Below are 115343 nucleotides of genomic sequence, written 5' to 3'. Positions count from 1 at the left end.
GACTCGGTTGGATATCCTGAGCATTCATCGAGTTGGAAACATCCAGAACGAAAATTGTGCTGCTTACATTTTGTTGTACACTAATTTCTTCTTTCCCGCCCAAAAGGTCAATAATCGAAAATATCAGAAATAGAAATCCGAGTAAATATAAAACTGGAAATAGCTTTGCAAAGCCAGATGTTTTCTCGAACAACACATCTTGGAATCTATTTTCTGCGAAAAGGTTTCTTTTGCGGTTTTTCCAACGAATATAATGAATGATGAAGTAACCAATGACAGGCAACAACAGAAGCAACAACAGATACCAGTAATTTCCTAAATACCAATTCATCAGTTTAATTCAAAATTTTAAAAATTACCCATCTCAACAACGCATCCAACAATAGAATTCCTAAAGCTATCCAAAGAAAAATTCTGAAATATTCTTCATAATTATACAATTTCGAAGTTTTCACTTCTGACTTTTCCAATTGATTAATCTCATCATAAACATTCTGAAGACTACTGTTGGAAGTCGCACGAAAATATTTTCCACCAGTCAACTGCGCAATATCCATCAATGTATTTTCATCAATCTGAGTTTTGGTTTCCGTGAAGACCAATTCACCGAAAATATTGGTCGCTGTGGGCATTGCTGCATATCCATTGCTCCCAATTCCAACCGTATAAACTTTGATACTGTTATTTTTTGCCAGTTCTGCAGCGATTTGTGGTGGCATCGCATTCAAAACAGTATTCACACCATCGGTCATCAAAATGATGATTTTACTTTTGGCTTTACTTTTTTTCAAATGATTGACAGCAACAGAAAGTCCTTCTCCAATTGCTGTTCCTGGTTGTAATTCGAGAGGATTAAGTTGATTTAATTCATCAATAACCACTTGGTGATCGGTTGTCAAAGGAACTTTGGTGTAAGCTTCTCCCGAATATGCGACCAAACCAATTCTGTCATTTTCTCTTTTATTAACGAAATCAATTGCGATTTTTTTCAACGCTGTTAATCTGTCTGGGTCAAGGTCTTTCGCCAACATACTGAGTGAAACGTCCACTGAAAGCATAATATCAATTCCCTTGGACTCGTCTCTATCCTGAGAAATTGTATAAGTTCTCGGTCTTGTCAAAGCAATAATCAAAGCGGTAAGAATGAAATATTTCGAAATCTTCAGAAAAGTCATTACCAGCGAAATGTTTCCGCTCGGCTGCATATTCTTCACCGAAGGCACAACAATTCCTCTACTCTTTTTCTTGCCCGAATCCAATATCAATAATGGAATGAACAAAATAAAAAGCAGTAAAAACCACGGACTGTAAAACTCGAAATTCACGGATTAATTATAAATGATTAATGATGATTGATAAATGATTTTATTAAACTTTTCTTATTTTAGTTTTCGTATTTTCAATTGGTCTTTATCCGTAAGCTCCGCCTGAGAGGCATTACGAAGATTTTCTGCTTCTATATCTTTTGTAGATCGTTTTACAAAATCCCGGATTGCCGTAAAATCTTTTGACATCAGTTCCTTTGTGGGAATTGTTTTTGCAAATTTCACCAAGTCTGCACGTAAAAATATGTCTTCTACCACCTTTTCATTCTGCTGAGAGATTGCATTGTTATTTTTCATATACTCTATCAGATCATCCGTAAGCAAGACATCGGCAGGAATCTGGTATTGTTTTACGATGAAAGTTCTCATAATATCAATCAACTCAATATAGAAAGAGCGGAAATTTTCGTTTTCGATATAATTTTTCTTTCTCAGCCTTTCCAGATCTTTCAATGTTTGATTGGTGGTAACAATGGGAGTGGATTTTCGTTTTCTGCCATACTTTATAATCCCAATTATCAGAACAATAATCGCAATAATAATCAAAGCTAAAAGAACATAAAATTTGTAAAGATCCCAGTAATCCTGGACATTCAGTTCCACTTCTTTGTTCTTCATAATATCATTGATCTGATCACCTTTTTTTGCGGTATTGATGACCTCAACTTCGTACGGAATCGTCTTCATTATTTTTCCTCCTACCTTCACTTCCAATTCCGGAATTGTAAATTTTCCTTCTTCAAAAACAGCGAACTTTACCGAGCGTAGATAGATATCTTTTTCCTTGGCAATACTGTCATTAACCATTTCGAAGTGAAAAGGCAATAATTCATTTCTTGGCGCAATCTGCACATCCTTACCATCCAAATCCAAAATCTGAATTTTGAAAACCGCCACTTCTCCCAATGCCAGAGTCGTTTTGTCTAAATTAGAAGACAAGGTTTGTGAAAATCCTAATGAAAAAAAGAATATAAAAAACGAAAAAAATATTTTGAAAAATCTGTTAGACATTTATATAATTGACAGTGTTGGTTTATAGTAAAATCACTTTTTACTTCTTACTTTCTAAAATATTGATAAAGCAACTTGCTGTAATCTTCAGAGGTATTAATATCTAAAAAATGGGCCGAAGAACTTTCAAATTCTTCTTTAATCTGACGCATTTTTTGTTTTTGTTGTTCTGCAAAATCATAACGCCATCTTGCGCTGGAAGTATTGGCCCAGATCTGTTTACCTGTTTCTGCATCACGGAAAAGCGCATAACCAATGTCCGGAATTTCCATATCCTTATCATCAAAAACACGAAGGCCGAGCAACTGGTGCTTTCTTGCAGTTACATTCAAAATTTTCTGGTCAAAGTCATCCTCAAAATCAGAAAAAACAAAAACGAAAGATTTCCTTTTGAAAACGCTCATCATATAATTAAATGCCGCATTAAGATCCGATTTTGCTGGAACATAATCCGCAGTCAGAATATTGCTGATAATCGACAGAACGTGTTTTCTGCCTTTTTGTGGCGGAACAACTTTCAGAACTTTGTCTGCGTACAAAATTAATCCGACTTTATCATTATTTCCTGACGCCGAAAAACCGAGAGAAGCACAAATTTCTGCAACATATTCTCTTTTCAATTGGTTTTTGGTTCCATAATCCATGGATGCGGAAACATCAACAACCAAAATCATTGTCAGCTCTCGTTCCTCCTCCATTACTTTTACGAATGGTTCTCGGAAACGTGCCGTCTTGTTCCAGTCGATTCGACGTGTATCGTCTCCGAATTGATATTGGCGGACTTCTGAAAACGTCATTCCCTGACCTTTGAAAGCGCTGTGATATTGTCCCATTAGCGATGCTTCCGTTTTCTTTCGAGTCCGGATTTCTATTTGCTTTACTTTTTTGACAATGTCTTTTATCTGCATAAATCAATTGATAATTGTCGGTTGTGTGTTGATAGTTTTCAGACATCGAAGTTTTCCGACAACTGACAACCATCAACTAACAACCAGTTTAGGGCGCTTGTATTTTCCCTAAAATTTTATTGACGATATCATCCTGAGAAACTTCCTCCGCTTCAGCTTCGAAGCTCAATCCGATTCTGTGTCTCAAAACATCTTTTGCAATTTCTTTCACATCTTCCGGAATCACAAATGCTCTTCCTTTGATGAACGCATAAGCTCTGGACGCAATTGCCAAGTTGATACTTGCTCTAGGCGAGGCTCCAAAACTGATGTAATTTTTTATATCAGACAATCCATACTTTTCAGGGTAACGGGTTGCGAAAACCATATCCAGAATATATTTTTCGATTTTCTCATCCAGGTAAATCTGGTTGATGATTTTCTTTGCTTCCACAATCTGATCTAAACTAATAACCTGGCGGATTTGCGGAATATCTTGCGTAGAAATCATCCGCATCACTTTTCTCTCATCTTCAAATTCCGGATAATCGATTTTACACTTAAGCATAAAACGATCCGTTTGCGCTTCCGGTAGAAGATAAGTTCCTTCTTGGTCGATTGGGTTTTGTGTAGCTAAAACTAAGAAAGGTTTTGGCAAAGGCATTGTCTCGTCTCCTATTGTCACTTGCTTTTCTTGCATCACTTCCAGCAAAGCCGACTGAACTTTAGCAGGAGCTCTGTTAATCTCATCAGCTAAAACAAAATTAGCGAAAACGGGACCTTTCTTGATGGAAAAATCGTTGTCTTTGACATTATAAATCATCGTTCCCACAAGATCCGCAGGCAACAGATCCGGCGTAAACTGGATTCTTGAAAACTGTCCGTGAACCGCTTCTGCCAAGGTTTTTATTGCAAGTGTCTTTGCTAAACCAGGTACGCCTTCTAGGAGAACATGTCCATTTCCCAAAAGTCCTATCAATAGACGGTCTATCATATATTCCTGACCGATAATAGCGCGGTTTATTTCTTGTTTTAGAATATTAAAAAAGTAATTCTGTTCTTTTACTTTCTCTGTAAGCTGTCTGATATCTTCTGCTTGATTCAATTCTGACATAGTTAATCTTAATAATTGGTAAATTTCTTATAAAAACCTGCAATGGCAAACACAACAACTGCTAATCTTGCGTTAAATATTTGTTAAAAGAAAAAGCTAATTGTTACAATGTTTTAGTGAAACCGGATTATTTGCCGTTTATTAATAATTAATCTAACTTTGATATAAATAATACATACTAAAAAATGAATTATCATTTTGCCAATCACAGACAAATCAGAAAAAATCTGCTGCACATTTTACAAAATACATCAGAAAAAGATCTCCTCACCATCCCGGATGGCTACAACAATAATATCTACTGGAATATTGCCCATTGCGTGGCAACACAGCAATTATTGTGTTATTATCTTAGTGGAAATCAGTTCCGCATTGATAAATATTGGATTGAGACCTACAAAAAAGGAACTTTTGCCAATGTAGATGTGAAATCTTCCGAAATGGAGGATCTGGCTTTTCTACTAATAGAAACATCCAAAATTCTGATGAAGGATTTTGATAATGATTTTTTTCCGGATTATACACCCTACTCCACTAGTTTTGGGATTGATCTGAAAAATATTCAGGATGCGATTATTTTCAATAATATGCACGAAAGCCTGCATTACGGCTATATTCTTTCTCAGAAAAGAGCTTTGATCGGGGAAGGATTGAGCAGTTTATAAATGATGAATTTTATAAGTGATAAATGATTTCTTTTAATCTTCGATTTCTTTTTCCGATTGTAATTTTAGGATTGTTATCATTTTCAAAATCAGAGAATGAACGATTCAAGTATTATAAGCCAATCGGCAAACCTCAAGAAATTGAAGTATTTTATCTGACTTGGGAAGACTCCAATTTGCCCAATTTCATCAAAACATCAGACTACAAAAAATTCGTGGACAAAGCGGAATTGATAAATTACTGTTTCTACCTAGATTCCAAAGATCCTGAAAAAAGGAAATTCAAAATCCCTCTTAATACAGATAAACTTATCAAAAAAATTCCCTTGAAACTGAAAGGTAAACTATTTAAAACCAATCAGTTTGACAGCACCTTCCCAACTCCACTTTTTGAAGACCTCCGAAAAACCGGCGATTTAAAATTCAAAACGGAGAATGATGAATTTTTGGTTTTTGTTTTGGATTAAGAACTAAACCACATAGTCACATAGATTTTATAAAATTGATTATGATATAATATAATTTCTATTTTGACTTTAAGAAAATCTTATTTTTCCTAGATGACTATGTGGTTTCCATAATTTCATTGTCATAATAAGTTCAAACTAGAACTTTACAATTTTCTTAAGATAAAACTAAAATCAAAAACCTTACTTTTGCAAAACAAAATCTCATTAATGAATCAAGAGAAAAAAGACGATTTTATTTTCGGGTTAAGGCCTGTATTGGAAGCTATTGAAGCAGGAAAAACTATTGACAAAATATTTGTCCAGAATGCCTTACAAGGCGAAATTTATATCGAGCTGAAACAGCTTCTGGCAAAACATAATATCCGTCCCAATTATGTTCCTGTAGAGAAACTGAACCGTTTTACTAGGAAAAATCACCAAGGTGTGGTTGCCTTTATTTCAGATGTTCCTTTTCATAAAATCGAAGATGTTTTGCCGCAACTTTTCGAGGAAGGAAAAACGCCTTTTATCCTGGTTCTTGACCGTCTGACCGATGTGAGAAACTTCGGTGCAATCTGCAGAACTGCCGAATGTGTGGGCGTTCACGCTGTTGTAATTCCGGAAAAAGGAGCTGCACCGATTAATTCTGATGCTATTAAAACGTCGGCAGGAGCAATTTATAACATCAAAATCTGCAAAGAAAAAAATCTGGCTCACACGGTAGATTTCCTTCAGCAAAGTGGCGTATCCGTTTTTGCAGCAACAGAAAAGGCGCAGAAATTGATTTATGACGTCGATTTTAAAGAACCTTGTGCCGTTGTAATGGGAAATGAAGAAACCGGAATTTCTAAAGAAGTACTTCATCACGCAGATGAAAAAATAAAACTTCCTATAGAAGGTAAAACACAGTCTCTGAACGTCTCTGTAGCGTGTGGTGCTATTCTTTATGAAGCTGTGAGACAAAAAACAGTTGTTGGTTGATAGTTTTTAGTTTATAGAAATTAGCTTATCAATTATCATTCATCAAACATCATTAATTATTAAATATCGATTATGAAAAAATTAACAGCGCTTGCGCTTATCGCAATAACACTAACTGCCTGTAAAAAGGAAACGAAAACCATAACAAGAGTAGATCCTAAAACAGGAAAAACTGAAACGGTGACAGTAGAAGTTTCGCCAGAAGAAGCTGCAAAACCAAAGGCTATTACAGACAGCAGCGGCATTTATAAACAAAAATTTATCCTGGAAAAAGGCACAACTTATCCATTGGTTTCTTACCAAAGAGAAATCCAGTCTTTTACATCACCGGACGGAAAAACGATGAACGGAACCAATGAAACGACAGATGAAATGTCTGTAACCGTGAATGACTTTAAGGATAATCTATACGACCTAACCCTTAACCTGATCGGGAAAAGAATGTCCAGTTCGGCTAACGGGAAAACAGTGGTGATCGATACGAAACAAGCTGCTCCAAAAGAAGAAGGTCTTAAAATGAATTATCTGGTGAGCAAAGGTCTGGCAGGAAATAAGCTGAACGTAAAAATGGATGCTTACGGAAACATTAAATCTGTGACAGGATTTGAGTCCGTTCACAATAATCTGAGAAAAGCAGTTGCGGGAACAATCAAAGATAAAAAGCAGCAGGACGCACTGATTGAAAACTTCAAAGCTGGTTTTAATGAGGCGATGATGAAAGAACAACTGACTAAAAACCTAAAGCTTTTTCCTGCAAAAGGGGCAAAAATCGGAGAAAAATGGACCACTTCTGAGGATATTGACCCGAGCGGAAAATTGAAACAAACTTTGACTTTCAAGTTGGTAAAAGTTGAAGACGGAAAAGCAGAAATCGATGTAAAAGGTACAATTCCGTCAAAATCTGACAAGCAATCCAAAGACGGAATGACACATACAATGAGTATGGGCGGTTCTGAAAGCGGAAAAATCATCATCGATGAAAATACAGGTTGGCTTCTGAACCAAAATCTTTCTGTTAAAACCAATCAGAAAGAAAGTCTATCCGACGGTAAGCAAACCCAAAGTATGACCAAAAACTCTACAACTTCTATAATAATTAATCCGTCTTATAAATAAAATCAGGAAATGAAATACATTTTCGAATTCATATTAGCAACCATCATCATATTCTTCGTTTGGAATATTTTGAAACGATTGTTTTTCAATTCGTTTTATAAAAATTTTCCAAATTTCAAACCGGGAAATCATCAAAGTCAGAATCCTAAAACAGATTCTAAAAAAATGCCGAATCAGAAAATAAAATGGGATGCGGAAACGGTGGATTATGAAGAAGTGAAGGAAGAGAAAAAATCCTAGTTAAAATCTTAATTAAAATAAACGTAAAACCTTTCAGATTATGAAGTCTGAAAGGTTTTTTTATTATTAAATTTGGAAATTAAAATTTACAACCAATTTACAATTGTTTTTATTAGAAAGCATTGATTTTTGAATTCAATAAAAAAGTTTAATATATAACATCTGAATATGTTCAAAAATAAGAAGAATCTAATTTTTATCTTGGCGAGTTTCGTCATTTTTATTTTGTTGGCAGTTGTTTACGCAAACCCTGTCATATCAGGAAAACGCCTGATGCAACACGACATTGTGTTCTACAAAGGCGGTGCGGAAGAACTCTTGCAATACCGCGCCAATAACGACAAAGAAACTTACTGGAGCGATGCGATGTTTGGCGGAATGCCAACTTACCAAACCGGAGCACAATTCCGTGGCGACGTCATCAAGAAAATCGATGATTTGTTCTTGTTTCTTCCAAAACCAGCGAATTATTTATTCTTATTATTTGCAGGATTTTTCTTTTTGGGATTAGTCGCTGTCAAAAACTGGAAATACGCTTTGCTAGGCGCAACTTTTTTCGGATTATCGACTTATTTTTACATTATTATTGCCGCTGGACACAATGGAAAAGTACATACGATTGCTTACTTTGCACCACTTTTAGCGGGGATTATCCTGGTATATTTCAGGAAAAAATATATTCTCGGATTTATTGTTACCGCGCTTTTCGCAGGTTTACAGATTTGCGCGAATCACCCTCAGATGACTTATTATCTGTTCCTGGGATTAGGATTCTTATTCCTGTCAGAACTCATCAGAGCCATCAAAGGAAAAATCGAATGGAAACATTTTCTGATTTCTACTGGAATTGTTGGCTTCGCAGTCATAATCGGTGTTGGAATGAATTCCCAGAGAATTATGGCCAATGCCGAATATGTGAAAGAAACCGTACGTGGAAAACAAATCCTGAATACAGGTTCCCACACCGCGGGAAAATCAGGAATGGACAAAGAAAGCATCACGATGTGGAGCTACGGAAAATTGGAAACGCTTAACTTGTTCATTCCGCGATTGATGGGTGGTGGAAGTCAGGAAGAAGGTTCTGACAAAATAATGGCACACATCCAAGAACTGGCTCAGGAAAATATCAAATCCCAGCAAGAATATGATATGATGGTGAAAGGTTTCGGTAGTCCGACTTATTGGGGCGACCAGCCAAGCACGTCGGGGCCGGCTTATCAGGGAGCTGTGGTGTGTTTTCTCGCCATTCTTGGATTTTTCTTTGCCAGAAAAAAATATAGATACTGGATTCTGGCTGCATCAATTCTGACCATTTTCTTAGCCTGGGGAAGTAATTTTGCGCTACTGACAGATTTCTTTATCGATTATGTCCCGATGTACAATAAGTTCCGTGCGCCATCTTCGATTTTGGTAGTCGTGGAATTTCTATTCCCTTTGATTGCAATTCTTGGACTTTATCAATTTTTTACCAGTGAAAAACTGACTGAAGAACACAAGAAAAAAACATTGTTATATGTTTCCGGAACAGTCTTAGGAATCACACTTATCCTGACACTTTTCGGAAAAGGTATTTTAGGCTTTTACACCGCTAATGAAAAGACATATCTTCCGCCATATATTCTGGATTATCTGGTAGATGAGCGTTACAAAATGTTTCAGAGCGATGCTATTAAAGCATTCTTCTATGTTCTGATTACGGCAGCAGCTTTATTCTTCGCACTAAAGAAAAAAATCAATATCAATATCGCTTTATTAATTATTGGTTTTGTGAGTTTATTTGATCTTTGGACGGTTAACAGAAGATATCTGAACGATGATAATTTTGTAGATAAAACCTTCGCAGACAATCCTTTCCAGACAGAAAATTCGGAATATCTAATGAGCAAAGCTGGAAATGACGCCTTCGTCCAAAGTCTTTTACAACAGACCGAAGTGAATAAAGCGTTACAAACCATTGCTGAAAAAGACAGAGACCATTATAGGATTTTTAACAACGTATTATCGACGTTTAGCGAAACCAACACTTCTTTTTTCAAATCATCAATCGGTGGTTATCACGCGGTGAAACTGAGAAGATATGATGACCTTATCAACAAATATTTCTCTACAACCGACCAAGTAAAAACCGTCAGAATCCTGAATATGCTGAACACCAAATATTTCATTGTCGGTGACCAGCAAAAACCACAAATCACGCCAAATCCAGAAGCGAATGGCAATGCTTGGTTTGTTTCTGATATCAAATTCGTGAATAATCCTAACGAGGAATTGAACGAAACTGGAAATGTTGACACCAAAAATATTGCTGTGATTTCAAAAGATGATAAAGCTTATTTTAACGGAAAAAATCTGGTAAAAGATTCAACTGCTTATTTGGATTTGAAAACTTATCAACCCAACGAATTATCTTTTGAATCGGCTTCTAAAACACCTCAACTGGCTGTGTTTTCAGAGATTTATTATCCTCACGGTTGGAATGTTTATTTGGATGGAAACAAAGTGGATTATATCAAAGCTAACTATTTATTGAGAGCACTTTATGTTCCAGCCGGAAAACATAAAATTGAAATGAAATTTGAGCCAGCTGTTATTGAAAAAGGGAAACTATTCTCAATGATAAGTTTTGGATTATTTATTTTATTAAGTTTGATTGGAGGTTATTTTCTGTTTAAGAATTCTAGAAAGTCTGAAATTGCAAAGTCATAATTTAGAAAAAAAATAAAAAAAAAGCAACTCAATTTCGAGTTGCTTTTTGCTTTTTATAGTTAGCCAATTCTTTTATTCACAAAAATCTGGTAAGCCAGGTAAATGAGCGGCAAAGACATAATTCCCAGATAAGGTGCATTTTGTATGGCAAACTCCGGGTAAATGGCAACAGCATAAACCAACCCGAAAAAAGCACCACCAAGATGCGCTGCGTGACCAATATTATCATTCATCCTCGGATTCAGCATCATATAAACAGAATAGCCAAAATATAAAGCTCCGAAAAGATAACCAGGCAGAAAATTGACTTCAATTTCTTTTGGAGCCAATGCTACTGCTGCGAACAAAACACCGGAAACACCGCCACTTGCTCCAATTGCAGAATAGAACGGAACATTTTTATAGACATACAGACAGAATAAATTCCCTAAAACAATAGATGCCAGATAAATGATGAGAAAACCGCTGACACCAAAACCCACGATCGCAATGGGTGCAAAGAAATAAAGCGTAAGCATATTGAAAAACAAGTGCATAAAGTCTGCGTGCAGAAAACCTGCAGAAATAAGCCTGATGTACTCCTTTCTTCTTTGGATAGCTCCGACTTCGAATTTATATTTCTGAAACAACTCGGGTTTCTGAAAACCAATGTAACTCGTGATACAGGTAATCGCTATAACGATGATTAATATCGTATTCATTTTATTATTGTGTGCTAATTAAGTTTTAATTTAGTTGACCTCTTCATCAAAAAGACTGCCAATGGTTCCGCCTTCCTCATCCACCTCATCTTCACTTTTTTCCTCATGTTCAGGTTCTTCTTCCATCATTTCCGGTGGTTCCGGAATGGTGATATTGATAGTTTTTACTTTATCTTTTGTGAGCTGATTTCCTATCGCTTTGATACCTTTTACCGCAATGAATTCGTCCAAATCAACCGTTTCTGGATCTTTTTGCTTGTCTTTGATCTTTGGAAATACAATTTCAGCAATAGCGCCTGAATGGGTTGTTACAAACTCTAAGAAGGACTTGGGATGGTCATTCGTAAAAAACGACTGTACGTTGGAAGTAGCTTCCAGCAGAAACCTTTTAACGAAATACTTATCTTTTTCACCATCAAAATAAATGCAGGTAATTGGCTGTTCCGGATTCCATTTTTCCAGAATCAGATAATCATCATCGAAACGGTTCATCAAATCGAACGAAACCAGTTTAGCTTCACCTTGGGAATTGATGGTGAGAATTTTATCATCGCCTTTGAAATTTCCGAGCAAGCTTCCCCTTCCGTCGGCATTCAGCCGCCTTACCGAATCATCGAACCAGATTTTCCGCGGTGCAAGTGTAGATACGCCTTCTTCCTTCAGATCTACCTTTTTCACAGCATATTTTGTCACCAAATTCCCTTTGGAATCCCTTCCTTTTATGGCAAGATCGGAAAAATCAATATCTATTTTATTTTTTCTCACTCTTGCATTAGGCTTTAGCAAAACGGAAACAATTTCCGCTTCACCGTTAGGATTGGCTGTAAAATACAGCATTTCTGATCCTTTCTTATCGGAAGCCAGCTTATAATCTGTGTTTCTTGTAACGCCGGTTACGGAAAAGCGCTTCATATAATAAGGACCTTCTCTTCCTTCCCGGTAGATCATATTGTAAACCGTACGTTTGTCATTCTTTTTCCAGACTGCAACGTGTACAATATTTTTGCCAATAAATGTCTTGGGCTCCACTTTCACCACTTTCATTGTTCCGTCTTTCTGGAAGGTGATGATATCATCAATATCCGAACAGTCGAACAGATATTCGTCTTTTTTGAGTGAAGTTCCTATGAAGCCTTCTTCCCTATTGACATAGAATTTTTCATTTGCAACGGCAACTTTGGTAGCATCGATTGTATCAAAAATTCTGATTTCAGTTTTACGTTCTTTTCCTTTACCATATTTTTTCTGAATATTGGTATAATAATCTATGGCATATGTAATCAAATTAGCAAGATGATGCTTCACCTGCTCGATCTTGCCTTCCAAAGCCAGAATATTCTCCTTAAACTTATCCAGATCGAATCTCGAAATTCTTTTAATTCTTATTTCTGTAAGCCTAACTATATCTTCTTCTGTAACAGATCTCAACAGATGTTTCGTGTGTGGTTTCAAACCTTCGTCGATGGTCCTGATGACCTCATCCCAGGATTTGACTTCCTCGATATCGTGATAAATACGGTTTTCTATAAAAATCCTTTCCAGTGAAGAAAAATGCCAGCTTTCCTGCAGTTCGTGCAACTCTATTTCCAACTCTTTCTTTAGTAAAGAAACCGTGTGATCCGTATTGTGTTTCAAAATATCAGAAACTGAAAGAAACATTGGCTTATCGCCGACGATTACACAAGCGTTGGGTGAAATCGGGACTTCACAATCTGTAAATGCATACAACGCATCTATGGTTTTGTCTGGAGAAACATCGGGATGGAGATGAATATTAATTTCTACAACATCAGAAGTATTATCCTCGATTTTTTTAATCTTGATTTTCCCTCTTTCATTGGCTTTCAGAATACTGTCTATCAGATCACTTGTATTCTTGGAAAAAGGTAGTTCGGTAATGGTTAATGTATGTTTGTCTTTCTGCGAAATCCTTGCTCTTGCTCGGATTTTACCTCCTCTTTTCCCGTCATTATAAGCAGAAACATCCAGCATTCCCGCAGTTAAAAAATCCGGAAAGAGTTCAAACGTTTTCCCTTTCAAATAAAGAATGGATGCAGTAATAAGCTCATTAAAGTTATGAGGCATTATTTTGGTAGACAGACCGACACCAATTCCTTCTACACCCTGTGCGAGCAACAGCGGAAACTTAACCGGAAGATCAATGGGTTCATTGTTTCTGCCGTCATAGGATTTTGTCCAATGCGTAGTTTTCGGGTTGAAAACTACTTCTAAAGCAAAAGGTGTGAGCCTTGCCTCAATATATCTTGCAGCCGCTGCAGAATCTCCTGTATATATATTTCCCCAGTTTCCCTGCGTGTCTATAAGAAGTTCCTTTTGTCCAATCTGAACCATTGCATCTGTGATGGAAGCATCCCCGTGAGGGTGATATTTCATTGTATTCCCTACAATATTTGCAACTTTATTATAACGCCCGTCTTCCAACTCCCGCATAGAATGCATGATTCTTCTCTGAACCGGCTTGAAGCCGTCATAAATGGATGGAATTGCCCTGTCTAGAATGACATAAGATGCATAATCCAGAAACCAGTCTTTATATAAACCGGAAACTTTTTTGAGGCTTTCTTCGTGATGCGTACTTTCTTCCATTAATCTTTATTATCTTCTTGATAAATTTTCTTTATTGCTTCTAACAACTTTATTTAGTGAGGATATCAAATCTTTCAGTTCATTTTTACGCAGATAAGTGACATCATATTTCAACACAATCACCTTGTTTTTTTTACTTGAGACATAGATATATAATCTTTTAAAAATATAAAAATTGATTACATTATATTTTAACAATTTGTATTTAGGAAATTCATCCTTCTTGTTTTCCTTAAAAAATATATAACGAATGTGATTATTTCTAAAATTGAGCGTTTCGCCATCACTATCGTACTCAAAAATAGGTTTTCCAAACATATAAAGAAGCAGATAAAGCAACAGCGGAATAACCACTAGAATCCAAGCTTTTTTTCCTAAAACATCAAACTTATTGATTTCTAGAACAAACCCAATCAAACCTAGTATAAAAATAATCCCAACTAAGGAATAGATAAAACTATATAAAGGTTTTCTACTTCTGTTACTTAATCTCATCCTTTTGGCGTCTCTGTGTTTCTGTGTTTCTGTGTTTTTGTGTTGTGTTTATTTTATTTGAACTAATTATCTAGCTCCCTAATTATTTCTTTTCTGTCTATGTCAGTTTCTTCCACCACCAGATTATCAAGGATAAACAATTGACGGTCTGGTGTATTTTTTCCCATGTAGAACTCTAGTATCTGATCTATTGTAAGATCTTTTCCTACAACCACAGGTTCCAATCTGATATCTTTTCCTATAAAATTCTTAAATTCATCCGGAGAGATCTCTCCTAATCCTTTGAACCTTGTGATTTCCGGATTTTTCCCCAAGTCATTCAGCGCTTTCAGTCTTTCCTGATCTGAATAACAATACCTAGTTTCCTTTTTATTTCTTACACGGAAAAGCGGCGTCTGCAAAATATACAAATGGCCGTTCTTGATAAGATCTGGGAAAAATTGCAAAAAGAAGGTAATCATAAGCAATCGGATGTGCATCCCGTCCACATCTGCATCTGTAGCTATAATAACGTGATTATATCTTAAATCCTCAAGACTTTCTTCGATATTGAGCGCAGCCTGAAGAAGATTAAATTCTTCATTTTCGTAAACCACTTTTTTTGTCAGTCCGTAGCAGTTCAGTGGTTTTCCCTTCAGAGAAAAAACAGCCTGAGTTTCCACATCCCTGGATTTAGTTATGGATCCTGATGCCGAATCTCCTTCGGTAATAAAAATCATCGTTTCCGATTTTCTAGCCGCTTTTTGATCATTGTAATGCTGTCTGCAATCTCTCAGCTTTTTGTTATGAAGTGATACTTTCTTTGCTCTTTCCCTAGCCAGTTTCTGGATGCCGGACAGTTCTTTTCTTTCTCTTTCGGAAATGATAATTTTTTTAAGAATCGCTTCTGCAGTTTCTGGGTTTTTATGAAGAAAATTATCCAGCTTATTTTTCAGAAAATCTATGATAAATGTTCTTACAGTAATGCCTCCTGGTTCAATCTCATTGGATCCGAGCTTTGTTTTGGTCTGAGATTCGAAAACAGGTTCTATAACCTTGATGGAAACTGCTGCAATGATTGATTTCCGGATGTCTGCTGCCTCAAAATTCTTATTATAAAATTCCCTGATTGTTTTTACGAATGCTTCCCGAAAAGCATTAAGATGTGTTCCGCCCTGTGTAGTATTTTGTCCGTTTACAAATGAAAAGTAGGTTTCTGTCTGTGACTTGTCCGAGTGTGTGATAGCAACTTCAATGTCTTCCTCTTTTAGATGTACGATGGGATAAAGAATATCACTTTCCAATTCTTCTTCCAAAAGATCTTTCAGTCCGTTTTCCGAAAAAAACTTTTCTCCATTGAAAACAATCGTTAATCCAGGATTGAGATAAGCATAGTTGCGGAGCATGCGTTCCACATATTCTTTTCTGAATTTGAAGTTGAGAAAAATCTCGCTATCAGGAATAAAACTGATTTCGGTTCCGTTTCTGTCGGAAGAATCTGTCTCTGGATAATTTTCTTTGATGACACCTCTGGAAAATTCGGCCATTTTCATACGACCGTCTCTTACAGATTTTACTCTGAAAAAATCGGACAGTGCATTCACCGCTTTAGTACCGACTCCGTTAAGACCTACCGATTTTTTAAACGCTTTACTGTCATACTTCCCGCCGGTATTCATTTTGGAAACCGCATCTACAACTTTCCCCAAAGGAATCCCTCGCCCGAAATCACGGATGGAAACTTTCCCGTCATCCATTTTGATTTCAATCCGTTTTCCGGCCTTCATCACAAACTCATCAATAGAGTTGTCTATAATTTCTTTGAGAAGAATATAAATCCCATCATCTGCAGAAGAACCGTCTCCCAATTTTCCGATATACATACCGGGACGCAAGCGTATATGTTCTTGCCAGTCAAGCGTTCGGATATTGTCTTCGGAATAATTTACAGGATTGATTTCACTCATAATTGCTGAATTTCTATAACGTCTAAGCCTTTAAAAATCGGTAACTCACAAATTTAGCGAAATGAAATTTAATCTGAAAATTTTGATAATATTTTTTAGTTGTTATTTACTTAAAAACAAAAAAGCCAGAACGATGTCTGACTTTAAAAATTTATTATTAATTGGAATCAATTACCGTCAATGAGATCTCCCAGTTTCCCCAAAATACTTCCTTCTTCTCTTCTTGTGCCGCTGCCATACTGAAGAATTTTTCCGGCAAGACGGCTGATTGGCAGAGTTTGTACCCAAACCTTGCCAGGTCCTCTTAGCTCTGCAAAAAATAGACCCTCACCTCCGAACAGCGTATTTTTAATACCTCCTACAAACTGGATATCATAAGAAACTGACTGCGTAAACGCAACAATGCAACCAGTATCAATCTTAAGAATTTCTCCCGGCATCAGCTCTTTTTCCATCACATAACCGCCGCTGTGCACAAAACACATTCCGTCTCCTTCCAGCTTTTGCATAATGAAACCTTCCCCTCCGAAAAGTCCGGTTCCCAATTTTCTCTGAAACTCGATTCCGATAGAAACACCTTTTGCAGCACAAAGGAAACTATCTTTCTGACAAATGATTTTTTCTCCAAATTCGGACAGGTTGAGAGGAATAATTTTCCCCGTGTAAGGTGCAGCAAAAGAAACCTGTCTTTTCTGAGAAGAAGTATTGGTAAATACCGTCATAAAAAGACTTTATCCTGTAAGCATTCTTTTTCCGGCTGTGAAAAGTTTATTCATAAACCCGGAATTACTTCCATCTCCGAAAAGTGTTTCCATTTGGATTCCCTCATTCATCATCATAAAACTGCCCGGTTCTGCAATGACTGCTTCCTGTGGATCCAGTTCAATCTCTACACACTGAAGTTCTTCTCCGTAGATTTTATAATCTATTTCGTGATTTCTCATTTATTTTATTTTTAAGAATTAGTTTTCCTAAAGCTTAAAACGTTACAAAAAAAGCTTCCTGTTTCGGAAGCTTAGTTTTATTTTTTGATGAGTTTTTTGGAGATTACATTTTTGTCCGAATAAACATTAATGATATACTCGCCGTTAGGAAGATCTTTGATGTTGATTTCCTGAGATTTTACTTCTTTCACAATTTTTCCGGTCATATCAAAAACTCTTACATTGTCTATATTTTTGATTCCTGAAATCTTAACGAATTCAGTTGCAGGATTCGGGAAAACCCTGAGCGACAAAGCAGGAGATTCTGAGATTGCCATACCTGAGTTATCTTTTATTTCAATATCATCAATTCCCATATAGAAAATATCCTCGCAATCATAATGTCTGAAGACTAGCTTAACATTTTGTCCTGCATAAGATGAAATATCAATGTTGATAACTTTAGCTACATCAACATATCCTGCATCAAAGGTTTCTTCGAAAACAGGTGTTTCCGATCCGGTGAAAACAGAATTTGCAGGAATTACATAAACCGCATAATGTTCCTCAAACAAATCCGCATCGCCCGCTGCCGCTTTGAAAGACAAATTAAGAGAATTAGAATTCGGAAGTGTAATGGAAGGGCTTTCCAAAAGGTTATCCGGAGTAAAAGCCGCAAGATACCAGGAAAATGAAACAGCAAGATTACCCGTGAAATTTGGGAGCTCATTCAGCTCGGCATTCAGGATTTCCCAAGATTCACCATCACCGTCTTTATCGTAAACTTTCCAAAGCGCAACGGATGCATCATTCTCAAAATCTTCTTTAAAAACACTTGTCTGAGCATTACTAAATATAGCCGTTCCTAAAACAGAAGCAAAAAGTAATTTTTTAATCATAATCCTTTATTTTTTAATCTTCGCTAAAATACAAATAAAAAACTCCCGACAAATCGGGAGCTGTAACTATATTATATCATCTATGAATTATACATTGAATCTGAAGTGCATCACATCACCATCTTTTACGATATATTCTTTTCCTTCCACTCTCATTTTTCCAGCTTCTTTCACTTTAGATTCTGAACCATAGTTCACAAAATCCTCATAACCAATAACTTCCGCACGGATAAATCCTTTTTCGAAATCCGTATGGATTACACCAGCCGCTTGTGGCGCAGTCCAGCCCTGCCCAATAGTCCAGGCTCTTACTTCCTTTACGCCAGCGGTAAAATAAGTTTGCAGCTTTAGAAGATCGTAAGCTTTTCTGATCAATCGGTTTACACCCGGCTCTTCCAGACCAAGCTCATCCAGAAACATCTCTCTTTCTTCGAAGGTTTCCAGCTCGTTGATATCTGCTTCTATCTGAGCTGCCAGAACTACAACTTCCGCTCCTTCATTTTTTGCCATTTCCTCGATTTTCGCGATCCAGTCGTTTCCGTTTTTAATAGAGTTTTCATCTACATTACAAACGTAAAGAACAGGTTTATTTGTGAGCAATTGGACTTCTCCAATAATTGATTTTGTGAAATCGTCCATAGGAAATTCTCTAGCGTTTTTTCCATCTTCTACAAATTTCTGAAGATTCTGAAGTGTTTCGTAAGTCAGGATATCTTCTTTTTTTCCAGATTTGATAAACTTTTTCGCTTTTTCTACAGCTTTGCCAATAGTTTCAAGATCTTTAAGCTGAAGTTCTATATCAATGATTTCTTTGTCCCTCATTGGATCTACAGAACCTTCTACGTGTACGATATTTCCGTTATCAAAACATCTCAAAACGTGAATAATCGCCTCACACTCGCGGATATTCGCCAGAAACTGATTTCCTAGACCTTCTCCTTTACTGGCACCTTTTACCAAACCGGCAATATCCACAATTTCTACCACTGCTGGCAATACTCTTTCCGGATTTACAAGTTTTTCTAACTCGAACAATCTTTTGTCCGGAACGGAAACTGTTCCCAAGTTAGGTTCAATAGTACAAAACGGATAGTTTGCAGACTGTGCCTTGGCGTTGCTAAGACAGTTAAAAAGAGTTGATTTTCCTACATTTGGAAGACCTACGATTCCACATTTCATAACGAAATTTTTATTTTATTTATTAATGTTATGCAAGCTTTTCGGCTCGACCATCTAAAAAGCAATATTTAATTTTTTTTAATGCTAAAATTTCAAATCATTAACACTGATTTTCAGAGTGCGCAAAGATACTGATTTTGTTTTGGAAATTTTGTTTTTTGTTTCTATTGGATGTAAGACAAGTTTTATATTTTTGCGTAAGCTTCCAACGTTGCGAAGCTGTGTGAGGGCGAAGGCAATTGTCGGAGCTCTTTTTATAAAAACTTCGGAAGTTTTTATTAAAAAGCGACTTGCCAAAGACCGACCCGAAGTTTGCGAAATGATGGCGCGAGCGAAGCGAGCGCCAGAGATGAGCAACTGAGGGACACACCCCAATAATAACGATCCAATGAGCAGAAAAAAACGTGAATTCCAGTCTTCTGAACTTCTTAGTTCTTTTGCAAAAATATACGGTTTCGAAGATAAATTAAAAGCTTTCGAAATCAAAGATTTTTTGGAAAATTACCTTTCTGAGGATCTTTTTTCCGAGATAGAAACGGTGAATCTGAAAGAAAAAGTTTTGGTTTTGCGCATAAAATCGCCACTGCTGAAAAATGATTTCAGAATGAGAAAATCCTTTTTCCTGAAGAAGTTCCGAGAAGTTTTAAAAGACGAATCGCTGATTAATGATTTGCTGATTTTGTAGCAATTTCTTCAATCATTTTTTTACTTTTTTCATCCAGCCTGGATCTGAGAGGAAAGAAAAAACGGAATGGGTTTCTGATAAAGTATCTGAAAATCTCTCTGAAAATTTCTTTAGCCTCATTAATCTCTACTTTTCTTGACCTGAAAGCCAACAGCATAGATAATCCGAAACTGACTGCAAAGTTGAAAAATCCGATAACAAAAACGGTCACAAACGATATCCAAAATGTATATGAGCTCACTACAAAATCTTTTCCGTAAAGTCCCAAAGCAAAGTTACCGGCTGCAAAGGTTATATGGCGTATATCCAGATCAAGCCCCAGAAAAAGACCGATTGGAGCAGTTGCTCCGAGAAAAACACCAAACCAGAAATTGGAAATGATACCTGCCCAGTTTTTGGAATAATAAATAGACAATTGCTTGGCAAATCGTGGTCCAAAAAAATAATTAATCGATGGGTTTTTAGCAATTCTTTTAGGAATCTGATAAAAAACCGAATTATTACTTATATTACCAGAAATAACGCCAGAAATAAAGAGAAAAACACCAGCTATACAGGCATGCAAAATAGCTTTTGACTGAAAGGGATCTAAATCATGTAACAATTTTGTTGACTTTTCGAAGGCAAAATTCTGTTTAAAAAGTATTTCGAGTCCATATATCATTGCTAATGCGACAGGGAAAGACATCAACACATTTCCAATAAACGCAATAAACTGCGATCTGAAAAGCTGCGAAACAACATGCGCAAATTCTGTATAAGTATTTGTGCTATCACCTTCCGAGAGCACCTTCGCCATTGTGGCTGCGGTCATAGCAGGTTGTTTGGTTGCTAGGGTAAAATGCATCAAATAGATCATCACAAATCCCATCGCATAATTCATGGAAAACAAAAATGCGTGGGCAAAATCACTGGTTGGGATATAGCTGTAAAGCATTTTCAAAATACATAAAGCTCCGACAATAACGCCACCCCCAGAAGCTTTCCAGAACATCTTCATATAAGCTTTGAAAGTAGAAGTGATGTAATGCGTACCGGTTTCCGCCGTATGATTGGTTATGAGATGCGACATCAGACGGGTGCTGTCCGAAACCAAATCCCGAAGATTGTTCTTATGAGATTTATATCTGAGTATATTAAAAAAAAGCTGCTTAGAATTAATCAGGTAATCTTTTTCTGTATCTACCACAAAAAGCTTAATCGTATCTGCCATTCTTTGGAGCTGTTGCCTGATTTTCAGTAATGACTGATTGGTCTTGCTGGAAATCCCATATTTTGAAGAATTTTTAAATGCAATATTTATAAATTCCAAACACTGATCTAGATAAACTTTCGTTTGTTTATACAAGATATCCGTTGAGGTCATCTGGAAATCAGGATTATCTTTAAACTCAGAATTAAGTACATCCAACTCGTTCTGAAGCGCAAGGAAGGGATTATCGAAATTGCGATATTCTGGAGCCATTTTCATCACTTCTACATCCAGAGCATTGCCTATCACACGCCAAGCAAGAATATTGACTGAGAAGAGAAGCTCTTTCTTAACTTTAGTATTTCTAATAAAATCATCGATTTTAAGCAATCTAAATAACTCATCCATTTTATCCTCCGGTGAATTCTGAAAGAAGCTCAGATCCTTTTTTGGCGTCACCAAAACGTTATCTACAAGATACCAGACCGTTTTTTCATTTTCAATGGGAGGAAGAACTTTATTAAGCAATCTTTTTTTAAACTCCGGGAAAAAAGCATTTTCAGAAAGGATATCGGCTTCTGTAAGAGAAAGATTAAATGACCTGTCTTTAAAGATATTTCTCAGGTATGTCGTCAGATTATTAGTGATGGTTTTATTATCCTTCAGATAAGCCGTAAAAACACCCAAGTCTTCTTTTTTAAGACTTGTAATAATTTCTGACAAAGGATCCAAAGACAACGTCTCATTTTCTTCTGCAAAATACTTTTTCAGAATTGTACTGAAAGTGTCTTTTTTAAATAATCTGATTCCCATATTACTTACAAAAATAATTATTTCAGAACAATATTATTCATCTGCCGCATAATCCAACTATGTTTTTTTCTAAGATAGGCACTTGGATTTTTCGGGTCATACTTTTTTGGATTGGGTAATACCGCAGCAATCCAAGCGGCCTCGCTCTTGTTTAGATCTTTTGCAGGCTTGTTGAAGTAATATTGAGAGGCTGCTTCTACTCCGAAAACACCTTGTCCCATTTCAATAGAATTGAGATACCGCTCCAAAATAACGTCTTTTCCCCATATTTTCTCTATTATGAAAGTATAAACAGCCTCCAGCCCTTTGCGAAACCAGCTTCTACCCTGCCAAAGAAATATATTCTTTGCCGTTTGTTGGGAAATGGTGCTTCCACCTCTTACCACCTTTCCTTTTTTGTCATTTTTCTTCATCGCTTTTTCAATAGCTTTATAGTCAAAACCATTGTGGATGAAAAAAGTTTGATCTTCTGAAGCAATTACAGCTTTTTTTACATTGTTGCCCATCTCATCATAGCTGATGTAGTCACGGTGTAACTTTCCATATTTTATCAGACCACCTAATTGTGTCCAAGTAATTGGGGGATTAAAAAAGATGCCGTAAATGATAAAGATAATATTAGCTATTATTAAAATAAAAAACAGTTTTTTGATCAACTTCCACATGGGTTAAAGAAATATTCAGCGAAAATAAGACAATTATTTTTTTCCTGTCTGCTGAAATTGAAAACTTGAAAGATAAATTTCTTGATTTTAGAATTTCTGAGATTACCTTGGTATGATACCAATCATTGCAGGACCTAGCGATTTTTGAAAGCAAATCGTAATCAATAGAACTAAATTAATTTTTTCAGATTGTTTGCATACAATCAAAAAAAACTCACAACCAAAATGATTGTGAGTTTAAGTGAGCGCGTCAGGATTCGAACCTGAGACCGTCTGCTTAGAAGGCAGATGCTCTATCCAGCTGAGCTACGCACCCATTTGTAATTTTGAGAAAATTACTAAAACTTGTCGGGGCGGCAGGATTCGAACCTGCGACCTCCTGGTCCCAAACCAGGCGCGATGACCGGACTACGCTACGCCCCGTAGATTTTCTTTGCGGAGGGTAAGGGATTCGAACCCTTGCGACCCTTTCGGGTCGACAGTTTAGCAAACTGCTCCATTAACCACTCTGGCAACCCTCCTTGCAATATTTTAAAGATCGTTTGTTCCTCAATTGCGAGTGCAAATATAGAACAGTTTTCGTTATCTCCCAAATTTTTTTCTTCATTTTTTTTCATATTTTTGAAACAAAATAATCTGTAAACACCCACCACTATGCGTAATTCATTATATCTCACAGCCTTAGGAATCGTTATGATATCTTGTGGAACACAACAAAAAACTGCAAAAAATAAAAACATCGCTATTCCAAATGCACCAAAACCTATTTTAACAGATAAAAAACCACAAATAAAAGAGGACGAAGGAGAATATTACAAAGTAAACATTGCAGACATCAGCAAGAATGATAACACAATTAGTTTCGGTTCTATTGTAAGTGCTAATCCTGCTGGCTACAAAATATCAAAAAGCTATTTTCCTGCGATAGGACAAAATTTTCGTCAGCGATACGTGATTTTACACTACACAGTTCTCAATGATGAGAAATCCATCACAACATTAACACAGCAATCTGTTAGTGCGCATTATCTTGTAAGCACGCTTCCTGATAAAGAAATCTATCAAATTGTGGACGAAAATAAAAGAGCGTACCACGCAGGAATCAGCAATTGGAGAAAAGACCAGAACCTGAACGACACTTCAATTGGAATTGAAATTGTAAATCTTGGCTACACAATGGATTCTTTGAACAACCGTGTTTTTTATCCTTATCCGGAAGAACAATTCAGGAAAGTGGCAGCTTTGGTAAAAGATATTGTGACGCGATATAATATCCCGCCAACTAATATTCTCGCGCATTCTGATATTGCGCCAACCAGAAAACAAGATCCAGGTCCGCTTTTTCCTTGGAAGAGATTGTACGATGAATATCAAGTCGGGATGTGGTATGATGAAACAGCAAAACAAACTTTCCTCAATCAAATCTTAACAACCAACGCTATTGCTTTACAATACAACAATCCGGAATTTGTTTCTAAAATCCAGCAACAATTGGTTCAGTTTGGATATGCATTGTCCGTAAATGGTGTTTGGGATAAAACGACGAAACAAACGATTGAGGCTTTCCAATTCCACTTTAGACCATCTAATTACAATGGAATTTTAGATGCGGAAACCTGGGCAATTTTGCAGGCTTTGATTCAGAAATATCCGCAAAAATGATAGGAAACAAAAACCCTCGAAAAGTAAATTCAGAGGGTTTTTTTAGGATTAATTTTGGTTTTGTGTGGCAATCGCAGCCCGACTTGAGCGGAGCTCTTTTTCCGAAAAGCAGTGTAGGAAAAAAGCGGGAGCGGAAGGCGGATAAGCTGCCCAAAAAATTTTATTTACTTAACAAAAGAGAAACCCATTCTTCTCTCTGGATTTTCCTTTCAAGCTTTAGATTTTGTTCTGTGCAAACTTCCAAAATATCATCCACATCGAAGAAACAAAGTCCAGACAACAGCAATTTTCCGCCATCTTCCAAAACGGAAACATACGTCGGAATGTCGGAAATCAAGATATTTCGGTTGATGTTAGCTAAGATAATTTCGAATTTTTCTTTTCCAAGATTATCTGCAGTTCCTAGTTCAATATCTAATTCTACATTGTTTCTTTCTGCATTTTCTTTGGAGTTTTCTACAGACCATTCGTCAATATCGATAGCCACAGTTCTACCCGCTCCTTTTTGTTTTGCAAAAATCGCTAAAACCGAAGTTCCGCAACCCATATCCAGCACTTTTTTGTTCTCCAAATCCATATCCAGCATCTGCTGAATCATCAAGTGCGTGGTCGGATGATGTCCTGTCCCGAAAGACATTTTTGGCTGAATCACAATCTCGTGCATTTGAGGATTCGGTTCGTGGAATTCTGCTCGGATAAGGACTTTATCTTCAACATTGATTGGTGAAAAATTCTTTTCCCATTCCTCGTTCCAGTTGATATTCGGCATTTCTTCGTACGAATATTGGATTTTCACATTGTCATTTTGAAAAAGCGGAATATTCTTTAATTCATTTTCATTGAAAATATCTTTCTGAATGTAGCCCAAAACACCGTCATATTCTTCGGTAAAGCTGTCAAAACCGATTTCTATCAGTTCTGCCATCAATATATCGTTCCAGGGTTGTAAAGGATTTATTTTAAAATTGAATTCTAAGTAAGCTGCCATTGTATAATTTTTTGCAAATTTAATTGATTTAGAATCTATTTATACTTATTTTGAGAAATTAACCACATAGGTACATAGTTTATCTAAAAATAAACAGACCAAATAGTTTTTCTATATGCCTATGTGATTGAAATTTTAATTCATTTTAATCTGATAAGTAAATCCTAGATGAAACCATCTTCCCGGCATCGGAACCAGATTAGATTCTGTGTATTTGGTATTTGTAAGGTTATTGATTAAGACATAAAAATTAAGGTCTTTGATTCGGAAATTAAGTTGTTCATCCAAAACATTATAACTGCCAAGATTCACACGTTCAGAGTATTTATAAATCAACTGATTGCTGAAAAATTTTAGGAATCTCAAATCCAATTGAGCAACAAATTGGTGTTTCAGATTCTGCAAAGAGAAACGGGAATATTTCATTTCATCTCTGTATTTATTATCCAGATAGGTATAAGCCAAACGGTAGTTCAGGAACGCAAATGGCTTATGTCTGAACTCAGTTTCAAAACCTTTCAGATCTATTTTTGCAATATTTACAGCTTTCCAAGGATCCGATGAAATTTCTTTTTGCCAGTCTATTCCATTGGTTGTGTTTCTCATAAACCCACTGATTTTCGCCAATATATTTTGATTCTGAAAACGATAGCCCAGCTCGGAAGAAACTGCATTTTCCGGAACCAGACCAGGATTTCCTTTTTCTGCTGGACTGTTGTAATACAGATCTGTAAACGTCGGGATTCTGAAACCTTTTGATATCGCACCGAAAATCTTGTGATTTTGATTAAAAATATAGCCCAAATCTACACCTGGATAGAAAAAATTACCACCCAAATAATTAGCCCAGCTTGCCCCTGGATTAACTTCCAGCTTCTGATCGAAAAATTTGACTTGATGCTCAAAAAACACCTGTGTCACATCTCTTTTTCTCTCACCAAGATTACTGCTGGTCAAAAATTCTTTTCTGTAATCTATTCCTACACTTGTGATTCCTATAGGTGATTCGTAGGAAGCATTTACAGTTCCTCCTACATTGTTCCCGATGTGCATATTTCTGTAGAATGAGGGATTCTCACGCTTAAGAAGATACATATCCTGACCTCTTCTCCAATAAACACTAGAATTAACCGAAAGATTACTGAATTTCTGCTCATATTGCAAACTTACAACGGAAGACTGCATTTCCTCATATTGATTGGTGTATGCTGGTGACGCGTAGAAACCGTTTGCTCCAAATTTCTTCTCAGAAAAACCTGCTTGCAAACCGATACTTCCGTTGCTAATCTTTAGTTTGTTCTGATAAAAATAATTCTGTATTTTATAATCTGTATTATATCTGTAACCGTCTGAAGCGCCACTGCTTACCTGGAAAAGATTCGTAAATTTTTCTGTCCCAAATGTCCCAGATGCCGACAAATCATAGGTTTTGAAATCACCGCCTTGCGCTTTCACCGTTACCTGTTCTTGTGAAGATGTTTTGGTAATGATATTAATAACACCCGCAAAAACATTTTGCCCATATAACTTTGCAGATGAACCTTTGATAATCTCTATGCGTTCCACTGCCGAAATATCAAACGGAATATTAAATGTATTATGTCCCGTTTGTGAATCATTCATTCGCACGCCATTTATCAAAACCAAAACCTGCTCAAAAGAACTTCCTCTGATCCCGATATCACTCTGCACACCATTGGAACCGCGTCTCCTGATATCCAAACCAGAATAAAACTGGAGTAATTCATCAATACTTGTTGCCGGACTTTTCTCGATTTGCTTTTTGGTGATAACGGTAACATTTTCATTCACATCATTATGCGAAACCGACAAAAAACGACCTTGGAGATCTACTCTTTCTATATTATTTTCCTGATTCTGCGCCATTGCATTAATTGACAAAACGCAAATTGACAAAGCTGTAATAGTTCTTTTCATATATAATTTTTATTATTTTGAAAGGTCAAAATTACTCAACCCTTTCAGATAATCGGGCGCAAATATAGAGATTAGCCAGATTCTCCATCTATAATTCTAATAAAAATTGAGTAGTAACAAGCCTCAACTACCTCTGAAGTACCTGTAACAGGTTATTTTGAGGTTAAACAAGTGCCTCCGACTCGTTGCTTAAGTGTCTAAGGATACTTGATGAAGTGGTCTCCGTTACTTGCATCAATACCTAAGACAAGTTCTGAACCACCCCTTTCAAGAATATAAACAATACAATATCAAACAATTAAAACCAACAAATCCCTAGGGATAACCTGTTAATAGAAACCGAAAATACCAAAGACAAAGCTCCGTAGGAGCGACCTGTCATTCACATAACATCAGTTCGCTCCTACGGAGCTCTATTCTAATCGACATCAACCTCTATTAACATTATGTTCCTACGGAACTAATTGAAAATGTCAACAAACATTTCACATTATCATCACCACTTTTGCGACTTAGAACCATCTCAAAAATCAATTCGTTTTAGTGCCTTTGCGATTAAAAACCGCTCCTTCATTTAATCCAAAATCTTATCGTGATTCGGTTTTATTTTCCTTAATTTTGTTGGTCTTATTTTTTACAATGGCTACAACTACTGAAATCGATATCAAAAAATATATTTTCGTTAAAAACGCACATCTTAACAACCTGAAACACATAGACGTTCTGATTCCAAAGAACAAACTGATTGTGATTACGGGTGTCTCTGGAAGTGGTAAATCGTCACTCGCTTTTGATACGATTTATGCCGAAGGACAAAGAAGATATGTGGAAAGTTTGAGTTCCTACGCGCGTCAGTTTTTGGGTAAATTAGAAAAACCGAAAATCGATGATATCAAAGGTCTAGCACCTTCTATTGCGATTCAGCAGAAAGTGATCTCGTCCAACCCAAGATCTACGGTAGGCACATCAACAGAAATCTACGATTACCTGAAACTTTTTTTCGCCAGAGTCGGAAGGACCTATTCGCCTGTTTCGGGTGAAGAAGTCAAAAAAGACAGCGTAACCGATGTGATTAACTTCATCCGGGATTCTAAAAAAGATTCTACGTTTTTATTGTTAACGCCTTTAACATTCGAAGTTAAAACTTTTGCTGAATTACTGAAAACCCTTAAGGTTTCAGGATTCACAAGGTTGGAAGTTAACGGAAATTTGGCGGGAATCGAGGATTTGGAAAGCTTCGGATTCACGCCGGAAAAAGATATGACAATCAATCTCGGGATTGACAGATTCAGTTATGAGGAAGATGAGAATTTCTTACAACGTTTAGCGGATTCTATCCAAATGGCTTTCTACGAAGGTCACGGCTATTGTTCACTTAAAAATACAGATACGGGGAAAATCCGTGAATTCTCCAATAAATTTGAATTAGACGGAATCGTTTTCAATGAACCAAATGTCCATTATTTCAGTTTCAACAATCCTTATGGCGCTTGTCCGACTTGCGAAGGTTACGGAAAAGTGATTGGAATTGATGAAGATTTGGTAATCCCAAACAAAAATCTGTCGCTTCACGAGGATGCAGTCGCTTCCTGGAAAGGCGAAAGTATGAGCGAATGGAAAAAGGATTTCATCAAAAAAGCCAAAGACTTCCCTATTCATAAACCTTATCACCAGTTAACCAAAGAGCAGAAGCAATACCTGTGGAGAGGTGACAAAACAAGAAATTTTCCAAGCATTGATAATTTCTTTAAAATGCTGGAAGAAAATCTTTATAAAATCCAGTATCGTGTGATGCTTTCACGTTATCGCGGCAAGACTATTTGCCCAACCTGTGAAGGTCTCAGATTACGAGAAGAAACCAGCTGGGTAAAAATTGACGGACACAATATTCAATCATTCATAGAATTACCTTTGGACGAATTGCTTCCACTAATCAAATCTTTAAAACTCAACGACCACGACAGAGAAATCGCCAAACGACTGACTTACGAAATCGAAACGAGATTAGAATTCCTGACGAAAGTTGGTCTCGGATATTTGACTTTGAACCGAACTTCGAACACGCTTTCCGGTGGAGAAAGTCAGAGAATCAATCTGGCAACAAGTTTAGGAAGTTCACTGGTTGGTTCTATATATATTTTGGATGAGCCAAGTATTGGTCTGCATTCCCGAGATACAGAAAATCTGATTGGTGTTTTAAAACAACTCCGAGACCTTGGAAATACCGTGATTGTTGTAGAGCACGATGAAGATGTGATGCGAGAAGCAGATTATGTCATCGATATTGGTCCGGAAGCGGGTTATCTTGGCGGAGATTTGGTTTTCAGTGGCGATTATAAAGAGATGCTGAAAGCAGATACTTTGACTGCAAAATATCTGAATGGCGATTTGAAAATCGAAGTTCCTACAAAACGAAGAAAAACAAAAGAATTTATTGAGATAAAAGGCGCTCGTCAAAATAACTTGAAGAATGTTGATGTCAATGTTCCTTTGGAATGTCTGACGGTGATTACAGGTGTTTCCGGAAGTGGAAAATCGACTTTGATGAAAGAAGTGATGACAAATGCAATTCAGATTCAGCTCGGAATGGGTGGAAAGAAAGCGGATTATGATTCCGTGACTTTCCCTTCAAGATTGATTCAGAATATCGAATTGATTGACCAAAATCCTATTGGAAAATCATCCCGTTCCAATCCTGTCACATATCTGAAAGCTTATGACGACATTCGAGACCTTTTTGCCAAACAAAAATCGGCAAAAGTCCAAGGTCTGAAACCAAAACATTTTTCTTTCAATGTGGATGGTGGAAGATGTGACGAATGCAAAGGTGACGGTGTGATTACCGTTTCGATGCAGTTTATGGCAGATATTGAGCTGGAATGTGAACATTGTCACGGAACGCGTTTCAAAAAAGAAATCCTCGAAATCAAATACGACGAAAAAAACATTTCCGACATCCTTCATATGACGGTTGACGAAGCGTTGGAATTCTTCAAAGAAAATCACGAAGAAAAAATCGCGACAAAACTAAAACCTTTGCAGGATGTTGGTTTAGGTTATCTTCAGTTGGGTCAATCCTCTTCTACTCTTTCGGGTGGCGAAGCGCAGAGAGTGAAATTGGCATCTTTCCTTGTGAAAGGTGTAACTACTGAAAAAACCTTGTTTGTATTTGATGAACCTTCAACAGGTTTGCATTTCCACGATATTCAAAAATTACTGAAATCCCTTCAGGCATTGATAGAATTAGGACATTCTGTTGTGGTGATTGAACATCAGCCGGATATTATCAAATGCGCCGACCACATCATCGACGTTGGTCCAAACGCAGGAAAATACGGCGGCGAAATTGTTTTCACAGGAACACCGGAAGATTTGGTTAAAGAGAAAAAGTCTTTTACTGGGAAGTATATTAAGGAGAAGTTGAATTAAAAAAAACATAGGATAATTATAAAACCAAAGTCGAAAAGCTTTGGTTTTTTGTTTTTGTTAATCATTCTAAATGTTTAATAAATAATGTTAAGTGATTAAAATTTGTTTGGGAGGTTTCTATATTTTAGTAAAAAATTAAAACCCAATGAAACTTAAATTTATTATTCTAACAATTCTCATTATTCAATTTTCAAATGCACAAATAAAAAATTCAGGCTTTGAAAGTTCAACAAATAATATTCCTGATAATTGGACGATAAAAAAATTAGAATCATATGCTTTTAAAATCGATGAAAATCAGAAATATCAAGGAAAAAAATCTTTTCAAATAATAGGAAACTCTAATGACACTAAAACATTTCAGTCTTTTTATCAAAAAATTCCCATTGAAGAAAAAGGTGTAAGAAAAATTGAAATATTTGCCTACATAAAATCTGAAGACGTTAATGGAAAAGTTAACATTTGGGGGCAAGTTTTGGACAAAGATGGCAACAAAATCAAATCTGCAACCACTAATACTCAGCAATTCCCTGTAATTATAAATAATGATTGGATAAAATACAGATTGCAGCTCAACGTTGATGAGAACGCAAAAAGTTTAAAAATCGGAGGACTATTAGCTGGTGCTGGAACAGTTTGGTTTGATGATTTTGAAATTAGAAGCATTGATATTGCCAACAAAGAACCCTCAAAAATTGCCTCTGATTACATAGAAGATTTTAAAAATCTGATAAAAACAAAATCAATCTTCCGGGACAAAATTGATTGGAACATTGTCGATGACAACATTAAAAAATTATCCCAAGGAGCAGAAACCATTAGTGATACAAAACCAGCAATAGAGTATATGATGAACACTTTAAAAGGTTCGGGAGATATTCATTCCTTCATTGTATCAAAAAAAAGCACAGATGAGAAAAAAATAAAAAATCTTAAGGGAATAGAACCGGAATCCAAAATAATCGATGGTAAAATCGGATATATAATGATTCCTGGATTCGCCACTTCAAATACTGAAGTCGGAAACCAGTTTGCATCAAAAATCAATGAAATGATAAAAAACCTGGATTCTGAAAACAAAACCGATGGTTGGATTGTTGACCTCAGAACTAATACTGGCGGAAGTATTTATCCTATGATCCTTGGATTAGAAAGTCTCATCGGAGATGGAACGCTGGGATATTTTGTAACTAAAGAAAAAAATATTCCGTGGATATTGGAAAACGGAAAATTTGGCAAAAATGAAATAACTCAACCATATAAATTAAAAAATTCTAATTCAAAAATTGCGATTTTGGTTGGAAAAAAGACAATCAGTGCTGGTGAGGCAACTGCGATTTCTTTCATTGGAAAACAAAATGTAAAACTTATTGGACAACCAACCGGCGGTTTTACATCAGCTAACTCCACTTTTCCTTTGAGTGATGGTAGATCTCTTGCTTTAGCAACATCTTTTGAAATGGACAGAACTGGGAAAGAATATCGTGAAAAAATAAATCCAGATATTTTGGTAGAACCAAGTTCAGAGAAAGATTTAGAAATAGAAATAGCAAAGAACTGGATTTTGGAATAATTACTTTGTGATTTATCCACAAAAAAATGTGGATAACGTTAAAACTTTAACATTGAGTTTACAAATGGTATTGTTTTTCTTTCTAAATTTACAATAGAGCTTTAGGAAATGAACACAAAATTTGCTTTTGACCCAATCGGAATTACTCAAATTAAATTTGGTATAAAAATTTAAGGATAGCATCGTCGGCTGTCCTTTTTTGTTGTTGTCTAACTAAAAAAATGAGATGTTTTTATCTACTGAACCGGCTTCTAAAGAGTCGGTTCTTTTATTTCACAAAGGCTTCGACTCCGCTCAGCCTGACAGTTGGCTGATAATTCTACAAAAAAATATTTAGTATTAGAAATATCACACTGAGCGGAGTCGAAGTGTTTATAATAAAAAAGACTGTCTCTTTCGAAACAGTCTCTCTTTTCATTTTTCAGAATTTATTATTTAGCAGCATTCACATTGATACCAATTTCGATGTCTTTGCTAATCATCCATTCAGCCGGGTCAGTTTCATCAGTCCCGAATTTGATTCCCCAATCTGCTCTATTTACAGTAAATTTAGCTTCAATACTAGCTTTATCTTCAGCAACAGTTACTTTTGCAGGGAAAGAAACGTTAAGCGTTTTTCCTAGCAAAGTCAGGTTTCCGCTTACAGTTTTATTAGCACCGGCCACCGCATCTTTGGGAAGTTCACCAGCCAAATCAGCTACAGCAGTGATTTTGAAATCAGAAGTTGGCTGTTTCTCAACATTAAAAAAGTCAGCATTTTTAAGGTGCGCTTCCAAGTCAGCTGGTTTTTTATCTGCTTCAGTTACAGACGCAGGATCCACTTTCAAAGTTGTCATATCGATTACGAAATCTCCAGAAGTTACCGCATTATTTTCAACTGTAATTTCTCCAGACTTCAAGTTAAGCGTTCCCCATCTTGGCGCAAAACCTCCTTTGTGAAAAGCTTTCCAATCTACTTTTGATGTAGCCAAGTCTGCCTTGTAAACTTCACCAGTTTTTGCCGCAACTTCCTGCGCATCTTTAACTGTTTCTTTTTTGTCGTTACAAGCTGTAAACATCAAAGCAGCCCCTGCTAATGCTAATACTGTTAATTTTTTCATAGATAATATTTTAAATTAAAATTCTTTTTCTTGCAGCAAAAATAAGACCTTTAATTCTGAAGTTATATTGATGTACATCAAGAAACGTTTTTAACCACAAAGCACAAAGTTTTTCACAAGGTTCACAAGTTAAATAGTTGTGTTCTTAGTGAGCACTTTGTGTCTTTGTGGTTAAACTCTATTCAAATTCTTTGAAAACACCCAAGCCAAACAACGCAAAGTCATAAACCGCAGGGTCTACAGAATTGTATTTTCTAAGAATTGAATCCAACTCTTCAACCGCTTTCCAATCATTTTGTTTTCGTTTCAGAATTCCTAATTTGCGGGAGATATTGGCGGTATGAACATCTAAAGGAATTGATAAAAATCTTGGATCAATCTTTTCCCAAATTCCAAAATCAACGCCTTTTTTATCTTTCCGAACCATCCAACGCAGAAACATAATCAATCGTTTGGAAGCCGAATTTTTGTAAGGCGAACTCACGTGTTTCTGGCCACGATGGACTTCCGAAATAAAATGATTTCTGAAACGCTCGATAGAATGTGAGAAATTAACTTCGTTTTCGTTAATTAGAAAAGCATCTTCCAGACTATCAAACTGAGAATAAATTTGGCGAAAATTCTTGAGAAAGAAAATAAAATCTTCGTGATTGAATGTTCTGTGAATGGCTTTTTGTGGAATTCTATTTAAGTCAGAATCTGTAAAATTCATGATGAAATCGTACGGTGAATTTCCCATTAATTCCATCATTTTGTTGGCATCATTGATAATCGATTTTCGATTTCCCCAAGCGACACTTGCAGACAAAAATCCGGCAATCTCAATGTCTTGTTTCAAAGAAAAACGATGCGGAATCTGGATTGGATCATCGGTAATAAAATCTGGAGAATTATAGAGTTCTGCCTTTTCATTCAGCAAATCGAAGATGTCTTTTTCTTTCAAAATCATTGGTCAAAAATACGAATTGTTTTTATCGTCAAAGCGCAAGAATTTTAATTACAGAAAAGTAAAAAGTCGCAAAGTTCTCATTGAAAACATTTGCGACTTAAATTTTATAAACCACATAGAAACATAGTTTTTGTACGCCCAAGTTAAAATAGTTTCAATTCTATTTTAATTTAAAAACGATTAATTTCTATGTGTCTATGTGGTTAGATTACTTTATTTAAAAACTATCTCCCAATCACTTCCGTAATTGGTTTTCCGATGGCACCGCTTGGAAATTCGATATGAAGTAAAGCGGAGATTGTTGGCGCAATGTCCGTCATATAATAATCGCCGTTGCTCTCACCGTGTTTGATTCCCCAACCCATAAAAATCAACGGAATATGAGAATCGTAAGAATTCCAAACGCTGTGCGTGGTTCCTTTTTTGGCGTAACTTGGTAACATCCCGTCGTGAGAAATGATTTGAATATCCCCACTTCTCTGCCAGTTATAACCATTAATGACCCTGGATTTTATCGGTTCTGGAATCGCTGATGAACCAATCTTTTTCAAATCTACGGCGTACAAAACTCTAGGGTCTTTGTTCAGTTGATCGATGATGGTTGTTTTGATGGCTTCTTCATCCAGATTTTTTTCTTTAATCAAATTTTGATTCAGGTAGATTTGGTAATTGTCGATTCCGAGAATCAATTTGGAATTGGCATATTTTTTCTCCAATTCACCGCCGAGATTCTTCTCCATTCCTTCGTCAAAGAAACCACCTAATATTTTGTTGGCTCTCAAAAAGCCTTCTGCATTGGCGCCACCGTGATCTGCGGATAGAAAAACCAAATAATTATTCTTTCCTACTTTCTCATCCAACTTATTGAAAAATGTTGCCAGATCTCTGTCCAGTCTGATGTAAGTATCTTCCACCTCAATCGAGTTGGGTCCGTAAGAATGTCCTACATAATCTGTTGATGCCAAATTAATTGCAAGAAAATCAGTCTCAGCTCCTTTTCCTAAGGCATAATTGTCTAAAGCCGATTCAGCAAATTTCAAAGTTAATGTATTTCCGAAAGGTGTTGTTCTGATGACGCCTTTTTTTGTGGCATAATCAGACAATAGATTTTTGTAAGGAAAAACAGGTTGTTTTGCCGTTCCCACAGGATATTCCCATTCTACATTATCAGCCGTACTTTCTGTATATTGATTAATCGGCAAAACAGTTTCCCATCCGTTTGCCAATAGTTTTTCAGGATTTTTCTGCTCATTAAAGTTTTTGACCCAACCTGGCAAATCATTCATATAATATGAACTTGTGATAAAATTTCCAGTAGCATCATCAAACCAAAATGCACCAGTAGGATTATGACCTGCCGGTAGAATAGAAGCGCGGTCTTTCAAAGAAACGCCTACGACTTTTGATTTGAAATTACTTGCAATTCTCAATTGGTCTGTAACGGTTGTTGACCAAAGATTTTTTGGAGAATGACTTCCTATCTTTCTATTATCTGTACCCACCGGATTAACACTTTCGTCCGTGGTACAATAGACATTTTTTCCGGTTTCTTTGTCCGTCCAGTCATTACCGGCAATACCGTGGATAGAAGGCACCGAACCTGTATAAATGGAAGTATGACCAATCGCTGTAACGGTAGGTATGTAAGGAATATGGACATTATTGAGAGAATAACCTTCGCCCAAAAGTCTCTGAAATCCGCCTTTCCCAAATTTCTTTTCGAATCTGTAAAGATAATCCCAGCGCATCTGGTCTACAATTAATCCTACAACTAATTTTGGTCTTTCTCCTGAATTTAATTTTGTTTTCTGCGCATTTACATTTCCAAATGTAGCCACGGCTAAAACGAAAATCTGAATTTTTCTGAACATTGAATCACTTTTTATTGAGTCCAAATTTACGGCTTTCAAAAGTTTTGAGATGTGAAATTTTATTAAAGTTTGCCTGAGAATTAAAAACTAAATCATTCTAAAAAATTAAATCTAGAGATCTCAGGCACATAAGAACATAGATTCCGAAATTATGATACATTTAATAATTATGAATAGAAAAAAAACGATTTTAATATGATGTTCTGGATTTTTTTGTTAATCAAAAGGAAAAATTGCCCTTCGTAATCATAAATTAAATCTATAAGCTAATCGCTAATAGCCAATTACTTTATTAGACTTAAACTGGAAGTTTTTAAATTCCGTAAATACTACCAAAATTTTCTAGGTTGACAGAAAATAAAAAATCGTCCTGTTTTCACAAGACGATTGTTTATTTAGATCGATTTTTTCTTAAAATTTCAAATCGCCATTTACCTCACGCACCGCTTTTGCAGCTTCGGCAAATTTTGCTTTTTCTTCTTCAGTCAAAGTAATGTTAACGATTTTTTCAACACCGTTTTTACCGATGATTGCAGGAACGCCAAGACAGATATCGCTTTCGCCGTACTCACCATCTAACATTAATGAGCAAGGAATCATTTTTTTCTGGTCGCAAAGAATCGATTGAACCATTACAGAAACTGCTGCTCCTGGCGCATACCAAGCCGAAGTTCCTAATAATTTGGTCAATGTCGCTCCGCCAACTTTAGTTTCTTCTATGACATAAGCTTTTTTCTCTTCGCTCAAAAATTCTGAAACTGGTACACCATTTCTCGTAGCTTTGCTGAATAAAGGCAACATTCCTGTGTCAGAGTGCGCAGCGATAACCATTCCGTCTACATCAGAAATTGGCGCTTCCAAAGCTTCTGCTAATCTGTATTTGAATCTCGCGGAATCCAAAGCACCACCCATACCGATAATTCTTTCTTTTGGAAGACCAGAGGTTTTATGCACCAGATAAGCCATTGTATCCATCGGGTTAGATACCACAATGATGATGACATCTGGAGAATGTTTTACTAAATTTTCAGTTACTTCTTTTACAATACCAGCGTTGATGCCGATTAATTCTTCCCTCGTCATTCCTGGTTTTCTTGGAATTCCGGAAGTGATTACCGCTACTTTTGAACCAGCTGTTTTGGAATAATCCCCTGTGGTTCCGGTGATTTTCGTATCGAATCCATTGAGAGAAGCTGTCTGCATAAGATCCATTGCTTTTCCTTCTGCAAAACCCTCTTTGATATCTACCAAAACAACTTCTGAGGCGAAGTCTTTCATTGCAATGTACTCGGCGCAGCTTGCTCCCACTGCTCCAGCTCCAACTACGGTTACTTTCATAATATTAATGTATTTTTTATTAGTTTAAAATTTTATTCTGTCTTGTTCGTAAATATAATAAACTTAATTATTTTGTGAATCATCTTAAGTTTGATTTTTGTCATATTATCCTATTATTAATTCTTGAAGATATGATATATTTTATTCAACTAAGACAATAGTAGGGCTAAAATGTGATTGATATTTTGTAAATTTGCTTAGAAAAAAATTAAAAATATGTCAGAAAACAACATTAAATCTATTGCGGTTCTGACTTCTGGAGGCGATGCGCCAGGGATGAATGCCGCACTTAGAGCAGTTGTAAGAACAGCGAATCATTTTAATATAGACTGCTACGGCATCCGCGAAGGATATAATGGTCTGATTGCAGGTGATGTTACCAAAATGGGACCTCGTTCCGTAAAAAATATAATCAACCAAGGAGGAACCATTCTTAAGTCTGCCCGTTCCAAAGAGTTTATGACGTACGAAGGAAGAAAAAAAGCCTTTGAACAGTGTCAGAAATTAGGTATCGACGCATTAGTATGTATCGGTGGAGACGGAAGTTTCACTGGTGCAAAAGTATTCAATGAAGAATTCGGCATCAAGGTTATCGGTGTACCGGGAACGATTGATAATGACATCTTCGGGACAGATAACACGATTGGATACGACACAGCGCTTAACACAGCAATGGACGCGATCGACAAAATCCGTGATACTGCAACATCCCATAACAGAGTTTTCTTTGTAGAAGTAATGGGACGTGATGCAGGATTCATCGCCCTAAACAGCGGTATTGCAACCGGCGCATTGGACATTTTGATCCCTGAAAGAAAAGACAGTATGGACGATCTTTTCAGCACATTCAGAATGGCAGAAAAAGTGGGTAAATCGTCCAGCATCGTAGTGGTAGCTGAAGGTGAAGAACTGGGCAGCATCTATGATCTTGCGAAAGCAACCAAAGAAGAATTTCCAAATTATGATATCAGAGTAACCATTTTGGGTCATATCCAGAGAGGTGGCTCGCCTAGCTGTGCAGACCGAGTGCTTGCCAGCAACCTTGGATATGGAGCAGTAATAGGATTAATGGAAGGAAAAAATAAAGTAATGGTTGGTATGCAATCTAATAAAATCACATACACGCCGATAGAGGAAGCCATCAAAAAACATAACGAAATCGATAAGAACCTGCTTCAGATTGCAGAAATTCTTGCAATGTAATCCTTAAAACAAATAAAATAACAAAACCTTAATTTTTTTAATAATATGTCAACAATTAAAGTAGGAATCAACGGATTCGGGAGAATCGGACGTTTAGTTTTCAGAGCTATGGCCGAAAGAAGCAACATCGAAGTTGTAGGGATTAATGACCTTATCGATGCGGAATATATGGCTTATATGCTAAAATACGATTCGGTACACGGATCGTTTAAGGGTGAAGTGTCAGTACAAGGCAACAACCTTGTAGTTAACGGAAAAACCATCCGTGTAACAGCGGAAAAAGATCCGAATAATCTAAAATGGAACGAAATTGGTGCAGAATATATCGTAGAATCTACAGGTTTATTCCTTTCAAAAGATTCTGCTCAGGCTCACATCAACGCTGGTGCAAAGAAAGTTATCCTTTCTGCTCCATCAAAAGATGATACACCAATGTTCGTAATGGGTGTAAACCACAAAGATTTGACTGACGATATCAAAATCTTTTCCAACGCATCTTGTACAACTAACTGTCTTGCACCATTGGCAAAAGTAATCCACGATAACTTCGGTATTGCAGAAGGTCTTATGACAACTGTACACGCTACTACTGCAACTCAGAAAACCGTAGATGGTCCATCTGCAAAAGACTGGAGAGGTGGTAGATCTGCACTTAACAATATCATCCCTTCTTCTACAGGTGCTGCAAAAGCGGTAGGAAAAGTAATCCCTTCTCTTAACGGGAAACTGACAGGTATGTCTTTCAGAGTTCCAACTGCTGACGTTTCTGTAGTGGATCTTACTGTAAAATTGGACAAACCAACGTCTTACGAAGAAATTTGCGCTGCTATCAAAGCTGCATCTGAAGGCGAATTGAAAGGAATCCTTGGTTATACAGAAGACGCTGTAGTTTCTCAAGATTTCGTGAGTGATGCAAGAACTTCTATCTTCGATAAAGAAGCTGGAATTATGTTGAATCCAACTTTCGTAAAATTGGTATCTTGGTACGATAACGAGTGGGGTTATTCTAACAAATTGGCAGATATGCTTGTTCACTCTGCGTCTTTGTAAGAATTGACTTTTACTAGAACAATATAGCCTCTGATTTTCAGAGGCTTTTTTATTATCAGGAATTTTCTACAATCTCTATTTCTTCATCTGTCAAGCCATAAAGTTCATACACCATTTGGTCTATTTCTTGGTCTGTTTGATCTATTTGAGATTTTATAGATATTGCTTTTTGTTGTTCTGCTAAGAAATAATCTTCCCATTCTGCTTTTTGGGAAAGTGTAAGGTTGAGTTTTGCTTTTGCCAATTCTTTTAGGAACTCTGCAAAAGAAAGCTCATACCAATTTTGTAATTTTTTGGAAAGCGTTTCCAGAGAAAATTCTCTTTGAAGATTTCTTTGGTATTTGGCTGATAGCTCTTGCAATTCCTTATTTAAAGAAAGCATTTGGTCGGCTTTTTCGATGAAGGGTTGTTGGTTTTCTAAAGAGATTTCTTTTATTGGAAGTTGTTTTAATTGGTAACCTTTTATCTTCGGAAATAAGTCTTTATTGTCATTATACTTAGATAACCAATAGCTTTTTATCAATTGAGAGTTTAAAATTGCTAGAATATACTTTAAAGAAAATCTTGAATCCTTTAAAAATAAATTGTAAATTGTATTAGATGTCAAAATTCCTTTTTCACAGAAACCTACTTTTGGAGATTGCCCGATTTGACTTATAACAATTCTATCTTGACTGTATACATTCAAATCACCGCCACTTTTAATATTTTCAAACAAATAATTGAAATATTTGTTTGGAATTGAATATTGAAATCTAACTACGTCAGCCCCATCAATAATTGAAATATAATTTTCATTTATTTTTTTATCCGAAATTGAACTTTTTCTATCATATGCTTGTATCCCAAAATAAGTATTTCCTATTTCTTCTAATTTAACACAATCTTTAAATTCAAAGAAAAAATCATTCTTTAAATTAAAAACTTGTTCTTCAGCTTCATTCCAACTATTTTGAGATTTGTTTGTAATAAATTTTAATTCTCCTCTTTCGGAATTATAAATCTTTATATTTTCGTTTTTAATTTTGTCTTTAGTTAAAATTAATGTAGCTACATCTACTCCAGCATCTACAAAAACAATTTCATTATAATTAATAACTTTTTCAATAAAAGTATTTTTTAAAATAAAGTTTCTTAATTTTTGAATATATTTATTTGATAGATAAGTATTTGGAGTAATAAACCCAAGTTCTCCTCCATCTCTCAAAATATTAGTTCCTCTTTCAAAAAATAAATGAAATAAGTCTATTTTGTAACTTGCTACTTCAAAGGATTTATAAAAATTAAGTGTTTCCTCATTTGTATTAGATGGTTGACATAAAACATACGGCGGATTTCCAATCACCACATCAAAACCGCCTTTTGCAAAAATCTGCGGGAATTCTTTTTCCCAATTAAAGGTTTTATTTCCGGCAATTTCGGGATCGTCAATCAGAGAGTTTCCACACTTTATGTTGTTGCTCAGGTCGTTCAGTTTTCGGTTAGGTTCTGCTGTGCGAAGCCAAAGAGAAAGTTTGGCAATTTCTACAGATTCTTCGTTCAGATCTACCCCGAAAAGATTGTTCTCTAAAATACTTTCAGAATGATAAGCAAAAGCAATAGAAGAACCTGTAAGTTTGGCTTCTAACTCATCTATATATTTATGTTCATCAATCAGGAAATTCAGCGCTTCGTTCAGGAAAGCTCCACTTCCACAAGCAGGATCTATAATGGTAATCTGATGTAGCCAAGTTCTGTAATCTTCTAATTTCTGTAAAAGTGCTAACTTGGTTTTCTGTTGGCGTTTTTTATCGGTAGAATAGTCTTCTTCAGCAATTCCTAATTCTGTTTTCTTTTCTTCGCAAAGTTTGCCAACGGTATTTTCTACAATGTATTTGGTAATGTATTTTGGAGTGTAGAAAACGCCGTCTTTTTTTCTTTTGGTTTTAGTCTTGTCGATTTCCTGTCCTTCTAACTGGGCTTTTATTTCATCAATTTCATTAAGAGAATTTTCAAAAATATGCCCAAGAATATTGACATCTACTTCACTGGCAAAATCATATTCTGATAATTTCAGAGAATGCTGGTAAAGCAAATCATCATCTATGGTAATCGTATCCAAAACTTCATCGGGCTTAAACAATCCTCCGTTATAGGCGAAAACGCTAAAATCCTTCCCTTTGAAACCTGTATTGAGGTAGCCAAAATATTTTTTGAACCGGTCATAAAGCGGAACATACTCGTCTAAATCTTTCAGCTTGTTCCATTGATCCAGAATCAGTCTTATAGAATTGGGAGGAAGTAAACCTCTGTCCTCTCCAAAGAAGAGAAATAAAAGCCTATCTAATAGTTTTTGAGATTTTTTGAAAAGTTCTAACGGATCAAATTCCGGGTTTTGTTCGGACAGATTTTTAAACAACTCTCTTTTGAAAACCGAATAATCTTTGTACAGTTTTTTGGTGATTTCGTCTTCCTTACTTACCGATTCATTTTTAATTCTGGCAGGAATGTCTGCTGAAATATTTTCAAATGCCAGACATAAATATAACAATTCGAATTCGCCTTTCGTCAGTTCAAAAAGATTGAATTCCAAATGTTCAATGGCATTATCTATATAGAAACGTAGTTTTTCAAAATTAGACGTAATGACGTATTTGCAATCCGGCTGATTATTTTTATAGCCAAAAGCCTGGGTTTCAATTTTTGATAAATCCGTTGTATTGGTTCCTTTTAGTTCTATAATAGCAAGAACTTTATCACTAATAATAATGGCGCCATCTGCTTTTTTGCTGTCTTTTACATTTTTATATTCTGTAGTAAGATTGAAATTAGGCGTGGGATTTTTAGTATATCCCAAAACATCTACAAACAAGTCAATCAAAAATTCGCCCTGGTATTGTTCTTCTTTGGAATTTCTGATATTTTCCTGGATTTCAGTATTATGAAAATGCGCACAAAACAAATCCCATTTTTGGTTGAGTTGATCCTGGTTTTGTAGTTTGAGATATTTGTTGATTATTGTTTTTTGAAATAGAGACATCTTAAAATCTTATTTCGTAAAAATATGATTTTATTGCAGACAATTCAAACAATATCTAATTATAAACTGACACTCGCGTTTCATCAAAAAATAGGTTGTGGAGAAGATTTTTACCATAGATAACGAAGGAAAGGTCAGGACGTGGCTTTTCGGGATTATCACGCTGGAAGAATTTGAATTGTTCCAGGCTTATGATCTCGAAAATGCCAGAAAAAGGTGTGACGTTTCCGGAATTGATATTAGCATCATCAAAGAAGGTAATAAAATCAAATTTTCTGTTCAGGATTTCGGCAAAGGAATTTAGGAACAGTATCAGGAAAAAATTTTGATCGTTACTTTAAAATTCCCGGAAGCAACAAAGAAGTAACAGGTTTGGGATTGAGTATCACCAAACATTTCAAAGAAGCTCAGATTTATTTCCGTAAAATCAGAATTAGGCTCCGGAAGTACATTTTCTTTTGATCTTCCTAAATAATAGTTAATAAATGCTGTTCATCATCTAAAAAAAAGAGAGCGGAAAAAATAAAAAAACCACCTTTATTTCTAAAGGTGGTTTGTAGACCCACAGGGATTCGAACCCCGACAGGCGGTACCAAAAACCGAAGTGCTACCGTTACACCATGGGTCTGTCGTTTTATTGTGATGCAAATTTATAGCTTTTTTTTGAACTTGCAAACTTTTTATGAAAAAAAATGAATAATTTTATAAAATAATTTTTCACACATCTCAATGTTAATCGACCTTTCCAAAGCATCGCCAATCAACCAAACCTCATCTAACGAATTTGAAACCAAAGTTTTAGACTTCATAAAAGAATGGTTTTCGGAGTCAAAAACGGTAAAAATTCAGAGTTCTGGATCTACAGGAATTCCAAAAATTTTTGACATCGAAAAATCAAAAATGCTCAATTCTGCCCAAATGACTTGTGATTTTTTAAGACTGAAAGAAGGTGACTCTGCCCTACTCTGTCTTCCGATTGAATATATCTCGGGAAAAATGATGGTGGTAAGAAGTATTTCCAGAAAATTAAAATTAATAATAACAGAAACATCGCTCAACCCGTTGCAACATCTTGCCGAGAAAGTGGATTTTTGTGCAATGACACCTTTGCAGGTTGACAATTCTTTAGACAAAATTCATTTAATTAAAAACTTAATTATTGGTGGCGCAGCTGTATCAGAAACTTTAAAGCAAAAAATTTCTCAAACCCTCAAATTCTCAAACTCTCAAACTAAAATTTTTGAAACCTACGGAATGAGCGAGACGCTTTCCCACATCGCTTTGAAACAGGTTTTCCCAAATCAGGAAGATTGGTTTACGGTTTTTGATGGCGTCGATATTTCTTTGGATCAGAGAGCTTGTTTAAAAATATTTGCTCCAAAACTGAATGCAGAGATTTTACAGACCAATGATTTGGTTGAAATTAATGATAAAAAACAATTTAGATTTCTGGGAAGAATCGATAATGTGATTAATTCCGGCGGTGCAAAGATTTTTCCTGAAGAGTTAGAAAAGATTGTTAAGAACGAAATTCCAAATGAAGCTGTATTTCTTGGAATAGACGATGAAAAATTAGGTCAGAAATTAGTTCTCGTAATCGAAGGAGAATCTGATGAAAATCTAAAATCTAAAATTTATAATCTAAAATTCAAAAAATCATTTCATAAACCAAAAGAAATTATTTTTGTAGATCAGATTCCAAGAACGCCCAACGGAAAAGTAAACCGTATCGAATTAAAAAAAATGATCCAAACGCAATGAAAGATTTTTCCGCAGAAATAACGTACAAGACTTCCCGCTCTTCCGGAGCTGGCGGACAGAACGTGAATAAGGTAGAAACGGCGGTAACTGCGATTTGGAATGTGATGGAAAGTGCTGCTTTCAGGTTTGATGAAAAGCTCAGAATATCTGAAAAACTTAAAAACAGGATCAATTCCGAAGGACTGCTCCAGATGACCTCGTCGGAAAGCAGAACGCAGGTTCAGAATAAAAAAATCGTAACCGAAAAAATGCTGGATTTGGTAGAGAAAGCTTTGTTTGTTCCAAAAAAACGTTTGGCTACAAAACCATCGAAAGGCCAGATCCAGAAAAGGATTGACAATAAAAAGAAATTATCCGAGAAAAAAGAAAACAGAAAATTTAGATTTTAAAGTCTGACAATTTCTTTATTTCATCGTTGATTTTCGCAGTATATTCCAGTTGTTTTTCGTGGATTCTTCCGTGGCTGGTAACGTTTTCATAATCCTGCTGATAAACCTTGTAATCATCATAAATCCGGGCATAGTAATTATGCAGCATTTTAGCATCCATTGTTTTATCACTGATTAACTTCCGGAACCTTCTGGCTAATAATTCGGCTATATCAAAATGACTTTGCTCGTGCATCAGTACAAAATCCGTTTTATGATCTCTATGCGCCCAGGATTTTGAAGGCACAAAAAAGGCTTCTATTTTGACTTGTCTCGCAGTAAATTTTTTGGTTGAACTGTTTAGCAAGTAAGAGATTCCGCAAAAAGTTGTAGCCGCTGCTTTGGAAGATATCGCAATATCTTTTGACTGAAAATCGTCCCAGGCTAATTGCCTGTTTTCATTCCACGCCAATTTTTCCTGAGCAGATACCAGAGTCGCAAAACAGAAAAAAACCAACATTGAAAATAGTCGTAACATCATTGTTAGATGTTTTTTTTCGATTAATGTTAATTTATTTGCGTAAAAAATGTATTTTTACCTCCCTCATTTTAAAAAATGGAAAAAGAGATAACAATCAATTTTGAAGTAATCGCGAATTACGACCATCTTACTGATATAGAAAAAACACTTTTTGATAAAGCCAGAAACGTTCGTGCCCAGGCATACGCGCCTTATTCCAACTTCTGGGTAGGCTGTGCGGTTCTACTGGAAAACGGTGAAATCATCACAGGAAGTAATCAGGAAAATGCCGCATATCCGTCCGGATTATGTGCCGAGAGAACCACTATTTTCTGGACTTCTGCTAATTTTCCGGGTGTTAAGATCAAAAAACTGTTCGTAATTGGTGCACCAAAAGAAGCGCTCACTTCCACACCCATTCCGCCTTGCGGCTCTTGCAGACAGTCCATTTTGGAGTATGAGTCCAAGCAGAAAGAAGGCATCGAAATCTACTTTGCTTCATTAGATGGAGAAATTTACAAAACCAAATCCATTAGAGATTTGCTTCCATTTTCCTTTGACGCAAGCTATTTGTAATTTTTAGGAGCACGACGTTTGTATTTTTGACAGAAGCTTGCAGCCTGCTGTCCACTATATCTTTTTTGTCATTGCGAACGACCTGAAGCAATACATTGAATATTTCAACAATCGCAATAACAAAAAAGGATGCCGTTCCCATCAGGGCTATGTTGAGGATTGTCTTTTCTTTCGAGTTTTTTTTAAATCTCAAAAATCTTACTCTCCTCGCTGATTCTTCGGACTACGTTTTCTGTCCGCTCCTTATGCGTATCCGTTATAAAGATCTGCCCAAAACTTTCTTTATTCACCAATTCTATCAATTGGGAAACTCGGGTATCATCCAGCTTATCAAAAATATCATCCAGAAGAAGGATCGGAGATTTTCTAGTCAATTCCTTGATTCGGTTGATTTGAGCAAGCTTTAATGAAATTAGAAATGATTTCTGCTGACCCTGAGAACCTATTTTTTTGATAGAATTCCCATTCATTTCAAATAACAAATCATCTTTATGGGTTCCTTTTGAGGTGTAGGTCAAAGCTCTGTCTTTGTCAATTGAACTCGATAAAAGTTCCTTAAAAAATCTGTCAGGCTGAGCGGAGTCGAAGCCATCCAAAAGATGAGATTCATAAATAACATTCACGATTTCTTTTCCACCAGAAATGATTTCGTAGAAATGCTGAACAATTGGATTTAGTTTTTCTACAAACTCTTTTCTTTTCTCGAAAATCCTTGTTCCAAAATTTGAAATTGGATCATCATAAATCTCTAAAGAATCTTTGTCAAAATATCGATTTTTAGCAAAACTCTTCAACAAAGCATTTCTCTGCTGAACAGTTTTCTGATACTGAATCAAATCAAAAAGATAAGAGGAATCCGTTTGGGAAATCATCGCGTCCAAAAACTTTCTACGGCTTTCTCCAGAATCGGAAATCAAATTGGAATCGTAAGGCGAGATCATCACACTTGGGAGATAACCAATATGATCAGCCAATCTATCGTAGCTTTTATCATTTTTCTTAATGACTTTTTTGGATTCTTTAGGCATCAGAATCTTAATCAGATCTTCCTTTTCCTCATTCTGGATTTCGGATTCGATGACAAAGAAATCTTCATTTGATTTAATATTATTGAGGTCGGAATTTCCCAAAAAACTTTTTCCAACAGAAAGATAATGAAGTGCATCCAGAACATTGGTCTTCCCCACGCCGTTATTTCCCACAAAACAGTTGATTTGAGGAGAAAATTGGAAAGCTTTTTCCGAGTGGCTTTTGAAATTGATGAGTGAAAGTTTGTTGATAATCATTTACTTGAAATTCATTACTAATTTTAATAAGTCAGCGGGGTCTTTTCTTGTATCCCAAATAAAAAGAATTTCAACAGAATCATCTTTTATTTTATAGAGAATATAATAATCTTTAATGAGTTTTCCACGATAAACATTGCCCGAAATAGAAATACCCGAATGAGGAAAATCTGCAATTTGTTGAGCGGAATTTTCAAACAAAATATTCAGTTTTTGTGAATAGCGTTTGGATTTATTTCTGAGTATCCAATATTGCAAAATCTCTTTTCGGATTTCCCTCGCAACAGGCGACCAAATTAATCTTTTAGCCATTCTTCAAAATATGCATTTACTTCTTCATTGGTAAAAGTCTGCCCATTGTTAATTTGCTCTTCGCTAATGTTTAGAATTTCTAAAATTTCAGCAGGCAATTTTATTTCTTCTTCTTTAAAATAGGCTTCAACTTCTTCTTCAGTCATTGGTTTTTCAGATTCGTAGATAGATGGAGATTCTGCGACGATATTGGGAGATTTTGATTCAAAATTCTTGAGGAAAGCGGATAACAAATAATAATTATCGGATTCACAGATTTTCTGAATCAGTTTTATTTTAATATCATTAATGTTTTCCATCACTCAAAAATTTCAGTAAAGATAAAACTTCTTAATTACAAAATCAATTTCCGAAATTGACGAAATGAGGAACTTCTGCTGCAAAAGAATTCATTGGCATCATATTATTTCTGTAGCTGTTAAAATCAAAAGCAGAACTATTATCAAAAGGAACTTTTGGGTAGTACATTAATGAAAGTTGTATCCGATTAAACACCAGATAAGGATTATTGATTAGTACACCAATCCCAATTTTTGTGTTAACATTGGTCTTCAACAGTTTTTCTTCCGGCATTCCCAGCCATCCAAAAGCAGTTGTAATATACGGACTGAAGTGGAAGTTTTTCCAGGTTTTATTGATAAAAAACTGCAGCTGGTATCTTAAAACCAATTTCTTAGTCCCAATGTAATCATAGTTATATACAGGAAATTCATCTTGAGCAGAAAGATTAATCCGGTCTCTGTAAGAATAATTATTTCTTGGATTTCCCAACGCTAGCGTCGGTGAAAAAAATGCCGAACCTTGGCAAATTTCCAATCCATCAGATTAGTAAAGTATGTTCCGTCTACCCGAAATGCATCGCGATTAATTTTTCCCTCATTAAAAAAACGTCCAAACTGTGCTTTGATATTGAAATATCCGACGTTTGTAAAATCTCCATAAGCAGCAGAAATTCCTGCGTAGGGAACAACTTCCTTGCTTCTCGATAGTAAGCCAGCTGTCAGACTGAATGAATTCCCATACGGAATATCTTCCGGCAGATCGTACTGAAAAACCTGCTGCTGAACAGAAAATTTCCTCTGAATAAATCCTGCTGAGGCCAAAAAACTATTGTAGGAACGGAAATAATTAAACTCATTTATTCCCGGACTGTCTTTATATTGACAATTCTGGAATCTTCCTATTAAAGCGATGTTACTGGATATCCTTTCATCTGGATTTGCCGAAACAGGAATCTGATAACCGCCCCAGAGATCCTGGCTATAAACTTTGATCTGGACTGCAGGAAATGCAGAAAGGTCTTCCATTGGCAAGGCTACATTTCTCATAAAATATTCGAAGGTAAAACCGCCTGCCCACTTGGTAAGTGGCGAGAAAAAATCTCTTTTTGCACTTACATTGATTCTTTCATTTTTGAAAAAATCACGTTCGCCGAGGATCTGAGCATTGATATAACTTCCGAAAAGATTATTGGCAAGATAGCTTCCATAAAAATAATCCTGTTTTTCCTTGGAATCATTTCTGTACAGAAAATCAACTTCGTGCCCAAGTCCTAGCAGGTTTTCTTCTGTTACTCCTAATCCAATTTTACTTCCGGAATAGCTTAGTCTCGGTTTTAGACTCCAGGAATCCAAAACTTTGACTGCCACATCAACAGAATCGCTGGAGCTGTTTTCTACAGAAATATGGACTCGATTCACAAAATTCATCTGTCGAAGCAGACGTTCGGATTCGTAGAGTTTCTGTGCATTATATGCTTCTCCTTTTCTGAATAACAAGTAGTTATTAACCGTGGATATTCTGGTATTGGAATGAAGATGATTGGTAAACCAATCGTACCATTTAGATTTTTCTTTTTTTTCCTTTGTATTATATCCAAATGGGTCTATGGTTTCGATTCTCACATTTCGGATAAATTTTCCGTCATAGGATTCCTGAGACTGTTTTTCTTTTCTGGAAGATACAGAAGCTGAGTCTGCCTCACGACGAAATATGAAACGGTGCAGAAATTTTGTAAACTTACTTTTATCAGAAAATTCTTCAATTTTATAATAGATAGAATCTTTTTTCTCCTGCGCCTGAGCAACGGAAAAGAAGCTTAGGAAAACGAGAATAATAAGAATAGATTTGTTATGAAACATTCCGATATTTTAACAAAACTGCAATAACAATTTGTAAGCCAAAAAACATAATAAAGGAAATCCGCTACAGCTTTCAACCAAAAAACTAAAATAAGCTTCCCTATTATCATTTTCTGAAAAATAAATTAATAAAAATGTGATAATTGTAGTCAATAAAAAACACAGTGAAAAAATCAAATCCAGATGAGAAATACTCAACAAACCTGAAATGAAAACTAAAGCATAAGCTAAAAATTTAGTTTTTTGAATCCCAATCAGAATCGGAAAAGTCACAACATCATCACTTTTCATATCTCGAATATCAAAAGGTAAAACCAAAGCCGAAATGAATAGCCAAGAAATTAAAAAAATCGGCCAATTAAATTCAGGAAGAATCAACCAAGAATTGATTAAAGCCCAAGTCAATCCAACGTAAAATATTTTTAGTAATGGGATTTTCCTTATAAATTTCTCCAAGAAAAAGGAATTGTATAGCAAACCGATAACGACGATCACAGCCCATTTTAACAACCTGATTTCGTTATGATTTTTGAGAATGAGAATGACACTGATAATTCCGCAAATACAATTGAAAACTAGAATCTTTAAAAACTTCTTTTTGTCGTACTGATATTTGGTATAAAGATAACCGCTGAAGTAGGTGATGAAAATCAAAAGCAAAGTTGGCCAGCGGAATATGTTTTGCTCCAGCATAAGAAATGCAGCCAGAAAAGTTCCCATTAATGAAACATAAATCTGACTATCAATAATATATTTTTTTGCTAAATTTAGAAACGACATTAATTTAACAAATGTCGGAAAAAATGTTCTAAATAAATAAAATCTTCAAAATGCTAAAACCACAAAGGCACATAAAAAAAATAAATTATTAGTCTTGAAAACATAAAATAGAAATAAATGTCTAACTATTTAATCTTAAAAATTTGAAAAAACTATGTGCCTATGTGGTTATTAATTTTAATAGACTTTACATTTCAAAAAAATTAGTTCTCTTTCCAACCTTACGATAAAACAATGCATCTTTATAAAGTGATTCGGTTCACTGATTAAAAAATACAATCTACATATGAAAATCTTAAAATCCTTATTAGTATTCTTATTGATATTTGCTACTATGAATTTTTCTGCTCAAAACTATTACGACCAGCAATGGAAAAAAATCGAGGACAATTATAAAAAAGGAACTTACAAATCCAATCTTCCTATCATTCTCGAAATACAGAACCAAGCTTTGAAAGATAATAATGCGATACAAATTATCAAGTCTCTAAAGGCTGAATTCAGTATTACAAAGCAAACTTATGATGATACGAAGAATGATGAAAATTCTAAATTCTTTTCGAAACTCCAAAGCACAGAAACCAAATTAAAGGGCGATGAAAAACAACTATTTCGTCTTCTGACTTTGGAGTTTATCAAAGATTATTATCAAAATAATTCTTGGAAAATCAATCAAAAAACCAATATTGACACTTCGACTTCGCTCAGTGCAGAGCAATATTTAGAGCAAATTGAAACTTGGAGCAAGCTAGATTTCAAAAATTATTTATCTAAGAATTATTCAGAATTAGAAAAAGAAAATTCTGTTTTGAAGAAAATATCGATGCAGAAATACAAAGAAATTTTTGACGATTCTGATAATCTAGACTATTTTCCGACACTTTCCGATTGGTCCAACTATAATTATATTGAGTTCTTAAGAAATCAAAATCTTTTCACGCCAAACGAATTGAAAGTAAATTCAACCAAAATCAATAGCATTTATGATTCGGAAATTGCTTCACTTTCTGGTAATCCTCAATTGTATTTTAAACATCAAAAAATCAATTATAATTGTGAATTCAATAATTGTAAAGACAAATTCGAACAACTTGAAAAATTGGTTGAAGATGAGTCTATAAAAGGCGATTACAAAGTCTTGATTATTGATGATATGATTGAGATTCTTCAGCAAAAAGAGGATAACAAAAAAGCTTTGGTTTGGGCAAATAAAGCGCAAGAACTTTATCCAAAATCGAAATTTATCAATAATATTAAAAACAAAGAAAATCAGATTAAAAATCCTCAGCTTAATATCTTTTATGAAAATGAAACTCAAGCTAACAAACCGATTCACGTTGTTGTAGAAGGAAAAAATGTTCAGCAATTTTCTTTGAATATATATGAAGTTAAAGACGACACACAAGGTTTTCTGAATTACGTTTTTGATTCTTACAAAACTCCATTTGCGAAAGTGAAAAAATCGTTGGTAAGAAAAGACCAATTTTCTCTTCCTGAATCATTGGATTTCAAAACGCAGAAAACTTCTTTGGAATTGAAATCTCTTCCAGCAGGAATTTATTTAGCTGAATATGTTGTGGAAAATTCGGTTCAGAGAAATTTCTATTTTATCGTTTCTGATTCTAAAATTATTTATTCTAAAAAAGATGCCCTTCGACAAGCTCAGGATGACAATTCTGGTGGAAATATTCTGAAACTCGTCAACAACGAAAATGGAAAAGCTTTTACCAACGAAAACCTTGAAATTGTCGAATATGTAAGAGGAAAACAAATAGTAAAACATTCTTTGAAAACCGATGCTTCCGGAAATTTCCAAATTCCAAATTCTGATAACAAAGAATATTATAGAAATTTTCTTGTGAAAAACGGAAGCAATTATTCGATGATAAATGTTTATGGTTATGATTATGGCAATCGAAACAAATCTGAAAATCAGGAATCTGCACAAATTTTTCTTGACAGAAAAATCTACCGACCTGGGCAAATTGTTTATTTCAAAGTCATTGCAACAGGAATTAATGGTGAAACTCAGAAAGTGAAAACTCTGGAAAAAATTCCATTGAACATCATTCTGTATGATACCAATAGCGAAGAATTACAAACTTTGAAATTGACAACTAATGAATTTGGTTCTGTTAACGGAAGCTTTACACTTCCTAAAAATAAACTAAACGGTAATTTTTCTATCAGACTTGATAACATTGATGACAATTCTCATTACGATATCACTGGATATACCGATTTCCAAGTTGAGGAATACAAACGTCCGAAATTTGAAGTCACTTTTGACCCAATAAAAGACGAATACAAATACGGACAAACCATTGAACTGAAAGGAAAAGCAACAATGTTTTCCGGTGTTCCTTTGAGCAATTCTACAGTAAATTACGAAATCAAAAAACAGAATATCCGTTGGAGATATTTCTGGTGGTATCCTCGTGGGAATGATAGCGAAAATTCAATTCTTGGCGATGTAAAAACCAACGAAAAAGGAGAATTTACCATCAAAATAGAGTTGAAAAAAGACGAAACGCTGGAAGGAATTCAGATTGATAATTATGCAATTAATGCTTCTGTTACGGACATCAATGGAGAAACACAATCTGCAAACACCAACGTGAAAGTAGCTTCGGTTTCGCATTATATCACGGCAAACGACGCTTCGACTGGGCTCAGCGTGACAGATTACTTTTCGGACGAAGCTATAAAACTAAATGTTGACACCAAAAATTATAACGACCAGAATCTGCAGAAATCCTATCATCTGAAACTGGAAAAACTGGCAGAGCCAAAACAGATTTTCAGGGATAATTTTGCTTCTGCAGTTCAGGATCTGCCAAAACTTTCTAAGGAAGAATTTGTACAGAAATTCCCTCACGACAGATTTGATAAAAATGATGATGTGAAAAATTGGAAGGTGGAAAAAATTTTTCTTGATAAAGTACAAAACACTTCGACTCCGCTCAGTGTGACAAAAAATCTATCAACCGACAACCAACAACTGACAACCAACTTAGACTTGGGGAAATTGCAAGCTGGTACTTACAAACTTCAACTTTATAATATCGAAGGAAAAGACACGATAAAAACGGAGCAATTTTTCAAAGTTTGGGATAAAAAATCGTTGGGGCAAAATCAAAATCCATTCTTGGAAGTGATTAAACCAACACAAGATTTCAAGCGAGGAGAAAAAGCGAAAGTTTTTGTTTATTCTGCAATTCCTGATGCTTTGGTCAACATTTTTATTCAAAATGGAAAAGGCGAAACCGTAACTGAAACCAAATCTCTCAAAAACGGAATTCTGGAATATGAAACTATGATTCCGAAAGATGAAAGTATCTCGAGAGTGAATTTGCAATTCCAACTGGTAGCTTTTAATGATGTGAAAACGGAATCTGTTGATTTGAAAATCGCGGACAGCAAAGATGATTTGAAAATTGAAACTGTTACTTTCCGGGACAAATTACAGCCTGGACAAAAAGAAAAATGGACGATAAAAATCTCTGGCGCTGATAAAGACTCTTCGACTCCGCTCAGAGTGACAGCCGAAGTTCTGGCGAGTATGTACGACAAATCGCTGGATCAGTTTGCAGTGAATTCCTGGTACTGGAGAAATTTCTATGCTCCGTTTTATCAAAGCTCCTATGATTTGAGAAATAATCTTCAACAACAGTATTATAATAAGAGAGTTGCGTTTTTGAAAAATTATAATATTAATTCGCCTGAGTTTAATTGGTTTGATGGCGGTATTGTTTATGAATCCTTTGCAGTTGCAGCACCTGTTGCTGATAAAGCCAGTTTAGAAGAAGTAGTCGTAACTGGAATGGGAATGAAAAAAGAAAGTAGAAATCTTAGTTATGCTACTAAGACAGTTGATTCAGCTGTTGTAAAGGAACAAAATATAGAATCCAAAACTGATTTAGACAAAATCCCAGTCCGTCAAAACCTCAACGAAACCGCTTTTTTCTATCCCAATCTTCTCACCGATAAAGACGGGAATGTCTCTTTCGAGTTCACTTCTCCGGAAGCGTTGACACAATGGAAACTGATGTTTTTGGCGCATACAAAAGATGCGAGAGCTGCAGTTTTAGAAAAAACGGTGGTGACGCAGAAAGACTTTTCGATAACACCCAATTATCCAAGATTCTTACGGGAAGGTGACGAATTGAATCTTCAGACTAAAATCTCAAGCTTGGTTAATCAAAAATTAAATGGTGTTGCACAATTGCAGATTTTGGATGCTTTTACAAATGAAGATATTACTGAAAAATTTGGAATCACTCAATTGACAGCGGTTTCAGGATATAATAAAGAGCAATCTTTTTCATTGGATGCAAATGGGAATACATCCGCAACCTGGAAACTGAAAGTGCCGAATAATGTATCTTCAATTATTATTAAAATCGTTGCGAAAGCCGGTAATTTCTCTGACGGTGAGCAAAAGGCGATTGCAATTCTTCCAAACAGAATGTTGGTGACCGATGCGCTTCCGATTTTTGTAAAAGAAGGACAGACAAAAACTTTCACTTTGGAAAATCTAAAAAACTCGAATTCTAAAACTCTGACTAATGTTTCCAATACTTTGGAATTGACAACCAATCCTATTTGGGAGATTATGTTTGCATTGCCAAGTTTGAAAAATGACATCAATAATTCGGCAGATGTTGTTTTTAATAAATGGTTTGCGGATGTTTTGGCTTCGGAGATTTTCAAAGCGAATCCGAAAACGAAAACTGTTTTTGATGAATATCAATCCAAAGGTCTTTTGACTTCGAATCTTGAGAAAAATCAGGAATTGAAACAGTTATTACTGGATGAAACACCGTGGGTTTTAGAATCGAAAAACGAAACCGAACAGATGGCGAAAATTTCGCTTCTATTTAATTCCAATATGATGCGTAACTCTATCAATGATGATTGGTCAGAGTTGGTAAAACTGCAAAATCCAGATGGTGGATTCAGCTGGTATCAGGGTTATCCAAGTTCTTATTACTCTTCGCTTTATATCTTGAAAAATCTAGGAAGAATCAATGAATGGCTTAAAGGAAATGTTTCTGATTATCAAAGTTCTGAACAAAAAGAAATGGTCAAAAAACTGGTTTCTTATGTAGATAATGAAGTGAGTAAATATTATGACACTTCGACTCCGCTCAGTGTGACAAAAAAAGACAATGTTTGGAATAATTTTGTTCTCGATTATCTGGACACAAGACATTATTGGGAAAAAGAATATGCTTTGAAAGCAAAAGGTACTTCGTTGAAATCATTAATTATTTCAAAAGCAAAAACCGCAAAAATCACCGATTTTACTTTCTTTGGATTGCATCGTTCGGCTTTATTATTCAACAATTATGGATTGAATGATGTTTCTAAAAAACTGATGACTTATCTTAAAGAAACTTCGACAGAATCAGAAACTCAAGGTGTTTATTGGAAACAAAACCTGAACGACTGGGGCTGGTATTCTTCCAAAACCGTTAATCACGCAGGAGCGATTGAAGCATTCCAAAAACTGACGCCGAATGATGAAAACTTTATCGAAGAAATGAAAATCTGGCTAATTACTCAAAAAGAAGTCAATTCCTGGGGAAGTTCCAGAGGAACAGCGGAAGTTATTTTTACCATTTTGAATTCAGGGAAATCTTGGACTTCTAATGAAAGTGACAAAGCAGAAATCATTTGGGGCGGAAAACAATTGATTCCGCAAACGCAAGCGACAGGTTATGTTAAACAATCGATTAATTCTGATAACTTGGATAAAAATCTTTCAACCGTTACTATTAAAAAAGAAAGTGCAGGAATTGTTCAAGGCGGTTTGTTCTGGCAATATTATGAAGACCTTGATAAAATAAAATCTTCGGAAAGTTATATTTCGATTTCTAAAGAATTGTACAAAAAAGTGAAAACTGAAAATGGGGAACAATTAATTAAAATCAATGAAAATTCGCCTATTAAAGTTGGTGATAAAATCACTGTGAGAATGATTCTGAATACGGATAGAAATATGGAATTCATTCATCTGAAAGATATGCGAGCTGTAGGTTTTGAACCGCTGGATGTGATTTCTAGTTACCAATGGAAAAATAATTTAGGTTATTACCAATCCACAAAAGATGCTTCCACCAACTTCTACATCGAGTATATGCCGAAAGGAAAATATGTTTTCGAATACGATTATGTTGCTAATGCGAGCGGAAAATTCTCTAACGGCATTACAACACTTCAAAACTACTATGCACCACAAATGAATGCGCATACGAAGGGAACAAACGTTGTGATTTCCGATTAGAAAAAAAAAACTAACTTCTTTCCGAAGTTAGTTTTTTTATATCCAAAAATTTAATTTAAATTAAAATCCGTATTGCAACCCGACTTGGAAGCCGCTATTTCTTAGCTGTTTGTCACTATTTTTCCAACTTGTAGAACCGTTCTTTTTAATATCGGTAAAACCAATAATATATCTTGCACCAATAGCCATATTATTAAATTTGAAGCCTAATCCAATTCCTCCGCTCAGGTCCAATTGGTTGTATGCATCTTTATCTTTCTCGATTATCGTTTTATTATCACTTTGGTATTTATTTTTATTACCAATCAAAACCCCGAACTGAGGTCCACCTTCTACATAAAATTTTGGAATCAATTCAAACTGAAACATAATTGGCATTGATAAATAATTAAGATTCAGCGTGTGTGATGTATTACCATTCGTATATTTTACACCCATATTGTTGTAAATTAATTCTGGCTGAATACTAAATAAAGCATTAACCGGAGCATTCATATAAGCTCCTACATAAAAACCAATTTTGGAATTGGTATCTCCCCAAGTATTTTCTTTACTTATTGTAGAAATGTTAGCACCGCCTTTCACTCCAAATGATTGCGAATAAGCCAAAGACATGATCGTTAATCCCAACACCCCAAATAATTTCTTCATATATATAATCGTTTATCAAGAACAAAAATATAAATTTGAAATAAAAAAAGACCGAATAAATCGGTCTTTGTTGCATTAAATATTTTTAATAAAATTAGAATTTGTAAGACAATCCAACTTGGAATGTATTATTTCTGTTCTTATTGTTATCATTGTTTGTAGAAGTTGTTCCGTTAGATCCGTCATTCTTCTTGTTGATATCTGTAAATCCAGCTACATATCTAGCATTGATACCAAAATTAGGAGTGAAGTTAAAACCTAAACCAAGACCAGCTCCCATATTAAAGCTGCTATAGTTGTCTTTTATGTCCTCAGATGAATTTGTATTTTGATTAGTTGTAGAACCATTGACTACCGTCGTATTGATATCTTTCGCTTTAGCACTTACTAAGAATCCAAACTCTGGACCTGCTTCTAGATAAAATTGTGGCGTTGCTTTAAACTGAAACATAATCGGAACTGTAATATAATCCAAATTTAGTTTTGCATCTTCTCTGTAGTCGATTGTATTTCCTAAAACTGTTCCAGTATATCTCCTTGTAACCTTAGAACCTAATTGACTATATAAAACCTCAGGTTGGATACTGAATTGTTCTGATAAAGGCGCATTCATAAAAACACCACCATAGAAACCAGCTTTTGATTTTGAATCTTCATAACCATCATCAGAGATTGATGAAATGTTAACACCCGCTTTTAAACCGAACGACGGACTAGTTTGTGCAAATGCAAATGTTCCCGCTACTAAACCTAATCCTAAAAATAACTTTTTCATAATTTCAAATTTTAAATTTTAAATTTTGTTTTACGAATGGGATACTTTCAAATTCTTTGCCAAAATTTCTGAAACCAGAATCACAAACTTTCAACAAGCTGCCATTTATTAATGTAAAATATTTATTTTCAAGCAAATAAAAATAGTATTCATTGAATAACAAGATCATTAATCACCCATATTTTTATAGAATTCCAAGGCTAAAATAATCTGTTCAGCGTTCACTTTTTGGTCATATAAGCAAGATCCGACACCATTAATAAGAGAAAAATTAATATTTCCGTCTTCATTTTTTTTATCATTAAACATCAAATCCATGATTTCTGCATTTTTAAATTCAGAAATGTCAATATAAGGAAATAGTCTTTTTATCTTGCTGATGATAACAGATGAAACATCAACATCCAGCAGACCACATAAAAACGCAAGATGCGTTTCACAGATCATTCCTAGCGCTACAGCCTCTCCGTGAGGAATTAAGTTTCCTTTTTTAAGAAAAAGACTTTCTACAGCGTGACCAATCGTATGACCAAAATTGAGATTCTTCCTGATATTCTGCTCTCTAAAATCTTTTGAGACCACACCCTGCTTGATTTCCATGCTCCTTTGGATAAAAGGTTCAATAAACTGCGGTGCAATTTTTTCTACAGTGATCAAATCATTCCAATGCTTTTCATCGGCTATCAGTCCATGTTTCAGCATTTCTGCAAAGCCACTTCTCAGTTCTTCAAATTTTAAAGTGTCTAGAAATTTGGGATAAAATAAAATAGCCTCTGGCAAAGCAAATGTTCCGATAACATTTTTAAGATATTGGTGATCTATTCCTGTTTTGCCACCGATTGATGCATCGCACATTGCAAGAAGCGTGGTTGGAAGATTAATGAAGCGGATTCCTCTTTTATAAGTAGAAGCTACAAAACCGCCAAGATCGGTTACCACTCCACCGCCAAGGTTAATCAATAAAGATTTTCTGTCGGCTTCCATCTCCGAAAATATTTCCCAAAGTTGAGTCGCAGTTCCAATATTTTTATTTTCCTCGCCTGCCTCGATTTCAATCACTTCAAAAGGTGCATCGGTTTCCAGATTGGGAAGTAAAATCGGCAAACAATGATTGTGCGTATTCTCATCTACCAAAATAAAAATTTTGCTTGGATTGAGCTGACCTATATATTCATTAAGACTTGTGAAATCTTTGTCCAATTCTTTTATCATAACCAAAATTTCAACAAAAGTAAGAACAAATTAGCAATATTCGGGTCTTGTTTAATGATGAATTGTTCGCAGCCCGACTTGAACGGAAATCATTTTTACGCAGCGCTGCCTAAATAAATATTTGAATTTTGTAAAATAAAAAAGAGAAGCAAAACTGCTTCCCTTTATAAATGTATTGATGTAAAATATTACATATGAATTGTACGCTTTCCAGTTGCATCCAAAGCAGCTTCTTTTACAGCTTCTGCATAAGTAGGGTGTGCGTGTGAACTTCTTGCGATATCTTCTGCACTGGCGCGGAACTCCATTGCAATAACGCCTTCTGCAACCAAATCCGCTGCTCTTGCGCCAATCATGTGGAAACCTAGAATTTCGTCCGTTTTTTCGTCAGCAATGATTTTCACAAATCCGTCTGTGTCACCACTTGCACGGCTTCTTCCTAACGCTCTCATTGGGAAACTTCCCACTTTGTATGCCACGCCTTCTTCTTTCAGTTGCTCTTCTGTTTTACCAACTCCGGCAACTTCTGGCCAAGTATAAACTACTCCTGGAATCAAATTATAATTGATATGAGGCTTTTGTCCAGCTAAAATTTCAGCTACCAAAGTTCCTTCTTCTTCTGCTTTGTGAGCCAACATTGCACCTTTGACAACGTCACCAATAGCGTAAATGTTAGAAACATTCGTCTGCAAATGGTCGTTGGTTTTCACTCTTCCTCTTTCATCCAATTCTACACCAGCTTTTTCCAAACCAAGTCCGTCTGTGTATGGTCTTCTACCAACAGAAACCAAAACATAATCGCCTTCGAAGTGTACTTCTTCACCTTTTTTGTTTTTAGCGGTTACTTTTACAGAATCTCCGTTTCTCTCCACAGCAGAAACCGCTGTCGAAAGTTCGAATTTCATTCCTTGTTTTCTAAGAACTTTTTGTAATTCTTTGGAAAGAGCGCCGTCCATTCCTGGGATGATTTTGTCCATAAACTCCACCACAGTTACTTGAGAACCTAATCTCAAATAAACTGACCCCAACTCAAGACCAATAACACCACCACCGATAACTACCAAATGTTTTGGAATTTCTTTCAAGTTCAAAGCTTCTGTAGAAGTGATGATTCTTTCTTTATCTAATGTAATAAATGGCAAACTAGATGGCTTAGAACCAGTTGCGATAATTGTATATTTTGAATCAATGATTTCTGAAGAACCGTCGTTTTTCGTCACTTTGATTTGAGTTGCAGATTCGAAGCTTCCAACACCTTCAAAAACAGTGATTTTGTTTTTGTCCATCAGGAAGTTGATTCCTTTTGTTGTTTGCTCTACTACTCCATTTTTACGTTCAATCATTTTTGCCAAATCTACTTTCGGCTCGTTGATGATGATTCCGTAATCCGCAAACTCGTGTTTTGCTTTTTCGAAATGTTCAGAACTGTCAAGCAAAGCTTTGGAAGGGATACAACCCACGTTAAGACAAGTTCCGCCCAACGTAGGATATTTCTCAATAATTGCTGTTTTGAAACCCAATTGTGCAGCTCTGATTGCTGCTACATATCCGCCAGGACCAGAACCGATAACGGTTACATCAAATTGACTCATATCTTTGTAATTATTATTCGAATAAAAATTTCCTCAAAGTTACGAATTTTAGACCAATTCTTAAACTGATTTTATAACGTAATTAATCTCTATTTTTGCATCAGATTTTAAATTCAATTCTAATGTCAATCCAACAAAATTATCAAGCAATACTTTCTCAACTTCCAGAAAATGTAAAACTGGTAACTGTTTCCAAAACCAATCCAGCTGAAAAAATAAAAGAGGTTTATGATTTGGGACAACGTGCTTATGGAGAGAATAAAGTTCAGGAATTACTAGAAAAACAGCCTGTTCTTCCCAACGATATCGAATGGCATTTGATTGGACATCTTCAAACCAATAAAGTGAAATACATTGCAGGATTTATCTCAATGATAGAAAGCATCGACAGCGAAAAATTGTTGAAAGAAGTGGATAAAGAAGCTTTAAAAAAGAATAGGAAAATCAATGTTTTGCTTCAGGTTAAAATTGCAAAAGAAGAGACTAAATTTGGATTGACAGTTGATGAAGCCAGAGATATTTTCAACCAATATCTTGAAGGAAATTACCCAAATATCGAAATCAAAGGCTTAATGGGAATGGCGAGTTTTGTAGATGATGAGATTCAAATCCGTGAAGAATTTTCTGTTCTGAAAAATCTTTTTGATGAATTATCAGAACTGAAACCATTAGAAACTTTATCAATGGGAATGAGCGGCGATTTTCCGATTGCAATTGAATGCGGTTCCAATTCCGTGAGAGTTGGTTCGGCAATTTTTGGAGAAAGGCATTATTAGTTAATCTTTGATAGTTGACAGTTGAAAATTGTTTGTTTTTTTGTCAGGCTGAGGCTCTCGAAGTCATCATAAAATAAAATTCAATTAAACCAAACTGTTGTAAACCTTCATCATTTCATCTGCAATTGTTTCATCATTGAATTTTTGAACAAATTGCAAACCTTTTTCTGCACGGCGTTTTCGCTCAGATTCGTTATCCCAGAGGAAATTAATTTTTGCTTTGATATCATCCACATTTTCAGGATTCACATAAACAGAATCTGAACCGCCAGCTTCAGGCAAACAACTGACGTTGCTTGTAATCACAACGGTTTCTGAAAACAAAGCTTCTATCACAGGAATCCCAAAACCTTCGAAAAAACTAGGGTAAATGAAAATATCTGCCATTCTGTAAATCCCCGCAAGCTCTTCCATCGAAACATTCTCGAGAAAAGAAACTCCAATTTTATATTTCTTAATTAATTGACTAATTTTTTGAAAATATTTTTTATTCTTTTTCCCAATAACAACTAATGGAATATCGCTTCCTTCCAATGCTTTTACCACATTCAGAAGATTTTTTCTTTCTTCGATTGTTCCAACATTCAAAAGGAATCTTTCAGGAAGATTGAATTTATCTTTAACTTGATTTAAGAATTCTTCCGTTGGTTTTTCTTTGAAACTTGCGTGGCAACCCTGATAAACAACATCAATTTTATTTTCATCAACTTTAAGAAATTGGATTATATCCCGCTTGGTTTGTTCGGAAATAGCAATAATTTTATCCGCAGAATTAGCCGCTTTTCTGAACTTCCAAAAATGAATTTTTCTATCAAACCAAGTATAATATTGCGGAAACCTTTCGAAAATTAAATCGTGAATGGTAACCACTTTTTTGATTGGTTTTGAATTCCATTTTAATGGCAATTCGCCAGATAATCCGTGGAAAATATCTGCATCAAGATTCTGTGCATCTTTTCCCATTTTAAGTTGGCGTGACATTTTTCCTTTAGAAGTTTCAATAAAAGAAACGTTCGAAGCATCAAGAATTTGTTTTCCTCTTTCGGATTTGTTTTTATTGAGAAGAATATATTGATTTTCAGGATAAAATTTCGCCAAAATCCTAACCAAATCCCGAGAATAATTCCCTAAACCTGAAGCATTATGAAAAAAACGTTTGGCATCGTAAGCAATCTTCATTAATTCTTATTTTTTTTTGAGTCCAATTTTCTAAAAAATCTTTGATTGTAAAGAACTGATAATTATTTCTTTTTGCCCATTTAATAAAATCATCAAATCTATTAATCATTGCTTCATTCGTGTTTTTGAATGTAAAATTGGGCAATTTATATTTTGGATTTGAGATGTCCGTAAATTCCCAAGGATGAAAATAAATGTTTAAAAATCCTGTGGAATTAATAGATAATTTTGACAAAAATTTATAAATCCAAAGTGGAAAGTTATGAAAACTTAACCAAAATAACGGAACTCTAAAAATCGTAGAAACCGAAGCCGGAAACTGTAAAACTTTTTTTTGCCAAAATGGATTTCGACTAACTTTGAAGTTATTATATCTTCCTGGCAAATAAGTTGGATTAATGGATGAATTGTAAAAATAACCAGCATCAGAAACGGCATCTTCCGAAACCGGACTCATTCTCGGCATTCGAAGTCCAAGCACTTTAGTCTCAAATAATTTCTCTAATTCTATCCGAGATTCTAATAAATGTTTCTCATCAAAATCCGAATGAAACCAAGTGTGAGAAGCTAATTCGTGACCTTCGGAAAGTAATTGCTGAACTAAATCTTTATTATTTTCGGCAAAAACAACCGTTGAAAAAAAAGTAGCTTTTACGTCATTATCTTTCAAAATCGCGAGAATATTTTGTAATCCTTTTCTGGAAACTGCCAATTGCTCTTCCAAAGGAATTTCGCCATTATATTCCAAAGGCATATCAAATTCTTCTATATCGAAACTTAGTAAAATCATTAATTAAAAATTTTTCGACCTCACAATATACGTCGGCCTGTCTTTGATCTGTTTAAAAATTTTACCCATATATATTCCTAATATTCCCAGAATAGTGAGCTGAAGTCCTCCAAAAAAAACAACAGTCAAAATAAGTGAGGCCCAGCCAGAAATCTCAGTTTTTGTATAAAAAGAATGAAATATGTAAACTAAATATGCCAAAGGTGATAAAAACGAAAAGAAAAAACCGAGATAAGCAGCCAAATAAAGCGGCTTTACACTGAATGCTGTAATTCCTGTGAAAGCAAAACGAAGCATTTTACCAAAACTGTATTTGCTAACACCGGAAAACCTGTCTGCTGCAATAAAATCAATAGAATATTGTTTAAAACCAACCCATTTTACCAAACCTCTGAGAAAAATATCCGACTCGCCGGTTTTTCTGATAACATCTATAACAGAAGCATCTAACAGACGAAAATCTGAACTTCCCTTTTCTAACTCAACATCCGACAAATTCGATAACACGTGATAAAAAAAATCAGACGTTTTTCTTTTAAAAAAGCTGATATTTTTTGAATATTTTCTAATAGTATAAACGATATCATATCCTTCTTCCCATTTTTGAATCATTAAAGGAAGCAATTTTGGAGGATGTTGAAGATCTGCATCCATAGAAATCACAGCATTTCCATCTGCAAAATCTATTCCTGCTTTTACAGCATTCTGATGTCCGAAATTGCGAGAAAACTCTATGTATTTTACTTCCGGAAATTCCGAAGCCAATTTTTCTAGATAATTCTGCGTGTTATCTCGGCTACCATCATTCACAAAAATAATTTCAAAATTATAAGCTTTAATTGTTTCAAAGACTTTTCTGATCTCGGAATGAATAAGCGAGAGATTGCCTTCCTCATTATAAGCCGGAATTATTATGGAAATTTTTTTCATCTTTTTGCGTCTCTTAATGGAGTTTATATTCTTTCTCAAAATCCTTGGTCAGCAACTCATACATCACTCGGAACCAAACTACAATGCAAGGAATGGCTTTAGTAGAATATTTTACAAAAACCTCTTCTTTTATGGATCTCGGGAACAGATCTGAAAAGGCAAAACATGTAAAAATCATCACGAAAATTAATATCCCGATATCAACTTTTGAAATTGTCTCCTGCATCAAAAACCAGATCATAACGCCTGCAACTGCAATGATGTAGGTTGGGCTTTCCGAACCCGAACTGAACAACACTAAAAACAATAGTGTTGACGCTAAAATCATCAATTGAAAACTTAGATTTTTATATTGGCTGATTCTGAGATAAGGGGTCATAAAAATAATAAATCCAGGAATAAGGAATACAAGATTTGAAATGCTGGCATCTTGTAAAATCCTTCTTACAACACCCATCAAGGAATAATCCTGCCTGTTACCCAAAACCTGATTTGAGAGATTTTTTTCCGAAAGAGATGTGTACCAATCAAAGTAAGATTGAAGCCCAAATGTTGGACTGGAAATAAGCATTGGTAAAAGGAAAAACAAGATAGCAATGACAATTAGACTAATAATAAACCGAAGTTTATTTTTGATGAAAAAAAATGCTGAAAGCCCGACAATACCATAAACTTTAACGAAAGTTCCAATCAAAATAGCGCTGGCGGATTTTGTTTCTTTTCTTTCGTAAACATAGATTGCAGAAAGCATCAGAAGACCTGTAAGCGCAATATTGAATTGGAAATAAGTTGCAGCCGTTATAAATTCCTGAAGACAAAGCCAGGCAAAAAAAGACTTTTTTCTGTCTGAAAAAGGAAGCTTGTAAATAGCATACAGAAATACCATTGTGACTGCTACATTCCAAAGGATGCATCCCAGCCAGTCCGGCATCAGTGCAAAAGGAGCAATCAGCAAGCTAAAAAAAACGCCATAATGATTACTGTCAAAAAACAGATCGGGATATTGTAAGAATATATTTTTCTCTTGCAAAGTATTATAAAAAACACTCCTGAAGATCAAATAATTGTTATAGCCTCCAACGCCTCTTTTGTATTTGCTGAAAGCGGTAATTGCTGCAACAATGATATAAATTACAAATATGATTCTGTAATCCGAAATGAATTTGATAAACTTTTGCTTCACGATTTGGCTATTAGCATTGAAAAAACTACCTGTCCGGAGACAGGCAATTTTGTTTATATTTTTCTAAACAGCAACATTGTTTTCTCTCAAAGCGTCATTGAGAGACGTTTTCTTATCTGTAGATTCTTTTCTTTTTCCAATAATCAGGGCGCACGGAACTTGAAATTCTCCTGCAGGAAATTTTTTGGTGTAACTTCCCGGAATCACGACAGAACGTTCTGGCACATAACCTTTAGTTTCAATTGGCTCAGGTCCTGTAACATCGATAATTTTGGTGGACATTGTCAAACAAACATTCGCTCCCAGGACAGCTTCTTTACCTACACGAACACCTTCAACTACAATACAACGTGATCCTATAAAAGCATCATCTTCGATAATCACTGGCGCCGCTTGTAAAGGCTCCAAAACACCGCCGATTCCTACTCCACCACTCAAGTGAACATTTTTACCAATTTGTGCACAGCTTCCTACAGTTGCCCAAGTATCAACCATAGTTCCAGAGTCTACATAAGCACCGATGTTAACGTAAGAAGGCATCATAATCACACCACTTGCTACAAAACTTCCGTGTCTTGCAATCGCATGAGGAACAACTCTTACACCTTTTTCAGCATAATTTTTCTTCAAAGGAATTTTATCGTGGAATTCGAATGGTCCAACTTCTATGGTTTCCATTGTCTGGATTGGGAAATACATCACCACACCTTTTTTCACCCATTCATTGATCTGCCAGCCATTTTCAGTAGGCTCAGCTGTTCTCAATTCACCTGCATCCAGCTTTGCAACTACTTCTCTTACTGCGTTCTGATACTCTTCTTCTTTCAATAGTTCCCGGTTATCCCAAGCTTTTTCGATTTTTTCCTGTAAAGACATACTTTTTATAATTGATAATTGATTAATGATATTTGATTTTAGTATATAAAAAAGTCCAATAAAAAATTATTGAACCTCTCCATTTTACAATCGTAGCAAAAATAATAAATCTAAAGCACACTTCTTGCAAAAAGAAATGCTTTATTCCAATATACCTCGTTAAGTGAAGAAATAATCACGCCTTTTGTTGTGGATGAATGGATGAATGTTATTTCGCCACCATTCATAATCTCGTGAACAATTCCAACATGAGATATAGTAGAACCGCCCGCAGTTGCAAAGAACAACAGATCGCCCGGCTTCACTCTTGAAATTTCCACTGCATTACCCGCTTTTGCTTGATCCTGAGATCTTCTGGGAAGTTTCATATTATTCTCATCAAAAACCTTACATACCAAACCAGAGCAGTCAAATCCTGCTTTGGTGTTTCCTGCATATTTGTAAGGCGTTCCGAGATAATTTTCAGCGTCCGTAACTACAGCAGCCCTTTTTCCCGAAACATTTCCGGAATAAACTGAGTTCAGTTTTTTAATATTAGCAGTTTTGGAAGATACAGGCTTTTTGTAGGTATATTTTTTTGCAGAATGGGATGTTCCGCACGATAGCAGAAATATTGAAAAAATAATTACAAGTACAGCGTTTTTCATATGACATTTAAAATAGTAATTTTCTTTCAATAGCAGCTATTTTTATTTGAGTAACAAAAATAGTACAGATAACTTATTAAAACAAATACTTGAATACAATTATTGAGATTAGGCCGATTCTATCTCTCTTTCATCTTTCCGTTTTTGTACCGCTCGCTCGCAGTCTGATAATAGAAAATAGTCTGTTTCACAAGATCATTATTCTTATTTTTAATTTCAGTAAGAGCCCTGTCTGCACCGGAAACATTGAATTGCTTCACTCTTTTTCTGTCATCAATCTGAGTAAAAACATCATTTTTCAATAAGCCCAATATCCTGTAATTACCAATAAAAGCTCTTTCTTCTCCCGGCCTGGTTTTGTTAATATCTTTTCCGTAGAGACTTGTGGCATAATTCCAGTTAAGGTAACCAAAAAGCGTGGGCATTACATCTATCTGAGAAGTCAGACGATCAATCTTTTCAGCATTATTGCCAGAATTATAGATGATTGCCGGAATGTGATGCTTGGCAATATTGATTTCCCATTTGCCAGCGCTGCTCGCACAATGATCTGCTACAATCACAAAGACAGTATTGCTGAACCAAGGTTTCTTCTGCGCATCTGCAATGAATTTTCCTAAAGCGTAATCCGTATATTTTACGGCACCTTCCCTTTCGCCTTGTGGAAGATCAATCTTACCATTCGGAAAAGTATAAGGCTTATGGTTGGAAGTTGTCATCACAAACTGGAAAAATGGTTTCTTATTTTTCGAGCTTATATCTGCATATTTTATAGCCTGTCTATAAATATCCTCATCACAAATTCCCCACGCATTTTCGAAGCTCACCTCGTTATCAGAAATATTATATCGATGTGTTTTGATATCTTCTGATAGAGGATTGCCACGGTTTCTGTGTACAATGTCGAAACCCTGTCCGCCGAAAAAGTTGTTCATATTATCAAAATACCCATCGCCACCATAAATAAAATAAGGCTGATAGTTTTTCTGTCTAAGAATTGTTGCTATCGAAAACAGATTCTGATTGTCCGGCCTTCTCACGATACTGTTTCCAGGTGTTGGTGGAACTGATAATGTCAAAGCTTCCATTCCCCGGACGGTTCTGGTTCCTGTTGCGTAAAGATTGGTAAAGAAGATACTTTCGTTGGCAAGCCTGTCGTAGTTTGGCGTCAGATTGCCTTTATTTCCAAATGCCGTAAGAAAATCTGCACTGAAACTTTCTATTGCAACCAAAATAATATTTGGATTCTTGATTCCTTTTCCCTCTGTGATTCTTGTAATATCATCAAACGCAGAAGATTTATATTTTTGATTATCCTGCAAAAGATCTTTTTTGACAATAGGATAAGCTTCTTTATCTGAAAGTGTAGGATAAAAAGTCTGATAATCCAGTTCGTTGGACTGAAATGCTGATAAAAAAGAAAATGCACCATTCTTACCAATTTCATTAATGACAAGATTATTACTGAAATCGGCCAGTTTATTTTTCATTGTAACTCCTAATATTGTGGCTACAATCAAAATAGGAATGGCATAAAAAGCGCGTTTTACAAAAGATATTTGAGATGTGAACGTACTTCTGAAAGCATTCAGTTTTTTTAGTAATACAAATGTGCCAATAACTAATCCAAGTAATGTTGCTATAATCAGCGGTAAAGGATAGGATTGGTTAATGTTTTCAATAACTTCATAAGTGTAAATGAGATAATCTACCGCTATAAAATTAAATCGAACGCCGAACTCATCCCAAAAAGGATCTCAGCTAATAAGCTGAAATAGATGATTATAAAGATGATTGTAAGGTAGAAATAATTAAAAACCTTGTCAAAAACAGAACCTATCAACTTTTTAGGGAGGATCAACAAATAGATTGAATAAATTGTCAAAAATGATAAGCCGATTGTAAGATCATATAAAAATCCGGTAATAAAAGCGCGGAGAATATGCAGCAAATTAAAATCAGCGTTACTAGACGACCAGATTAGGAAAGCAATCCGTATAATGAATGATAGAAAAATATAAAGACAAAGTACTGATAAAAATACTGAAAACCTACCTGAAAAAAGATTTCTCAACTTATTATTCCAACTATTATACGACGTCATAAGGACAAAATTAATATGTGCGCAAATTACTAACTTAAATTTACAATCGTTCTTATTTATCAATAAATTATGATATAGATGTGGATGAGTTTGAGAAAATAAGGGTGCAGCCAGAACCACTTCAATGAATAATCGGATTCTATGAACCATTACAGTAATGAAGTGGGGGCAATTTTTTTTCCATAAAAGCAAAACAATCTCCTGAAATTCAGAAGATTGTTAAAGAAGTGGAGAATACGGGGATCGAACCCGTCACCTTTAGACTGCCAGTCTAACGCTCTAGCCAGATGAGCTAATTCCCCAATGATATTGCAATGATAAGGATTTTTTTATAATTCAAAAAAAAATCGGGTTCAGAAAGTATGAACCCGATTTCTGTAAAACGTAAAATTTAAAAATATGAAATCAATTTTGGTTTGATTTTAAATATTCATCGATAATTTCGAAAGCCTTTTTTTCGTCTTTCAGATCTACTTTTATAAAAGTATTGGTTGCAGTAGGTGTGGATAGAAAACTAAGATAAGAATTCTCTACATCACACTTTATTCCTGCATCTTCCAACTTGGATTTCATTAGTTGGATCTCCTGTGGGCTGCTGCTTTCGTATACAGCCACTCTTGTTGTTGTATCCATAATTTAATATTTTGATTTTTTTAAAAGCAAAGCAATTTACGAAAAAAATATCATAATCTGAAATTCCTTATATTAAATTCTCGAATATTGAATTTATTTTATCTAAAATTATTTGGATTTCTTCTTTTGTTACATTAAGATGCGGACGGAATCTAAGCGATTGGTCTCCACAGGTTAGGACGATAACTCCCTCATCATACAACGCCTTTCTCAACCAATCTCTAGATGCGCCGTCTTTCAGGTCAAATGCGCACATCAAACCTTTTCCTCTGGCAGCAGAAATATGGTCTGGATACTTTTGCGCTAATTGCTTCAAACCATTCAATAAAAATTCACCAACGACTCTAGAATTTTCAACCAGATTTTCATTTTCAATAATTTCTAAAACCAGTTGAAAACGTAGCATATCGATAAAATTACCTCCAAATGTAGAATTGATTCTAGAACTTTCTACGAAAACGTGATGCTCTACCTCATCCAACTTTTCTTTGTTAGCTAGAATTCCGCAAACCTGAGTTTTCTTACCGAAAGTAATGACATCCGGAATAATATCAAGATGTTGGAAAGCCCACATTTTTCCAGTCATTCCAATGCCTGTTTGAACTTCGTCAAGGATAAGAAGAATTTCGTTTTCGTCACAGATTTTTCTTAATTCAGTAAAGAATTCGTTTCTGAAGTGATTGTCTCCACCTTCTGCTTGGATTGGCTCAATAATTACACAAGCCACTTCATCAGGATTCGCTAAAATCGCTTCCTGAATATGCAATAAAGCCAATTGCTCGTGCTTGATTGTTTCTTCCAAATTCTCTTCAGTAATTGGGAAATTCAGTTTTGGATTAGTAATTCTTGGCCAATCGAATTTTGGAAAGTATTGATGCTTTCTAGGGTCAGATGTATTGGTTAAAGACAATGTATAACCACTTCTTCCGTGGAAAGATTGTTTGAAATGAATCACCAAACTTGCTTCTTTCTCAATATTCTTTTGCCAGTTTTTTCTGGTTTTCCAGTCAAACGCCGTTTTCAAAGCATTTTCTACCGCCAAAGCGCCACCTTCTACGAAAAAGCAATATTGTAATTCTTTCGGAATTGCCACTCTGGAAAAAACTTCCATAAAATCGGCATATTCCTGAAGATAAACATCACTGAGCGTTGGTTTGTAAATCGCCATTTTTCCCAGCCAATCGGCTTTTTCCAAAATGTAAGGATGATTATATCCAACGGAAGCCGACGCAAACATAGAGAACATATCGAGATATTCTTTGCCTGTCAAACGGTCTGCAATGTAAGAACCGTGGGACTTCTCAAAATCCATTACGAAATCGAAACCGTCAGCTAAGATGTGTTTTCCTAATGTTTCTTTAACTTTATTCTCGTGTACAAGTGTGCTCATTTTAATTATTTGGTTTTTATTTTAAACGCAAAGCCCGCAAAGATTTTTTTTTACAATTCAATGTTTTTAAGTTCGCAAAGGCGTAAAACTCAGCAAAGATTTGATCTTAAAATCATGTATAGTCTTTTCAATATTTTGTTCTAATGCTATTTTTAATGTTGAATCTGCAACCCGACTTGAGCGGAAATCCTTTTTTGCGTATACTTCAAGTTCTATTTAATATGAAATCGTCTGCAAAAAAGATTGGGGCGGAAGGCGGATAAGTTGCCATAAAAATTTTAATAATTTTAATCTAAATCGAATTTAATCCCTTGTGCTAAAGGTAAGCTTGTGGTATAATTGATGGTGTTAGTCTGTCTTCTCATATAATATTTCCAGACATCGGAACCAGATTCGCGTCCGCCTCCAGTTTCTTTTTCGCCACCAAAAGCACCTCCGATTTCAGCACCTGAAGTTCCAATATTGACGTTCGCAATTCCACAATCTGAACCTCCGTTGGAAAGGAACAATTCTGCTTCACGAAGATTTTGAGTCATAATTGCAGAGCTCAAACCTTGCGGAACATCATTCTGTAGAGCGATTGCTTCGTCCAGATTTTTATATTTAATCAAATAAAGAATTGGCGCAAAAGTCTCGTGTTGAACGATTTCGTAACTGTTTTCAACCTCAGCAATACAAGGTTTTACGTAGCAACCAGAATTGTAATTATCGCCTTCCAAAACGCCACCTTCTACGATGAATTTCCCACCTTCAGATTTACATTTTTCGATAGAATCCTGATATTGTTTCACAGCAGATTGGTCGATAAGCGGACCAACGTGATTGGTTTCATCCAGGGGATTTCCGATTTTAAGTTGTCCGTAAGCTTTTATCAGACGGTTTTTCACTTCGTCGTAAACAGATTCGTGGATAATCAATCGTCTTGTGGAAGTACATCTTTGTCCAGCCGTACCCACTGCACCGAAAACTGCGCCGATGATTGACATATTAAGATCTGCATTTTCTGTAATGATGATGGCATTATTTCCTCCCAATTCCAGAATCGATTTTCCGAAACGTTCTGCTACATTTTTCCCGACAATTCTTCCAACTCTTGTCGAACCAGTGAAAGAAACTAAAGCAATTCTTTTATCATTGACTAATTTGTCTCCAATTTCGTGATCCGCAATTACAAGACTGGAAATTCCTTCCGGCAAGCCATTTTCTCTTGCAACTTCTGCGAAAATATTTTGGCAAGCAATTGCGCAAAGCGGCGTCTTTTCAGACGGTTTCCAAATGACAACATTCCCGCAAATCCATGCTAAGGCCGCATTCCAGCTCCAGACCGCCACTGGAAAATTGAAAGCGGAAATCACACCTACAATTCCAAGTGGATGATATTGTTCGTACATCCTGTGTCCGGGTCTTTCCGAGTGCATTGTGTAACCGTAAAGCTGACGGGATAATCCGACTGCAAAATCGCAGATATCAATCATCTCCTGAACTTCGCCAAGACCTTCCTGCAAAGATTTCCCCATTTCATAAGAAACGAGTTTACCCAAATCATCCTTATATTCTCTCAATTTATTTCCGAACTGACGAACCAAATCGCCACGTTTCGGCGAAGGAACCTGTCTGAATTCTTTATAAGCTTTTTGCGCTTTGGCTACAACTTTTTCGTAATCTTTGGCATTAGAAGTTTTAACTGAGGCTATCTTTTTACCATCTACTGGCGAAATACTCTCTATTTTTTTTCCAGTAGAAAAAAATTTATTCCCTGTAGATGTTCCATTGTTTTCTGATGAAATTCCTAATTTTTTGAGATTTTTTGATATAGAAATTGTCTCTGATTTTTTTGCCATAATATTTTTATTACTCGTTTCTAAAGATAAAAATATATTTTGACCAACAAAGAAAAAAACTAACAAACGTTAGTAATTGATTAAAATCTAATGGAAAATTAAACACTAGGAAAAGATCATTAATTTATAAATGAGAAAGTTACGAATCAAGTCACTTTAACAACAGCGACTTAAAAATCTATAAATTAATGATTTTTTATAATTTTGAATCAATCTAAAATGCGAAAGTTTTCATATTTTTGAAAAAAATAAAAATGGAAGATCAAATGCAGACTACCGAAGAAAAGAAATCGCCGAAGTGGAAAAGTCTGCTGAAAAAATTTGGAATTGGCGGAATTATTTTTTTTACAGTAAAAGGCATCATCACTTCTACTCTAATCTACTTTCTTGGCAAAAATTTTTGGATAATTATCAAGGATTATGTTGCTCAATGGTTTGATTAACTAACTTTTACTACTTATTTAAAAAAAATCCTTTATAATAAAGGATTTAATTCTAACGGTAGCCAAAGTTTTTCAGATCTCTGTCATTTTTTCGCCAGTCTTTTTTGACTTTCACAAAAAGATTAAGGTGAATTTTCTTTCCAAAGAATTTTTCCAAGTCCAATCTTGCCTCTGTTCCAACTTTCTTAATAGCTTCTCCCTTGTGGCCGATGATAATTCCTTTCTGCGTATCTCTTTCTACATAGATAATAGAATCTATCACAATGGCGCCTTCTTTTTCTTTGAAAATTTCCGTCACCACTTCTACAGAATACGGAATTTCTTTTTCGTAATTAAGAAGAATTTTTTCTCTGATGGCTTCATTTACAAAGAAACGTTCTGGCTTATCTGTGTACATATCTTTGTCATAATACGCCGGATTTTCTGGTAACATTTCTTTCAATTTTGGAAGAATAACGTCCAGATTAAAATTATTGAGAGCCGAAATAGGAAGAATCTCTGCCTTTGGGATTCTCTCGTGCCATTCTGTTGCTATTTTTTCTAGATCTTCTTGGTTAGTTTGGTCAATTTTATTTAACAGTAATAAAACCGGAACAGGAATTTTATTCAGTTTATCAATTAAAAATTCGGATGGTTCTGCTTTGTCCGTCACATCTACAATGAACAAGAAAACATCTGCATCCTGTAAAGAATCCTTCACAAAATCCATCATTTTTTCCTGCAAACCATATTTTGGATCCAAAACACCTGGCGTATCAGAAAAAACTATCTGCAAATCTTCTTCATTATAAATCCCGAAAATACGGTGACGTGTAGTTTGCGCTTTTTGGGTAACAATTGCCAGCTTCTCTCCCATCAATTGGTTAAGAAGTGTTGATTTTCCGGCATTCGGTTTCCCGACGATATTTACGAATCCTGCTTTGTGCATTGATTTTAAATTAAAATGATTAAAAAATTAAAAGATTGAAAACCTTTTAATGGATTGCAAAGTTACGGAAATTTCAAGGGAAGATTTGAAATTGTTGATTAATAAAAAATCGGTTCAACTTTGAGCCTATTTTTATATTTTAAAGTTCTACCTTTGAAAATTCATATTTCAAATAATCGTTTATGTTCACAGACAAAGAAATTTCAGAAATCAATCATCTTCTCGTTCCGGAAAACAACATCGTTATCGTAACGCATCACAATCCTGACGGAGACGCTATTGGTTCTTCTCTTGGTCTTAAACATTATTTGAAAACAAAAGGAATCGACGCTATTGTAATTACGCCAAACGACTTTCCAAAATTCCTAAAATGGATGCCGGAAGCCAAGAAAATTCTGATTGCAGATTACAAAAGAAAGATGGCTGGAGAAGCGATTTATAATGCTGATGTTATTTTTTGCCTCGACTTTAATTCACCTTCAAGAATTGGGATTTTAGGCGATTGGGTAACGAAATCCAGAGCCAAAAAAGTTTTGATTGACCATCACCAGATGCCGGAACAATTCGATTATGTCTATTCTGACACGACAGTTCCTGCGACTTGCCAGATGGTTTATCATTTTATCCAAGCGAATAACGACGAAAAATTGGTCAATCTTGATATTGCACAATGTCTTTATACTGGAATAATGACCGATACGGGCGGTTTCCGATTCCGTTCTACGAGTGCAACAACTCATAGAATTGTGGCAGATTTGATTGAAAAAGGCGCTGACCCAGCCGTTATCACTTCTAATACTTGGGACACAAACACCATTTCACGTTTACATCTTCTTTCTTTAGTTCTTAGCAGAATTGAGTTGACTAAAGAAGGAAAAGTAGCTATTCTTTGGCTAAAACGTTCTGAACTGAAAGAATATGGCTTTGAAAAAGGTGACACAGAAGGTTTTGTAAATTATGGACTCAGCGTTCTTGGAACCAAAATGGCAGTTTTCTTTATGGAAGACCTTTATGAGGATTTCATCAAGATTTCTTTCCGTTCCAAAGATTCTGTAGACACCAATCAGTTTGCGAGAAAACACTTTAATGGTGGCGGACACATCAATGCTTCCGGTGGGAAATATTTCAAATCTATGGAAGATACGATTGAGGATTTTAAAGAAAAAATTGAAGCGGAGGATTTTTAATCTTCTAAATGATTGACAAAATTTGTTTTCTTGACAAAAGCCCTAGCCCCGATAGTAGCGGCATCCTTTTTTGTTATTGCGATTGCTAAAAAGTTCAACAGATTGCTTCACTTCGTTCGCAATGACAAAAAAGATATAGCGGATAGCGGGATTAGCTCCTAAAAATTTATCTTAACAAAAAGAAAATCAGCGCAATAATTGCCGGTAGAGCTTGAACAAAAAATATTCTCTTCGAAGCAGAAAGTGCGCCGTAAATCCCTGCAACAATTACGCATCCAAGAAAGAAAATCGCAACATTTTTTGACCAAACTGTCTCACAAATAAACAAACTCCAAATGAGTCCAGCTGATAAAAATCCGTTATAAAGTCCTTGATTAGCCGCCAAGCTTTTTGTGGGTTTAAAAAGCTCTGATGGAATAGTTTTGAATGTTTTTTTGCCCAATGTTTCCCAAGCAAACATCTCCATATAAAGAATGTATAGATGCTCCAGTGCGACGATGGCGATGAGAATTTTTGATATGATTTCCATTTTTAAAAAACAAGATTTTTTGGTAAATGATGCAATAATTCTGTATTGATAATCGAAGCGCAAATCTCGGGTTTTTCCCAATGTCCATTGTGTCCGCAATCCAGCACATAAGATTTGATATTGGTTCTGTCAGGAAGATTTTTGATGGTTTTTTCGGAATTGACAGCGGAGTCGTGTTTGCCCGAAAGAACCAGAATTTTACCTTCAAAGTTTTCTAAAACCGATTTTCTATCAACTCGTTCTATCATCCCTTTTTGAGATGCCAAAACACCTTCAACAGAAGAAGTGTAAGCGGTTTCTTTTGCAAGTTTGATTTTGGATTCCAAAATATCGTGTTCGTTTGGGTTGAAAAGATTGGGAACGCCTGCGTTGACAAATGCTCTGAGATTTTCTTTGATGATTCTCAGTCCTTTTCTTCGGGTTTCTTTTTTTGCTTCGTCATCAGCAAAATAGGTGGAGAAAAACAATGTAAATGATTTCAAAAGCTCAGGATATTTTTCAGCAAAAGCCAAAGAAATATAACCGCCCATCGAATGTCCCAGCAAATGGAATTCAGTTAATCCCAATTCATCCGTTACTTTTTTGACTTCATCCGCCATTATCTCAGAAGTTTGAATTTCTGCAACAACTTCTGACTTTCCAAAGCCCGGCAAATCGATTTTTATCAATCGGAATTTCTCTGACAGAAACGGAATCATATCATCCCAAATCGAGAGATTTTCCATAAATCCGTGAAGTAAAATTAAGTTTTCGGTTCCTTTTCCTTCTATTTCGTAATTGAGCATCGTTTACAATTTAATCATTATTTTGTCGGCAAATCCGGCATTATTCACGGATTCGTAAAGTTTGAAAGTTTTCCCGCCATCTTTTGTAGAGAAATTTCTTTTGCCTTTTCTCACATCCAATTTCCCGTTGTCATAATCGGAAATACTTTGGGTAATGGTTCCATCGAATTTAAGATTTTTCGGTGACGTCATTCTTGCGTTACCTTCGATTTTCACAAAATTATTTCCCGATTTATTTTCGCCGGAGATTTTGTATTCGTCTTGTCCGATTTTCGTAAAAGTGATTTTCCCTGAACCATTCACTTGGTCGTGCGTCAAAGTATGTGTTCCTGAAAAATCCTTGAAAGCTCGACTACTGAGAATACTATCGTTGATTTTAGTTCTCGCAATATTGATTGAATCGATGATTTTTGTGCTGTCAACTTTTGGAGAATTAGTTTCTTCAGATTTTTTACAGGAGAAGACGGAAAGCAAAATAACAATCGGCAAAAGATTTTTCATTGGTTTAATTTTCCTCTAAAATAAATAAAAAAAGAGCTTCTGGAAAGAAACTCTTATAATAGTTGAAAACTTTATCAAAGATTTTAACTTTGACAAAATATGTTTTAAAATCAATTGCTATTCTTAAAATAATCAATCCCACATTTTAGGAATTTTTTGAAATCTTCTATCGGCATATAGCCTGAAACTGGTGAATTAATCACTTTTTGGTCAGGCGTTACCAAAACATAATGCGGCTGAGAATTATTATTGAAATTAACTTGTTGAAATAAACTCCATTTATCACCAATCGTTTTCACTTTCTTCATTTGACCTTCTCCCATATCTATTTTGATCTGTTCATTTTCTGGCAATTCTTCCTTATCATCCACATAAACCGAAGCAATGATTAAATCATTCTGAAGAATCGGTAAAACATCATCCTGACTCCAAACAAACTCTTCCATTTTTCGGCAATTTTCACAACCGTAACCCGTGAAATCTATCAAAACCGGTTTGTTTTCTTTCTTAGCCACTTCTATCGCTTCAAAGTAATTGTGATAAGGTTTCAAACCTAGAATTCCATCTTCTTCTTTATGGAAGTAATTAACATTCAATGGAGGCAGAATCCCACTTAACATTTGTAATTTCGGTTTTTCTGAAGGAATCAATCCTTGAATTAAATATCCAATAAACACAATTCCGAAAACACCCAAAATTCTTCTCGCTAATGAAATTTTCGGTTTCTTATCATCGTGTGGAAATCTGATTTTCCCGAATAAATAAACAACTAATCCAATGGCGATAACAATCCAAAGTGCAATAAAAAGCTCTCTTTTCAGTAAGAAAGTTTTGGAAACCAAATCTGCTTTTGACAAGAATTTTAATGCTAAAGCCAACTCGATAAATCCAAGAACAACTTTCACGGTGTTCATCCAACCGCCTGATTTTGGTAAACTTTGAAGCGCTTGAGGAAACAGCGCCAACAATCCAAAAACTAATGCCCAAGCCAATCCGAAACCAGCTAAAGCAAACGTCAACAATGTTGGAACATTAGTCGCGCCTGCAACAACTCCACCTAATAAACTTCCCAAAATAGGACCTGTACACGAGAACGAAACAATGACCAAAGTCAAGGCCATAAAGAAAACCCCAATCAATCCGCCCGCTTCTTCAGCTTTGGAAGATTTGTTGGCGATCCAGCTTGGCAAAGTAATTTCGTAATACCCGAAAAAACTTAGAGCAAAGAATAAAAATATAGCGAAGAAAAATAAATTCAGCCAAATATTGGTTGAGATCTGATTGAAAATATTCCCCGAAATCCCATCAATAATATGAAACGGAATACTCAATAAAACAAAAATCAGGAGAATGAAAAATCCGTAAATAAACGCATCTCTTTTACCTTTTGCTTTGTCTTTATTGCCTTTTGTGAAGAATGAAACTGTCAACGGAATCATTGGGAAAACGCACGGTGTGAGCAATGCGATTAATCCACCTAAGAATCCTAATCCAAGAACCAACCAATTATCGTTTTGAGGCTTTTGTTGCTCGGCTCCACAATTCGTCAAAGGATTTTTGAAGTCCAGAGAATTGATTTTCAAACCGTCTTGTTTTTGATTACCAACTGAAGAAACAACTGCGATTACAGTTCGGTTTTCGGGAACAGCAACAGAATTGGAATCATTTTTCGTAGCTGTTTCAACTTCTATTTTGGTTTCAGAAACCACAGTTGCAGCCAATTCCTTTTCAAATTCCAAAGTATTCGGAGCAAGACAAACTCGATCATTACAAGTCTGATACATTATTTCAGCTGTAATTGTCGCAGGTTTGGAAGCATCTTTTGGTTTGAATTTTTGCTTAAAAACGACTTTGTTAGAATAATAAACAATCTGAGCGCCGAAAGCTTCCGAAAACTCATCGTGCTTTTTCCCTATTTCCTGAACTTTTCCAATCAGCTGGATTCCTTGTTTTGAAGTGATTTTAAATTCAGTTGGGATTCCTGAATCTGGTGGTAAATCCTGAGAATAAATGTGCCATTTATCTTCGATAGTTCCAGTTAAAACTGCTTCATATTCGTCTTTGCCAACAGGATTAATATCGAATTTGAACTTAACCGGATTTTTTATCTGCGCATTGAAAATGGTTATTATAAATAGAAAAAGTGTTGAAAACACTATTTTGAAATCTTTCATTTTATTTAGTTTTAACCACATAGGCACAATAGATTTATGTTTTAATTTTAAAAAAATAGTAACAGATGCTTTCCGCCTATGTTTCTATGTAGTTGATTTATTTAAGTTTATCGTTTTATTTTGTTTTAACCACATAGGCACAATAGATTTTCTTTTTAAAATATTATAATTAAAGGTAAAATATATACCTTGGAATACTATGTGTCTATGTGGTTCAGTTTAATTTAATTGTTCGTAATATTTATTCACAAAAGTCTGTTGTCCTTCTTTAAAAATATTGGTTACATTGAAATTTATCAAAATTCCTTTTGGAACTTTCAAAAGATTCATATAATTAAGAACCTGAGCCTTATGAATATCGTGAAATTCTTTAACTGATTTAATTTCGATAACAATTGAATCTTCAATGATAAAATCACATTGGAAACCACAATTCAAATCAATCTCCTTATATTTTACAGGAATAACAAATTCAGATTTAAAATTAATATTTTGAATCCGAAATTCTTCCTTCAACGCTTTGTGATAAACAATTTCTAACAAACCAGGACCTAAAGTTTTATGAACTTCAATACAAGCTCCTAAAATCTTATAGGTTAATTCTGTTATTTGTTTTTGCGTCATAAACTATTTAATCTTTTTTTAACCACATAGGCACATAGGAGAATACTAAGCTATGTGCCTATGTGGTTAAACTTTTAAAGTTAATTCTGCTTCTGAATTATCTGATGAAAATCTTCCGTCTTGACGAAAAGGCAGCACACCTACGATTTGTTCATCAGCATCACAAAGAAGCCAGATTTTTTGCTTGGCTAAAATAGACAATTTTTCATCCTTAAAAAACTTCGAAATTTTCTTTTTACCAATCATTCCAATAGGAAAATACAAATCGCCTTCTTGTTTCTTTCTCAATTTCAGAGGCAATTGAACTTTTTGTTTATCAATTTTCCAAAAACAATTTCCAAATTCCTGGACTTCATTTTTTAAATTTTGAGGAATAATGATTTCGTTATCAATAATTTCCAGAATTAATGAATCTTCCGACTTCTGATTTCCGACTTCAGCCTTGCAGCTAAAAATCAACTCATTTCGATTAATAATTAACTGGTATTCAGAATTAAAAAAAGAACTTCCAGTTTGAGCTGTCAGAACTTTCTGCATTTCGTTCTCATCATTAAAACTAAATCTTTTCAAAATCTCATATCGAATCAATTCAGATTCCTTTGAGAATTTTTGTTTATCGATTATGATTTGATTTTTATCAGAATTTATCTTGAGAATTTTAATTTTATCGTCAACTGATTGATTGATAAAATCCTTGGCTTGATTGATATAATGGATGCTCTTTGAAAAATTAGTCAGAAAATCAGAATTGATTTTTTGCAATTCCGGAACTATGTTGTGCCGAATTTTGTTCCTTAGATAGTCTGTTTTTTGATTGGATTGATCTTCTCGAAAATCAATTTGATTCTCTTTGGCAAAATCATAAATTTCGTCCTTGGAAAAACCAAGAAGCGGACGAAGAATTCCGTTTTCATTTTGCGGGATTCCGCTCAAACCACGGATTCCGGAAGCTTTGGAAAGATTAATGATAAAAGTTTCCAATTGGTCATTCAGATGATGTGCTGTAACTATATAATCAAGATTTTCTTTTTCCTTAATTTCTCTAAAATACCGATATCTTAATTCTCTTGCCCAATTCTGAATAGAATTTTCTGGTTGATTATCATTTTCCGAAACTTCATATAAATGGAAAGGAATTTTATGTTTTTCGCAAAAGTCAAAAACCAACTTTTGGTCTAAGTTAGAATCCTCATTACGAAGATGATAGTTAATGTGCGCAATATGAAAACTAAATCCAGAAACCTGAAATAAATCAGCTAAAACCATAGAATCCACTCCTCCACTTACAGCCAAAAGGTATGTTTTTTGTTGTGGTTGGTGGAGCATTTGCTCAAACAGGTTTTGAAATTTTAACAGACTTAACACAATTTTATAACGAAACATTAAGTTATAAGCACAAATATACAGTTATTAATTCTTACCTTTGAAACGTTTTAAAACCAATAACCACTCAATAAAAACAATAAAACAAATAAATATTTACTATGAGATTATTTAAAATTTTGACCATCACTGCCGTGGGACTTTCCTTGGCATCGTGTGTCAGCAAAAAACAATTCGACGCGCTTAATCTGAACTACAAACAATGCGTGGAAGATGCTGGCGAAAGAATGCGCCAAATCCAAGATTTGAAAGGAGAAAATTCTTCTCTAAAAGGGCAGAACGACTTGCTAGTTGGACAAAACAATGCGCTGAAATCTAGTTTGGATGCTTGTTTATCTAACGCTGGAAAAGGTTCTGCAAACATTGATAAATTAGTTGGAGAAATCAACGCTTCTAATGCTTATATCAAGCAATTGATTTCCGGAAAAAGCAAAAATGACAGTTTGAATATCGCGTTATCTAACAAATTGAAACGTTCACTTGACAACGTTGCAGACCAAGATGTAGATGTGAAAGTTCTGAAAGGTGTTGTATTGATTTCATTATCTGATAAAATGCTTTACCAAGTTGGAAAATATGACATCCAACCAGCTGCAGCAGATGTTTTAGCGAAGGTTGCAAAAGTAATCAACGATTATGACACATACAGCGTTTTGATTGAAGGTAATACAGATAACACGCCTCTGAACAGCGCCAATGCGCCGAGAGACAACTGGGATCTTTCCGCACTTAGAGCAACAGCAGTGGCGAAAGTTTTACAAAATCAGTTTGGTGTGAATCCTAACAGAATTACCGCAGGTGGTAGAGGAGAATACAATCCTAAAACAACCAACGCATCAGTTTCTGGACGTAGCGAAAATCGTAGAACGGAAATCATCATTATGCCGAAACTGGATGAGTTTATGAAGTTGATGGACATCGCTCCGGTGAAAAAATAATTTGGTCAGAAGTCTGATGTCAGAAGTCAGATGTAAACTAAATCTAAAAATAAAAACCTTGTCAGATTTTGGCAAGGTTTTTTTGTTTATTAAATTTGAACTTTAATCCTTTGAACAATGAGTTACTTCGAAGAAATGGACAAAGAAATGGATCGCTATCTGGAAGAAACAGCTTCCGAAGAACCTGCCATTCTAAAAAAATTAAGAAAAGAAACTTACCAAAAGACCACACAGCCGCATATGATTTCTGGTTATCTGCAAGGTCGTTTATTGAGTATTCTATCGCATATCGTTCAACCAAAAAATGTCCTGGAAATTGGGACTTTTACTGGTTATGCTACTTTGAGTATGGCGGAAGGATTACCTAAAGATGGAAAAATCTATACAATTGATAAGAATGAAGATTTAGCATACATTCCTCAAAAATACTTTGCGGAAAGCGATTATAAAGACCAAATCGAATTCATCATCGGAGATGCTAAAGAAGAAATCAAAAAACTGGATAAAGTCTGGGATTTGATCTTCATTGATGCTGATAAGGAAAGCTATTTGGAATATTTGAGACTCATTAAACCCAATCTGCGTTCAGGAAGCATCATTCTTATCGATAACGTTCTTTGGTACGGAAAAGTACTTGAAAACAATCCAAAAGATAAACAGACCGAGCAAATCAAATTGGTTAACAAAATCATTGCAGAAGATCCGGATTTCGAAAATCTAATCTTACCTTTGCGAGACGGATTACACTTGATTAGAAAGAAATAATTCGTATTTTTAAATTCATAATTGATTGAAATGACAAAAGGAATTTGCAATGTTTCCATCGCACCATTGAGAGCGGACAGTTCTGACAAAAGCGAAATCGTATCGCAACTTCTTTACGGAGAATCTGCGGATATTCTGGAAGTTAAAGATAATTGGACGAAGATAAAAACCCATTACGACAACTACGAAGCTTGGATGGACACAAAACAAATTTCGCCCGTTTCTGATGAATTCGTTGTATCAAGAAAAAGAAATCTTGTGAAAGAGCCTTTCCAATCTACAATGACGGAGAGTGGAAAAGTGCTATTATCAATGGGTTCCGAAGTCAATTTTGAAACAACTGCGCCCACTCGTGGACGTGACCTCAGTGAAAGCATTGTCAACTGCGCCAAAGAATTCCTAAATGTTCCTTATTTATGGGGCGGAAAAAGCTTTTTCGGAATCGATTGTAGTGGTTTCACTCAGATTATTTATAAAATTCACGGTATTAAAATTCCGAGAGACGCCTATCAGCAAGCAGAAATTGGAGATGCTTTAACTTTTATTGAAGAAGCTAAACCTGGCGACCTTGCCTTCTTTGAAAATAAAGAAGGAAGAATACATCACGTTGGGATTATCTTAGCAGACCAAAAAATCATCCACGCGCACGGAAAGGTAAGAATTGACAGTTTGGATTCCACAGGTATTTTCAACAAAGATCAGAACAGGCACACGCATATACTAAGGTTTATCAGGTCTTATTTTTAACCCATATTTTACTTCTTAATTATAAAGCAAAAGCTTCCTAAATTTGGAAGCTTTCATTTTTTATTGATGTAACTTTATTTTACAATTTGAATTCCAATTTAACATTGAAGAATCTTCCCGTCAATCTTACAGGAACTGGATAGTATAATTGAGGTGAAGAATTCACATCGCTGATCCATTGATTGGCAATCGTATTATTGATATTAAAAGCATTGAAAATCTGAACACCCAAAGTCAATTCCTTGAATTTGCCCCAGAAATTACCACTTGCTTTATTGTCTTTCTGATCGATGAAAACCTTAGTCAAACCAATATCAACACGCTTATAAGCTGGCAAAGTTTTTTGATAACGGTAAGCCGCCAAATAATCCGGCAAACCTGCAGCATCAAATAAAACTGGCGTTCCAGAAGGCAATCCGCTGGCATAAGTCAAAGTCAAATTAACTCTCATACTTGGAAACTTCGGCATATAATCTTGGTAGAACATAGAAAAACGGAAACGCTGGTCTGTAGGTCTTGGAATATAGCCCATTCCTTCAATATTTTCATAAACTCTGGCATAACTTGCAGAAATCCAAGAATCTACTCCGGGAACAAATTGACCGAATAATCTAGCATCCAAACCATAAGCATAACCTTCCGCATTATTTTTACCAGCATATCTTACTCTTACATTATCCAAATAATATGGAATCAAATTCTCCATTTTCTTGTAGTAAGCTTCCGTAGTCAATTTGAAAGGCTTTCTGTTATCGTTATTTCCAATCTTGAATTCGTAGTCGTTGGCAATGATAATTTGATAAGATTTTTGAGCTCTGATGTCTGAGTTGAAAGCGCCTGTCAAATCCTTAATCTCTTTATAGAAAGGCGCCTGATAGTAAACACCTCCAGAAACTCGGAACAACATATCCATATCCCAATCTGGTTTGATCGCAAATTGCGCTCTTGGAGAGAACAATGTCTCTTTGGTAAAACTCCAATTCTGAACCCTAGCTCCACCATTGACAGAGATTTTATTACTTCCCCACATAAATTTTTTGGAGAATTGAGCATATGCAGAAATCCTTGTCGGTGTAATATGATTTTGTCCTGCTATATAATACTTAAGATTAAGCGCAGAAGTATCAAGATTTCCTGGGATTACGAAATCTCTAGGCGTGCTATACCCGATAGAATCTACAAATTGCCACTCATTGGTAAAATCTTTGATGGTTTCTCGTTCATATTTTACACCAACTTCAATATCTGTGTTTACATCTGGAGAAAATCTCGTTCTGAATTGTGAACCAGCCACTCTAACTAATAAGTCATTTCGTGCGTGGTCAATCTGACCACCAGCATCATAACCAGCAACAGGATTTCCTTCCTCATCAAACGCTTCCAAAATGTAACCAGAAGCCAAAGAATAATATTCTCTTTCTCTGTTCTGATAAGCAAAATTATCTAAACTAAATTGCCATTTTTTACTAGGTTTGAAGTTAACACTTACCGTTCCCATCATATTTTTGTACTGATCATCTTCTTGTCCGTTGTAGAAAACTGTCAATCTCAAAGGTTGTAAAAGACTTCCAAAATCTACTTCTTTTTGCTTCGGAACCATCTGATAATCGTTCTTTGCATAATAGCCTAAGAAAGACACAGACCATTTTTCATTGAACTGATAATTAAGATAAGTCTGCAAATCCATATATCTCGGATTGAAATCTGTATCTTCATTCAAAGTATTAAGAACAAGGTTTGTATTTCTATATCTGGCAGAAACTAATCCTGTGAATTTTTTATCTTTCGATGCAAAGCCAGTGGTTAATCTTCCACCAATCAAACTTGCTTCTCCTGAAAGTTCAAATTTCTCTGGTTGTCTGTAATAGATATTAAGCGCAGATGACATTTTATCACCATATCTTGGTTCGAAACCACCAGCAGAGAAGTTAATCATCCCAACCATATCCGGATTAATGATACTCATCCCTTCCTGCAAAGAGTTACGAATTAAAAATGGACGATAAAGCTCAACATCATTAATATAAATTAAGTTCTCATCATAATTTCCGCCTCGTACCATAATTTGAGAAGACAACTCGGAATTGGAATTGACAGAAGGCAAACTTTTCAAAAGGCCTTCTACTCCGCCTCCTAAAGACGCTACTTCTCTCGCTTCTTTCACAGAAATCTCTACCGAAGTTAGGTCATTGGTTTTACGGATTCCCTTTTTCTGGAAAACAACTTCCTGAATCTCCGTAGCATTAACGACAGGTAAAAAAAGAACATTAACGCTTTGAGTTTTTGGTGATGTTTTGATCGTTTTAGAAAAACCTTTGAAGTTCAATTTTTGTACGCTCAAAGTTTGTTCAGAATCTGCGAGCGGGATTTTTACAAAACCATTTTTATCGGTTTGATAAGTTTGGTCGTTATAAGTAACCTCAGCTTCGGAAACAGATTTTCCGTCTTCGTCCAGAACTTTTAAATTGATTTGAGAAAATGCCAAAACTGGCAAATAGAAAAGAATTAAGAGAATATAATTTTTCAATGTTGTAGTTTTTTATTATCGATTTTATATTTTGAAATATCCTTGGTTGAGCAAAAATAACAATTAATCTAAAGAACGAAAGAATATTTGTAATTGTTATGCAGAAAATCAATTTGTTTCAGAATATTTGCGGATGAATTAAGAAATTTTAAGTCAAAGTTCTAAATATTCGCACTTCAAGACATAAAAAAAAGCCCGAATCAATCGGACTTTCTACTTTATAATATCGCTTCTCTGATTCTTGTCAGCTTCCCGAGCAAATCATCAAGCAAATCTAATTTCAACATATTCGCACCATCTGATTTTGCTACAGAAGGGTCTGGATGAGTTTCGATGAATAATCCGTCAGCTCCGACTGCGATTCCCGCTTTTGCAATAGTTTCAATCAATTCTGGTCTTCCGCCAGTAACACCCGAATTTTGATTCGGCTGTTGAAGAGAATGTGTCACATCCAAAATTACCGGAGAATATTCTCTCATTGTCGGGATCCCACGGAAATCTACTACTAAATCGCTGTAACCAAAAGTATTCCCTCTTTCTATAATTGCTGTTTTATCGTTTCCGGAATCTTTTACTTTTTGAACAGCAAATTTCATTGCCTCAGGAGAAAGAAATTGTCCTTTTTTAAGCGTCACAGCTTTTCCAGTTTCTGCCGCTGCAATCAACAAATCGGTTTGTCTAACCAAGAAAGCCGGGATTTGCAACACATCCACATATTCTGCAGCCAAAGCCGCGTGACCATTCTCGTGAATATCTGTTGTCGTAGGAACGTTGAAGGTCTCTCCTACTTTTCTAAGAATCTTCAAAGCTTTCTCGTCGCCGATTCCTGTGAAAGAATCTACACGGCTTCTGTTCGCTTTTCTGAAAGACCCTTTGAAGATGTAAGGAATATTGTATTTGTCAGAAAGTTTCACAATGTGTTCGGCAATCCGCAAAGCCATAGTTTCATCTTCGATAGCGCAAGGTCCTGCAATCAGGAAAAAGTTCTTGGAATCTTTGTGATGAATGTTATCTAAATATTGTATCATTTTTTTGATTTTAAATTATAAAATTCCAGATGATAGATGGTCTGAAAATCGAATACAAATATACGGAATTAATGCAGGAAAACCTTTTCCAACTCAAACTATCGAAAGGGTTGAAATTATCTATTTATTGAATTTATTAATAATCTTTTCAAACGTATTGGCATTTCTACTCGTCATTTTATCTTTCAAGCTTTTCTTGCCCAGAACTTTCCCGAAATCAGAAAGCAAAGTCTGTCCTTTCGGAACTTGCCAATAGAATATTTGGTTAATGATTTTACCTTTCTCACCTTTTGCTTTACTTGATTTATCAAATTCTTCCAACAAAGTTTCTTCTACTTTTTCTGAACCCAGAAAAATATAACTGTGGAAATTTTCTATTGGCGGAAATGGGGCATTTTTTAAAATGTCGTTGATTTCGTCTTCGTCCTTAATAAAGAGAAAAGCTTCGTAATTGAAATGGCCTGACATTGCTTTTTCCAAAATCTTCTTCAATTCTACAGAGTCTTTATCAGATTTAAACAAAATATTTCCACTTGCCAAAACCGAAGATACATTTTGAACACCTGCCTCTGAAAAAACTTTGCATACATCTGCCATTTTCATATTGGTCCCTTTGACATTCACACCACGGAGAAAAGCACAGTACTTCATAGAATTTTAGATTTTTAATGATAAATTTTAAATGCTTCTAAAAAATCTTGCTAAAATTATAAAATAAAAACGTCCCGAAATATCGAGACGTTTAATTTATTTACTGAGTGACTTTCATCAATTGTTTTGTGATGTTATCCATCTTTTCGGCTTCGTAAGTCGTGTCGTAATCTTTCATAATATCGAACAGATAAGAATAGAACGATGTTACTTTCTGTACATCATCTGCTTTTTTGAAAGCCTTTTCTTTTCCCATCTCCTGCAAATCTTTGATAAATGTATTGAATCGTTTATCAATGACATTCAGAGAGTTGACAAGATATTGGTAACCTTTATCTTTCTGACCAATTTTGTTATACGCATCGGAAACTGCGCCAACAACAAGGGAATATTCCATTGGTTTGGTTTTCATCTGTCTTGCTGCATAAACTTGGAATTTTGGCGATAATCTGGTGTAATAATCATACTCTTCGAAGATTCCTTTTTTGAGGTCTTCTGCCAGTTTAAGTCCTTTTTGCTCCTGTCCTGCTACGATATAGGCGTAAACAATAGAACTCAAAGACCTTGGGTCATTATATTTTACGACCGGAATTTCTCTGCTTGCCAAATCCAGAACCTCAATGGCTTTTTGTTTTTCGCCTTTAAGAACCAAAGCCTCAGCAGCTCTACTTGCCGATGATCTGTAACCGATGATATTCTGTGTACAAGTCTCATCAAAATGGACTTTCAAATCTTTGAAATTACCCCATCTGTAATTTTTAACTACATTATAAAGTTCGTCCGCATTCACCATTCCCAATTCGCCATCTGGAGATTCTTCAGTTTTAATAGGAACCAATCTATAGCTGAATCCATCAAACTTAAGATAATTCGAAAGGAAGAATAGATTGCTTCCGTCATAAATCCCGCCACTTGAAAAGTTGATTGGACGTTTCCAATCGAAGTTTGCCAGAATATCCAACATCATCATATTATTCTTGAACATACTAGAACCTTTATAATCGATGACGATTTGCTTTTCTGCTTTCTGCGCTTCGGCTGGTGTGATAATTCCAGATTTCACAGCATTATTCACATTCACTGGCAGTACAAATTTGGAAACCGGAAGGAAGTTGAATTTTTCATAACGCTCTTCTCCAAAAATCATTTTCACAATCTCGTCTTTTTCAGGCGATTTCATTTTAAGAAAGTTTACCGCCTCCTTCAATGTCATAGAATCCTGTGTAAGATATTTTCTGAAAGCTGCCAATTCTGTATCCGGAGCGCCCTGGTCTTTTAAATTGGCGAAGATATTACTCCAGTCATCTTTTGACATCAGATAAACCTGATCATTAGAACCTTCTCTGTAATCCTCGTGGGTCAAAGTGGATGGAACAGGCATTGAGTCGTAGGTTCTTCTCTTCACTTGGTCGATATTCCAGGGTGTTGAAAGTAATGTGAAGTTCACTACTTTGACATCTTTACGGAACTCCTCAGTTTCCTGAATCGCCCAGACTGGATACGTATCATTATCACCGTAAACGAACATTATTCCGTCTTTCGGCAAAGATTTTAAACTTGAATACGCATAATCGTAAGCTGCATAACGACCACTTCTATCGTGAACATTGTAGTTTTGGAAGCCCATCATAAAAGGAATTCCTAACAATACAACTCCTACGATAATCTGAGCTGATTTAGTCTTGATTTTTTTCTGAAGAAGCCAATAAATAGCTGCAACGCCAAGACCAATCCAAATTGCAAAGGCATAGAAGGAACCAACCATCGCATAATCTCTTTCACGAGGTTCAAAAGGTTTCATCCCTGTGTAAAATACAATCCCGACACTTGTTAAAATGAATAAAGACAATATCGCATAGAATCTTCCGAAATCTCTGTTCAGTTGGAAGAAAAATCCTAATAATCCTAATATCAAAGGCAACATAAAGAACTTAACGGTACTTTCATTCTGGAATTTAGCCGGCATTTCGCTTTGATCTCCCCATATATTATTATCGATGAAAGAAATACCTGTGATGAAGTTTCCATTGGTATTTTCCATATGCCCTTCTACATCATTCTGGCGACCTGCAAAATTCCAAAGCAGATATCTTCCGAAATAATAGTAGTTCTGGAACGTGATGAAGTAATCCAAATTCTGAGCTAATGTCGGTTTTTGAACATTGATAATTCCGAATTGTTTCGCTTTCAGATAATCATCCATTTTGATAGTTCCGTTCTCATATTTTTGACGAAGTTCATCAAAGAACTGTTTTGCTTCCGGACTTTCAGCAACCTGCTCATTTCCATAATTGAACGTGAAATCTGGTGCGCCGTACATCGAAATATAATTTGGCATTACCGATTTATCTTCACTGAACATCCTTGGTAAGAAACCAACGTGCTCTTTACTAAAAACATAATTAAACTTTTCTCCTACTTTACGATATTGTCCTGTTGTCGCATCTTTCTCGTAAGTATCACCTGTTTTTTCGGTTTTGTAACTTCCGTCTTCGTTTTTCTGAATTCCATTCGGGTCAAGATACGCGGTATAATTTTGACCGTACAAAGTTGGCCAATCCCCGTATTGTTCACGATTATAATAATCCAACATCCCCAAAGCATTGTCTGGGTCATTAAGGTTCATTGGCGGATTGGCGATTGCTCGGATTGGGATTACCAACCAGCAAGAGAATCCAATCATCATATACACTACTGATAATGCAATGGTTTGGTATAATGATTTCCCTGTTTTTCTTGTGTAAGTGATGAACAAATAACAAAGAACAACCAAAATAACAAATGCGAAAACTGTCCCTGAATGGAAAGGCAAACCTAATCCGTTAACAAAGAATATTTCAGATTTCCCGAATAAAGTCATTATCACAGGAAAAATAATTTTGAATACAATGGCAAGAATAACCAACGTTACCGCATTTGCTATCAAAAATGATTTCCAAGTGAATTTATAGTGTCTTGTATAGTAAATCAAACAAACTGCTGGCAGCGCTAACATACACATCATATGCACACCTACGGACAAACCAATTATAAAAAATAAAAGGATAATCCATCTTTCGTTATCTTTTTCAAGATATTCGTTTTCCCATTTTGTTATTAGCCAGACAATCAATGCAATAAACATACTTGCCATCGCATAAACCTCACCTTCAACCGCAGAAAACCAAAATGTGTCTGAAAATGTAAAACATAAAGCACCAACTGCTCCTGCAAATAAGGTTGCGATCTCTTCGGCAATCGTTATATTTTCGAATTCTTTATTCAGTAATCTTCTTACAAGATGTGTAATAGTCCAGAATAAAAACAGAATTGTAAATGCACTAAACAAAGCAGACATTGCATTAATCACCAACGAATAATGTTGACCATCGCCAAACGCAAACAATGCAACAACAGCACCAACCAATTGAAATAACGCAGCTCCTGGTGCGTGAGTAACCTCCAGTTTTACTGCGGAAGAAATATACTCCCCACAATCCCAGAAACTAAAATTAGGTTCAATGGTTGAAAGATATGTAATAAGTGCAATAACGAAAACTACCCACCCGAGAATGGTGTTCCATTGTTTAAAAGTCCAATTCTTCATAAGGAAAATGAAATAACGGCGAAATTAACGTTTTTGATTCAGTTATTTGGGTTTTTAACAAAAATTAAATATTGGTATATATTTTGAAAATAGCAGAAAACAATTGAAATATTACTAAAAAAATTATACAAAGTAAGATTCACGGCTCAAAAGTAAAAACATTGCAATTTTTTTTTTACTTTTGCAGACAGTTTTTGAGAGAAAAAATGATTATAAAATGATGAATGTACACGATAATATTCTTGGTTTGATTGGCAACTCACCGTTAGTCAAGCTAAACCAAGTTACCAAGGACATTCCTGCAACAGTGTATGCTAAGCTGGAGTCTTATAATCCGGGACATTCTACAAAAGACAGAATTGCGCTGCATATTATAGAAAATGCAGAAAAACAAGGCATCCTTAAATCAGATTCTGTAATTGTAGAAACCACTTCTGGCAACACAGGTTTTTCCATAGCTATGGTATGTATCGTCAAAGGTTACAAATGTATCCTCGCCGTGAGTGACAAAACGAAAGCTGAAAAAATCGCTTATTTGAAAGCTTTAGGTGCAACAGTATATGTGTGCCCAGCATCTGTCCCGGCAGATGACCCGAGATCTTACTACGAAGTTGCAAAAAGAATTGCGAAAGAAACTCCAAATTCTGTATATATTAATCAATATTTTAACGAATTAAATATTGATGCCCATTATCAGACAACAGGTCCGGAAATCTGGAAACAGACTGAAGGCAAAATCACCCATCTTTTTGCCTGCACAGGAACCGGAGGAACGCTTTCCGGTTCTGCAAAATACCTAAAAGAACAAAATCCTGACATCAAAATAATAGGTGTAGATGCAGACGGGTCTATCCTGAAAACTTACCACGATACAGGAAAAATTAACAAAACAGAAATCCATCCTTATCAGATTGAAGGTCTTGGAAAAAATCTAATTCCGGGAGCTCTTTTATTTGATAGAATCGATGAGTTTGTAAGAGTAAATGACGAAATGTCGGCTTACAGAACTCGGGAGATTGCATTGAAGGAAGCGATTATGGGTGGTTATACAACTGGAGCTGTAACTCAGGCTTTGATTCAGTATGCGAATTCGCACGAGTTTAAAGAAGATGATTTAATTGTGTTGATTTTCCCAGACCACGGCTCACGCTATATTACGAAAGTTTACAGCGACAAGTGGATGGAGGAGCAAGGTTTTATCAACAACTGTTTCCATAACTACGATGAAGTATTCAAAACAGAAATCATTAAATAAAATTATATCACAATATTTATAACCTTTTGTAAATACAAAAGGTTTTTTTAATAAAACCAAAAATATAAGTTAGAAAAAATGGACATTTTTGAAAGAATAAAACAAAACCCGGGTCCGTTAGGACAGTTTGCAGATTATGGAGAAGGTTACTACATTTTCCCAAGACTGGAAGGGCCTATTGGTCCCAGAATGAAGTTCCAGGGAAAAGAAGTAATTTTCTGGAGCGCTAATGATTATTTGGGATTATGCAATCATCCTGAAGTTTTGGAAGCTGATGCAAAAGCCGCTGCAGAATACGGAATGTTTTATCCGATGGGTGCCAGAGCAATGTCCGGAGAAACTGAACAGCACTTGCAACTGGAAAGAGAACTGGCAGATTTCGTAAAAAAAGACTCAGCTTACCTCCTGAATTTCGGCTACCAAGGAATGGTGTCTTGCATTGATGCTTTAGTTTCAAGAAATGACGTGATTGTTTACGATGTAGATTCTCACGCTTGTATCGTGGATGGTGTTAGACTGCATGCAGGAAAACGTTTTACTTATAAACATAATGATATCGAGAGTTTTGAAAAGAACCTGAAGAGAGCTCAAAAAGTAACTGAAGAAACCGGCGGCGGAATTTTAGTAATTACCGAAGGTGTTTTTGGAATGAGAGGGCAGCAAGGTAAACTGAAAGAAATCTGCGCACTTAAAGACAAGTATAAATTCAGGATTCTGGTAGACGATGCACACGGATTCGGGACTTTGGGACAAACCGGAGCCGGAGCTGGAGAAGAGCAAGGCTGCCAGGATCAGATTGACGTTTACTTCTCTACTTTCGCTAAGTCTATGGCTGGTTTCGGAGCGTTTTTAGCTGGAGATAAAGAAATTATCCGTTATCTGAAATTCAACTTAAGGTCTCAAATTTTTGCTAAATCTCTGACGATGCCAATGGTAATCGGAGGTTTGAAGAGATTAGAATTGTTGAGAACAAGACCTGAAATCAAAGCTAAACTTTGGGAGAATGTTGAAAAACTACAAGGTGGACTTAAAAAAATCGGCTATAACCTTGGAGATACCAATACTTGTGTAACACCGGTTTTCATCCAAGGAACTCCTGTTGAAGCAACTCTTTTGGTTAAAGAATTGAGAGAAGATTACGGCATTTTTACCTCTGTTGTGGTTTATCCTGTAATTCCAAAAGGAATGATTTTATTAAGATTAATTCCAACAGCTTCTCATACCGATGCAGAAATCAACGAAACACTTTCTGCTTTCGAATCCATTTATAATAAATTGACAAGCGGTTATTACAAAGAAGCTGAAGCTAAATTACTAAAAGAGCAGAACTTAGATTTTAAGCCGATTTAATCATTGGAAATGAGTGATATTCAAATCAAAAAAGTCGGTTTAGAAGATATTGCGGATTTACAAATCATCGGAAGACAAACTTTTGCCGAGACATTTTCACAAGAAAACTCAGAGGAAGATATGAATCAATATCTGGAAGAAAAGTTTTCTGTTTCGCAATTGAAATCAGAACTTTCAGACGAGAATTCGATGTTCTATTTTGCTTTGGTTGATACGAATATTGTAGGTTATCTTAAGGTCAATTTGGGCGATTCCCAAACTGAGATCAAAGATAAAAATGCTTTGGAAATCGAAAGGATCTACGTTACAAAGGATTTTCACGGAAAAAGTGTTGCAAAATACCTTTACAACAAAGCTATTGAAATTGCTGAATCCAAAAATGTTGATTACGTTTGGTTAGGTGTTTGGGAAGAAAATGCAAGAGCCATAAGTTTTTACAAGAAAAATAATTTTGTAGAGTTTGATAAGCATATTTTCAAACTTGGAAAAGATGAGCAAACCGACATTATGATGAAGCTTCATCTCAACAAATAGAAAAAGCCGATTTGAAATTTCAAATCGGCTTTTTTATGCAAAAGGTCTTCGTTTTTTATGATTTAATCACATTAATGATTTAATTGATTTCTTAATCTGGTAAGACAACATTGATACCTGTAAATTCTTTTCGGAGATTTCGAATTAATGTTGTTCTAAAAACATTAATTAATCTTTTTCAAATCCAAATCCTCAAAATCAAAACTAAAATCCGTCACATCAGAGATTGGTTTCATTTTCGCAGAAATGGCTTTTCCGTTTTCATCAAAATTTAAAGTAAAAAACGCATCCGCATCATAACTTCTATCATCCCACTTAGCCACAAAAGAATTCGCTGAGTAAGGAATCAAATCTCCTTTCAATCTTGGAGAAGATTTAGAAATAATTCTGTAACCTTTTCCCTGTTTGGAAACCTCAACAATCCCGAACCAATCATCTTTGTACCAACCGATAAACTGGTCATCTTTCAAATCAGATTTGAATTTTGAAGCTTTATCATAAACCTCTTTCTTCTGTTTTGCGAAAGTTTCTTCATTTTTCTTATTTCTGTCGCCATAAAGCTTCAACCAATCACGGTTTTCAACTTTCAGATAAGCATCTTTAACTGAATTCGTAATCGTAGAAAATGCTGCACCAGATTGTTGATTCGTCAAAACCACAATTCCAAGTTTCAAATCCGGAATCAATGTAAAATGCGTCACCGTTCCAATCAAACCTCCAGAATGCTGAACCTGCAAATGGCCTTTCACATCGCTCAAAAACCAGCCTAATCCATAACCATAAAAATGCGTATCATAAGGCGAAGTCATCCCAACTTTATCCGGAATCTGAAGGCTCCAAAGTTCGTGAGCGTTTTTCTCAGAAACCAAACGCTTTCCATCTTTGGTCACAAATCCATTTAGAAGGAAGTTCGCCCAAGTCGTCATATCTTGGATGTTACTCATAATTCCACCTGCTGCGTTGGCTGTTTCATTCCAATCGTGAGGAACTGCAATCACTTTTCCGTCCACAGGAGCATGGGCATCGATGATATTTTGTGAATTTTTTGCTCTGTTATAAGACCCGAAACTCGCCGTCATCCCGACAGGTTTCATAATTCTCTGCTCGATAAAATCTGCCCATTGCAAACCGGAAACTCTGTGGATCACTTCCCCAGCAACGATGAACATAATATTATTGTAATCCAAAGTAGTACGAAACGGATTTTCCGGTTTAAGGAATCTAACATTATGAACAATATCATTAACAGTCAGATTTCCACCTTCGGGAAAAAACATCAAATCGCCTTGTCCCAATCCTAATCCAGCTCTGTGCGTTACTAAATCTTTGATGGTCACATTCTGAGAAACGTAAGGGTCGGCCATTTGGAACTCAGGGATATATTTTGTCACTTTATCGTCCCAGTTGATTTTGCCTTCATCAGCCAAAATTGCCAGAGCGGTACAAGTGAAACCTTTACTATTAGATGCAATTCCCACCAATGTATTATCGTCCATCGGCTGATTATTTTTAAGTGAACGAACACCGAAACCTTTCGCATAAATAAGTTTTCCATCTTTCACAACACCAACAGACATCCCAGGAACATCAAAGGTTTTAAGCGAATTCTGAATCAGTTCATCGAGTTTTTTTTCCTCAATCTGAGCATTAACAAAAGCAAAAGAGGTAAGTAAAAAGAAAAAAGATATTGATTTATACATTGTAAAAAAAGCTTTGCACGAAGATAGGAAATTGTAATTTTTAATTGTTAATGATTAAGGTTAATTATCTTTACATTTAAAATTTAATTACAAAATACAATGTCCTATTGCCAAGCTATAGAAACGATGCAACCAGAAGAGCGAAAAGTACTGCATAAAAATTATCACGATAATCATTACGGTTTTCCTATTCATAGCGATGATGAATTGTTTGGAAGGCTGATTATGGAAATCAATCAAGCTGGTTTGAGCTGGGAAACAATCCTGAAAAAGGAAGAGTCTTTCCGAAAAGCTTACAGTAATTTCAATATCGAAAAAATTGCTGCTTACACAGAACAAGACCGGGAGAGATTATTGTCCGACGCTGGGATTATCCGAAATAAACTAAAAGTAAATGCAGCGATTGAAAATGCGAAAACCATTTTGGAACTGAAAAAGGAATTCGGTTCCTTCGAAAAATGGCTGGAGCATCATCATCCTAAAACTAAAGAAGAATGGGTAAAACTCTTCAAGAAAACTTTCCGTTTCACGGGTGGGGAAATTGTGGGCGAATTTCTAATGAGCATTGGTTTTCTGAAAGGTGCACATTCTGATGATTGCAAAATCAATAAAAAAATTTTTGCCACGAATCCTAAGTGGAAGGAAATTTAAACAATAAACATTTAAGTTGATATTAGGTACTTCCAACAAAGTTCATTTTAGTGCAATTAAGTTTTGAAAATCAAAAATTTTCTTCTAACTTGAACTTAGTTTTCAATATTTACTAATTCTTAAGTTACTTAAGTGTTTAAAATCTTGTGTCTTTTGTGGTTTAAAAATTAGCCTTAAATTTGTAGAAATCTAAAGAAAGTCAATGGAAAGTAAAAAAGAATTCTTCCTCGAGTGTTATAAACTCGGGATTATTAAATTTGGCCGTTTTACACTGAAAAGCGGGATAGAAAGTCCGTTTTATGTTGATTTGCGACCGCTCGCTTCTGACCCAAAAATCCTGAAAAAACTAGCCAATTATCTTTTGGAAATGCTTCCTTTGGATAATTTTGATATCATCTGTGGCGTTCCTTACGCAGCACTTCCAATGGCAACGGCGATGTCTTTGGAAAGTTACATTCCTTTGATTATCAAAAGAAAAGAAGCTAAAGCTTACGGAACAAAAAAACTGATTGAAGGGATTTACGAAAAAGGACAGAACTGTCTTTTGGTAGAAGATGTGATCACATCAGGAAAATCCTTGGTTGAAACCATTGAAGAAGTTGAAAATGAAGGCATCAAAGTTTCGGACATCGTAGTCGTTTTGGACAGACAACAAGGCGGAAAGGAAAAATTGGAAGAAAAAGGCTACAAAGTTCATTCGCTTTTCAACATTTCTGAAGTTGTGGAAATTCTGAGAGAAGTGAATTATATCGATGATGAGGAAGTCGCAAGAATTCAAGATTTTGTCAATGGAAATCAAGTGGTTTTTGAAGAGAAAAAACGTCTGTCTTACGAGCAAAAATTAGAAACTGCTGAACATTCGTTCGCCAAGAAAATACTTGAAATTGCTATTGAAAAAAGGTCAAACCTGATTGCATCTGCAGACTTTATCACAACAAAAGAATTATTAGATTTTGCAGATATTGTTGGTCCACACATTGTCGCTCTTAAAACTCACATCGATATTTTGAATGATTTTGATGCTGATGAAACCATTCTTCCGCTCAAAGATTTAGCCACAAAACATAATTTTCTTTTGATGGAAGATAGAAAATTTGCTGACATCGGAAATACTCAACAACTTCAATTTTCTTATGGCACATACAAGATTTCCAACTGGGCAGACTTGGTAACTTCTCACGTTATTGGCGGAAGCAAAAGTTTGGACTGCTTTATGAATGTTGGTGTTGTAGCGATTTTAGGGATGTCTTCTCAAGGAACTTTGACCGATTCTCATTATCGTGAAGAAGCTTTGAAAGTAATAGAAAATCATCCGAGTATAATGGGGTGTGTAGCTCAGAATGAAGTTTCTGACCAACTTTTACTGTTTACGCCAGGTGTTAATTTGGGAACAAGTGGAGATGACAAAGGTCAACAATACAACTCCCCGGAACACGTGATTAGAAATTACGGAACAGATTTCATCATCGTTGGACGCGGAATTTACAAAGCCGATGAGCCTGAACAAGAAGCTTTACGCTATAAAAACGAAGGTTGGAAAGCTTATCAGGATTCTTTGTAATTTTAACAAAATAACATCACGCTTCATCAGAAAAAAATAGTAGTTTTAATTACTGATATTTTTTGATGAAGCGATTTTTTTTGTGTCTATCCTTAATTTGTTATTTCTCGGCAAAAGCGCAGCGAGATACTATCTCAATCCGAGCCAGGCTGAATGACGATCAGAAAACGATTTCTGTAGAACAGACTTTGTTTTATCATAATCCGCATCAGAAATCCATCAATCAAATCAAACTTCTTAATTGGGTTTCAGCATATCAGAACAGAAAAACACATCTACTAAAAAGAAAATTAGAAGATCGAAAAAAAGATCTTTTTTTCGCAAAAGATGAACAACTCGGAAAACTGGAAAGTCTCCAATATTCTTACGGAAATATTTCTGCGGAAATTCTTAATAAAACTCAGGAAAACGTTTATATCCCTTTATCCGAATCACTGAATCCGGGAGAACGCATAAAAATTTCCCTCAATTATCAGATCCGTTTGCCCGACGCCAGATTTACCGGCTATGGAATAGACGCTAATGATATTTTGCTAAAATATTTCTTTCTGGTACCGGAAACCTTTGAAGACGAAAATCAAAGCAACAGTTTCTACAAGGATATGGAAGAAACAGGCAATGCAGGATCTTTCTGGACTGTTGGTTTTACGCTTCCGGAGAGTTGGAAATGCTATTCTAACCTAGCAAGACACTCGGAATCAGAATTTTCAGGCATTTCAATTAACGACCCAGAATTTCAGCTTTCAAAAAAAAATTATCCTAGTTTTCAGCCTACAATTGATGGAGAAAAAATTAATATCCAGCTAGGTTACGAGATTTCTGACTATCAACAGAAAATACTGGAACCGGTATTGGTCAATCATCTTAGTTTTCTCAAAAATAAAACCGGAAACCTGCCGGAAAATATTTTCATCACTCAAAAATTTCTTAACAAAGAAGAGTTTTTTGGGATTGATGATATTAAATTCTGGAAATTCAAATACCAACTTTTTACAGATTATGAAAAGGCTGACCTTGATTACTTCAGCGTGCTATCAAAAAAAATCACTGAAGAAGGCATTATCACCAATAAAACTAATGATCACTGGCTAAAAAACGGCATAAAATCTTATCTGGAAATCCAGTATCTTAAAAAGTTTTATCCGAACCATCTCTTATTGGGAAATCTGCCCGAAAACGTTAAAATACTTGGCATAAAACCACTAAAAGCTTTTCACGCATCAAAACTGAAGCTATCTGAACGTTATGGACTAGCCTATCATTACATTTATACGCAGAATCTGGATCAGAAAATTACAACGCCTTATCATCAGCTCAGTAATTTCAATACAACAGCCATAAGCCAGTTTGAAACTGGAAGTTTACTTAATTACATTTCCGAATATCAAGGCACGGAACAATTCGACTTGTTTCTAAAAAATTATCTATCTTCCAATTACCAGAAAAAGGCAGATGGTTCGGAATTTCTAAAAGCATTGGAAAAAGCAACTGATGGCAACTCGGATTTTTTAGAACGAATGATGAATGAGAAACACAGAATTAATTTTAACCTGAAAAGTATCAAGAAAAAAAATGAAAGTTATAATGTTCAGCTGCGATCCAGAAATGCCGATCTGATTCCCCTGAAACTACAATCCGAAACAAGAGAAGGCTACAAAAATACCTTCTGGAAAAGTGCAAGTGAGCTAAGCAGAGATTCCGTCTCAATTCCGAATAAGAGTATTTACAAAATCGTTTTGAACGATGACTATATCTTCCCGGAAACCAATTACAGAGATAATTATATCTACACCAAAGGATTATTTTCTAATGCAAAAAAAATCCGACTTAAGCTTATAAAAGATATTCAGAATCCGGAATACAACGAGATTTTCCTGACGCCTCGTCTTACGTTCAATGCGTATGATAAAGTACTGCTTGGACTTAATTTTAAGAATCAGGGAATATTTGATCAGAAATTTGATTATTCGGTGACACCCTATTACAGCACGGGAACGGGCAAGCTTACAGGATTCGGAGCTATAAACTACTCCATTCTGCCTCCTAACAGTTTCTTCAGACGATGGAACTTTGGTGTATCTGGCTCATATTTTCATTATGACAATGACCTGGCTTATAAAAGATTTGGCGCAGGAACCTCTTTCGATTTTCAAAAGAATCCGAGAAGTGCCATTGGCAGGAGTTTATATTTTTCATATAATTACTATGAAAGAGAATTGACACCACTTATGATTCGTAATAATCAATATTCTAAATACAATCTTTGGAACATTGGCTATTCTTACTCTGACAACAGTCTGATCCATGAAAAATACATCGGAACCAATCTCCAGTGGATGGAAGATTTTCAGAAAATTTCTGCCGAAGCGTTCTATCGCTGGGAGTTTGCGAAGGATAAAAAGATCAGTTTCCGCCTATTTGCAGGTTATTTTCTGAGAAATGAAACGAAAAATGCTTTATTCAACTACGGAATTTCCAGAGTATCTAACTACAGTTTTTCTTATGGCTTATTGGGGCAAAGTGCAACTTCTGGGATTCTTTCTCAGCAGTTTATATTAGCTGAAGGCGGCTTTAAATCATTTTTTAACACGTCGGTCAATCAATTTATTACCAGCATTAATGTAGATTCACATCTTTGGAAATGGTTCAATCTGTATGCAGATGCCGGCATTTACAAAAATAGGACGAGACAGGCGGAGTTTATCTGGGATTCTGGTCTGAAGGTAAAAGTAGTTCCGGATTTTCTGGAGATCTATTTTCCTGTAGCTTCAAGTTTAGGATTTGAGCCCGGCTTCAAGGATTACGGACGCAGAATCCGATACACACTGATTCTTAATTTGGGAGCACTGATTAACAACCTTAGAAGAGGGGTGTTTTAAAAAAATACCGTGGTGGTGATAGCTTTTATTCTAATTTTCTGAATATCCAACTATCTTGTTCTAAGGCAGTATTATTCAGAAAGGACTTATTATGCTCAACAACATCCAGATCTTTAAATAATCTCACCACAAAAGCATCAGGATGAAATGCAGAAAATGTCCGATGTCCTTCTTTCACTTTATCCCTAACCACTATTTTGCCCTTATCAAAAACTTTAATTTCTGACTCAGAAAGTCTCTGTTTAAAAGCTTCTCCCTGAAATGTAAGAAATAAAATACCTCCAGGTTTTAATATTCTTGTAAGCTCTTTTGCCCATTCATAATGTTTCTGTTCCGACAGATGCGTGAAAATTGAAATTCCGTAGATTACATCAAAAAAATTATTTTCGTAAGGAAGATCTGCTGCCAGAAAGTTGAGATTAAAATTTACATTTTTTATATTAGCTCTGTTCCATTCTATACTCTGAGGGTTGTAATCAGTCGCGTAGATTTCAGCAGATGGTAAAATATTGGGAAAATGTCTTACAACTCTTGCTGGCCCACAACCCCAATCTAATATTTTAATATTTTCAATGTTACTAAAATTGCTGAACTTATTACTCAGCCATACTGCCGTTTTCTCCCCACCATTGTAATAATGATAATAATCAAGATGAAAAGATTCGTAAATTAAATAATCGGGTGGTAATAATACATCGGGATTCTCTTGGATAAACTTTTTATTTTTTGAATTATTTTTAAATTGATTAACATAATAATTTAGTTTATCAGCAACAAAAATCAGTTTAAATCTTCTTAATAAATTTGAGAACTTGGTCTTATTATTCATTTATAGTTTTATAATTTGTAAAAATATAATTTTTATTATAATATAAGATGTTTTAGTGTCAATCTGATGAAGAAATATCTACCAAAATAAGTTTTTAACTGCAAAAGTTGTTAATTTTTATGACATTAAATAATTTAAATTAACGAAACCCAAATCAATTATCAATTATATTAAAAATGTAATATCGATCGACGTTAGATAAAAAAAGGCTTCCAAATGGAAGCCTTGAATTTTTAAGAAAAACTATAATTAGTTTTTAATAACTTTTTGAGATACTTTTTCTCCGTTTGCAGTACCAGTTACGATGTACATCCCTTTAGCAAGAGAAGAAACATTCAAAGTAGAACCTTCTGTTACTTTAGCAGCTTTTACAACTTGACCAGCAGCGTTTACGATTTGGATATCAGCAGTTTTAGCGAAAGCGATAGATTCTCCAACAACAGTATTTTTAACCAATATAGAGTTTGTTTTTGCAAAATCTGCAACTGCAAGACCGTCTGTATAAGTTACATCCATCGAAACGATTCTGATTTGCGCAGTTGTAGGTCCCATATGTCCGTTCTTAATCGTAATGTTTGAAGCTGGTGTAGCTGCATTTACCAAATAAGTAGCATTAGTTGCATCAGCTGGGTCATAAACAGTTGGAACTACGGTTCCGTCAACAGTGATAACAGCACTTGAAGGACCATAGTTATCTGCACCAACAAGTCCAGAAGTTTTAACCTTCACTGAATTAATTTTAGTACCTGTAGCGGCATTAATTGCAATTGAATTACCGTTTCCGTCAGTAATGTTAGAGTACATTCTTAAAGTTCCTCCACCAGCAGTGTAAAATTTAGGACTTGTAGCCGATCCATTCTGTTGTACGTTATAAGTAAGTTTACCAGCAACTATATTACCTGTTGTAACTTCTTGTGCATTTGAGAATCCTTGATTGTTCCAAACAAAGCTAAATGTGGTTTGAGCTTGAGCCGCAAAAGATACAGCTGCAATACTTAAAATTGTAAAGATTTTTTTCATAATATTAAAGTTTAAAAAATTGTTGTTTTATAATTAATTGTAAAGGGTTGCTAAGTTAACAAAAAAATGTATTCTGCAAAATTTAAATTATTTTTTAACATATCTTCATTTCAATATAGTGATCTTGTCAAGGTTTGTGAATTTAACCTATAAAAAAATTAACATTTTCTAAAGACTGTATAAATTACATTTTTCTTTCGCAAAGGTATACATATAAATAAAACCAAATGTTAAGACTGTTTTAAATCATATTAACTTAATGTTCTAAATATATAAGAAAAAACGCTGCCCAATCGGGCAGCGTAATTATTTTCCAATTAATCAAAAATTATTTCTTGATTACTTTCTGTGATACAGCTTGTCCGTTTACAAGACCAGTTACTACGTAAGTTCCTTTTGGCAAAGCAGAAACATCTAATCTAGAGTTTTCTGCAACCTCAGCAGTTTTTACAACTTGACCGGCAGTGTTATAAACTGATACCTTTGCAGCAGCTCCGAAAATAAGCTCGTTAGAAACGATTGTATTTTTCACCAAGTTTGCTTTTGCTTTTGTAGCATCTACAACTGCCATTGTTACATAAGCAGTCCAAGAAACATCGTCAATTGTTACTTGCTTATTACCAGCTGTAGTACCTGCAGGGTAAGTAATTTTTATTTTAACAGATCCGGCTTTGTTTATAGCTTTAGAAAAATCGTAAACTGTAGTATCCGCTCCTGAAGTAGCACCAATTGCTGTTGTTGTAGCAACTTCTACCCCATCTACTTGGATTGATAAAATTCTTGCACTTCCACCTGTAAAAGCTTTTCTATACTTGAAGCTAAAAGTTCCAACACCATTAGGAATAGTAAATTCTACAGAGCTTGGCTCGTTTGATCTTCTTAACATCAAACCTTTACCATTGATTGAGTAATCATCTGCAGTTCCAGAGCCTTCATCTCTTGAATGTACATAAGCAACATTTACTCCAGAAGTTTGTCCAGCAAAACTTCCATCTGCATAAGTGGATGTCAAAACTGTTTGTGAATTAAAGTTTTCTGATCCCTGAGCATTCACTGTCGCAGTCATAGCTACTACAGCTAATAAAGAATAAAATTTTTTCATAATATAAAAGTTTAAAATTGTTTTGTTTTACTGTTTCGTTTTGTCTGTGGCAAATATAAAATATTATCTTTAAATACAATTTTAACAACCCCTTTCCCGTTTTAAATAATTGTTAATTCGCTGTAAAGCCTATTATTAGTACATTTGCCTATCATAACTAAAGGGTGTCGAAGATAAATAAAATTTTTCTAATAATCTGTACTTTTTCTGCGCTAATTTCGGTTAATGCACAGATTTTCAGTTGGAAAAACCCAAATATCCCGCAAGATTCCCTTAAAAAAGACAGCGTCCTAATTTCTAAAATCAATCAAGATTTTTTCACCAAAGACACACTTGACTTCATCAAAAAACAGAATCGTGTGATTTATGATGAAGAAGTACTGGTAAAAAATGACAAAAAAAGGATTCTTGGAGAACTCAATTCCAAAGGCTCTATTATCAGAGGAATTACTTTTGGGAATAACCAAGGCTCATCTGTGCAGAGTTCTATGGATATGCAGATTTCGGGTAAGTTAAGTCCCGATGTTTCGATTTTGGCTTCTATTTCGGACCATAATCTTCCGGTGCAGGCAGATGGATACACACAGACTTTGCAGGAATTTGATAAGATTTATCTTCAGCTGAATATTAAAAATCACAGCATCATACGCGCCGGACATCTCGATTTGAATGATGAAACGACTTATTTCGGGCGTTACCAAAGGCGAAGTATGGGATTGCAATTCCTTACCAATTGGGAAAAGAATGGTAACAAAACCTCCGTAGATGTTTCCGGCGGTGTTGCCCGAAGTGAGTTTTTCAGGATGCGTTTTCAAGGTGTTGAAGGTAATCAGGGACCTTATAGATTGACTGGAAAAAACGGCGAATTATTCATCACAATTATTTCAGGTTCAGAACAGGTTTATATTGATGGAATTTTGATGAAGCGTGGTGAGAATCAGGATTACATCATTAATTATAATACAGGAGAAATCACTTTCACCAGTTTCAGACCCATTTATTCTCAGAATTTCATCAACGTATCCTATAATTACACCAACCGAAATTACACCAGATTCTTAATCACAGGAAACATCAAACATCAACGTGAGAAGTTCAAAGCGGGATTCAGTTGGTTTATGGAGAATGACAATAAAAATGCACCACTTTCTCTTAACCTTAGCGAAGAAGACCAACAAACTTTGGTGAATGCAGGAAACAATCAGGATGCCATGTTTTCGCCATCGGGTGTGGAAACGGAATACGACGTCAATAAAATTCTGTACAAAAAGATATTCGACACAGATTCTTTTCATTACGAATTTTCTACCGACCAAACTCAGGTTTTGTATCAGGTTTCATTCACTTATTTCGGTAGCGGAAAAGGGGATTATCAGTTACAACAATCTACCAACAATGGTCGCGTTTTCCAATATGTAGGAAATGGTTTGGGAGATTATATGGCGGTCAGAAAATTGCCGGCACCGGAGAAATCACAAGTTTATTCTGCTAACTTCGAGTATGCTTTGAAAGAAGGCGTCATCGGAACAGATGTCTCATTGAGCAATTATGACATCAATATGTTTTCGTCCAAAGACAATGATAAAAACATTGGTTATGCAGCGAGAATCTATGCCAACAAAACGTTCCGAAAAAATACTTGGACAGGAACGCCAATGGTGGAATATCAGGTCATCCAAAAAAACTTTCACGTTTTGGACAGAATCAACAATGTTGATTTCTGGAGAGATTTCAATTTAACCAATGAGTTCAGCCAGATTACTCAAAATAGATTTATTTTCTCATTTCTAAATGACTTTAACAAAACTTCAAAGATTAATTATAAACTGAATTATCTTGAAGAAACCGACACTTACAAAGGCATCAAAAACGACATCGACGCTGTTTGGAAAATCGGAAAATTCAACAATCTCGCCGCAGTTTCTTATCTCGACACCAAATCGACTGATCTTAACACAACTTTCATCCGTGGTGCTGTTTCTACAGAATTGGCAGGCAAAAAAGGAAGCTGGATGTTGGGCGGCTCTATGGAGCACAATGAGAAAAAATACAACGCAACACAATTGTTGGATGTGACGAGTTTCAGTTGGAAAGAAGTTTTCATTCAGAAAAAAATCGCGGATTCTGCAAGAACCAAATTATTGACCAAAATTTATCTAAGAAGTAATGATTCGGTGCAGGATAATCGTCTTCAGAAGATGAACAATATTTTGGGGTTGATGGCGGAAAGTCAAATCATCAAAACCGAAAAAACACAATTATCAACTTTGGTTCATTACAGAAAATTCTATTATGAAAATCGGACTTTAGCGAGTAATCAGAATCAGGATTTTGTAGTAGGAAACATCTTGTACAATCAACAATTATTCAAAAACGGAATGCGGCTGCAGCTTTTCTACGAATTAGGAAATGGTCAGGAAGCGCAAAGAGAATTCCAATACATCAAAGTAACCGACGGACAAGGTGTTTATAAATGGACGGATTATAACAATGATGGCGTTCAGCAATTAGACGAGTTTGAAGTAGCGGAATATGCGGATTTGGCTCAGTACATCAGAGTTTATACCAATAGCGTGAATTATCTTGCATCAAACAAAAACAAATTACAAGTCGCTTTATTCGTAAACCCATCGGTAATCATCAGTTCTGAAAATGCTTTTTTGAAGCGATGGAATTTTAATTTGTCTTTACTTTCCCAGAATTCTTATATGAAGGGAAGCAAAGTTTTGGTTTGTAATCCTTTCGAAAAACAAGCAGATCAATTGCTGAGAACGCAGAATATATTAGCTTCCGCTTTATTCAATTCTAATGACAAATCTGGCTGGAACGGAAGTTATCGATATACTGACAATGATAATTTGGTGAATGCCAATTACAGTAACGAAGCGCACGGACAGAAATCTCATTTCCTGAATGTGGGTTATTCTTTCTCCAAGACTTTCCGCGCAGATTGGGAAAATACGTTGCAAAATGTAACTAACAGTTCTCAGGTTTATGCTTCCCGAAATTATCTTCTTCAAAACTGGGAAACCAAGCCAAAAGGAACTTACAAATTGACCGAAACTTTGCAAACCGAATTATCCGGCGCGCTCCGTCAGAAAAAAAGAACCGATGGCGAGGAACTTTTGAAAACCTACGAAATCTCGGGAACTTTGCAATGGGAAAAAGCAAAAACGTCTGTAAGAGCGAATTTCTCTTTCATCAATAATGATTTCTCTGGCAACAGTTTCAGCATCGTAGGAAATCAAATGTTAGAAGGCTTGAAAGCTGGGAAAAATCAAGTCTGGACATTATACATCCAACAGGCGATAAACTCCTTTATTCAGCTTAATGTAAATTACGAAGGCAGAAACTCTGGCGACAGAACCATCCATATTGGAAGTATGCAAATACGCGCCAGTTTTTGAGTTAGAGAGTTTTTTGGGTTTGAGAATTTTAGAGTTACAGAGCTATAGAGTTTTTATTTCTAAGACTCGAAGACTCTTTCATTTTAAAACTTTCCCACTCTAAAACTCAAAAAAATTCTACAACTCATTCCTGCTCCACTCGCTCCAGCTCCCAACATAAAGATTCGGAATATCAAAACCTGCATAATCCAAAGCCAAAAGAGAATGACAAGCCGTTACACCACTTCCGCAATGGAAAATGATTTTACTTTTTTCATAGTTATCAAATAATTCAGAATACAGATTCCTGAGAACCTCCGGAGACTTGAACAAACCTTTCTCATCCAGATTATCGATGAACGGAAAATTATGAGCATTCGGGATATGTCCTGCCACCAAATCAATTGGCTCCATAATCCCATCAAAACGTTGCGATTCTCTAACATCTACAATCATAGAATCGGAATCTTGACTTGCTTTTTTCACATCATCAATCCAAACCTGTGGTAATTGCCAATCTTGGTAATCGGAAATATATTTGGTTTCAGGATAATACTCCTCAACAGAACTTAATGGGTAATTCTGATTTTGTGCTACTTGCAATCCGCCATTCAGAACCTGCACATTTTTATGACCAACCGCACGCAACATCCACCAGAATCTCGCCGCTGCATTCGCACCGTTTTTGTCGTCATAAATCACAACATGAGAATCTTTATCAATTCCTAATTTTCCTAAAGTCTTGATAAAATCTTCAAACGTTGGAAGCGGATGACGACCTCCATTTTTTGGATTATCAATTTTGGCTAAATCGGAATTCAAATCAACATAAACAGCATTTTGGAGATGTTTTTTATCGAATTCAGCTTTCGAATCTGCACCGGTTCTGACATCAAAAAGTCTAAGATTGGGATTTTTGGACAGTTGCAAAAATTCATTAATTTGTATAATTGGTGATTGTTTATTCATTTTACGAAATTATTAAAAAAATATTGGAATTCTTTTTGATTCTCAATCCTTAAATTAATTAGATTTGCCAATCAAAAAAGTAAAAATGGAAATTCAAAAAGAAAAGATCCTAATCACAGGTGCTCTTGGGCAAATAGGAACGGAGCTAACTGCCAAATTATCAGAAATTTACGGTAAAGAAAACGTTATTGCTTCCGGCCTGGACAAATGGAAAGAAGGCATCACCGAAGCTGGTTATTACGAAAGACTTGATGTTACTAATTTTCAAGCTGTTACAGAAGTTATCAAAGAACATAACATCACAACAGTTTATCATCTAGCATCACTTTTATCCGGAACTTCAGAAAAGCAACCACTTTTTGCCTGGAAACTGAATCTCGATCCATTGATTCACCTTTGCGAATTGGCAAAAGAGGGAACCTTGAAGAAGATTTTCTGGCCAAGTTCTATTGCTGTTTTTGGGAAAGGAATTCCTAAAGAAAATGTGGGACAAGAAGTTGTTTTGAATCCAACAACCGTTTATGGAATTTCCAAAATGGCAGGCGAAAAATGGTGCGAATATTACTTTGAAAAATACGGCGTTGATATCAGAAGCATCCGTTATCCGGGTTTGATTTCTTGGAAAGCACCAGCAGGTGGAGGCACCACAGATTACGCTGTTGAGATATTTTATGAAGCTGTAGAAAATGGAAAATACACAAGCTTCATCAGCGAAAACACAGCGATGCCTATGTTGTATATGGACGACGCTATTGATGCAACAATCAAGCTAATGACAGCTCCAAAAGAACAGGTAAAAATACGTTACTCTTACAACCTTGGAGGGATGAGTTTTACACCTCAAGAACTGGCTGCCGAAATCAAAAAAACAATGCCGGATTTTGAGATAAAATATGAGCCAGATTTCCGTCAGGCCATTGCAGATTCTTGGCCGGCGAGTATAGATGATTCTGCAGCAAAACAAGATTGGGGATTAAATTATAAATTTGACATCTCATCTATGTCAATAGATATGATAAATAACTTAAAACGAAAACTAGGCAAAGTTTAATAGTTAAATTATCAATTTAGATACTTTACTTTTTAACAACTGATTTATAAAAAGTTACAAATATTATATAAAATAAAGTTCAAGTGGTTTTATTAACTTTCAATGTAAATATCTATGAAAACGGTGTTGTTTTAAACCAAAAGCACAATCAAAATTCATTGATAAAAGCTATAGAAGAAAAAGCTGAAGTACTACTACTCTTGTTAGAACTTCACGAATTTCAGGCTACTTTCTTTATTGAAATTTCTATTGCAGAGAGACTTGAAAAGTTGCTGAAGAAAATATCATTTAACGGTCACGAAATTGCACTTTACAATATCAATTCTACCGTAGATTTTACAGAAATAACAAAGCAAAATATTGAGGATATTCTTGATAAACCCATTCGTGGACTTAGACAAAAACAGCATCAATTTTCTTATCAGGAAATACAAAAAATGGAGTTCAAATACGTTTCGGAAATTGATGAATCCAGCATTAATTTCCTGTGGAGAAAACTAACGTCAAGAACGTATCTCCATATCGAAAATGATGTGAACGTAATCCCGGAAAGCCAGTCTCCATACTCACAGCTTCCGTTTAATGATTATGTTTTACAAGTTACCCCGATGAAGTATTACGAAAACATGCTTTTAGAAAGTCTAAAGAATAATGATTATGTGATGATCTATGCCAATGCGTGGCAACTCTTCAGCTCTTCCGAATCACCTTTTAGATTACCTTTCTACAAAAAGATTAATAACGGGAGAAAATTCGAAGACCGTCTTGAGCAGCTTTTTCAATTCATTGATGAGAATGAGATAGCGGTCGCCAGAATGAAGGATTATTTATTTTGATACCGAGACTTTTCAAATTAAATATTTCGCATATAAATAGACCTATTTTTACACAATCAATAATCATTATTAAGTAGTTTAGATCTACAAAAGCGTATGAGACTGCAGTGAAACTATCTAAAAAGCCTGTTATCATTCATACGATAAACAGGCTTTGTCTTATATCAAAAAAATTTTGTTTTAACTCAATTCAAAAACTGTAATCTCAGGCAATACGCCCACTCTACCAGGGTATCCAATCACACCAAAACCACGATTTACATATAGATATTTATCACCGGTTTGGTACAAATCTGCCCATTTTGGATACTTAAACTTTACGGGAGACCACCTAAAATTTTTCAAATCAATCCCGAATTGCATACCGTGCGTGTGTCCGGAAAGCGTTAGTTGTACATCTACTGGGTGTTTTTTAACCACAGCATCAAAATGGGAAGGATCGTGCGACATCAGAATCTTGCAAGCTTCAGCGGGAACTCCTTCAGAAGCCTTGTTCAGATCTCCAAATTGTGGAAATGGCGGAATCCCCCAATTTTCTACTCCTAGAATATATAATTTTTCTCCGTTTCTTTCTATGATTCTATGTTCATTCCGAAGCATTTCGAATCCTGCTTTTTTTTCATTTTCAATAAGTTTCGGAATGTTATTCTTTCTTTCATCAATGTTTTTCCAGACGCCATATTCTCCATAATCGTGGTTGCCAAGAACAGCGAACTTTCCATCTTTTCCTTTGATTTGAGAAAACAGATCGATAAACGGAACAAATTCGTCGGCATAATTATTCACCATATCACCTGTAAACAATACTAGATCCGCATTCTGCTTATTAATCAAATCAATAGCGTGTTGCAGGTTTTTAGGATTCTGAAAACTTCCGCTGTGAACATCCGAAATCTGAACGATTTTATAACCTTTGAAGGTAGATGGTAGATTTTTCAATTTAAGTCTAACAATTCGTGCTTTGTGACGGTATTTCCCGAAAATAATTCCATCAAGAACAAAACCAGCTAAAACCGCTCCCGAACCTAGGCCAACCAAACTTATAAACTTCCTCCTTGACGGATAAACGTGATTATCTGTCGCTACATAGTTGTAACCAAAGTTAAGAAGCCTGATTATATCTTCTATCAAAAGAAAGATGGCAATCAGTAATTTCGGCAAGACAAATATCAGAATAACTGAAAATACCACCTGAAAACTGAGATACTTATGAGAACCTCTGTCATAGGTGAAAATGGAATAAAACAAAAATCCATACACTAAAATTGTAGGAATCCAATATAGCAGCTTTCCATTTTGGCTATTATAAACAGTTTTAAAAGCTTGATAAACATAGATTTCCAGAATTAAAAATAGGGCAAGTAGAAATATAACAGTCTTTTGCATAATATTATAAAAAAACAAAAGGAACAATTAACTTATTCCTTTTGTACTATAAACGTTTGTGATTTGTTTTTACTTTATGTTGATTATATTTTTCCCTCAGGAAACTTGTAAACTACACAATTGATGTTCATTCCAGCACCAACAGATGTAAACAAAATATGCGAACCCGGTGCAAAAGATTGTCCTTCCATTTTTCCTTTTCTGATTAAATCAAATAAAGTGGGAACTGTAGCCACCGACGAATTGCCAAACTGTTGAATCGTCATCGGAGAAATTGCGTGATCGTAATCTTTTTTTCCGTACAACTTAAATAGTCTGCCAATCATAGCATAGTCCATTTTTGCATTAGCCTGATGAATCAGGATTTTATGGATATCTGAAATATCCAACCCTGCTTTGTCAATAGTCGCTTTTATAGCATCTGGAACATTTTTTAGAGCATATTCATAGATTTTACGACCTCTCATCCTGATAAATAACTGAGACTGATTGTGCTCAAGGTTCAGAGAAGGCCCGTTTTCCAGATAGCATAATTCTTCACCATTATCACACAGTGTATTATCTGCCAAAACTCCCACTTTTGAATCTTCAGTCGCAGTAACAACAACAGCTCCAGCTCCATCTGCAAAAATCATTTTATTTCTGTCATAAGGATCGGTAACTCTGCTCAGTGTTTCACCGCCTACAACCAAAACAGTTTTTGCTTTGCCTGCTTTGATCATCGTATCAGCTAGAATAAGACCTTCTACCCAACCCGGACAGCCGAAAATCATATCGTAATTGATACAATCTCTTCTTTTGATGCCGAGTTTACCTTTTAGCCTGGCGGAAAGAGATGGCATGAAATTCGGGATTCCGTTTACACCCACTTCACCAAAATTGGTAGCAAAAATAATATAATCAATTTCTTCTTTATCAATGCCTGCATCTTCGATAGCTTCTAATGACGCTCTGTGCGCCAGATCAGAATTAAAATCTTCAGGATTGGCATACCTTCTATGCTCTATTTCAGTGATGTCCACAAATTTCTGAATGATTTCCTCAGTAGGCTTTTCAATCAGCTGATTATTATCATCATAGAACACAGCATCAGCAAAATGAGAGCCGTCTATAACGTTTTCCGGAACATAACTTCCGGAGCCAATGATTATTGTATTAGGCATTGATATTAAAAAATTTGAAATGCAAAATTACACAAAAATTAATTGTTGGGATTTTATTTTCTTTCATTTTTTTTTTTGACAATATTCCAAATCATTTAAAATTGGATTGACTTATCAATGAAAAAAAAGAATTTTCAGATTTGAAATTTAAATCGGGAATTTCTATTTTTGAAGAATGTTTGAATTCCAAACCATTAAAGAAAATGTAGAGAATGTCTTGCTAAAAGAAAAAGGTAGCAAGTTCATAGGCTTTGCTTATCCAGTTAATTCCGATGCTGATGCCAAAGAAAAGTTAAATCATCTTTACGAGCAACATCCAAAAGCCACCCATCATTGCTATGCATTCCGCATAGGAATCAATGGAGAGAATTATCGGGCTAATGATGATGGCGAACCATCCGGAAGTGCGGGACTACCAATTTATAACCAATTGCTCGCACATCAGATTACAAATGTGCTGGTTGTAGTCATACGCTACTATGGTGGAACGAAATTAGGTGTTGGCGGATTGGTGAAAACATATAAAGAATCTGCAAAACTTACCCTTGAGCAGGCGCAAATAATCACCAAAGAGCTGGAATCCGAAATTGAAATACGATTTAGGTTTTCGCAGCAAAATCAAATATTCACAATCCTTAATCGATACGATGCAAACATTCTGGATTTTGACGCACATGAAATATGCATCATTAGAGCCAATGTCAAAATGGCTAAAAAAGAAAGCATCTCAGACGAATTGTCCGAGATGCTTTTGGAATTTAAATTTTCATAACTTTTATTCCCTTCTGTTCCCTGATAGCAAAGATGCGAAATAAATAAGCTGAGCCAAAGATCCCAGCGCTGCTACGACATAAGTTCTTGCAGCCCATTTGAGTGAATCTTCTGCACCCTCATATTCTTCGGCTGTTACCGTACCTGTAGATTTTAGCCATTTTAAGGCACGATTGCTGGCATCATATTCCACCGGAAGCGTTATGAACGCAAATAAAGTTGTGATTGCAAAAAGAACAACGCCTACTGCTAGAATTGTTTTATTTCCGCTCATTGCCATTACTAAAATACCTCCCATCAGGACGAATTGCAATAACCTGGAGCTGATGTTCACCACCGGAACCATCTTTGACCTGAACTGAAGCATTGAGTAACCAACAGCATGTTGAACAGCGTGTCCGCATTCGTGCGCTGCAACAGCTGCCGCAGCTGCATTTCTCTGCATATAAACCGCTTCAGAAAGATTGACTGTTTTGTTTTCAGGATTATAATGATCGGTTAATTGTCCTGGTACTGAAATGACTTGTACATCATTGATTCCGTTGTCTCTCAGCATTTTTTCTGCCACTTCTTTCCCAGACATTCCGTTTCGCAGATGAACTTTAGAATAAAATTCGAATTTAGAACGAAGCCTACTTTGCACAAACATGCTTATTAAAAAAACGGCTCCGATGATAAGATAATACATATTTTTTATTTAATGTGTTTTGTTGATTTAGCTGTAAAAAGTATGCCAAAGTATTGCTTTTTTTAAGCTAAAAGCTATCTTTGTT

93 protein-coding genes, 5 tRNA genes and 1 pseudogene (1 of these 99 only partly in view) are annotated in these 115343 nt (G+C 35.4%); 33 read left to right on the top strand and 66 right to left on the bottom strand.

Annotation, left to right across the window (positions count from 1 at the left end; genetic code table 11):
- The 5 genes from EGH73_RS05290 to EGH73_RS05270 all read right to left on the bottom strand — a co-directional run.
- Nucleotides 1-331, bottom strand: partial view of a VWA domain-containing protein gene (locus EGH73_RS05290; protein ID WP_123280980.1) — the 5' end (the start) only. It extends 677 nt beyond the left edge of the window; 331 of the gene's 1008 nt are visible here — the first part of the coding sequence; the start codon lies at nucleotides 329-331; its stop codon lies beyond the left edge, outside the window.
- A 4-nt stretch (nucleotides 332-335) separates the two neighbouring features.
- Complete coding sequence (locus EGH73_RS05285) at nucleotides 336-1280, bottom strand: VWA domain-containing protein (RefSeq protein ID WP_245985430.1); 945 nt, start codon at nucleotides 1278-1280, stop codon at nucleotides 336-338.
- A gap of 99 nt (nucleotides 1281-1379) precedes the next feature.
- Nucleotides 1380-2336 carry a BatD family protein gene (locus EGH73_RS05280; RefSeq protein WP_123280978.1) on the bottom strand — a complete coding sequence of 319 codons (957 nt, stop codon included), beginning with the start codon at nucleotides 2334-2336 and terminating at the stop codon, nucleotides 1380-1382.
- Nucleotides 2337-2383: 47 nt separating this feature from the next.
- Nucleotides 2384-3244 (bottom strand): DUF58 domain-containing protein, encoded by an 861-nt coding sequence (locus EGH73_RS05275; protein ID WP_123280977.1) that lies wholly within the window; start codon nucleotides 3242-3244, stop codon nucleotides 2384-2386.
- Nucleotides 3245-3332: 88 nt separating this feature from the next.
- On the bottom strand, nucleotides 3333-4337 hold the full coding sequence (locus EGH73_RS05270; protein ID WP_089770453.1) for an AAA family ATPase: 1005 nt from the start codon (nucleotides 4335-4337) through the stop codon (nucleotides 3333-3335).
- Nucleotides 4338-4522: 185 nt separating this feature from the next.
- Here EGH73_RS05270 and EGH73_RS05265 point away from each other — a divergent pair, with 185 nt between their 5' ends.
- From EGH73_RS05265 to EGH73_RS05240, 6 genes are all read left to right on the top strand, one after another.
- On the top strand, nucleotides 4523-5002 hold the full coding sequence (locus EGH73_RS05265; RefSeq protein WP_089770454.1) for a DinB family protein: 480 nt from the start codon (nucleotides 4523-4525) through the stop codon (nucleotides 5000-5002).
- A 23-nt stretch (nucleotides 5003-5025) separates the two neighbouring features.
- Entirely contained in the window at nucleotides 5026-5469 is a 444-nt protein-coding gene (locus EGH73_RS05260; RefSeq protein ID WP_089770455.1) for a hypothetical protein, read from the top strand.
- A 210-nt stretch (nucleotides 5470-5679) separates the two neighbouring features.
- The gene (gene rlmB / locus EGH73_RS05255) at nucleotides 5680-6432 is read left to right on the top strand and encodes a 23S rRNA (guanosine(2251)-2'-O)-methyltransferase RlmB (protein WP_089770456.1); all 753 of its coding nucleotides are present in this window, start codon (nucleotides 5680-5682) and stop codon (nucleotides 6430-6432) included.
- A 72-nt stretch (nucleotides 6433-6504) separates the two neighbouring features.
- Complete coding sequence (locus EGH73_RS05250) at nucleotides 6505-7548, top strand: DUF6263 family protein (RefSeq protein ID WP_245985428.1); 1044 nt, start codon at nucleotides 6505-6507, stop codon at nucleotides 7546-7548.
- A 9-nt stretch (nucleotides 7549-7557) separates the two neighbouring features.
- Nucleotides 7558-7788, top strand: coding sequence for a hypothetical protein (locus EGH73_RS05245; protein ID WP_123280975.1), 231 nt, complete (start codon nucleotides 7558-7560; stop codon nucleotides 7786-7788).
- A 168-nt stretch (nucleotides 7789-7956) separates the two neighbouring features.
- On the top strand, nucleotides 7957-10494 hold the full coding sequence (locus tag EGH73_RS05240) for a YfhO family protein (protein ID WP_123280974.1): 2538 nt from the start codon (nucleotides 7957-7959) through the stop codon (nucleotides 10492-10494).
- 59 nt (nucleotides 10495-10553) lie between these two features.
- On the opposite strand, the gene EGH73_RS05235 is transcribed toward EGH73_RS05240, so the two are convergent.
- The 7 genes and pseudogenes from EGH73_RS05235 to ychF form a co-directional block, all read right to left on the bottom strand.
- Nucleotides 10554-11195 carry a rhomboid family intramembrane serine protease gene (locus EGH73_RS05235; RefSeq protein ID WP_123280973.1) on the bottom strand — a complete coding sequence of 214 codons (642 nt, stop codon included), beginning with the start codon at nucleotides 11193-11195 and terminating at the stop codon, nucleotides 10554-10556.
- A 30-nt stretch (nucleotides 11196-11225) separates the two neighbouring features.
- On the bottom strand, nucleotides 11226-13802 hold the full coding sequence (locus EGH73_RS05230) for a DNA gyrase/topoisomerase IV subunit A (RefSeq protein WP_123280972.1): 2577 nt from the start codon (nucleotides 13800-13802) through the stop codon (nucleotides 11226-11228).
- Between the two features lie 9 nt (nucleotides 13803-13811).
- Complete coding sequence (locus EGH73_RS05225; protein ID WP_123280971.1) at nucleotides 13812-14297, bottom strand: hypothetical protein; 486 nt, start codon at nucleotides 14295-14297, stop codon at nucleotides 13812-13814.
- A 62-nt stretch (nucleotides 14298-14359) separates the two neighbouring features.
- Nucleotides 14360-16243: a DNA topoisomerase IV subunit B gene (locus EGH73_RS05220; RefSeq protein WP_123280970.1), complete on the bottom strand. Its 1884-nt coding sequence runs from the start codon at nucleotides 16241-16243 to the stop codon at nucleotides 14360-14362.
- Between the two features lie 167 nt (nucleotides 16244-16410).
- A pseudogene (locus tag EGH73_RS05215) lies at nucleotides 16411-17187 on the bottom strand (TIGR00266 family protein).
- Between the two features lie 77 nt (nucleotides 17188-17264).
- Complete coding sequence (locus EGH73_RS05210; RefSeq protein ID WP_123280969.1) at nucleotides 17265-18065, bottom strand: T9SS-dependent choice-of-anchor J family protein; 801 nt, start codon at nucleotides 18063-18065, stop codon at nucleotides 17265-17267.
- A gap of 87 nt (nucleotides 18066-18152) precedes the next feature.
- A complete protein-coding gene (gene ychF / locus EGH73_RS05205) occupies nucleotides 18153-19244 on the bottom strand; it encodes a redox-regulated ATPase YchF (protein WP_123280968.1) in 1092 nt (363 codons plus the stop codon).
- A gap of 388 nt (nucleotides 19245-19632) precedes the next feature.
- On the opposite strand from ychF, the gene EGH73_RS05195 reads away from it, so the two are divergent.
- Complete coding sequence (locus EGH73_RS05195) at nucleotides 19633-19929, top strand: hypothetical protein (RefSeq protein WP_123280966.1); 297 nt, start codon at nucleotides 19633-19635, stop codon at nucleotides 19927-19929.
- On the opposite strand, the gene EGH73_RS05190 is transcribed toward EGH73_RS05195, so the two are convergent.
- The 5 genes from EGH73_RS05190 to EGH73_RS05170 form a co-directional block, all read right to left on the bottom strand.
- Nucleotides 19907-21934 (bottom strand): recombinase, encoded by a 2028-nt coding sequence (locus EGH73_RS05190; protein WP_123280965.1) that lies wholly within the window; start codon nucleotides 21932-21934, stop codon nucleotides 19907-19909. The genes EGH73_RS05195 and EGH73_RS05190 overlap by 23 nt on opposite strands.
- Before the next feature lie 17 nt (nucleotides 21935-21951).
- Nucleotides 21952-22599 (bottom strand): monofunctional biosynthetic peptidoglycan transglycosylase, encoded by a 648-nt coding sequence (mtgA, locus tag EGH73_RS05185; protein ID WP_123280964.1) that lies wholly within the window; start codon nucleotides 22597-22599, stop codon nucleotides 21952-21954.
- A gap of 242 nt (nucleotides 22600-22841) precedes the next feature.
- A tRNA-Arg gene (locus EGH73_RS05180) sits at nucleotides 22842-22915 on the bottom strand.
- A 32-nt stretch (nucleotides 22916-22947) separates the two neighbouring features.
- Nucleotides 22948-23022: transfer RNA gene (locus EGH73_RS05175), tRNA-Pro, on the bottom strand.
- Nucleotides 23023-23035: 13 nt separating this feature from the next.
- Nucleotides 23036-23120, bottom strand: a tRNA-Ser gene (locus tag EGH73_RS05170).
- Between the two features lie 133 nt (nucleotides 23121-23253).
- Here EGH73_RS05170 and EGH73_RS05165 point away from each other — a divergent pair.
- A complete protein-coding gene (locus EGH73_RS05165; protein ID WP_123280963.1) occupies nucleotides 23254-24261 on the top strand; it encodes an N-acetylmuramoyl-L-alanine amidase in 1008 nt (335 codons plus the stop codon).
- Nucleotides 24262-24421: 160 nt separating this feature from the next.
- Here EGH73_RS05165 and prmA read toward each other — a convergent pair whose 3' ends face one another.
- Entirely contained in the window at nucleotides 24422-25249 is an 828-nt protein-coding gene (gene prmA / locus EGH73_RS05160; protein WP_123280962.1) for a 50S ribosomal protein L11 methyltransferase, read from the bottom strand.
- A gap of 135 nt (nucleotides 25250-25384) precedes the next feature.
- Nucleotides 25385-27187, bottom strand: coding sequence for a TonB-dependent receptor plug domain-containing protein (locus EGH73_RS05155; RefSeq protein WP_123280961.1), 1803 nt, complete (start codon nucleotides 27185-27187; stop codon nucleotides 25385-25387).
- Nucleotides 27188-27826: 639 nt separating this feature from the next.
- Here EGH73_RS05155 and uvrA point away from each other — a divergent pair.
- Nucleotides 27827-30616, top strand: a complete 2790-nt coding sequence (uvrA, locus tag EGH73_RS05150; RefSeq protein WP_123280960.1) for an excinuclease ABC subunit UvrA — start codon at nucleotides 27827-27829, stop codon at nucleotides 30614-30616.
- A 145-nt stretch (nucleotides 30617-30761) separates the two neighbouring features.
- The gene (locus EGH73_RS05145; protein ID WP_123280959.1) at nucleotides 30762-32189 is read left to right on the top strand and encodes a S41 family peptidase; all 1428 of its coding nucleotides are present in this window, start codon (nucleotides 30762-30764) and stop codon (nucleotides 32187-32189) included.
- Between the two features lie 431 nt (nucleotides 32190-32620).
- On the opposite strand, the gene EGH73_RS05140 is transcribed toward EGH73_RS05145, so the two are convergent.
- From EGH73_RS05140 to EGH73_RS05125, 4 genes are all read right to left on the bottom strand, one after another.
- Nucleotides 32621-33289, bottom strand: coding sequence for a YceI family protein (locus tag EGH73_RS05140; protein WP_123280958.1), 669 nt, complete (start codon nucleotides 33287-33289; stop codon nucleotides 32621-32623).
- A gap of 178 nt (nucleotides 33290-33467) precedes the next feature.
- Nucleotides 33468-34232, bottom strand: coding sequence for a TIGR02757 family protein (locus EGH73_RS05135; protein ID WP_123281002.1), 765 nt, complete (start codon nucleotides 34230-34232; stop codon nucleotides 33468-33470).
- Nucleotides 34233-34462: 230 nt separating this feature from the next.
- Nucleotides 34463-36109 carry an alkaline phosphatase PafA gene (gene pafA, locus EGH73_RS05130; RefSeq protein WP_123280957.1) on the bottom strand — a complete coding sequence of 549 codons (1647 nt, stop codon included), beginning with the start codon at nucleotides 36107-36109 and terminating at the stop codon, nucleotides 34463-34465.
- 411 nt (nucleotides 36110-36520) lie between these two features.
- Nucleotides 36521-37447, bottom strand: coding sequence for a malate dehydrogenase (locus EGH73_RS05125; RefSeq protein ID WP_089770790.1), 927 nt, complete (start codon nucleotides 37445-37447; stop codon nucleotides 36521-36523).
- Between the two features lie 216 nt (nucleotides 37448-37663).
- On the opposite strand from EGH73_RS05125, the gene pfkA reads away from it, so the two are divergent.
- Together pfkA and gap are read left to right on the top strand one after the other, a co-directional pair.
- Nucleotides 37664-38650: a 6-phosphofructokinase gene (pfkA, locus tag EGH73_RS05120; protein WP_123280956.1), complete on the top strand. Its 987-nt coding sequence runs from the start codon at nucleotides 37664-37666 to the stop codon at nucleotides 38648-38650.
- Between the two features lie 45 nt (nucleotides 38651-38695).
- Nucleotides 38696-39700, top strand: a complete 1005-nt coding sequence (gene gap / locus EGH73_RS05115) for a type I glyceraldehyde-3-phosphate dehydrogenase (protein ID WP_123280955.1) — start codon at nucleotides 38696-38698, stop codon at nucleotides 39698-39700.
- Between the two features lie 55 nt (nucleotides 39701-39755).
- Here the strand turns inward: gap and EGH73_RS05110 are convergent, their stop codons facing one another.
- Nucleotides 39756-42719, bottom strand: a complete 2964-nt coding sequence (locus EGH73_RS05110) for an Eco57I restriction-modification methylase domain-containing protein (RefSeq protein WP_123280954.1) — start codon at nucleotides 42717-42719, stop codon at nucleotides 39756-39758.
- A gap of 97 nt (nucleotides 42720-42816) precedes the next feature.
- Here EGH73_RS05110 and EGH73_RS05105 point away from each other — a divergent pair, with 97 nt between their 5' ends.
- Entirely contained in the window at nucleotides 42817-43023 is a 207-nt protein-coding gene (locus EGH73_RS05105; RefSeq protein ID WP_123280953.1) for a HAMP domain-containing histidine kinase, read from the top strand.
- 253 nt (nucleotides 43024-43276) lie between these two features.
- Here EGH73_RS05105 and EGH73_RS05100 read toward each other — a convergent pair.
- Nucleotides 43277-43347: transfer RNA gene (locus EGH73_RS05100), tRNA-Gln, on the bottom strand.
- Nucleotides 43348-43448: 101 nt separating this feature from the next.
- On the opposite strand from EGH73_RS05100, the gene EGH73_RS05095 reads away from it, so the two are divergent.
- Nucleotides 43449-44480 carry an AMP-binding protein gene (locus tag EGH73_RS05095; protein ID WP_123280952.1) on the top strand — a complete coding sequence of 344 codons (1032 nt, stop codon included), beginning with the start codon at nucleotides 43449-43451 and terminating at the stop codon, nucleotides 44478-44480.
- Nucleotides 44477-44869 (top strand): alternative ribosome rescue aminoacyl-tRNA hydrolase ArfB, encoded by a 393-nt coding sequence (gene arfB / locus EGH73_RS05090; RefSeq protein ID WP_089771090.1) that lies wholly within the window; start codon nucleotides 44477-44479, stop codon nucleotides 44867-44869. The genes EGH73_RS05095 and arfB overlap by 4 nt, the downstream gene beginning before the upstream one ends.
- Here the strand turns inward: arfB and EGH73_RS05085 are convergent.
- Nucleotides 44859-45389, bottom strand: coding sequence for a hypothetical protein (locus tag EGH73_RS05085; RefSeq protein WP_148041680.1), 531 nt, complete (start codon nucleotides 45387-45389; stop codon nucleotides 44859-44861). The two genes, arfB and EGH73_RS05085, sit on opposite strands and share 11 nt — an antisense overlap.
- 75 nt (nucleotides 45390-45464) lie before the next feature.
- Here EGH73_RS05085 and cdd point away from each other — a divergent pair, with 75 nt between their 5' ends.
- Nucleotides 45465-45944: a cytidine deaminase gene (gene cdd, locus EGH73_RS05080; protein WP_089771088.1), complete on the top strand. Its 480-nt coding sequence runs from the start codon at nucleotides 45465-45467 to the stop codon at nucleotides 45942-45944.
- A 182-nt stretch (nucleotides 45945-46126) separates the two neighbouring features.
- On the opposite strand, the gene recF is transcribed toward cdd, so the two are convergent.
- From recF to EGH73_RS05055, 6 genes are read right to left on the bottom strand one after another with little or no spacing between them, the layout of a single operon-like run.
- A complete protein-coding gene (gene recF / locus EGH73_RS05075; RefSeq protein ID WP_123280950.1) occupies nucleotides 46127-47230 on the bottom strand; it encodes a DNA replication/repair protein RecF in 1104 nt (367 codons plus the stop codon).
- The gene (locus tag EGH73_RS05070) at nucleotides 47231-47542 is read right to left on the bottom strand and encodes a type II toxin-antitoxin system RelE/ParE family toxin (protein WP_123280949.1); all 312 of its coding nucleotides are present in this window, start codon (nucleotides 47540-47542) and stop codon (nucleotides 47231-47233) included.
- Nucleotides 47527-47841 (bottom strand): hypothetical protein, encoded by a 315-nt coding sequence (locus tag EGH73_RS05065; protein WP_123280948.1) that lies wholly within the window; start codon nucleotides 47839-47841, stop codon nucleotides 47527-47529. Before EGH73_RS05065 ends, EGH73_RS05070 begins: the two co-directional genes overlap by 16 nt.
- A 43-nt stretch (nucleotides 47842-47884) precedes the next feature.
- Nucleotides 47885-48358: a hypothetical protein gene (locus EGH73_RS14160; RefSeq protein ID WP_245985427.1), complete on the bottom strand. Its 474-nt coding sequence runs from the start codon at nucleotides 48356-48358 to the stop codon at nucleotides 47885-47887.
- On the bottom strand, nucleotides 48316-49683 hold the full coding sequence (locus tag EGH73_RS05060; RefSeq protein ID WP_245985423.1) for a hypothetical protein: 1368 nt from the start codon (nucleotides 49681-49683) through the stop codon (nucleotides 48316-48318). The genes EGH73_RS14160 and EGH73_RS05060 overlap by 43 nt, the downstream gene beginning before the upstream one ends.
- A gap of 9 nt (nucleotides 49684-49692) precedes the next feature.
- Complete coding sequence (locus EGH73_RS05055; RefSeq protein WP_123280947.1) at nucleotides 49693-50463, bottom strand: UbiA prenyltransferase family protein; 771 nt, start codon at nucleotides 50461-50463, stop codon at nucleotides 49693-49695.
- 286 nt (nucleotides 50464-50749) lie between these two features.
- On the opposite strand from EGH73_RS05055, the gene EGH73_RS05050 reads away from it, so the two are divergent.
- Complete coding sequence (locus tag EGH73_RS05050; RefSeq protein ID WP_123280946.1) at nucleotides 50750-56752, top strand: alpha-2-macroglobulin family protein; 6003 nt, start codon at nucleotides 50750-50752, stop codon at nucleotides 56750-56752.
- Between the two features lie 60 nt (nucleotides 56753-56812).
- Here the strand turns inward: EGH73_RS05050 and EGH73_RS05045 are convergent, their stop codons facing one another.
- The 4 genes from EGH73_RS05045 to lpdA all read right to left on the bottom strand — a co-directional run bounded on the left by EGH73_RS05045 (nucleotide 56813) and on the right by lpdA (nucleotide 60982).
- Nucleotides 56813-57403, bottom strand: a complete 591-nt coding sequence (locus EGH73_RS05045; protein WP_123280945.1) for a porin family protein — start codon at nucleotides 57401-57403, stop codon at nucleotides 56813-56815.
- A gap of 94 nt (nucleotides 57404-57497) precedes the next feature.
- Nucleotides 57498-58178, bottom strand: a complete 681-nt coding sequence (locus EGH73_RS05040) for a porin family protein (protein ID WP_123280944.1) — start codon at nucleotides 58176-58178, stop codon at nucleotides 57498-57500.
- A 168-nt stretch (nucleotides 58179-58346) separates the two neighbouring features.
- Nucleotides 58347-59390 carry a 3-dehydroquinate synthase gene (gene aroB / locus EGH73_RS05035; RefSeq protein WP_123280943.1) on the bottom strand — a complete coding sequence of 348 codons (1044 nt, stop codon included), beginning with the start codon at nucleotides 59388-59390 and terminating at the stop codon, nucleotides 58347-58349.
- A gap of 188 nt (nucleotides 59391-59578) precedes the next feature.
- Entirely contained in the window at nucleotides 59579-60982 is a 1404-nt protein-coding gene (gene lpdA / locus EGH73_RS05030; RefSeq protein ID WP_123280942.1) for a dihydrolipoyl dehydrogenase, read from the bottom strand.
- A 122-nt stretch (nucleotides 60983-61104) separates the two neighbouring features.
- Between lpdA and EGH73_RS05025 the strand changes: the two genes are divergently transcribed.
- Nucleotides 61105-61758 carry a YggS family pyridoxal phosphate-dependent enzyme gene (locus EGH73_RS05025; RefSeq protein ID WP_123280941.1) on the top strand — a complete coding sequence of 218 codons (654 nt, stop codon included), beginning with the start codon at nucleotides 61105-61107 and terminating at the stop codon, nucleotides 61756-61758.
- A gap of 84 nt (nucleotides 61759-61842) precedes the next feature.
- Here EGH73_RS05025 and EGH73_RS05020 read toward each other — a convergent pair whose 3' ends face one another.
- The 11 genes from EGH73_RS05020 to amaB all read right to left on the bottom strand — a co-directional run bounded on the left by EGH73_RS05020 (nucleotide 61843) and on the right by amaB (nucleotide 73331).
- Complete coding sequence (locus EGH73_RS05020; protein ID WP_123280940.1) at nucleotides 61843-62937, bottom strand: glycosyltransferase family 4 protein; 1095 nt, start codon at nucleotides 62935-62937, stop codon at nucleotides 61843-61845.
- Nucleotides 62900-63727 carry a polysaccharide deacetylase family protein gene (locus tag EGH73_RS05015; RefSeq protein ID WP_123280939.1) on the bottom strand — a complete coding sequence of 276 codons (828 nt, stop codon included), beginning with the start codon at nucleotides 63725-63727 and terminating at the stop codon, nucleotides 62900-62902. The genes EGH73_RS05020 and EGH73_RS05015 overlap by 38 nt, the downstream gene beginning before the upstream one ends.
- Nucleotides 63728-63730: 3 nt before the next feature.
- Nucleotides 63731-64657, bottom strand: coding sequence for a glycosyltransferase family 2 protein (locus EGH73_RS05010; RefSeq protein ID WP_123280938.1), 927 nt, complete (start codon nucleotides 64655-64657; stop codon nucleotides 63731-63733).
- Nucleotides 64658-64670: 13 nt separating this feature from the next.
- Entirely contained in the window at nucleotides 64671-65840 is a 1170-nt protein-coding gene (locus EGH73_RS05005) for a glycosyltransferase family 87 protein (RefSeq protein WP_123280937.1), read from the bottom strand.
- A 63-nt stretch (nucleotides 65841-65903) separates the two neighbouring features.
- Nucleotides 65904-66716 carry a 2,3,4,5-tetrahydropyridine-2,6-dicarboxylate N-succinyltransferase gene (locus EGH73_RS05000; protein ID WP_089767726.1) on the bottom strand — a complete coding sequence of 271 codons (813 nt, stop codon included), beginning with the start codon at nucleotides 66714-66716 and terminating at the stop codon, nucleotides 65904-65906.
- A 110-nt stretch (nucleotides 66717-66826) separates the two neighbouring features.
- The gene (locus EGH73_RS04995) at nucleotides 66827-67363 is read right to left on the bottom strand and encodes a C40 family peptidase (RefSeq protein ID WP_123280936.1); all 537 of its coding nucleotides are present in this window, start codon (nucleotides 67361-67363) and stop codon (nucleotides 66827-66829) included.
- Between the two features lie 119 nt (nucleotides 67364-67482).
- Nucleotides 67483-68853 carry an LTA synthase family protein gene (locus EGH73_RS04990; RefSeq protein ID WP_245985421.1) on the bottom strand — a complete coding sequence of 457 codons (1371 nt, stop codon included), beginning with the start codon at nucleotides 68851-68853 and terminating at the stop codon, nucleotides 67483-67485.
- A gap of 842 nt (nucleotides 68854-69695) precedes the next feature.
- Nucleotides 69696-69769, bottom strand: a tRNA-Ala gene (locus EGH73_RS04985).
- 103 nt (nucleotides 69770-69872) lie between these two features.
- On the bottom strand, nucleotides 69873-70100 hold the full coding sequence (locus tag EGH73_RS04980) for a putative signal transducing protein (protein ID WP_123280935.1): 228 nt from the start codon (nucleotides 70098-70100) through the stop codon (nucleotides 69873-69875).
- A 67-nt stretch (nucleotides 70101-70167) separates the two neighbouring features.
- Nucleotides 70168-71490, bottom strand: a complete 1323-nt coding sequence (lat, locus tag EGH73_RS04975; RefSeq protein WP_123280934.1) for an L-lysine 6-transaminase — start codon at nucleotides 71488-71490, stop codon at nucleotides 70168-70170.
- Between the two features lie 287 nt (nucleotides 71491-71777).
- A complete protein-coding gene (amaB, locus tag EGH73_RS04970) occupies nucleotides 71778-73331 on the bottom strand; it encodes an L-piperidine-6-carboxylate dehydrogenase (RefSeq protein ID WP_123280933.1) in 1554 nt (517 codons plus the stop codon).
- A gap of 254 nt (nucleotides 73332-73585) precedes the next feature.
- Between amaB and EGH73_RS04965 the strand changes: the two genes are divergently transcribed.
- Nucleotides 73586-73774, top strand: a complete 189-nt coding sequence (locus EGH73_RS04965; RefSeq protein WP_123280932.1) for a hypothetical protein — start codon at nucleotides 73586-73588, stop codon at nucleotides 73772-73774.
- A gap of 52 nt (nucleotides 73775-73826) precedes the next feature.
- On the opposite strand, the gene era is transcribed toward EGH73_RS04965, so the two are convergent.
- Entirely contained in the window at nucleotides 73827-74702 is an 876-nt protein-coding gene (gene era / locus EGH73_RS04960; RefSeq protein ID WP_123280931.1) for a GTPase Era, read from the bottom strand.
- 182 nt (nucleotides 74703-74884) lie between these two features.
- On the opposite strand from era, the gene EGH73_RS04955 reads away from it, so the two are divergent.
- Nucleotides 74885-75889, top strand: a complete 1005-nt coding sequence (locus EGH73_RS04955; protein WP_123280930.1) for a DHH family phosphoesterase — start codon at nucleotides 74885-74887, stop codon at nucleotides 75887-75889.
- Between the two features lie 166 nt (nucleotides 75890-76055).
- Here EGH73_RS04955 and EGH73_RS04950 read toward each other — a convergent pair whose 3' ends face one another.
- The 6 genes from EGH73_RS04950 to tilS form a co-directional block, all read right to left on the bottom strand.
- The gene (locus EGH73_RS04950; protein WP_123280929.1) at nucleotides 76056-76418 is read right to left on the bottom strand and encodes a DUF1304 domain-containing protein; all 363 of its coding nucleotides are present in this window, start codon (nucleotides 76416-76418) and stop codon (nucleotides 76056-76058) included.
- A gap of 2 nt (nucleotides 76419-76420) precedes the next feature.
- The gene (locus tag EGH73_RS04945; protein WP_123280928.1) at nucleotides 76421-77203 is read right to left on the bottom strand and encodes an alpha/beta fold hydrolase; all 783 of its coding nucleotides are present in this window, start codon (nucleotides 77201-77203) and stop codon (nucleotides 76421-76423) included.
- Between the two features lie 3 nt (nucleotides 77204-77206).
- Entirely contained in the window at nucleotides 77207-77704 is a 498-nt protein-coding gene (locus EGH73_RS04940) for a hypothetical protein (protein ID WP_123280927.1), read from the bottom strand.
- A 110-nt stretch (nucleotides 77705-77814) separates the two neighbouring features.
- A complete protein-coding gene (locus tag EGH73_RS04935; RefSeq protein WP_123281001.1) occupies nucleotides 77815-79878 on the bottom strand; it encodes a thioredoxin family protein in 2064 nt (687 codons plus the stop codon).
- A gap of 219 nt (nucleotides 79879-80097) precedes the next feature.
- On the bottom strand, nucleotides 80098-80502 hold the full coding sequence (locus EGH73_RS04930; RefSeq protein WP_089767706.1) for a GxxExxY protein: 405 nt from the start codon (nucleotides 80500-80502) through the stop codon (nucleotides 80098-80100).
- Between the two features lie 66 nt (nucleotides 80503-80568).
- On the bottom strand, nucleotides 80569-81828 hold the full coding sequence (gene tilS / locus EGH73_RS04925; protein ID WP_245985420.1) for a tRNA lysidine(34) synthetase TilS: 1260 nt from the start codon (nucleotides 81826-81828) through the stop codon (nucleotides 80569-80571).
- Nucleotides 81829-81986: 158 nt separating this feature from the next.
- On the opposite strand from tilS, the gene EGH73_RS04920 reads away from it, so the two are divergent.
- The 3 genes from EGH73_RS04920 (at nucleotide 81987) to EGH73_RS04910 (ending at nucleotide 84335) form a co-directional block, all read left to right on the top strand.
- On the top strand, nucleotides 81987-82823 hold the full coding sequence (locus EGH73_RS04920; protein WP_123280926.1) for an OmpA/MotB family protein: 837 nt from the start codon (nucleotides 81987-81989) through the stop codon (nucleotides 82821-82823).
- Nucleotides 82824-82940: 117 nt separating this feature from the next.
- Nucleotides 82941-83588, top strand: a complete 648-nt coding sequence (locus EGH73_RS04915; RefSeq protein WP_089767702.1) for an O-methyltransferase — start codon at nucleotides 82941-82943, stop codon at nucleotides 83586-83588.
- Nucleotides 83589-83618: 30 nt separating this feature from the next.
- Entirely contained in the window at nucleotides 83619-84335 is a 717-nt protein-coding gene (locus EGH73_RS04910) for a C40 family peptidase (RefSeq protein WP_123280925.1), read from the top strand.
- Nucleotides 84336-84414: 79 nt separating this feature from the next.
- On the opposite strand, the gene EGH73_RS04905 is transcribed toward EGH73_RS04910, so the two are convergent.
- The 4 genes from EGH73_RS04905 to EGH73_RS04890 form a co-directional block, all read right to left on the bottom strand.
- Complete coding sequence (locus tag EGH73_RS04905) at nucleotides 84415-86634, bottom strand: TonB-dependent receptor plug domain-containing protein (RefSeq protein ID WP_245985438.1); 2220 nt, start codon at nucleotides 86632-86634, stop codon at nucleotides 84415-84417.
- Nucleotides 86635-87080: 446 nt separating this feature from the next.
- Nucleotides 87081-87890, bottom strand: a complete 810-nt coding sequence (gene kdsA, locus EGH73_RS04900) for a 3-deoxy-8-phosphooctulonate synthase (protein WP_123280924.1) — start codon at nucleotides 87888-87890, stop codon at nucleotides 87081-87083.
- Nucleotides 87891-88010: 120 nt separating this feature from the next.
- On the bottom strand, nucleotides 88011-88541 hold the full coding sequence (locus tag EGH73_RS04895; protein ID WP_123280923.1) for a DUF1697 domain-containing protein: 531 nt from the start codon (nucleotides 88539-88541) through the stop codon (nucleotides 88011-88013).
- A gap of 100 nt (nucleotides 88542-88641) precedes the next feature.
- Nucleotides 88642-92127 (bottom strand): glycosyltransferase family 117 protein, encoded by a 3486-nt coding sequence (locus tag EGH73_RS04890; protein WP_123280922.1) that lies wholly within the window; start codon nucleotides 92125-92127, stop codon nucleotides 88642-88644.
- A 217-nt stretch (nucleotides 92128-92344) separates the two neighbouring features.
- Here EGH73_RS04890 and EGH73_RS04885 point away from each other — a divergent pair, with 217 nt between their 5' ends.
- The 3 genes from EGH73_RS04885 (at nucleotide 92345) to EGH73_RS04875 (ending at nucleotide 95266) form a co-directional block, all read left to right on the top strand.
- Nucleotides 92345-93382 (top strand): PLP-dependent cysteine synthase family protein, encoded by a 1038-nt coding sequence (locus EGH73_RS04885; protein ID WP_123280921.1) that lies wholly within the window; start codon nucleotides 92345-92347, stop codon nucleotides 93380-93382.
- A gap of 78 nt (nucleotides 93383-93460) precedes the next feature.
- Nucleotides 93461-94732 (top strand): aminotransferase class I/II-fold pyridoxal phosphate-dependent enzyme, encoded by a 1272-nt coding sequence (locus EGH73_RS04880; protein WP_123280920.1) that lies wholly within the window; start codon nucleotides 93461-93463, stop codon nucleotides 94730-94732.
- 9 nt (nucleotides 94733-94741) lie between these two features.
- Nucleotides 94742-95266 carry a GNAT family N-acetyltransferase gene (locus tag EGH73_RS04875; RefSeq protein WP_123280919.1) on the top strand — a complete coding sequence of 175 codons (525 nt, stop codon included), beginning with the start codon at nucleotides 94742-94744 and terminating at the stop codon, nucleotides 95264-95266.
- 164 nt (nucleotides 95267-95430) lie between these two features.
- Here EGH73_RS04875 and EGH73_RS04870 read toward each other — a convergent pair whose 3' ends face one another.
- Nucleotides 95431-96966, bottom strand: a complete 1536-nt coding sequence (locus EGH73_RS04870; protein WP_123280918.1) for a serine hydrolase — start codon at nucleotides 96964-96966, stop codon at nucleotides 95431-95433.
- A gap of 99 nt (nucleotides 96967-97065) precedes the next feature.
- Here EGH73_RS04870 and EGH73_RS04865 point away from each other — a divergent pair, with 99 nt between their 5' ends.
- From EGH73_RS04865 to EGH73_RS04855, 3 genes are all read left to right on the top strand, one after another.
- Complete coding sequence (locus tag EGH73_RS04865; protein ID WP_123280917.1) at nucleotides 97066-97617, top strand: DNA-3-methyladenine glycosylase I; 552 nt, start codon at nucleotides 97066-97068, stop codon at nucleotides 97615-97617.
- Between the two features lie 202 nt (nucleotides 97618-97819).
- Nucleotides 97820-99178, top strand: a complete 1359-nt coding sequence (gene pyrF, locus EGH73_RS04860; protein WP_123280916.1) for an orotidine-5'-phosphate decarboxylase — start codon at nucleotides 97820-97822, stop codon at nucleotides 99176-99178.
- 65 nt (nucleotides 99179-99243) lie between these two features.
- Nucleotides 99244-102057: an aminopeptidase gene (locus tag EGH73_RS04855; protein ID WP_123280915.1), complete on the top strand. Its 2814-nt coding sequence runs from the start codon at nucleotides 99244-99246 to the stop codon at nucleotides 102055-102057.
- Nucleotides 102058-102082: 25 nt separating this feature from the next.
- Here the strand turns inward: EGH73_RS04855 and EGH73_RS04850 are convergent, their stop codons facing one another.
- The 3 genes from EGH73_RS04850 to EGH73_RS04840 form a co-directional block, all read right to left on the bottom strand.
- The gene (locus EGH73_RS04850; protein ID WP_123280914.1) at nucleotides 102083-102886 is read right to left on the bottom strand and encodes a class I SAM-dependent methyltransferase; all 804 of its coding nucleotides are present in this window, start codon (nucleotides 102884-102886) and stop codon (nucleotides 102083-102085) included.
- A 249-nt stretch (nucleotides 102887-103135) separates the two neighbouring features.
- Nucleotides 103136-103906: a T9SS type A sorting domain-containing protein gene (locus tag EGH73_RS04845; protein ID WP_123280913.1), complete on the bottom strand. Its 771-nt coding sequence runs from the start codon at nucleotides 103904-103906 to the stop codon at nucleotides 103136-103138.
- 328 nt (nucleotides 103907-104234) lie between these two features.
- Entirely contained in the window at nucleotides 104235-105008 is a 774-nt protein-coding gene (locus EGH73_RS04840; RefSeq protein WP_123280912.1) for a T9SS type A sorting domain-containing protein, read from the bottom strand.
- 164 nt (nucleotides 105009-105172) lie between these two features.
- On the opposite strand from EGH73_RS04840, the gene EGH73_RS04835 reads away from it, so the two are divergent.
- Nucleotides 105173-108415, top strand: a complete 3243-nt coding sequence (locus EGH73_RS04835) for a hypothetical protein (protein ID WP_394338732.1) — start codon at nucleotides 105173-105175, stop codon at nucleotides 108413-108415.
- A 117-nt stretch (nucleotides 108416-108532) separates the two neighbouring features.
- Here the strand turns inward: EGH73_RS04835 and EGH73_RS04830 are convergent, their stop codons facing one another.
- Complete coding sequence (locus EGH73_RS04830; protein ID WP_123280911.1) at nucleotides 108533-109363, bottom strand: sulfurtransferase; 831 nt, start codon at nucleotides 109361-109363, stop codon at nucleotides 108533-108535.
- Between the two features lie 85 nt (nucleotides 109364-109448).
- On the opposite strand from EGH73_RS04830, the gene EGH73_RS04825 reads away from it, so the two are divergent.
- Entirely contained in the window at nucleotides 109449-110414 is a 966-nt protein-coding gene (locus EGH73_RS04825) for an NAD-dependent epimerase/dehydratase family protein (protein ID WP_123280910.1), read from the top strand.
- Nucleotides 110415-110497: 83 nt separating this feature from the next.
- Entirely contained in the window at nucleotides 110498-111250 is a 753-nt protein-coding gene (locus EGH73_RS04820) for a polysaccharide deacetylase family protein (RefSeq protein WP_123280909.1), read from the top strand.
- Nucleotides 111251-111430: 180 nt separating this feature from the next.
- On the opposite strand, the gene EGH73_RS04815 is transcribed toward EGH73_RS04820, so the two are convergent.
- Entirely contained in the window at nucleotides 111431-112636 is a 1206-nt protein-coding gene (locus EGH73_RS04815; protein ID WP_123280908.1) for a metallophosphoesterase, read from the bottom strand.
- Between the two features lie 83 nt (nucleotides 112637-112719).
- Nucleotides 112720-113799, bottom strand: a complete 1080-nt coding sequence (locus tag EGH73_RS04810) for a 3-oxoacyl-ACP synthase III family protein (RefSeq protein ID WP_123280907.1) — start codon at nucleotides 113797-113799, stop codon at nucleotides 112720-112722.
- Between the two features lie 175 nt (nucleotides 113800-113974).
- On the opposite strand from EGH73_RS04810, the gene EGH73_RS04805 reads away from it, so the two are divergent.
- Nucleotides 113975-114571, top strand: a complete 597-nt coding sequence (locus tag EGH73_RS04805) for an IMPACT family protein (protein WP_123280906.1) — start codon at nucleotides 113975-113977, stop codon at nucleotides 114569-114571.
- A 3-nt stretch (nucleotides 114572-114574) separates the two neighbouring features.
- Here EGH73_RS04805 and EGH73_RS04800 read toward each other — a convergent pair whose 3' ends face one another.
- Nucleotides 114575-115258, bottom strand: a complete 684-nt coding sequence (locus tag EGH73_RS04800) for a zinc metallopeptidase (protein WP_089767662.1) — start codon at nucleotides 115256-115258, stop codon at nucleotides 114575-114577.
- Between the last annotated feature and the right edge of the window lie 85 nt (nucleotides 115259-115343).

Origin of the sequence: Epilithonimonas hominis, assembly GCF_003730015.1 — a bacterium.
Lineage (GTDB): Bacteria > Bacteroidota > Bacteroidia > Flavobacteriales > Weeksellaceae > Epilithonimonas > Epilithonimonas hominis.
The sequence above is the reverse complement of the archived record's forward strand: the minus strand, read 5'-3'. Positions and strand labels throughout refer to the sequence as shown.

Excerpts from the sequence above, each read along its gene's own strand:
- EGH73_RS05280 (WP_123280978.1), bottom strand. The coding sequence starts at position 2,336 with ATGTCTAACAGATTTTTCAAAATATTTTTTTCGTTTTTTATATTCTTT.
- EGH73_RS05275 (WP_123280977.1), bottom strand. The coding sequence starts at position 3,244 with ATGCAGATAAAAGACATTGTCAAAAAAGTAAAGCAAATAGAAATCCGG.
- EGH73_RS05270 (WP_089770453.1), bottom strand. The coding sequence starts at position 4,337 with ATGTCAGAATTGAATCAAGCAGAAGATATCAGACAGCTTACAGAGAAA.
- EGH73_RS05265 (WP_089770454.1), top strand. The coding sequence starts at position 4,523 with ATGAATTATCATTTTGCCAATCACAGACAAATCAGAAAAAATCTGCTG.
- EGH73_RS05260 (WP_089770455.1), top strand. The coding sequence starts at position 5,026 with ATGATTTCTTTTAATCTTCGATTTCTTTTTCCGATTGTAATTTTAGGA.
- rlmB (WP_089770456.1), top strand. The coding sequence starts at position 5,680 with ATGAATCAAGAGAAAAAAGACGATTTTATTTTCGGGTTAAGGCCTGTA.
- EGH73_RS05250 (WP_245985428.1), top strand. The coding sequence starts at position 6,505 with ATGAAAAAATTAACAGCGCTTGCGCTTATCGCAATAACACTAACTGCC.
- EGH73_RS05245 (WP_123280975.1), top strand. The coding sequence starts at position 7,558 with ATGAAATACATTTTCGAATTCATATTAGCAACCATCATCATATTCTTC.
- EGH73_RS05240 (WP_123280974.1), top strand. The coding sequence starts at position 7,957 with ATGTTCAAAAATAAGAAGAATCTAATTTTTATCTTGGCGAGTTTCGTC.
- EGH73_RS05235 (WP_123280973.1), bottom strand. The coding sequence starts at position 11,195 with ATGAATACGATATTAATCATCGTTATAGCGATTACCTGTATCACGAGT.
- EGH73_RS05230 (WP_123280972.1), bottom strand. The coding sequence starts at position 13,802 with ATGGAAGAAAGTACGCATCACGAAGAAAGCCTCAAAAAAGTTTCCGGT.
- EGH73_RS05225 (WP_123280971.1), bottom strand. The coding sequence starts at position 14,297 with ATGAGATTAAGTAACAGAAGTAGAAAACCTTTATATAGTTTTATCTAT.
- EGH73_RS05220 (WP_123280970.1), bottom strand. The coding sequence starts at position 16,243 with ATGAGTGAAATCAATCCTGTAAATTATTCCGAAGACAATATCCGAACG.
- EGH73_RS05210 (WP_123280969.1), bottom strand. The coding sequence starts at position 18,065 with ATGATTAAAAAATTACTTTTTGCTTCTGTTTTAGGAACGGCTATATTT.
- ychF (WP_123280968.1), bottom strand. The coding sequence starts at position 19,244 with ATGAAATGTGGAATCGTAGGTCTTCCAAATGTAGGAAAATCAACTCTT.
- EGH73_RS05195 (WP_123280966.1), top strand. The coding sequence starts at position 19,633 with ATGAGCAGAAAAAAACGTGAATTCCAGTCTTCTGAACTTCTTAGTTCT.
- EGH73_RS05190 (WP_123280965.1), bottom strand. The coding sequence starts at position 21,934 with ATGGGAATCAGATTATTTAAAAAAGACACTTTCAGTACAATTCTGAAA.
- mtgA (WP_123280964.1), bottom strand. The coding sequence starts at position 22,599 with ATGTGGAAGTTGATCAAAAAACTGTTTTTTATTTTAATAATAGCTAAT.
- EGH73_RS05165 (WP_123280963.1), top strand. The coding sequence starts at position 23,254 with ATGCGTAATTCATTATATCTCACAGCCTTAGGAATCGTTATGATATCT.
- prmA (WP_123280962.1), bottom strand. The coding sequence starts at position 25,249 with ATGGCAGCTTACTTAGAATTCAATTTTAAAATAAATCCTTTACAACCC.
- EGH73_RS05155 (WP_123280961.1), bottom strand. The coding sequence starts at position 27,187 with ATGAAAAGAACTATTACAGCTTTGTCAATTTGCGTTTTGTCAATTAAT.
- uvrA (WP_123280960.1), top strand. The coding sequence starts at position 27,827 with ATGGCTACAACTACTGAAATCGATATCAAAAAATATATTTTCGTTAAA.
- EGH73_RS05145 (WP_123280959.1), top strand. The coding sequence starts at position 30,762 with ATGAAACTTAAATTTATTATTCTAACAATTCTCATTATTCAATTTTCA.
- EGH73_RS05140 (WP_123280958.1), bottom strand. The coding sequence starts at position 33,289 with ATGAAAAAATTAACAGTATTAGCATTAGCAGGGGCTGCTTTGATGTTT.
- pafA (WP_123280957.1), bottom strand. The coding sequence starts at position 36,109 with ATGTTCAGAAAAATTCAGATTTTCGTTTTAGCCGTGGCTACATTTGGA.
- EGH73_RS05125 (WP_089770790.1), bottom strand. The coding sequence starts at position 37,447 with ATGAAAGTAACCGTAGTTGGAGCTGGAGCAGTGGGAGCAAGCTGCGCC.
- pfkA (WP_123280956.1), top strand. The coding sequence starts at position 37,664 with ATGTCAGAAAACAACATTAAATCTATTGCGGTTCTGACTTCTGGAGGC.
- gap (WP_123280955.1), top strand. The coding sequence starts at position 38,696 with ATGTCAACAATTAAAGTAGGAATCAACGGATTCGGGAGAATCGGACGT.
- EGH73_RS05110 (WP_123280954.1), bottom strand. The coding sequence starts at position 42,719 with ATGTCTCTATTTCAAAAAACAATAATCAACAAATATCTCAAACTACAA.
- EGH73_RS05095 (WP_123280952.1), top strand. The coding sequence starts at position 43,449 with ATGTTAATCGACCTTTCCAAAGCATCGCCAATCAACCAAACCTCATCT.
- arfB (WP_089771090.1), top strand. The coding sequence starts at position 44,477 with ATGAAAGATTTTTCCGCAGAAATAACGTACAAGACTTCCCGCTCTTCC.
- EGH73_RS05085 (WP_148041680.1), bottom strand. The coding sequence starts at position 45,389 with ATGATGTTACGACTATTTTCAATGTTGGTTTTTTTCTGTTTTGCGACT.
- cdd (WP_089771088.1), top strand. The coding sequence starts at position 45,465 with ATGGAAAAAGAGATAACAATCAATTTTGAAGTAATCGCGAATTACGAC.
- recF (WP_123280950.1), bottom strand. The coding sequence starts at position 47,230 with ATGATTATCAACAAACTTTCACTCATCAATTTCAAAAGCCACTCGGAA.
- EGH73_RS05070 (WP_123280949.1), bottom strand. The coding sequence starts at position 47,542 with ATGGCTAAAAGATTAATTTGGTCGCCTGTTGCGAGGGAAATCCGAAAA.
- EGH73_RS05065 (WP_123280948.1), bottom strand. The coding sequence starts at position 47,841 with ATGGAAAACATTAATGATATTAAAATAAAACTGATTCAGAAAATCTGT.
- EGH73_RS05060 (WP_245985423.1), bottom strand. The coding sequence starts at position 49,683 with ATGTTTCATAACAAATCTATTCTTATTATTCTCGTTTTCCTAAGCTTC.
- EGH73_RS05055 (WP_123280947.1), bottom strand. The coding sequence starts at position 50,463 with ATGTCGTTTCTAAATTTAGCAAAAAAATATATTATTGATAGTCAGATT.
- EGH73_RS05050 (WP_123280946.1), top strand. The coding sequence starts at position 50,750 with ATGAAAATCTTAAAATCCTTATTAGTATTCTTATTGATATTTGCTACT.
- EGH73_RS05045 (WP_123280945.1), bottom strand. The coding sequence starts at position 57,403 with ATGAAGAAATTATTTGGGGTGTTGGGATTAACGATCATGTCTTTGGCT.
- EGH73_RS05040 (WP_123280944.1), bottom strand. The coding sequence starts at position 58,178 with ATGAAAAAGTTATTTTTAGGATTAGGTTTAGTAGCGGGAACATTTGCA.
- aroB (WP_123280943.1), bottom strand. The coding sequence starts at position 59,390 with ATGATAAAAGAATTGGACAAAGATTTCACAAGTCTTAATGAATATATA.
- lpdA (WP_123280942.1), bottom strand. The coding sequence starts at position 60,982 with ATGAGTCAATTTGATGTAACCGTTATCGGTTCTGGTCCTGGCGGATAT.
- EGH73_RS05025 (WP_123280941.1), top strand. The coding sequence starts at position 61,105 with ATGTCAATCCAACAAAATTATCAAGCAATACTTTCTCAACTTCCAGAA.
- EGH73_RS05020 (WP_123280940.1), bottom strand. The coding sequence starts at position 62,937 with ATGAAGATTGCTTACGATGCCAAACGTTTTTTTCATAATGCTTCAGGT.
- EGH73_RS05015 (WP_123280939.1), bottom strand. The coding sequence starts at position 63,727 with ATGATTTTACTAAGTTTCGATATAGAAGAATTTGATATGCCTTTGGAA.
- EGH73_RS05010 (WP_123280938.1), bottom strand. The coding sequence starts at position 64,657 with ATGAAAAAAATTTCCATAATAATTCCGGCTTATAATGAGGAAGGCAAT.
- EGH73_RS05000 (WP_089767726.1), bottom strand. The coding sequence starts at position 66,716 with ATGTCTTTACAGGAAAAAATCGAAAAAGCTTGGGATAACCGGGAACTA.
- EGH73_RS04995 (WP_123280936.1), bottom strand. The coding sequence starts at position 67,363 with ATGAAAAACGCTGTACTTGTAATTATTTTTTCAATATTTCTGCTATCG.
- EGH73_RS04990 (WP_245985421.1), bottom strand. The coding sequence starts at position 68,853 with ATGAAAAATAAACTGGCCGATTTCAGTAATAATCTTGTCATTAATGAA.
- EGH73_RS04980 (WP_123280935.1), bottom strand. The coding sequence starts at position 70,100 with ATGGATACAACAACAAGAGTGGCTGTATACGAAAGCAGCAGCCCACAG.
- lat (WP_123280934.1), bottom strand. The coding sequence starts at position 71,490 with ATGAGCACACTTGTACACGAGAATAAAGTTAAAGAAACATTAGGAAAA.
- amaB (WP_123280933.1), bottom strand. The coding sequence starts at position 73,331 with ATGGCAAAAAAATCAGAGACAATTTCTATATCAAAAAATCTCAAAAAA.
- EGH73_RS04965 (WP_123280932.1), top strand. The coding sequence starts at position 73,586 with ATGGAAGATCAAATGCAGACTACCGAAGAAAAGAAATCGCCGAAGTGG.
- era (WP_123280931.1), bottom strand. The coding sequence starts at position 74,702 with ATGCACAAAGCAGGATTCGTAAATATCGTCGGGAAACCGAATGCCGGA.
- EGH73_RS04955 (WP_123280930.1), top strand. The coding sequence starts at position 74,885 with ATGTTCACAGACAAAGAAATTTCAGAAATCAATCATCTTCTCGTTCCG.
- EGH73_RS04950 (WP_123280929.1), bottom strand. The coding sequence starts at position 76,418 with ATGGAAATCATATCAAAAATTCTCATCGCCATCGTCGCACTGGAGCAT.
- EGH73_RS04945 (WP_123280928.1), bottom strand. The coding sequence starts at position 77,203 with ATGCTCAATTACGAAATAGAAGGAAAAGGAACCGAAAACTTAATTTTA.
- EGH73_RS04940 (WP_123280927.1), bottom strand. The coding sequence starts at position 77,704 with ATGAAAAATCTTTTGCCGATTGTTATTTTGCTTTCCGTCTTCTCCTGT.
- EGH73_RS04935 (WP_123281001.1), bottom strand. The coding sequence starts at position 79,878 with ATGAAAGATTTCAAAATAGTGTTTTCAACACTTTTTCTATTTATAATA.
- EGH73_RS04930 (WP_089767706.1), bottom strand. The coding sequence starts at position 80,502 with ATGACGCAAAAACAAATAACAGAATTAACCTATAAGATTTTAGGAGCT.
- tilS (WP_245985420.1), bottom strand. The coding sequence starts at position 81,828 with ATGCTCCACCAACCACAACAAAAAACATACCTTTTGGCTGTAAGTGGA.
- EGH73_RS04920 (WP_123280926.1), top strand. The coding sequence starts at position 81,987 with ATGAGATTATTTAAAATTTTGACCATCACTGCCGTGGGACTTTCCTTG.
- EGH73_RS04915 (WP_089767702.1), top strand. The coding sequence starts at position 82,941 with ATGAGTTACTTCGAAGAAATGGACAAAGAAATGGATCGCTATCTGGAA.
- EGH73_RS04910 (WP_123280925.1), top strand. The coding sequence starts at position 83,619 with ATGACAAAAGGAATTTGCAATGTTTCCATCGCACCATTGAGAGCGGAC.
- kdsA (WP_123280924.1), bottom strand. The coding sequence starts at position 87,890 with ATGATACAATATTTAGATAACATTCATCACAAAGATTCCAAGAACTTT.
- EGH73_RS04895 (WP_123280923.1), bottom strand. The coding sequence starts at position 88,541 with ATGAAGTACTGTGCTTTTCTCCGTGGTGTGAATGTCAAAGGGACCAAT.
- EGH73_RS04890 (WP_123280922.1), bottom strand. The coding sequence starts at position 92,127 with ATGAAGAATTGGACTTTTAAACAATGGAACACCATTCTCGGGTGGGTA.
- EGH73_RS04885 (WP_123280921.1), top strand. The coding sequence starts at position 92,345 with ATGATGAATGTACACGATAATATTCTTGGTTTGATTGGCAACTCACCG.
- EGH73_RS04880 (WP_123280920.1), top strand. The coding sequence starts at position 93,461 with ATGGACATTTTTGAAAGAATAAAACAAAACCCGGGTCCGTTAGGACAG.
- EGH73_RS04875 (WP_123280919.1), top strand. The coding sequence starts at position 94,742 with ATGAGTGATATTCAAATCAAAAAAGTCGGTTTAGAAGATATTGCGGAT.
- EGH73_RS04870 (WP_123280918.1), bottom strand. The coding sequence starts at position 96,966 with ATGTATAAATCAATATCTTTTTTCTTTTTACTTACCTCTTTTGCTTTT.
- EGH73_RS04865 (WP_123280917.1), top strand. The coding sequence starts at position 97,066 with ATGTCCTATTGCCAAGCTATAGAAACGATGCAACCAGAAGAGCGAAAA.
- pyrF (WP_123280916.1), top strand. The coding sequence starts at position 97,820 with ATGGAAAGTAAAAAAGAATTCTTCCTCGAGTGTTATAAACTCGGGATT.
- EGH73_RS04855 (WP_123280915.1), top strand. The coding sequence starts at position 99,244 with ATGAAGCGATTTTTTTTGTGTCTATCCTTAATTTGTTATTTCTCGGCA.
- EGH73_RS04850 (WP_123280914.1), bottom strand. The coding sequence starts at position 102,886 with ATGAATAATAAGACCAAGTTCTCAAATTTATTAAGAAGATTTAAACTG.
- EGH73_RS04845 (WP_123280913.1), bottom strand. The coding sequence starts at position 103,906 with ATGAAAAAAATCTTTACAATTTTAAGTATTGCAGCTGTATCTTTTGCG.
- EGH73_RS04840 (WP_123280912.1), bottom strand. The coding sequence starts at position 105,008 with ATGAAAAAATTTTATTCTTTATTAGCTGTAGTAGCTATGACTGCGACA.
- EGH73_RS04830 (WP_123280911.1), bottom strand. The coding sequence starts at position 109,363 with ATGAATAAACAATCACCAATTATACAAATTAATGAATTTTTGCAACTG.
- EGH73_RS04825 (WP_123280910.1), top strand. The coding sequence starts at position 109,449 with ATGGAAATTCAAAAAGAAAAGATCCTAATCACAGGTGCTCTTGGGCAA.
- EGH73_RS04815 (WP_123280908.1), bottom strand. The coding sequence starts at position 112,636 with ATGCAAAAGACTGTTATATTTCTACTTGCCCTATTTTTAATTCTGGAA.
- EGH73_RS04810 (WP_123280907.1), bottom strand. The coding sequence starts at position 113,799 with ATGCCTAATACAATAATCATTGGCTCCGGAAGTTATGTTCCGGAAAAC.
- EGH73_RS04805 (WP_123280906.1), top strand. The coding sequence starts at position 113,975 with ATGTTTGAATTCCAAACCATTAAAGAAAATGTAGAGAATGTCTTGCTA.
- EGH73_RS04800 (WP_089767662.1), bottom strand. The coding sequence starts at position 115,258 with ATGTATTATCTTATCATCGGAGCCGTTTTTTTAATAAGCATGTTTGTG.